Genomic DNA, 113,866 nt, shown 5'->3' with positions numbered 1-113,866 from the left:
TCGCCCACGCCGTGTCGCGAGCGCAGGAAGGAGCCCGCCTCGCTGCCCGTCAGCACCCGCGTGCCGGCCGGGAGGTCGAGCGCCGGGTCGACGTCGTCGTCGCGCAGCGGGGTCGCCAGGCACACCTCGACCCCGCCGACGGCGTCGGCCATGGCGACGACGCCGTCGAACTCGACCGAGCCGGCGTAGTCGACCTGCAGCCCGGTCAGCTGCCCGATCGTGGCGGCCACGCAGGCGAGGCCGTGCTCGCGTCCGCCGCGCTCGAGCGCCGTGTTGAGCATCGCCCGCGAGCTCGCCGGGGTGACGCCGCCCTCGTCGTTCGTGCAGGCCGGGATCGGCAGCAGCAGGTCGCGCGGGAAGCTGACGACGGCCATCGCCGTGTGGTCGGCGTTGATGCGCACGAGCACGGTCGAGTCGTTCTTGCCCACGCCCACGCTCGCCGCCTGGTTCGCGGCGTCCTCGTAGGCGACCCCCTGCCCCTCACGGGTGTCCGACCCGACGAGCAGCAGCGTCACCTCGCCCGACTGCGCGGTGAGGGCGGGCGGCGGCGACGAGGTCGCTCCGGGAGCGGCGAGGCTGACGGGCGGAGGCGCCCCGTCGAGCACCTGCCAGGTGGCGACGGCCGCGAGGGACGTCGCACCCGCCACGGCGACCGCCGCGACCAGGCCCACGCCCGCGGCGAGCCCGCGCCACGGGCCGTGACGACGCAGCCGTCCGTGCCGGGCGACGCCGCGGCCGCGAGCGGCACCGCGCGCGGCCGGGTCGCGGTCGTCGCCGTCGGGGTCGACGGGGTCGACGGCGTGATTGGGGTCGTCGTGCTCGACGGCGTGGTCGGGGTCGACGGGGTCGACGGGGTCGTCGTGCTCGACGGCGTGGTCGGGGTCGTCGTGCTCGACGTGCTCGTCGTGGTCGGTCCCTGCCATGTGCTCCCCCGCGCCGGCTCGTGGTCGGGCGAGCATAGCCGGGCCGCCGGCGCGGCTGCCGAGGGCGGGCTCGGCGCCGGCCGAGCGGCAGGCACCCCGTCCTCGCCGGCGAACCCCGCCGCGGCAGGGTTCGCGAGCGAGGACGGGGTGCCTCCCGGGCCCGGCTCCGACGGAGACGGCGCGGCGCGGCGCGGCCCCGCTCAGAGCCCCCCGGTGCCGAGCAGCAGCCCGAGGAGGTACGTCGCCCCGGCCGCGCCGTAGCCGATCGCGAGCTGACGCAGCGCGCGCCGGAGCGGGCTCGCCCCGGAGAGCAGCCCCACCACGGCGCCCGTGCCGAGCAGCGCGAGCCCGACGAGCACGGCGGCGACGACGACGGCGACCAGCCCCTGCAGCCCGAACAGGTACGGCAGCACGGCGATCACCGCCCCCGACGCGAAGAAGCAGAAGCTCGAGCCGGCCGCGCCGAGGGCGGTGCCGAGGGTCTCGTGCTCGACCGGGTCCGGGGCTGCGGCTGCCTCGGGGGCGAGGGAGGCGCCTCCTGCGCCCCCGGAACCGCCCGCCTCGGCCGCGTCGCCGGGGAGGGCGTCGGCCGTGTCGGCCCCGTCGCCCGTCGGCGGGGCCCCGCGGGTCGTCGCGACGGCCTCGCCCGGCAGCCGGAACGGCGACGTCACGGGCGTGACCGCGCGCAGCACGTCGCGCGCCCGCTCCTCCGCGTCGGCCGGCGACATGCCCCGCGCCCGGTAGACCAGCGCGAGCTCGTTCGCGTCGACGTCGAGGTCGGGCAGCACGCTCCGCGCCGCCGCGTCGGGGGTCGAGGCGTCGAGCAGCTCGCGCTGCGACCGCACCGAGACGTACTCGCCGGCCCCCATCGACAGGGCCCCGGCGAGCAGGCCCGCGAGGCCGGTGGCGAGCACGACCCGGTTCGGCACCCCCGAGGCGCTGATGCCGAGCACGAGCGCGAGGTTGCTCACGAGCCCGTCGTTCGCCCCGAAGACCGCGGCCCGGAACGACCCCGAGAGGCGGTTGCGCCCGCGCTCCGCGAGCCCCCGCACGACCTCGCCGTGGATGCGCTCGTCGGCCGCCATCGCGTCGGTCGCGTCGGCGTCGGTCGCGTACGGCGACCGTGCCTCGGCGCTCTGCACGAGGGCCAGCACGAAGATCGAGCCGAAGCGGCGGGCCAGCAGGCCGAGCACCCGGGTGCGGAGGTCGGTGCGCACCGGCCGCCCGACGTCGTCGCCGAGCAGGTCGAGCCAGTGCTGCGCGTGCCGCGCCTCGGCGTCGGCGAGGGCGACGAGGATGGCGCGCTCCTCGCCGGTGCGGCGACGGGCGAGGTCGCGGTAGGTGGCCTCCTCGGCGCGCTCGTCGGCGAGGTAGCGGCGCCAGCGGCGGAGGTCGCTCGTGTCGGTCATGGCCTCATCGTGCCTCCTCCAGCCCGCCCGCGCGTGCCGACCCGTCACGGAGCGCTGCTCGGGCCGGCGGGAGGCGCGCCCCACGACCTCCGGACCGGCCGCGGGGCCGGGAGGCAGGCCCGAGCGCCGGGGGTGACCGGCCGACGACGCGACTAGCGTGACCGGGGTGACCCGCGCCTCCGCCGACTCCCCCGCCGGGCCCGCCGCGGCCGCCGGGCCCGCCCCGCGCTACCTCGGGGTCGACCTCGCCTGGCGCGACTCGACGCCGGGGCGACCCGCGAACGAGACCGGCCTCGCCGTCGTCGCCGCGGACGGCACCGTGCTCGACGCGGGCTGGGCGCGCGGCGTCGACGCCGTCGAGGAGTGGGTGCTGCGCTGGGCGACCCCCGGCTCGGTGGTCGCGATCGACGCGCCGGTGCTCGTGCCGAACGCGACCGGCATGCGCGCGAGCGAGCGCGAGGTCTCGCGGTCGTACGGCCGGTGGCACGTGGCGGCGAACGCGAGCAGCGCCTCCCTGCCCTGGCTCGGCGGTCGCGACCTCGGCGAGCGCCTCGAGAGCGCCGGCCTCGTGCTCGACGACGGCGTGCAGCCCGTGCCCGAGGGCCGCACCAGCTACTTCGAGTGCTACCCCTACACGACGCTCGTGGGGGCGGCCGAGCTCGGCTACGACGAGCGCCGGCCGCGCTACAAGCGGCCCGACACGACGCTCCCGCCGGAGGCGCGGCGCGAGGCCCGCGCAGCGGTCTGCGACGACCTGCTGCGTCGGCTGGGCACGCTCTCGGCCGCCGCCCCGGCGCTGCAGCTGCGCTCGCACCCGGTGTCGCGCCTCCTGCTCGACGAGCCGTCGCCGCTCGTCGACCGGGCCTACAAGCACCGCGAGGACCTGCTCGACGCCCTGCTGTGCGCGTGGACGGCGTCGCTGCGGGCCCAGGCCCCGGGTCGGCTGCAGGTGCTGGGGCACGCGACCGAGCCGGATGCGCGGGGGCGTCGCGCCACGATCCTCACGCCGTGCCGCGACGAGCAACGTCGGCAGCCGGCGCCGCAGCCGCTGCGGGGGCACCCGGTCGCCGCGGCGGCCGCGCCGGGCCCCGCGTCCGGGCCGCCGCCCGGCGTCACCGTGCGGCCCACGGTCGCGGACGACTGGCGGGAGGTGCGCGACCTCCGGCTCGAGATGCTCGCCGACACCCCGCGGGCGTTCGGCGAGACGCTGGCCGCCGCACAGCCCCTCGACGAGCAGGCCTGGCGGCTGCGGGCGGCACGGGGCACCTCGGCGACCGGGGTCTTCCTGGCCGCGGTCGACGAGGCCGACGGCCGCTGGCTCGGCACCATGGGCGGGTACCTGCCCGAGCCCGGGCACCCCGTGCTCGTCGGCGTCTACGTCACGCCGACGTCGCGGGGCGCCGCCGCCGGGGTGGCCGACGCGCTGCTCGACGGCGTCGTCGAGTGGGCGAGGGGGCACGGCGACGCGCTGTTCCTCCAGGTGCACGAGGCCAACGACCGGGCGATCGCGTTCTACCGTCGCCGCGGCTTCGCCCCGACCGGCGCGACCTCGCCCTACCCCCTCGACCCGACCGCCCTCGAGCGGGAGCTGCGCCTGCCGCTACAGTGAGCCCGACGACGCCCGGCGGGGGCGTCGCGTCAGCCGGACCGGGGGGCCACGATGGCCGAGAGCAGCTACGACTACTTCTTCAGCGGGCCGCACGACGCGGCCAGGCACCTGATCGACTCGACGGTCCAGGCGCAGGGCTTCGCCCTCGAGGCGATGCCGAACGGCACGACCAAGGCCGTCCGCGGCAACCTCGCCACGACGCTGCTGTTCGGCGGGCTGGCCGGCAAGGGGTTCCACGTCACGCTCTGGCTCGCCTACTTCGTCGACGACCAGGGCCGGCTCGTCGCCCGCATCTCGCGCGACCTCGGGACGGCCGCCGTCAAGGGCGGCGCGATCGGCGCCTCCAAGGCGCACTCGGCCTTCGTCGACGTCGCCACCGCGCTCGGCCACGCCGCCGCGGCGAGCGCCGGCCACGTCGAGGGCGGCGCGCCGCAGCGCTGACGGACGGCGCGTCGTCGGCCCCGCGCCGGGCCGGACGCGACACCGCACCGGGCCTGACGACCCGACCTCAGCGCGGGGCCAGCGTCACCCGACGTCGCCGTCGACGTACAGCCAGCGGCGGCCGTCCGGACCGCCCACGTCGCCCGGCACCTGCTCACGCACGAACCGGCTGACCTCGTGCAGCACTCCGGCGCCGTCGGCCGAGCGGTGGTGCGCCGCGAACTCGACCACGCCGTCGTCGTCGAACGGGCCGCCGGCACGGGTGCCGAGCACGTCGAGCCGGTACCAGCGGGTGCCGGGGTCGAGCTCGAGGTCGCCCGGCCGGGTCGAGGGGTGCCAGGTCGCGAGCAGCCACGCCTCGTCGTGCAGGGCGAACGCGGTGAAGCGGCTGCGCATGAGGCGCTCGGCGGTCGGGGCGGGCCGCTCGCCGCGGAGCAGCGGGCCGCAGCAGGCCCCGAAGGTCTCGCCGCTCAGGCAGGGGCAGCGGGTGGCGTCGTCCATGGCGACCATCCTGCCGCGTCGGCGGCCACCCGACCGCGGCTCGACCGCGGCCCGACCCGCGCCTCCCCCGTCCCGGGGCTCCCCGAACTGGGCGTCGCCCGGGAGCCCGCTGTGCTGCCACGCTGGGCGCATGTTCCCCGACGACCGTGCCGCCCGCCCCGTGCACGAGCCCGCGCTCGTGTTCGCGCACGTGCGCGCCCGGCTCGACGGCGCCGCGGCCCTCGACGGCGACCGCACCCGGGCGGGGGCGCTCGCCCGTCGCGCGCACCTGCCCCGGCTCTCCGCGGCGAGGACGGCCCGCACCCTGGCCGCGAACGGCTTCCGCACCGACGCCGGCGACCTCGTGCTCGCCGCCGACCTCAAGCGCGACGGCACGGTGCTGACCGACTTCACCGGCACGATCCTGCTCGAGTCCCTCTCGCTCGGCCGCCGCTTCTACGGCCTCTGGGTCGAGCCGACGGCGCCGACCCCCGACCAGTGGGCGAGCGTCACCGGCATGTTCGACCGCCTCGGCCGCCTGCTCGACGCGCGGCTCTGCCCGGTCGACGAGCTCAGCTCCTAGCCACGCCCGACAGCGCCCCCGGCAGTACGCTCCCCCCATGTACGCCCTGCCCGCGGGAGCGCTCCGCCTCGTCCACCTCAGCGACACCCACCTCTCCGGCGACGGCAGCCTGCACCAGGGGGTCGTCGACACGACCGCGGCGCTCGACCGCGTCCTCGCCGAGGCCGACCGGGTCGAGGGGGTGCGGCTGCTCGTGGGCTCGGGCGACCTGTCGGACGACGGCACCCGCGACTCCTACGCCCTGCTGCGCGGGCGCCTCGAGACGTGGGCGGGCCGTCGTGACGCCGCGGTCGTGCTGGCCCCGGGCAACCACGACGTGCGCGAGGGCTTCGGCGCCGTGCTCGGCGACGGGCACGGCGGGCCGGCGCCCGACTCCGTCGAGGTGCCGATCGACGGGGTGACCGACCTCGACGGGTGGCGCGTGGTGACGCTCGACAGCTCGGTGCCGCGGGCGGGCTGGGGCTCGCTCCGCCCCGCGCAGCTCGCCCGGCTCGGCGAGCTGCTGGCGACGCCGGCCGAGCGCGGCACGGTGCTCGTGCTGCACCACCCGCCCGTGCCCGCACCGACGACGCTGCACGAGTCGCTGGCGCTGCAGGCCCCGGAGGCGCTGGGCGCGGTGATCGAGGGAACGGACGTCCGCGTCGTCCTGGCCGGGCACTACCACCACCACATCGTCGGCTCGCTGGCCGGGGTGCCCGTGCTCGTGGCGCCGGGCGTGACGAACGAGACCGACGTCGCGGCGCCCCACGGCACCGAGCGGGCGGTGCGGGGCTCGGCCTTCCTCGTCGTCGACGTGCTGGCCGAGGGCCCGGTGCGCTCGACCGTGGTGCGGGCGCACGCCCGCGGCGACGGCGAGGAGGTCTTCGTGCTCGACGAGGAGGCGGTGCGCCGCATCGCCGCGGAGGCCGGCCCGGCCGCTCCGCCGCGCTGAGCACCCGCGCGCAGGCCGTGCTCCGGCCCGCGCCGCGCCCAGGCGCCCGGCGTACGCTCGACGCAGCACCCGGGGGCCGTCGTCGCCCCCGCCCCGGACAGGAAGAGAGCCCGCATGCGCGTGGTCGTCGTCGGAGCCACGGGCAACCTGGGCACCGCCCTGCTGACCCGGCTCCAGGCCGAGCCCGAGGTGACCGAGCTCGCGGGCGTCGCCCGCCGGGCGCCCCGCACCGCCTCGCCGCCCTACGGGGGCGCCGCCTGGTTCTCGATCGACGTCGGCGACGACGTCGCGGTGGCGCAGCTCGCGCACGCCTTCGAGGGCGCCGACGCCGTCGTCCACCTGGGCTGGGCCCTGCAGCCCAGCCACGACCGTGACGGCATGTGGCGCACCAACGTGACCGGCACCTCCCACGTCCTCGCCGCGGCGGTGCGCGCCGGCGTGCCGCACGTGCTCGCGGCCTCGTCGGTCGGTGCCTACAGCCGCGGCCCCAAGCGCCGCCGCGTCGACGAGACCCACCGGACGAAGGGCGTGCGCCGCTCGAGCTACTCCCGGCAGAAGGCCGCCAACGAGCGCGCGTTCGACGACTTCGAGCGCGAGCACCCGGAGGTGACCCTCACCCGGATGCGCCCCGGCCTGGTCTTCCAGCCGGCCGCCGCGAGCGAGATCGTCGGCCTCTTCCTCGGCCGCTGGGTGCCCACGCGCTGGATGCAGCGTCACCGCCTCCCCTTCCTCCCGCTCGCCCCGCGCTTCGTGTCGCAGGTCGTCCACGCCGACGACGTCGCCGACGCGTTCTGGCGTGCCGTCGACCGACAGGCCGGAGGCGCGTTCAACCTGGCCGCGGAGCCGGTGGTCACCCCGGAGCACGTCGCCGAGGCCTTCGGCACGCGCCTGCTGCCCGTGCCGTACCGGGCGATGCGTGCCCTCGTCTCGGTCACCTGGCTGCTGCGCCTGCAGCCGACGGAGCCGGGCTGGCTCGACATCGCGGCGAAGATCCCGGTCATGTCGACCGACCGTGCGCGCCGCGTGCTCGGCTGGGCGCCGCGGCACAGCTCCGACGCGACGCTCCGCGAGTTCGCCCGCGCGGTCGCCTTCCGCGACTCGCACGACGGCTCGCACCCGCTCAGCGGCTGACGGCATCGACAGCGGCTGGCGGCTGCTGGTGGCCGCGGCGGCTGGCTGGGCACCACCCGGACGCCCGCGGGCGACCGCGGCGTAGCGTCACGGCATGACCAACGACGATCACTCCAAGGGCCTCGACGAGGCGACCGAGACCACCGACGACCCGACGTTCGACAGCCCGCGCAGCGACGGCACGATCCGCGAGATGCAGTCGACCGAGCCGGGCGACTCGCCGGCGATGGACGACGACGAGATCGACTCCGACGCCGTGAAGACCCTGCCGGGCACCGGCGGACCGGACGACGTGGGCGAGATCGAGGTCGATCCCTCCGAGCTCAACCTGTCGGGGGACTCGATCCCGGGGCACCCGAAGCCCGAGTAGGCCGCTGCACCGCCGCGTGGCCCCGGCTCGTGGTGGTCCCCCACAGGAGACGCCCCTGCGTGTGAAGCTCCGCACCCTGTGGGGAACCACGAGCCGGCCTAGGCGGGCACAGCCCACGGTACGGCGTCGAACTGGGAGCCACCAGGGGTTGCGTACCCCAGAAAAAGCTGATCAGCACCCTTTTTTAGCTAGACGGCCTAACGAGGCTGTCTAGCGACCCACCGGGGCTGCGGGCGGACAGGTGCTCGGCGTGCGGCTCCGGGAGGTCCTGGCCCGACCCGACCCGCGACTCCTATGCTGACGACGTGACCGACTCCCCCGCCTCCGCGCCCGTCCTCGTGCTGATCGACAAGGTCACGGCGGGGGGACCGCCCCTGGCCGAGGGCGAGACGGGCTGGCACGTCGTCGACGCGCACGATCCCGTCATCGACGTCGCCGACCTCGGCGTGACGCGGGGCGACGGCGTCTTCGAGGGGCTGGGGGTCGCCGACGGCGCGATCCAGGCCCTCGAGCCCCACCTGCGGCGCCTCGCCCGGTCCGCCGCGATGCTCGACCTGCCCGAGCTCGACCTCGACGTGGTCCGCGAGGCCTGCCTGGCCTCGGCGCGGCTGCACGCGCCCGCGCCGTTCCTCCTGCAGAAGCTCGTCGTCACCCGCGGCGTCGAGGGCGGCGACGGCACGCCCACCGCGTGGGTGCGCACCGACGCGATGCCCGACCACTCGCACGAACGCCGCGACGGCATCGCCGTGGTCGCGCTCGACCGCGGCTACCGCCACGACGTCGCGCAGACCTCGCCCTGGCTGCTGCAGGGCGCCAAGACGCTCTCGTACGCCGTCAACAAGAGCGTGCTGCGCGAGGCCGCCCGCCGCGGGGCCGACGACGTGATCTTCGTCAGCAGCGACGGCTACGCGCTCGAGGGCCCCTCGGCGTCGCTGATCGCGCGCTTCGGCGACCGGTTCGTCACGCCGAGCACCGACCAGGGCATCCTCGAGGGCACGACGCAGGCCGCGGTCTTCGAGACGCTCGAGGCCCTCGGCCACGAGACGGCGTACGAGCTGCTGCCGATGGAGAGCGTCCGCGCGGCCGACGCCCTCTGGCTCGCGTCGAGCGGTCGGCAGATCTCGCCGATCTCGTCGCTCGACGGCGTCCCCGTCGCGTTCGACCGCGACTTCTCGCAGGACCTCGCCGACGCCATGGAGGCGCGGCGCGACTAGCGGCGCCGTGCGGCGCGGCGGCCGAGGAGGAGGCCGAGGCGGAGGCCGAGCGCGACCATGCCGATCGCGAGGACGAAGTGCAGCCAGTCGTCGGCCGAGTTCAGCGGCACGAAGTTGGCCTGGCTCTCCTTGTCGATGACGAGGCCGTAGATCCAGAGCACGGCGTAGACGACGCCGCCCACGATCAGGTACAGGCGGGCGCTGCGCACGGCGCGGGCCAGGGCGACGCCGAGCACGCCGAAGAGCAGGTGCACGACGTTGTGCAGCACCGAGACCTGGAAGACCCCGAGCAGCAGGGCTCCCGAGCCGTGGCCGGCGCCGTGCAGCTCGCCGACGTTCGTCGTGAGGCCGGGGATGAACCCGGCCAGCCCCACGACGAGGAAGACGACGCCGACGACGAGCGAGGCCTTCTGCACGGGGGTCTCGGCGAAGCGGTGACGGGCGGTGGTGGTCCGAGCTGAGGTGCTCATGGGGACCTCCTTCGTGGTGGGCCCTGGTGGTCGGTCCCGTCCCATGAAGGCCGCCCGGCTCGGCGGTGTCCGGGCCTTGACAGGGGCGCGGAGCACGGGGCGCGCGCGGGCGGGCGAGCGGACGGACGAGCCCGGGGAGGGTCCGGCCTGAGGCCGACGTGCGGCCCCGGCGAGGCCCCGCGAGGGTGCCGGGTGTCCTGGCGGGGTACACCGGTATCCACGAAGCGAACGTTCATGGCGCTAACTAGTTTCTCTAGACATCTGCGTGCCACACTCGTCTCGACGCCGATTCACGGCGGCGTCACCAGCCCCGAGTTCCCCTCTAGGCGTTCGCAGGACCGCCAGGAATGAGATGAACATGACCACCCCGCTGCACCCCTCCGCCCGCCAGCTCGCCGGCCTCACGGCCGAGCAGCTCGTCGGCCACGTCCGGTCGCGCGTCGACGTCACGAGCGACAGCTCCTACCTCCGCGACGAGCGCGTGCCCGCCGCCCGCATCCACCCCTACCCCAAGCGTCGCCGCCTGTCGTCGGAGCCGACGACCGTGCACGTTGACGCTGCCCCCGCCGCGGTCGCCGAGCCGACCTACGCGGACTTCCTGCGGCTCGAGACGTCGCGCCAGCCCGCGACCGCGTAGCGGGCCGCCGCGCCGCACGACGGAGGGCGGGTGCCCGTCGCCGGGTCGATCTCGATCGACCACGGCGACGGGCACCCGCCCTTCGTCGTGCCCCCTCCGACGACGCGGGGGGCGGGAGCGGAGGCGGGGGCACGGCCACCGGGGTCTCCCCCCGGTGGCCGGCCCGCGCCTCCGGCAGGCCCCCTAGGAGGCGCGGCTCCGCAGCAGCGTGAAGCTCGCGTCGCGCACGAGCAGCGTGGTCACCGGGCCCTCGACCATCTGGTCGGGGTCGCTCGAGCTGGCCAGCTCCCACTCGCCGTGGGGCGCCTCGGGCACCTGGAACTCGACGACGCTCGTCGAGCCGTTGGTGAGGAAGGCGAAGGCGTCGGCGTCCTTGTGCGTCAGCACGAACGTGATCGCCTTGTTCTCGCCCTGCTGCCAGTCGCCGCTCGAGAACGAGTGGTCGTCGGCCCGGCGCACCTGCACGTGGTCGTCGCTCTCGACCTCGGGGGCGTAGCGGAACCAGTCGGGGCGCAGCGCGGCGTTCTCGCGACGGAGCGTGATGAGCTCGCGCGTGAACTCGAGCAGCTCGAGGTCGGCCTGCTCCCAGTCGAACCACGAGATCTCGCTGTCCTGGCAGTAGGCGTTGTTGTTGCCGCCCTGGCTGCGCGCGATCTCGTCGCCGCCGAGGATCATCGGCACGCCCGCGCTGACGAGCAGCGTGCCCAGGAAGTTGCGGCGCTGACGGTCGCGGTACGCGTTGACGGCACCGTCGTCGGTCGGGCCCTCGATGCCGCCGTTGAACGACTTGTTGTCGCTCTCGCCGTCCTGGTTGTCCTCGCCGTTGGCCTCGTTGTGCTTCTCCTGGTACATCGTCAGGTCGGCGAGGGTGAACCCGTCGTGGGCCGTGACGAAGTTGACGCTGGAGAGCGGCGAGCGCCGCGAGTCCTCGTAGACGTCGGGGCTGCCGAGCACGCGGTCGGAGAAGGTCGACAGCACGCCGGGCTCGCCGTTCCAGAACTCGCGGACGTCGTCGCGGAACTTGCCGTTCCACTCCGACCAGTCGGCCGGGAAGCCGCCGACCTGGTAGCCCGCGGTGTCCCAGGGCTCGGCGATCATCTTGACGCTCTTCAGCACCGGGTCCTGGTGGATGAGCGTGAGGAAGGCGCTGTGCTCGCTCGCCTCGCCGCCCTGGCGGGTCAGCGTGGTGGCGAGGTCGAAGCGGAAGCCGTCGACGTGCATCTCGGTCACCCAGTAGCGGAGGCTGTCCATGATGAGGGCGAGCGCGGCGGGGTGGCTGACGTTGAGGCTGTTGCCGGTGCCGGTGGTGTCGAAGTAGGCCGACTCCTCGCCCTCGACGAGACGGTAGAAGGCCGCGTTGTCGATGCCCTTGAACGACAGGGTCGGGCCCATGTGGTTGCCCTCGGCGGTGTGGTTGTAGACGACGTCCATCCACACCTCGAGGCCGGCCTCGTGGAAGGCCTTGACCATGGCCTTGAACTCGGCGACCTGGCCGCCGCGGGTGCCGGCGGCCTTCGAGGCGTACTCGTCGTGCGGGGCGAAGAAGCCGATGGAGTTGTAGCCCCAGTAGTTGCGGAGGCCCTTCTCCTCGAGGTGGCTGTCCTGCACGAACTGGTGCGTCGGCAGCAGCTCGACGGCGGTGACGCCGAGGTCGGTGAAGTACTTGATCGCGGCGGGGTGCGCGAGGCCCGCGTACGTGCCGCGGATCTCCTCCGGCACCTCGGGGTGCTGGCGCGTGAAGCCCTTCACGTGCACCTCGTAGACGACCGTCTCCTCGAGGGGCGTGAGCGGGCGCTCGTCGTCGCCCCAGTCGAAGCTGCGGTCGGCGATGACGCTGCGCGGCATGGCGGGGGCGGAGTCGGTGGTGTCCATCGTCTCGGGGTCGTCCATGTCGTGGCCGAAGACGGCCTGGCCCCAGTCGAAGGTGCCGTCGAGGGCGGTGGCCCACGGGTCGAGCAGCAGCTTGTGCTCGTTGTGGCGGAGGCCCGCAGCGGGGTCCCAGGGGCCTGCGACACGGAAGCCGTAGCGGCTGCCGACCCGCGCCTCCGGCACGACCGTGTGGAACACGTGGCCGGTGCGCTCGACGAGCTCGGTGCGGTGCTCGGCGCCGGGGGTGCCGTCGGCCGCGTCGTCGTCGAACAGGCAGAACCAGATGTGGTCGGCGGTCTCGGAGTACACGGCGACGTGGGCGCCGCCGCCGTCGAGGGGCGTGACGCCGAGGGGGTAGGGCTTGGAACGAGATGCGGTCATCACTCAGATGTACAGGAGCGCGGGAGGCGCGGGCCAAGCTGAGCGGTCAGCTCGCCCCCCGTACCCCTCCCCCCGCCCCCTCAAACCCGCCCCGCGCCTCCTCGCCCCCCTCCGGTCCTCGTCAAACCCGCGATCGGACATCGCACCCCGGTGCGCACGGGTGCGATGTCCGATCCCGGCTTCTTCCGTGACCCTCCCCAGCCCGGGAGGCGCCTCCCCCGTCCACAGGGCCACTCCCGTCAGCGGCGCTCCCGGCCGCGACTCGCGCACACTCGGGCATGGCCAGTCCCGATCCCACCCAGCTGCCCCTGCTGCGCGTCGCGACCCACGGCGACTCGTCCCGCGAAGCTCGGGCTCTGCGTCGCGGGGCCGAGCGTGGCCTGCTGCACCGCGTGCGCCGAGGCGTCTACGTCGACCTCGCCGACTGGACAGCGTTGGAGGCGCGGGGCAGGCACGTCGTGACGGTCCGTGCCAGCGTGGCCGGGGCGTCCCCGGGCATCGCGGTGTCGCACGAGTCGGCCGTCGCCCTCCATGGGCTCCCGACGGTGGGGCGCCGACTCGATGACATCGTCCGCACGATCGACGAGCACCGGACGACGGTCAAGCGCACGCCGACGTGCCTGGTCCGGCCGGGCCTCCTCACCGACGACGACGTCGTCGAGGTGGCGGGCGTCCGGGCCACCTCGCTGCTGAGGACGGCAGCCGACATGGCCAGGACCGCGTCGTTCGCCGAGGGGGTGCTCTGCGTGGACGCCGTCCTCCGCCGCGTCGTGCTGGGGGGCGAGCACCGCGATGGCCCCGACGTCGACGAGAGGCTGACGCAGGTCCGAGCAGAGCTCGTGTCCCGGGTCGGACCGCCCGGGCACAGGGGCGGGCGCGCGGCGAGGCGCATCATCGCCTTCGCGTCACCGTGGGCCGAGAACGGGGGCGAGTCGCTGCTGCGGATCGCCCTCCATGAGCTGGGAGTCGCGCAGCCCGTCCTCCAGAAGGTCTTCCGCCTGCACGGGCGCGTCGTCGCTCGCGCCGATGTCCAGCTCCCCGACGGGGCCGTGCTCGAGTTCGACGGCATGGAGAAGCTCGTCGACGGTCGCATGCTCGCCGGCCGCTCGACCGCCCAGGCGCTCCGCGAGCAGAAGGCACGTGACCGCGCCCTCCTCGCCCTGCCCGACGTGAGGACGGTCATCCACTGCGACTACGTCGACGTGGTCCGGCCTGAGCAGCTGGCGGAGCTGCTGAGGGCGGGCGGCGTCTCCCTCGATCCCCGGCGGATCCGGGCCGCTGCTCGTGCTGCCCGTGCCAGGTTCGACGGCGTCGGACCTCGATGAACCTCGTTCCGGACGAAGAACCCGTGCGCGCAGGGGTGTTTTGTCCGATCGCGGGTTCTTCGGGGACGACGCAGGGGACGGGACAGGGGACGGCGGCGGCGGGGGCGGCAACGGCGGCGGCGGCGGCGGGCTAGCTGACGTGCACGTCGGGGCGGCGGGAGCGGTTCGGCTCGGCGCGGCGGAGCACCTCGCGCGTCACCGGGGCGACCTCGCCGGCGCCCGTGACCAGGAACCGGCCCATGTTCGACAGCGGCCCGCCCTCGGTCCACTCGAAGTAGATGTCGGGCGCGACCCCGGTCTCGTCGCGGATCGCCAGCAGCACCGAGGCGAGCGTGTTCGGCACCGCGCCGCTCGTCACCCGCAGCACCCGGTAGCCGTGCACGACGTGTCCGGTGACGACGAGGTCCTCCTCGAAGTTCGACGAGTCGCCCGGGTGCACCTCGACGAAGATCACGGGCGCCCGCTGCGGGATCCCGCTGTAGCGCCGCTCCGCGGTCAGCTTCTTCTTGTAGATCTCGGCGACCTCGCGACCGGGCTCGTGCGCGATGAGCCGGATCGAGCCGTACTCGTCGGCGTCCTCCCGCACGTACCCCAGGGCCGTGTCGTCGAAGGTGATCGACGTCGCCCGCAGCTGGAACGACCGCCGCACCCGCGAGATGAGCGAGACCGCCATGATCCCCACGATGAAGATCGCGGCGATCCGCACGCCGTCGGGCCGCTCGACCACGTTGACGATCGTCGTGTAGACGAAGACGAGCGCGATGGCCCCGAAGCCGATCGTGCGCTTGCGCTGCCGGGCCCGTCGGGCCGAGAGCGTGACCGCGACGGAGGCGCTGGTGATCAACACGAGCACGCCCGTCGCGTAGGCCCCGCCCTGGGCGTCGACGTCCGCGTCGAACACGATGGTGATGACGAACGCGATCACCGTGAAGACCAGGACGAGCGGCCGCACGGCCCGGGCCCACTGCGGAGCCATGCCGTACCGGGGCAGGTAGCGCGGCACCAGGTTCAACAGCCCGGCCATGGCGGAGGCGCCGGCGAACCAGAGGATGCAGATGGTGCTGACGTCGTAGAGCGTGCCGAAGCCGTTGCCGAGGTACTCGTGCGCCAGGTACGCCAGGGCCCGGCCGTTCGCCGACCCTCCCGACTGGAACTCCTCCTGCGGGATGAGCAGCGTCGTGACGAAGCTCGACAGGATGAGGAACGAGCTCATGATCAGGGCGGCCGTGGTCAGCAGTCGCCGGGCGCCGCGGATGCGCCCGGTGGGCCGCTCGTCCGTGTCGTCGGGGTCGCCGGTGATCTGCGGCATGACCGCGACGCCGGTCTCGAAACCGGAGAGCCCGAGCGCGAGCTTCGGGAAGACGATCAGCGCGATGCCGACCATCACGACCGGGTTGCCGTGCTGAACCGTGAGCGCCTGCCACCAGTTGCCGATCACGACCGTGTTCTCGGCCACGTGGAAGATCGACACGGCGATCACGACGAGGTTCAGCACCAGGAAGACGCCGACCAGCACGACGGCGATGCCGATCGCCTCCTTGAACCCGCGGAGGAAGACCGCCGCGAGGAGGGCGACCAGGAAGAGCGTGATCGGCACCTCGGCTCCGTGGAACCACTCGGGCGTGAAGGGGTTCTCGACCGCGTGCGCCGTGGCGTCGGCCGCCGACAGCGTGATGGTGATCATGAAGTCGGTGGCCGCGAAGCCGAGCAGCACGAGCACGAACAGCTTGCCGCCCCACCAGGGCAGCAGGCGTTCGAGCATCGCGATCGAGCCCTCGCCGCGCGGGCTCTCGCGGGCGACGCGACGGTAGACGGGCAGCGCGCCGAGCAGCGTCAGCACCACGAGCACGATCGTGGCGAGCGGCGACAGGAGCCCCGCCGCGACGGCGGCGATGGCCGGCTGGTAGCCGAGGGTCGAGAAGTAGTCGACGCCGGTGAGGCACATGACGCGCCACCACGAGTGGGTCTTCTCCACCTTCTCGGCGTGCGGGCCCTGGTGGGCGCCGGAGTTCTCGGTCAGGCCGTCGAGCAGCCAGTTCCGGAGGCGCGCGCCGGCCACCGGGGTCGGCTGCGGTTCCAGCGCATCGGCGTCCCTGCCGGACTTCTCGGAGACTGTGGACACGGTCGGACCTCTCGCTCGCGCGGCCTCGGGACGGCGCGCGCACACAACGCTAAGCCCCGGTGGTGCGCCGGGAGCCGAGCGGGCGTGAGGATCGCGTTAGGACTCGGGGCGAGCCTCCCCCGCGGGGGTCTCGTCGGGCAGGAAGCGGTAGCCCATGCCGAGCTCGGTCACGAGGTAGCGCGGAGTCGGCGGCACGGGCTCGAGCTTCTTGCGCAGCTGCGCGAAGTAGAGGCGGAGGTACCCGGTGTCCTTCGCGTGGAACGGCCCCCACACCTGCGTCAGCAGGGTCTCGCGGGTGACGAGCTTGCCCGGGCTCTGCAGCAGCAGCTCGAGCACGCGCCACTCGGTCGGGGTGAGCCGCACCGTCTCGCCGCCCCGGGTGACGGTGGTCGACGAGAGGTCGACCCGCACGTCGCCGAAGGCCACGACGGGGGCGTCGTCGTCGCCGGGAGCGAGCCGCCGCGTGAGCGCCCGGAGCCGCGCCAGCAGCTCCTCCATCGCGAACGGCTTCGTCACGTAGTCGTCGGCGCCCGCGTCGAGCGCCTCGACCTTGTCGGCCGCGTCGGTGCGACCCGAGACCACGAGGATCGGCACGGTCGACCAGCCGCGGATGCCCGCGATCACCTCGACCCCGTCGAGCCGGGGCATGCCGAGGTCGAGCATCACCAGGTCGGGGCGGTGCGCGACGACCGCGTCGAGCGCCTCGCGGCCGTCGGCCGCGGTGTGGATCTCGTACCCCCGGGCCCCCAGGGTCACCTTGAGCGCCCGCAGGATCTGCGGGTCGTCGTCGGCGATCAGTATCTTCACGGCTCCTCCTCGCCGACCGTACCCGACGCCCGAGCCGCGGCGAGGGCCACCGGCGTAGGGATCCCGTCAGGATCGCCGGGGCCGTCGCCGTCGGGCAGCGAGACCACCATCGTCAGACCGCCGCCCGGGGTGTCGTCGAGGGTGAGCGTGCCCGACATCGCCTCGGTGAAGCCCTTGCTGAGCGCGAGCCCGAGGCCGAGGCCGGTCGCGTTGTCGGTGTCGCCGAGCCGCTGGAACGCCGTCATGATCTCGCCCCGCCGCTCGGGAGGGATGCCCGGCCCGCGGTCGACGACCCGCACCTCCACCCGGTCGGCGAAGCCGCTCGTCGAGATGCGCACCCGCTGCCCCTCCGGCGAGAACCGCAGGGCGTTGTCGAGCAGGTTGACCAGGACCCGCTGCAGCAGCACGCGGTCGGCCCGCACGGGCGGCACGGACGCCCGCAGCGCGAGCTCGACGTCGGCGGGGCCGAGCCCGAGCTCGTCGAGCGCCCCGAGCACGACCTCGTCGACGTCGACGTCGTCGGTCGAGACGGCGAGGGCGCCGGCCTGCACGCGGCTCACGTCGAGTAGGTTGGTCACGAGGGTGGCGAGCGACTCGAGGCTCTCGTACGCGGTCGAGAGCAGCTCGTCGCGGTCGGCGTCGCTCCAGTCGACGTCGGCCTGGCGCAGCCCGCTGATCGACGCCGTCGCCGCGGCCAGCGGGCGTCGGAGGTCGTGCCCCACGGCGGCGAGCAGGGCGCTCCGCATGCGGTCGACCTCGGCGAGCGGCGCCACCTGGCCGGCCTCGCGGCTCAGGGCGGAGTGCTCGAGCGCCGCCTCGACCTGCGCCGCGACCACCACGAGGAGGCGGCGGTCGGCGGCCTGGAGCCCGCCGCCGGTCAGCTCGAGGGCCGCCCCCGAGCCCGCGGGCAGCGTCGCGATCGAGTCGGAGTCGAGGGGCGGACCAGAGCGCTGGTCGGGGTGCGGAGCCGCCCCGGCGGCCCCGCCCGGGGCCACGGAGGACGCGAGCTCGACGTCGCCCTGCAGCACCCGCACCCGCGTCAGCCCCAGCGCCTCCCGCGTGCGCTCGACGAGCGCCTGCACGGCGTCCTGCCCGCGCAGCACGCTGCCCGAGACGGTGGCGAGCAGCTCGGTCTCGGCCAGGGCCCGCGCCGCCGCCCGGCTGCGCCGGGCTGCCTGGTCGACGACCCAGCTGACCAGCGCGGCGTTGACGACGTAGAGCACCAGCGCGAGGAAGTGCAGGGGCTCGGCGATCGTCAGCTCGTAGACGGGCGCGATGAAGAGGAGGTCGAGCGCCACGCCCGACAGCAGGGCCGCGACGAGCGCGGGCCAGAGGCCCCCGACGACGGCCACCACGATGACGAGCAGCTGGAAGAGCAGCACGTCGCCCGCGATGCCGTCCTCGCTGCGGTGCCCGACCAGCAGCCACGCCAGCAGCGGGCCGCCGAGCAGCGTGAGGGCGAAGCCGGCGAGGACGCGCCCGCGCGACAGGGCACCGCCGATGCGCGGCAGCGCCCAGCCCCGCCCCGCCGAGCCGTGGTTGACGATGTGCACGTCGATCTGGCCGGACTCGCGGATGACGGTGGCGCCGATGCCCTGGCCCGTGAGCGCCGTCGCGAGGCGCCCCCGCCGGCTGACGCCGATGACCAGCTGCGACGCGTTCGTGCCGCGGGCGAACTCGACGAGGGCCCGGGGCACGTCGTCGCCGACGACCTGGTGGTAGGTGCCGCCGAGCTTCTCGACGAGGGCGCGCTGCGCCGCGAGCGCTCCCGGCACGCCCTGCCGCAGGCCGTCCTGGCTGCTGACGTGCACGGCGATGAGCTCTCCCCCGGCCGACCGCGCGGCGATGCGGGCCGCCCGCCGCACGAGGGTCTCGCCCTCGGCACCGCCGGTGAGCGCGACGACGACCCTCTCCCGGGCCTCCCACGGGCTGTCGATGCCGTGCTCGACCCGGTAGGCCTTGAGGGCGCTGTCGACCTCGTCGGCGAGCCAGAGCAGCGCCAGCTCGCGGAGGGCGGTGAGGTTGCCGAGCCGGAAGTAGTTCGAGAGGGCGGCGTCGACGCGCGAGGCGGGGTAGACGTCGCCCGCCGCCAGGCGGTCGCGCAGCGCCTGGGGCGCGAGGTCGACCACCTCGAGCTGGTCGGCCGACCGGAGGACGGCGTCGGGCACGGTCTCGCGCTGCACCGTGCCGGTGATCTGCTCGACGACGTCGTTGAGCGACTCGATGTGCTGCACGTTGACGGTCGAGATCACGGAGATGCCGGCGTCGAGCAGCACCTGCACGTCACGCCAGCGCTTGTCGTGCGTGCCACCCGGGGCGTTCGTGTGGGCGAGCTCGTCGACGAGCGCGAGCTGGGGCCGACGGGCGAGCACGCCCTCGAGGTCCATCTCGTCGAGCTCGACGCCGCGGTGGTCGACGACGCGACGCGGGACGACCTCGAGATCGCCGAGCACCGAGGCCGTCGCGGCGCGGCCGTGCGTCTCGACGACCGCGACGACGACGTCCTTGCCCTCGTCGCGCAGCCGACGCCCCTCCTCGAGCATCGTGTAGGTCTTGCCCACCCCCGGTGCCGCGCCGAGCAGCACCCGCAGTCGTCCTCGTGTCATGCGCTCAGCATCGCACCCGCGCACGACCGGGGCGTCGGGGGCCCGTCGCGCCGGGGACGACCTCGCGAAGCGTCCGCCTGGGGAGGACGCACGTCGAGCGCTAGGGTCGGCCCATGCGCCCCGGCCCCGTCACGATCGTCTACCGTCTCGTCTTCGCGGCGCTCACCCTCACGGCGGTGGCCGCGCAGTTCCGGGTCACGCTCGTGAACGACTCCTCGATCGCGAACTTCTTCTCGTACTTCACGAACCTCAGCAACCTGCTCGCGACCGTGGTGTTCACGGTCGGGGCGATCAGGGTCGCCCGCGGCACCCCCGACTCCCGCGCCTGGTCGGTCGTGCGGGCCGGCACCGTCGTCGCCATGGTCTTCGTCGGGATCGTCTTCAACGTGCTGCTGGCCGGCCTCGACGTCGGGGCCCTCGTGCCGTGGGTCAACGTCGTGGTGCACATGCTGATGCCGGTGGCGGTGCTGGTCGACTGGGTCGTGTGGCCTCCCGAGCGGCGCCTGCCCTGGTGGGCGGCCGCGGTCTGCCTCGTCTATCCGGTCGTCTACAGCGTGTACTCGCTCGTCCGCGGAGCGGTCATCGGGTTCTACCCGTACCCGTTCTACGACCCGTCGGCAGTCGGCGGGGCGGGCGGAGTCGCGCTCTACCTGGTGGTGCTGGTCGTCGCCCTGGCGGTGCTGGCGACGCTGGTCGTGCTCGTCGGCCGCCGCCGCCGGACGAGCACCACGCCGACGCCCTGAGCACGGCCACCCTCGACACGGACACCCTGGACACGACCACCGTGAACGAAGGAAAGCCCCGGTCGGCACCTGGCGAGAGGTGGTCGATCGGGGCTTTCCAGCGGAGCCGGTGGGATTTGAACCCACGGTTCCCACAAAGGGAACTCCACCTTAGCAGGGTGGTGCACTAGGCCGAACTATGCGACGGCTCCTCGAGCGCTGCGTCGTGGACGACAGCGCGCACCGACGATCATAGCGGGCCGAGCGCGATCTGCCGAACCGCGCCTCCCGCACCGCGTGCCCCGCCGCTCGACGGCCGGCCGGGGCCGTGGTCTCTCACCCGCGATTCACCCGCAAGCCCCCCTCCTGGGGGCCACGACCGGCTTGTCCGCCATTATGCGGACACATAGAGTACCCCTGACGCCGACGACGGCGGAGGTGCGGCAGCTCGACAGCACGAGCTCGTCCACCCCTTGCCGGACACTCCCCCGCTGCCCGAGCGCGTCAGCGTGCCACCCCGACTCCGCGAGCGTACCCGACGCCCGCGGTGGGCACACCCCCGCCGACAGCGACGTCGACTCCGTCCCCCTGCGGCGCCGAACCCCTGATCCCGGCGCCGCAGGGCCCCTCATGCGTGCCGGTTCGGGCCGCCGCGTGAGACCCGGGTCGTCCCGGCGAGCTGGTTACTCGCCGGGACGACTTCCCGGGGCAGGCCACGGCCAGCGCTAGTTGCCGAACCCCACCGAGCACGTCTGGTCGGCCGCCGTCTGGCCCGTGAGCCCGCTGATGACCTCGGCGGGCACCGCCGGCGCCGCGGGAGCCGTCGTCTCCGCGGGGGACGTCGTCTCGGCGGGAGCTGAGGGAGTCGCGGTGTCGGCGGGCGCCGGAGCCGCGGCACCCGGGTCCACCGGAGCGGCCGTCCCGGTCGTCTCCGACCCGATCCCCGTGCTGCCCTCGGGGATGGCGAACGGGACGTCGGCCCGGATGGCGTCGAACAGCTGCGTGGCCACCGAGGTGGTCGGCTGCACCTTGCCGGCGTAGACGCCCCTGCCGTCGGTCGTGCCCGGGTACTGCACGAAGTTCACGGCGTCGAGCGGGAGGTCCTTCAGGGCGCTGCCGATCTGGACCATGGTGGTCACGTCGGTGAGCCCCTCCGAGAGGGTCATGTTGCTCGCTGCGGCGCGGGCGAGCGAGTAGAGCTTCGTGGGGTCGCCCAGCGTGTCGGCGCTCTTGACGGTGCGGAGCAACGACGACAGGTACACCTGCTGGCTGCTGATGCGGCCGAGGTCGGAGCCGTCGCCGACGCCGTGCCGGGTACGGAGGAAGGCCAGGGCGTCCGCACCGGACAGCACGGTCTCGCCGGCGGGGATGTTGAGCCCCGTGTAGCGGTCGGTGATCGGGGTCGCGGCGCAGACGGGCACGCCCCCGACGGCGTTCGACATCTCGATGACGCCGTTGAACGAGATCATCCCCGCGAAGGGGATGTCGAGGCCGGTGAGCGACGAGACCGTCGAGACGACGCAGCTCAGGCCGCCGTACGACCAGGCCTCGTTGATCGGCCGGGCCGCCATCGCCGAGTAGTAGCCGCTGCCGTCCTCGCGGGCGCAGGCCGGGATGGGCACGACCATGTCGCGCGGGATGCTCACGGCCGTCGCGTTGGAGTGGTCGGCGGAGACGTGGAGCAGGATGTTCACGTCGTTCAACGTGGCGTCGCGCTCCCCGAACGCCGAGGAGTCCTGTGAGGCGTCGTTGTCGGTGCCGACGACGAGGATGTTGAAGCCGCCCTCGTAGGCCGCGATCGAGGGCACCTCGGGGGCCTTGGTCTCTCCCTTGGCCGCGGGCAGGGCGACGCCCTCGCCGAGGTCGCTCTTCACCTGGTACGCCGCGATGGCGCCGACGGAGGCCCCGCTGACCAGCACGACGGCGAGCGCCCCCGCGAGGATCTTCGCGACGCCGCCGACCGGCCCGCCCGCACGGAGGCGGCCGTGGCGCGCGATGCCGGTCGAGCCCGACCTCGCGGCTCGCCGCGAGAGGTGCGCCGTCTCGGTGGCCTGCCCGGTCGTGGTGCGGCTCCGACCCGCGCCGTGACCCCCGGTCGCGCGGTCGCGTCTCGGGGAGCGGTCACGTCGGTCACGTCGGTCTCGTCGGTCGCGGGGATCGCTCACGCAGGGTCCTCTCGGTCGTCGCGGGCACGCGGCCAGGGCGCTCACGAGGAGGCCGGCGGCGCCCGTGCGATGGGCGGGCAGAAGGCATTGTAGACAGAGCGCCCTAGGTGCCCGCCACAGGAACGGGCCGGCGCAGCCCCTCACTGGGGGTGCCGCACCGCGTCGACGAGAGGCGGGCGACGACCCTGCGACCCGGTCCGCCCGGACGCACGCGGGAGCCGGGGCCCCGCCTAGAGTGGGGAGTCGACCTGCCGGAGGGACGACATGGGCGACGACCGCAGCCGTGACCTGAGCGGAGCCCTCCTGGGCGACCGCTACCGACTCGACGGTGTCCTCGGGCGCGGGGGCATGGCCACCGTGTACCGCGCCGTCGACACGGCTCTCCGGCGCCCGGTGGCGCTGAAGCTGCTCGCGCCGAACAGCGGCGACGCCGACGACCTGCGGCGGGCGCACTCCGAGATCGACCTGCTCGCCTCGCTCGAGCACCACGCCCTCGTGACCCTCTACGACGCCGACATCGCGGTCGTCGACGGCGACGAGCGCCCCTACCTCGTCATGCAGCTCGTCGACGGCCCCACACTCGACCGGCGCCTGCACGACGGCCCCGTCGCGGGCGACGAGGTGCAGCGCATGGCCGCCGACCTCGCCGAGGCCCTCCACGTCGTTCACTCCGCCGGCATCGTGCACCGCGACCTCAAGCCGGGCAACGTGCTGCTGGCGCCGTCGCCCGTCCCGGGCCAGGAGTTCCGCGCGCTGCTCGCCGACTTCGGCATCGCCCAGCTCAGCGGGGCCACCCGCCTCACGGCGCCGGGCTCCGTGCTCGGCACCGCCGCCTACCTCAGCCCGGAGCAGGCCCTCGGCGGCGAGGTCGGCACGGCCTCCGACATCTGGTCGCTCGGCCTCGTGCTGCTCGAGGTCGTCACGGGCCGCCGTGAGTTCCCGGGCACGCTGATGGAGTCGCTGAGCGCGCGCCTCAGCCGCGACCCGGTCGTGCCGGCGTCGGTCGGCGCCGACTGGCAGGCCCTGCTCACCGCGATGACGGCGCGCGACCCGGCGGCCCGCCCGACCGCCCTCGACGTGCTGCGGGAGGCGCGCGGTGCGGCCGCGCCCGTCGTGGCCACGGGAGCGGGTGCCGGAGGCGCGGTGGCGGCCCCCGGGGCGACCGGCGACGGGCGCGGGGCCGGCGGCGCTGCCGTGGGAGGCCTCGCCGTCGGTGCCGGCCTCGCCGCGGGGGCCGGTCTCGCCGCGGGTGCCGGCGCCGCAGCCGCGGCCACCGGAGCAGGAGCGGGCGCAGGAGCCGGCGCCGGCGCCGACCAGCCGACCAGCGCGATGCCCGCCGGCGACGCCCCCACCGCCCGCTTCCCCGTCGGGGACTCCCCGACGGCCCGTCTCGACCCCGCGGCCGGTGCCGGCGACGCCCCGACTCGGGCGCTGCCGCCGGACGACGCCCCCACGCGACGCTTCGCGCCTGCCGGATCGGCCGGGGTCGCCGCGGGGGCCGGGGCCGCCGGGGCCGCGACCTCACCGCTCGGGTCGACCCGCGCCTCCTCGGGGGCCGCGCGCAGCAGCGGCGACGACGAGCGACCGGGCCGCCGTCGCGTGCTGGTCGGCGTGGTCGTCGCCGTCGTGCTGCTCGCCGTGCTGGCCGCCGTGGCCCTCGCCCTCGGGGCAGGCCGCGGGAGCGACCCCGCCGGTGACCCGACCGCCCCGGTCGAGACGACCGAGACCAGCCCGGAGCCGAGCGTCGCCCCGACCGAGGAGGCTCCCGCCGAGGAGTCGCCGAGCACGGAGCCCACCGTCGCCCCGGCCCCCGCGCCGGAGACGACGGCGCCCGCCCCGTCGGAGGAGGAGCCGGACGAGGACGAGAACGAGCCCGACGAGGACGAGGGCGGGCCCGGGCAGGCGACGCCGCCGTCGGGCACCGTGCCCGGCCAGGGCACCGGCACCGGCACCGGCACCGGCAACGGCAACGGCAACGGCAACGGCAACGGCAAGCCCACCGGCGCCGGCGCCGCCGTTCCCGGAGTCGATGCCACGGTCGTCACCGGCCCCGGCAACGGGAAGGACAAGGGGAAGGGCCCCGGCACCGCGACCGACTGAGCCCGCGCGCCCCGCGCCTCCTACTTCCGGTTCGCGACCAGGGCGACCGCGTACGCCGGGTACCACTGCCCCGCCGGCGGGCCGCCGTTGCAGGGCCCGTCGCTGGCTCCCGGCGTCTTGACCCAGAGCAGGGCGTCGAGCCCGGTGGTGCCGCCCGTGACGCGCGGGGTCTGGCCGAGGCCCGCACCGGGGGCGTTGCACCAGGTGCCCTTCCAGCCCCGCCCGTTGCGCGACACGTCGATGACGTAGTGGGTGCCGCCGAGCGCCGCCGAGACCTTGTCGGCGTAGGCCCGCTCCGGGTCGACGCCGTAGTAGTTCGCGACGTTGGTGAAGAAGCCCCGGGCGCGGTCGACGCCCGCCGCCTTCAGCCGGGCGGCCATCTCGGTGGGCGGGACCCAGTTCGAGTTGCCGCCGTCGAGGTAGGCGGGCACGCCCGCGTCGGCCAGGGCCGCGACGGCGGCGGCGAGGGTCGCGGTCCGGGTCGTGGTCGTCTCGGGGCAGGAGCCGAGGTGGCCGAGCGAGTCGGGCTCGACGAGCACGACGGCACGGTGGCCGCGGAGGGTGTCGGCGACGAGCTGGTTCCAGCGCAGGTAGGCGGCGTCGTCGACCGCCCCGCCGCCCGACCAGCCGCCGCAGTCGCGACCGGGGATCTCGTACGTGACGAAGACGGGCGTGCGCCCCTTCGCCTCGGCGGCGGCGAGCGTGCGCTGCACGACCTTGACGAGCATGGCGTCGTCGTACCAGCTGCCGAGCCAGGTGGCGATCGACTGGTCGGCGATCGTCCGGGCCGCGGCGGCCTCGGTGGTGCGGCCTGCCGCCTGCAGCTGCGCGGCCGCCGTCGCGGCGGCACCGGTCGGGTCGACGTAGAGGCCGCCGCGGTAGACGGTGCCGGCCGAGGCCGTGCGGATGGTGGCGGAGGTGACGGTCGCGGACGACGCGGCGGTCGCCGCGGACGCGGGGTCGGCAGGGGAGGCGGTGGGCACGGCGACGAGGCCGGTCGCGAGCGCGACGGCGGCCCCGAGCACCACGCCCCGGCGGGCGAGGGAGGTCACGGGGTGGGTTCCGTTCGGTGGGGAGGGCGGCGGGGCGGAGCACCCGTCGACCAGGCGACGGACGCGGGTGACGCCGACCTGGTGCCGTCAGTGCAGCACGGGCCCCCGTGCGCCTCAAGCCCCCGTGCGGTGCCGGCGCCGCCCGTCTTCGGGGGTGGGGGCACGCCCGTCGTCCCCCCTCCGGCCGACCCGGCCCGCGCCTCCTGGGGGCTCGCCGTCGGAGCCGTGGGAGTCGCGGGCACGGTGGCTGCACGTCTCCCGCACCCGGGCTGGCAGCGGGCCTCCCGCTCCCTGGGTGCGGGCTACGAGCCGGCACGGCGCCCGCCCCGGGCCCTGGTGGACGTCGGTGGTCAGGCGTACCGTCGCTCGCGTGACACGACCCACGACGACGACCGTCGGCGAGCTGCGAGCCTCCGGGCACCGGCTGCGACCGCTCCGCACCGAGATCCGCGACAACCTTCTCTCCGCCCTGCGCGAGGGCCGAGACCCCTGGCCCGGGCTGCACGGGCTCGAGACCACCGTGCTGCCCCAGCTCGAGCGGGCGCTGCTCGCCGGGCACGACGTGGTGCTGCTCGGCGAGCGGGGCCAGGGCAAGACGCGCCTGCTGCGCACCCTGGCGGGCCTGCTCGACGAGTGGTCGCCGGTGATCGAGGGCTCCGAGCTCGGCGAGCACCCGTTCGAGCCGATCACGACCGAGAGCGTCCGCCGGGCGGCCGAGCTCGGTGACGACCTGCCGGTCGCCTGGCGCGGGCGCGACGAGCGCTACGTCGAGAAGCTCGCGACGCCCGACACGAGCGTCGCCGACCTCATCGGCGACGTCGACCCGATGAAGGTGGCCGAGGGCCGAAGCCTGGGCGACCCCGAGACGATCCACTTCGGGCTCATCCCCCGCGGCCACCGCGGCATCGTCGCCGTCAACGAGCTCCCCGACCTGGCCGAGCGCATCCAGGTCGCGATGCTCAACGTGATGGAGGAGCGCGACATCCAGATCCGCGGCTACGTGCTGCGGCTCCCGCTCGACGTGCTCGTGGTCGCGAGCGCGAACCCGGAGGACTACACGAACCGCGGCCGCATCATCACGCCCCTGAAAGACCGGTTCGGGGCCGAGATCCGCACCCACTACCCGATCGAGCTCGACGACGAGATCGCGGTGATCCGGCAGGAGGCCGACCTCGTGGCGGAGGTGCCCGACGTGCTCGTCGAGGTGCTCGCCCGCTTCACGCGCGCCCTCCGCGACTCGCCCTCCGTCGACCAGCGCAGCGGCGTCAGCGCTCGCTTCGCGATCGCCGGGGCCGAGACGATCGCCGCGGCCGCGCTGCACCGTGCGACGCGCCAGGGCGAGCCCGAGGCCGTGGCCCGGCCGATCGACCTCGAGACGGCCGTCGACGTGCTCGGCGGCAAGATCGAGTTCGAGTCGGGCGAGGAGGGGCGAGAAGACGAGATCCTCGACCACCTGCTGCGGACGGCCACGGCGGAGGCCGTGCGCGCGCACCTGCGGGGCGTCGACCTGGACCTGCTGGTCGACGCGCTCGAGGCGGGCCGCATGGTGACGACCGGCGAGCAGGTGACGGCGCGCGACTTCCTCGCCGGGCTGCCCTCGCTCGGCGAGTCCGACCTCTACGACCGGGTCGCGGAGCGTCTCGGCGCCACCAGCGACGGGCAGCGTGCGGGCGCCATCGAGCTCGCGCTCGAGGGCCTCTGGCTGGCCCGCCGGGTCAGCAAAGAGGCGGGCGACGGGCAGGCCGTCTATGGCTAGGGCGAACCGGCGGCTCGGGCGCGGCTCGAGCTACCGGAGGTTCGACGGCGGGCCCGACCCTCTGGCCCCGCCGGTCGACCTGCGCGAGGCCCTCGACGCGGTCGGCGAGGACGTCATGGCGGGGCGGTCGCCCGAGGCGGCGCTGCGCGAGTTCCTGCGCCGCGGCGGCAGCGACGGTCGTGGTCTCGACGACCTCGCCCGCCGCGTCGCCGAGCGACGCCGGGAGCTGACGCGGGGCACCGACCTCGACGGCACGCTGCGCGAGGTCGCGGCGCTGCTCGAGCGGGCGGTGCTCGACGAGCGCCGCCAGCTCGCGCGCGACGTCGAGCTCGACGACGGCGACCGTGCGCTGGCCGAGCTGCAGCTCGACAGCCTGCCCCCGTCGCCCGCCGCCGCCGTCGCCGAGCTGGCGGGCTACCGCTGGCAGAGCCGGCAGGCCCAGGCCGACTACGACGCCATCCGCGACCTGCTCGGCCGTGAGCTGCTCGACCAGCGCTTCGCCGGCATGAAGCAGGCGCTCGAGGGCGCCACCGACGCCGACCGTGCCGCGACGACGCAGATGCTCGCCGACCTCACCGACCTCCTCGAGGCCCACCGGCGGGGCGACGACGTCGCGCAGCAGTTCGACGACTTCATGGCCGCGCACGGCGACGCGTTCCCCGAGGGGCCCGAGACCGTCGACGAGCTGATCGACGCCCTCGCGGCGCGGGCGGCCGCGGCGCAGCGGCTGCGCAACTCGCTGACCCCCGAGCAGCGCGACGAGCTCGACGCGCTCGCCCAGCAGGCCTTCGGCTCCCCCGAGCTGATGGGTCAGCTGTCGCAGCTCGACGACGTGCTCCGCGGGCTGCGCCCCGGAGAGGACTGGGGCGGCTCGGAGCAGTTCGGCGGCGGCGAGGGCATGGGCCTGGGCGACGGCACCGGCGTCTTCCAGGATCTCGCCGACCTCGACGCCCTCGCCGAGCAGCTGGCGCAGTCGGGCCCCGGCTCCCAGCTCGACGACCTCGACCTCGACGCCCTCACCCGGCAGCTGGGGCAGGAGGCGGTGGTCGACGCGCGGGCCCTCCAGCGCCTCGAGCAGGCCCTGCGCGACTCGGGCACGATGTCCCGAGCCGCCGACGGCCGCCTGCGCCTCACGCCCAAGGCGATGCGCCAGCTGGGCAAGGCGCTGCTGCGCGACATCGCCGAGACGGTCTCCGGCCGACGAGGCGCGCGTGACGTCCGCCGGGCGGGCGCGGCCGGCGAGCGGTCGGGCGCGACGCGGGAGTGGGCGTTCGGCGACACCGAGCCCTGGGACGTCACCCGGACGGTCACCAACGCCGTGACGCGCGTGGCGGGCGGCGGCGGGTCCACCCGTGACGGCGTGCGCATCGAGATCGGCGACGTCGAGGTGCAGGAGACCGAGGCCCGGACGCAGGCGTGCGTCGCCCTCCTGGTCGACACCTCGTTCTCGATGGCGATGGACGACCGCTGGGTGCCGATGAAGCGGACGGCGCTGGCGCTGCACACGCTGGTCACCAGCCGGTTCCGCGGCGACGACCTGCAGCTGATCGGCTTCGGCCGCGAGGCGCGGACGATGGAGATCGAGGAGCTCGTGGGCCTCGACGCGAAGTGGGAGAAGGGCACGAACCTCCACCACGCGCTGCTGCTCGCGAACCGCCACTTCCGGAAGCACCCCTCCGCGCAGCCCGTGCTGCTCATCGTCACCGACGGCGAGCCGACCTCCCACCTGGAGGCCGACGGCGCCACCTGGTTCGACTACCCGCCGGCGCCGCTGACGATCGCCGTCACCGTGCGCGAGCTCGACGCCTCGATGCGCCTCGGCGCGCAGACGACGATCTTCCGCCTCGGCGACGACCCCGGCCTCGCCCGGTTCGTCGACGCCATGGCACGCCGGGTCGGCGGCACGGTCGTCGCGCCGGAGGCCGACGACCTCGGCGCCGCCGTGGTCGAGTCGTACCTCGACGGGCGGCAGCCGGGCCCCGGCCGCGCGGCCTGAGCCGCACCGGGTCGCTAGAACAGCGGCCAGGGAACGGCGGAGCCGTGGCCGCGGGGCTCGGGGAAGCGACCGGACGACAGCAGGTGCTCGCACCGGGCGATCGTCGCGCTGATCTCGAGCGGGGTGACGTGCTCGGCCAGCGCCTCCCCCAGGGCTCCGTCGAGGTCGGCCCGGACGCGCGCGAGCCCCTCGAGCTCGTCGGGGGCGAGCTCGTCGCCGAGCCAGCCCCAGAGCACGGTGCGGAGCTTGTGCTCGACGTGGAAGGTGAGGCCGTGGTCGACGCCGTGCCGGTGCCCGCCGGGCAGGGCCAGCACGTGGCCGCCCTTGCGGTCGGCGTTGTTGACGACGACGTCGAACACGGCCATGCGCCGGAGCGCCGCGGAGTCCTCGTGGACGAGCGTGACCGGCAGGTCGCGCTCGTCGGTGCCGTCGATGACGGGCAGCCAGCCCTCCTCGGGCACCTCGTCGCTCGAGACGAGGTCGACCGCGGACTGCTCGGGGTCGACCTCCTGCCAGAGCTGCACCATGCCCGGGCCGAGCGGCCCGTCGCGCAGCCACGTGGTCGGCACGACGCCCCAGCCGAACGCCTCGCTGACGAGGAAGGCGGAGACCTCGCGGCCCGCCAGGGTGCCGTCGGGGAAGTCCCACAGGGGGGCCTCGCCCGCGACCGGCTTGTAGACGACGGCCGTGCCGTCGATCGTGCCGACGAAGGTGTCGTTCGAGGCGATGCGCACGCGGCCGGTCAGCTCGAGGTCGCCCGACGGGACGGGCCCCGACGGGACGGGAGCACCGGCCACGGGCGCGCCAGCTGCGGGAGCACCGGGCACGGGCACCTCCGGCTCGCGGGCCACGGTCACGGCCTACGGCCGACCGTCGGGCCGGTCGCCGTCGAAGAGGTCGTCGAGGTCGTCGGGCCCGATCTCGCCGAGGCCGGGGGCGGCCGGGCAGACGTGGCCCTCGGGGTCGATCGGCGTGCCGCAGAGCGGGCAGAGGGGGCGGCCGGCGCCGACGACCTCGTGGGTCCGGGCGGCGAAGGCGCGGGCGGTGCCGACGGGGATGCGCACGCGCAGCAGCTCGGGGGCCTCCACCTCGATCTCGACCGCGGCCTCGTCGTCGTCCGCCTCGACCGCGGCGAGGGCCGCCGAGAAGGCCTCCGACTCGTCGTCGTCGAGCTCGACCACGGGGAAGGCCTCGATGACGACCTGGGCCGTGGTCGGGTCCCAGCCGAGGCTGAGCGCGCCGGTGCGGAACTCCGGCTCGACGGGCTGCTCGAGCGGCTCGTTGTCGACGAGCTCGACGGGGGTGACGGTGGGGATCGTCAGCGACGTGCCCTCCCGCGAGCTCAGCTCGTCGAGGATCTCGTCGATCTTCTCCGCGAGGGCCGCGGACTGCTGCTTCTCGAGGCCGACGCTGACGAGCCGGGCACCGTCGCGCACCTGGAGGTAGAACTCGCGCTGACCGGGCTGACCGATCGTGCCGACGACGATCCGGTCGGGCCAGTCGAATCCGTGGACGATGGTGGGCATGCCGCCCATCCTACGAGCGGCGGGCCGGCCCGGCCCAGGCTGCGTGCAGGGCGGGAGTCGAGGTGCCGGCGGGCGGGCCGGCCACCTCGTCGACGGTGCCGGTCGTCACTCGTGCCCCGCGCCTCCCCCGACGGCGGCGTCCGCCGCGGGCGCCGCCGCGCGCAGCCACGAGAGGTCGCCCGAGTCGGTGTTGGTCGCGAGGACCTCGGGGCGGCTCGTGCCGTACCGGACGATCGAGACCGAGGCCGGGCCGACCGCGATGCGCTGGAAGAGGTCGAGGTGCATGCCGAGCGCGTCGGCGAGCACCGACTTGACGATGTCGCCGTGGCTGACCGCGACCCACACGGCGCCCGGGCCGTACTCCGCCTCGACGGCGGCGTCGTGGCGACGGATCGCCGCCACCGCCCTGGCCTGCATGCCCGCCATGGACTCTCCGCCGGGGAAGGTCACGGCCGAGGGCTGCCCCTGCACGGTCGCCCAGAGCGGCTCGGCGCTGAGCTCCTTCAGGGTGCGGCCCTGCCAGTCGCCGTAGTCGCACTCGGAGATGCCCTCCTCGACCGGGGTCGTCGGGCTGCCCTCCTGCCGGTCGACGATGTACCCGGCGGTCTCGCGGCACCGTTCGAGCGGGCTCGAGACGACGGAGACGACCGGCACGACGGCGAGCCGCTCGCCGGTGCGGACGGCCTGCTGGTGCCCGACGTCGTCGAGCAGGACGCCCGGGGTGCGCCCCGCGAGGACTCCGCTCGCGTTGGCGGTGGTGCGCCCGTGACGGACGAGGATGACGGTGGCCATGCCCCGAGCCTAGACACCGGCCGCCGAGGGCCTGGACACCGGCCGCGAGGGCCTACTCGCGGGGACCCTCGCGGCGGCGCAGGGCGACGTCCTCGGCGTCGATGAGCTCGAGCACCTGGCGCACCGCGGTCTCCGGGTAGCGGCGCTCCCGTCGCACCGCCAGCACGGCGGCCCGCTCGGCCTCGATCATGCGACGTCGCACCCGGTCGTGCTCGAGCCGCTCGCCCGTGAGGTCGGTGAGGTCGTCGGACTCGTCGCGGCCGGCCGCCCCGACGGCCGGCTCGCCCTGCTCGTCGACCCGCGACTCCTTCGCCTCCCGCCGGGCCTCGAGGCCCGCGGCCCGGGCCTCGTCGAGGAGGCGGTCGCGGTCGGACTCCTCCTGCAGGTCGGCGGTGCGGGGCAGGCGGAGCGCCCGGATGATCGGCGGGAGGAAGAGGCCGAGCAGCAGCGAGCCGACGACGACCGCGAAGGCGAGGAACTGCAGCAGCTCGCGCTCGGGCGTCTCGGCGGGCAGGAGGAAGACGGCGGCGAGCGTGACGACGCCGCGGATGCCGGCGGCCGAGACGGCGGTGACCGTGCGCCAGTTCCACGAGCGCTCGCGCAGCGCCCGCGGCCCGTGGTCGAACAGCACCTTCGCGAGGCCGACGGCGATGAAGCGCGACGCCACCAGGACGACGAGGAGGGCGACGACGACTCCGGCGATCTGCAGCCCGTCGAGGCTCGAGCGGCGGAGGCCGCGCACGATGCCCGACAGGCTGAGCCCGATGAGCAGGAAGACCGCGTTCTCGAGCAGGAACTGGATCGTGCGCCAGTTGACCGACTCCGCGATGCGCGCCTCGGGCGACTGGATGAGCGGGGCCCGCCAGCCGAGCCAGAGCCCGGCCACGACGACGGCGAGCACGCCGCTGCCGCCGATCTCCTGCGTCGGCACGAAGGCGACGAAGGGCACGACGAGCGACAGGCTCGTGTCGAGCACCGGCGAGTGGAGGAAGCGGCGGACGACCGAGAACCCGAGGCCGACCAGCAGGCCGATGCCCACGCCGAGGCCCACCGCGAGGAGGAACTCGCCGCCCACCTCGATCGGGTGCACGACGCCGACGACGGCCGCGATGGCGGTGTTCAGGGCGACGAGCGCGGTCGCGTCGTTGAGGAGGCTCTCGGTCTCGAGGATGGAGAGCACGCGTCGGGGCAGGCGGGCCTTGCCGGCGACGGCCTGGACGGCGACCGCGTCGGTCGGGGCGACCACGGCGCCGAGCGCCAGCGCCGCGGCGAGGCCGACCGCGGGCACGAGGGCCCAGAGCGCGAAGCCGACGGCGGCGAGGGTGACCACGACGACACCGACCGAGAGCACGAGGATGCTGTCGCGCCGGGCACGGATGTCGGCGAGGGGCGTGCGGATCGCGGCCGCGAAGAGCAGCGGCGGCAGCAGCCCGTAGAGCACGGCGTCGGGCTCGATCACCACCTCGGGCACGAACGGCAGGAACGACGCGACGGCACCGACCGTGACGAGCGCGACCGGGGCCGACCAGCCGGCCCGACCCGCGACTCCGCTCGTGGCGACGGTGACGAGCACCGCCGCGACCACCCACGCGATCGTCTCGGGGATCACCGCGTCGCCCTCGCCCCTCGTGTCGTCACCGGTGCACGGTACCGGCTCGGGGCCACTGCCGCGACCGGCGCCGCCGCGGCCCCGCCGCGCTGTTGCGGCTGTGCCGCCGTCCACCGGCGGCGTGCGCCTGGCTTGCAGGGTCTCCTCCCCGTGGCCTAGGGTCGAGACACACCCCCGGATACTTCGGTTACCGGTTAGAAGGCCCCAGGGAACTGGGGCCTTCGGACTTCCAGGACCACTTCTCAGGGCGCCGCACGACGCCGTTCGCATCGCGCATCGTGTCCGGGAACTGCGACGCCCGGAGAGCTTCCTCCGTGATGTTCGTCATGAAGTCCGGGTCGGTCTGCACGAGTTCCTTCGAGGAGCGCGCCCTCGTCATCGGGAAGATGATCCCGGTCGAGAACCCGAGCTCCTCCTTGAGCATGCGGAGCGGGCCGACGAGATCGCTGTCGTTCGTTACGGCGACGTGGATGTCGGAGTGCCCGAGGAGAGCGCCCGCGACCATGCGCGACGCGAGGTTCACGTCGGACCCCTTCTCCTCGATCTTCCGGACGGACGCCGTGACGAATTTCCGGGTCTCGAGGTCCACCTGCTGCGGGTGCACCGGCATGTCGCGACGGTCGTTGCGGAACTTCCCCAGATGGACCGAGATGCGCGGGTCCGTGCGGAGGGCCCGGAGGTAGACCTGTTGACGCACCGGCGCACGGACGTCTGCGGTGAGACCGTGGCGCAGCAGCGCCGTGCAGTAGTGGATGCGGACCACGTCGTGCTCGGGCATGAGCTCTGAGAAGAGCCGGTGCAGGTCGAGCCACTTCACGTTCTGTCGCCCCTGCAGGGCACGGCGGTAGAGGTTGAAGCCGTCCACGTAGACGGACGCTGTCGGTCGCCCTGCAGTCATCCGTCCGACTGTAGGAGAACGGCGTGGGTCAGCGATGCGCCTGTGGACGGATCCGCGCCCACGGGCGCCCCCGACGTGCGAGGGTGGGGCCATGGACCTGGTCGTGTCGCGTGCGCTCACGATCCCCGCGGCGGAGCTGACCTGGCGCTTCTCGCGGTCGTCGGGGCCGGGCGGGCAGCACGTGAACACGTCCGACAGCCGAGTGCAGCTGTCGTGGGACGTCGCCCACGCCGACAGCCTGACGGAGGCGCAGCGCGAGCGCCTGACGTCGCGTCTCGACGGCCGCCTGGTCGCCGGCGCCCTGACCGTCACGTCGTCCGAGCAGCGGTCGCAGCTGCGCAACCGCGAGACGGCGCTCGCGAAGCTCGCCGAGATCGTCGCCGCGGCGCTCGCCCCCGACGCCGCGCCGCGACGGCCGACGCGTCGGACGCGCGGCTCCGACCGCCGTCGGCTCAGCGCCAAGGGCGAGCGCTCGGCCACCAAGCAGCAGCGCCGACGCCCCACCGACGACTAGGAGCGAGCTCGGGCCGTGAGGCACCAGGTCGTCGCACCCGAACCACGCCGCGGCTTGGTTCGGGTGCGAGGACGTGGTTTGGTTCGTCGTCGCCGCGGCGACGCGGTGCGGAGGGCGTGGGATTCGAACCCACGAGACATCTCTGCCCACTTGTTTTCAAGACAAGCTCCATCGGCCGCTCGGACAGCCCTCCCGGTGCGCGACGGGCGAGCCAGCGCGACCGTGGCCGAGTCTAACCGAGGAGGCGCGGGCGACACGGGCGCGATCCCCCGGCCCGCGAGGCGGTCGCCCCCTCGACCGCGACCCGACCCGCCCCCTCGACCGCGCCTACAGCGTGGCGAGCGCTGCGGCGAGCCCGTCGTCGACGTCGGAGCCGGTGCGCTCGTTCGCGACGGCGAAGACGTCGTCGGGCGCCTGGCCCATCGCGCAGCCGCGCCCCTGGGCCGAGGCCCAGCGCAGCATGTCGATGTCGTTGCGGCCGTCGCCGGCGGCGAACACGCGCTCGCGCGGGATGCCCAGCCACTCGCGCACCCGCTCGAGGGCCGTCGCCTTCGTCACGCCGTCGGGCGCGATGTCGAGCCAGGCCGTCCAGCCGACGTTGTAGTTCACCTTCGAGAGGCCCATCCGCTCGACGACCTCGAGGAAGTCGTCGGTGCCGTGGTCGGGCGAGACGACGACCACCCGGGTCGCCGGGCGGTCGAAGAGCTGCTCGAACTCGACCTTCTCGGCGTTGCCGCTCGACTCGACGGTCGGGAACGAACCGCAGTAGCGCAGCACCCCGTCGCGGTCCTCGACGGCGTAGCCGCCCTCCTGGATCTCGCCGCGGATCGTGGTGAGCACGTCGGTCGGGTCGAACTCCTCGACGTGCACCTGCCCGTAGCCGGTGGGCGCCGACTCGTCGCGCCCGAGCGTGATCGCCCCGTTCGCCGTGACGACGTAGTCGGAGACGAGGCCGAGGCGGTCCATCACCGGCAGCGTCGTCGAGACCGAGCGGCCCGTGGCGATCATCACCGCGTGGCCGGCCTCGCGCAGGCGACGGATCTGCTCCGCGACGCCGTCGCTGATCGTGCCGTCCTCCTGCATGATCGTGCCGTCGACGTCGAGGGCGACGAGCCAGCGCTCACCGTCGACCACGCCCGCGGCGGCGGCCGAGGCCGCGACGTCGGTCGGACGGCCCACGCCGCTCACGCGACCGGCTCGATGACCTCGAGGCCGCCGAGCCACGGGCGGAGCGCCTCGGGCACGACCACCGAGCGGTCGGCCCGCTGGTGCGTCTCGAGGATCGCCACCAGCCAGCGCGTCGTCGCCAGCGTGCCGTTCAGCGTCGCCACGGGAGCGGTCTTGCCGCTCTCGGTGCGGTAGCGGGTGTCGAGCCGGCGGGCCTGGAAGGTGGTGCAGTTCGACGTGCTGCTGAGCTCGCGGTACGTGCCCTGCGTCGGCACCCAGGCCTCGATGTCGAACTTGCGGGCGGCGCTCGAGCCGAGGTCGCCGGCCGCGACGTCGATGACGCGGTAGTTGAGGCCGAGCGACTGCATCATCGTCTCCTGGAACGCGACGAGCCGGTCGTGCTCGGCGGTGGCCTGGTCGGGGTGCACGTAGCTGAACATCTCGAGCTTGTTGAACTGGTGCACGCGGAGGATGCCGCGGTTGTCCTTGCCGGCGGCCCCGGCCTCGCGGCGGTAGCAGGTCGACCAGCCGGCGTAGCGGATCGGCCCGGCCTCGACGTCGAGGATCTCGTCGGCGTGGTAGCCGGCGAGCGCGACCTCGCTCGTGCCGGTCAGGTAGAGGTCGTCGGCAGGCAGGTGGTAGACCTCGTCGCTGTGCGAGCCGAGGAAGCCCGTGCCGGCCATGATCTCGGGGCGCACGAGCGTGGGCGTGATCAGCGGGGTGAAGTCGTTCTTCACCGCGAGGTCGAGCGCCATGTTCATCAGCGCGAGCTCGAGCCGCGCGCCGATGCCGCGGAGGAAGTAGAAGCGCGAGCCCGACACCTTGGTGCCGCGCTTGATGTCGATCGCGCCGAGCACCTCGCCCAGGTCAGCGTGGTCGAGCGGCTCGAAGTCGAAGGCGGGGCGGGTGCCGACCTCGCGGAGGGTGACGAAGTTCTCCTCGCCGCCGGCGGGCACGCCCTCGATCACCGGGTTGCCGAGCGAGCGGATCGCCCGGTCGAACGCGGCGTCGGCCTCGGTCGACGCGGCCTGGGCCTCCTTGACGCGGGCGGCGAGCGCCTGCGCCTCGGCGACGAGCGCGGCCTTCTCCTCCTTCGGGGCCTTCGCGACGGTCTTGCCGAAGGCGTTCTGCTCGGCGCGCAGGGCCTCGAAGGCCGAGATCGCGGCACGGCGGGCGGAGTCGGCGGCCACGGCGTCGTCGACCAGCGACTCGGAGTCGCCGCGGGCGCGCTGGCTGGCCTTGAGGAGGTCGGGGGCGTCTCGGAGCAGCTGGGGATCGATCACGCGACCATCCTAAGGAGTGCATGTGGACGTCAGCCCCCGTCCCTCCCCGGAGTCGCGGGTCGGCCCGTTCTCCCGGCGACCTGCCCCGAGACCGGTCGCGGGGGCTCCCCGACCAATACGCTCGGCGCATGACCCCCTCCCCCTCCTCCTCGCCCGCCGAGCCCGGCTCGACGCCCGCGGCCGAGACGACCCAGAAGACGGCCGCGCTGGTCTACAACCCGATCAAGGTCGACATCGAGGCCGTCAAGGAGTCGATCGCCCGCCACGAGCGCGAGGCCGGCTGGGGCGAGACCCGCTTCTACGAGACCAGCAAGGAGGACCCGGGCGGAGAGGTCACCGCACAGGCCCTCGCCGACGGCGCCGACATGGTGATCGCCGCGGGCGGCGACGGCACCGTCCGGGCCGTGGCCGAGGCCCTGCGGGGCACGGGCGCCTCGATCGGCCTGCTGCCGTCGGGCACGGGCAACCTCCTGGCCCGCAACCTCGACCTGTCGCTCGACAACCTCGACGACTCCATCGCCACCGCCTTCCAGGGCCGCGACCGCGACATCGACCTCGGGGTGGTCGACATCGAGCGCGAGGACGGCCAGCGCGAGACGTTCGCCTTCGTCGTCATGGCCGGGGTCGGCCTCGACGCCAAGATGCTCGCGAACACCAACGACGACCTGAAGGCGCGCGTCGGCTGGCTCGCCTACGTCGACGCCATCATCCGTGCCCTGCGCGACAACAACAAGATCGACGTGCGCTACGAGCTCGACGGGGGCGGCCGCAAGTCGATGCGCGCCCACACGGTCATCGTCGGCAACTGCGGCCTCCTGCCGGCGAACATCATGCTGCTGCCCGACGCCGCGATCGACGACGGCCAGTTCGACATCGTCGCGCTGCGCCCCGAGGGCTTCTTCGGCTGGTTCCAGATCTGGTTCAAGATCGTGTGGGAGAACGGCGTGCTGCGTCGCACCCAGGTCGGCCGCCGCATCCTCGCCGCCAACAGCCGTGAGGTGCGCACCCTGCGCTACATGAAGGGCCGGAAGCTCGTGGTGCGGCTCGAGTCGCCGCAGGACTTCGAGATCGACGGCGACTCCGTCGGCAAGGCCGTCGCCCTCCGCGCGGTCGTCGACGAGGGCGCGCTGACCGTGCGCGTGCCCGCCGACAGCTAGGCACCGACAGGCCGGGCCGGGCCAGGCCGGGCCGGGGCCGGCTCGCGAGCTAGAGCGACCCGGCCACCAGCCCCCGGAGCCAGTCGCGGGCGTCGACGAACGCGTCGTCGTCGTTGCGCGGCGACACCTCGACCGGCCGGCCGTCGGCTCGGGGGTACGAGCCGAGGAAGATGACGTTCGGGCTGAAGCGCTTGAGGCCGAGCAGCGCGTCGGCGACGCGCTCGTCGAGCACGTGCCCCTCGAGGTCGACGACGAACCGGTACCGCCCGAGGGCGTCCCCGATCGGTCGTGACTGGATCAGGCTGAGGTTGATGCCCCGCGTCGCGAACTGCTCGAGCATGTCGACCAGCGCGCCCGCGCCGTCCTCGGGCAGCTCGACGATGAGGCTCGTCTTGTCGGCCCCGGTCGCCGGGGGCACCGGCACCGTGCGGCTGACCAGCACGAACCGCGTGACGGCGTTCCGGTTGTCGCCGATCTCGGTCGCCAGCACGTCGAGGTCGTGGTGCTCGGTGATCGTGGGCGGCGCGACGGCGGCGTCGGCGCGCCCCGCCCCCGCCGGCGCGGCGAGCAGGTCGGCGGCCGCCGCGACGTTCGACGTCGCGGGCAGGTGGCCGTGGCCGGGCAGCGTTTCCTCGAGCCACAGGTGCGTCTGGGCGTAGGCGACGGGGTGGGCGTTGACCACGCGCACCTGGTCGAGGGTCGTGCCGGGGCGCGCCACGAGCACGAAGTCGACCTTCACGAGGTACTCGCCGACGATGCGGAGGCCCGGAACTGTCGCGAGGGCGTCCTGCGTGGCCGAGACGCCGCCCTCGACGCTGTTCTCGATCGCGATCATCGCGGCCGTGCTGCGGCCCGAGACGACGTCGGCGAGGGCCTCGCCGACGTTGTTGACGCTGTGCCACACGGCGCCCGCGGCCTCCGGCACCTGCTTGAGCGCCGCCTCCGTGAAGGTGCCGGCCGGGCCGAGGTAGCTGTAGGTCGGCGGGGAGGCGGGGGTCGACATGACCGAGAGCCTACTGAGGGCCGTCGACGAGGCGCGACGCAGGTCGGCGGCTGGTGCCAGGATGACCCCATGACCGACCGCGCCGGAACCCCCGCACAAGACAGCGACCTGATCGACACCGGTGAGGTCGTCGACGCCTACTACTCCCTCGTCCCCGACGTCACGAAGGCCGAGCAGAAGGTCGTCTTCGGCACCTCGGGCCACCGCGGCTCGTCTCTCGACGCCGCCTTCACCGAGACGCACATCGCCGCGATCACGCAGGCGATCGTCGAGTACCGGGCGGGGCAGGGCATCACGGGCCCGCTGTTCATCGGGCGCGACACGCACATGCTGAGCGGGCCGGCCGAGCGCACCGCGGTCGAGGTGCTCACCGGCAACGGCGTGCACGTGCTGGCCGACGCCGAGGGCGGCTACGTGCCGACCCCCGCGCTCAGCCACGCCATCCTCGTCTACAACTCCGACCCGGCGAACCTCGACAAGGCCGACGGCATCGTCGTCACGCCGAGCCACAACCCGCCCCGCGACGGCGGCTTCAAGTACAACCCGCCGCACGGCGGGCCCGCCGACAGCGACGCGACCGGCTGGATCGCTGACAGGGCCAACGAGATCATCGCGGCGGGTAACGTCGACGTGCTCCGCGGCGACGGCAGCCCGGGCCGCCACGACTTCCTCCGCGGCTACGTCGGCGACCTCGCGAACATCATCGACATGGAGGCCATCAAGGCCGCCGGCGTCAAGATCGGCGCCGACCCGCTCGGCGGCGCGAGCGTCGAGTACTGGGGCGCCATCCGCGACGTCTACGGCCTCGACCTCACCGTCGTGAACCCCGGCGTCGACCCGACCTGGCGCTTCATGACGCTCGACTGGGACGGCAAGATCCGCATGGACCCGTCCAGCCCCTCGGCCATGGCGAGCGTCGTTCACCGCAAGGACGAGTTCGACGTGCTCACCGGCAACGACGCCGACGCCGACCGCCACGGCATCGTGACGCCCGACGGCGGCCTGATGAACCCGAACCACTACCTGGCCGTCGCGATCGACTACCTCTACACGCACCGCCCGCAGTGGCGCGAGGACGCCGCGATCGGCAAGACGCTCGTGTCGTCGAGCATCATCGACAAGGTCGCCGAGAAGCACGGCCGTCGCCTCTGGGAGGTGCCGGTCGGCTTCAAGTGGTTCGTGCCCGGGCTCGTCGACGGCTCCGTCGCCTTCGGCGGCGAGGAGAGCGCCGGCGCGTCCTTCCTGCGCAAGGACGGCACGGTCTGGACGACCGACAAGGACGGCATCCTCCTCGCCCTGCTCGCGAGCGAGATCATCGCCGTCACGGGCAAGACCCCGTCGCAGCTCTACCGTGAGCTGACCGAGGAGTTCGGCGACCCCGTCTACGAGCGCGTCGACGCCGCCGCCAGCAAGGAGCAGAAGGCGCGCCTCGGCAAGCTCGACGGCGACGCCATCACGGCCACCGAGCTCGCGGGCGACCCGATCACCGCCACGCTCAGCGAGGCTCCCGGCAACGGCGCCGCGGTCGGCGGCCTCAAGGTCGTCACCGAGAAGGCGTGGTTCGCGGCCCGCCCCAGCGGCACGGAGGACGTCTACAAGATCTACGCCGAGTCGTTCGAGGGCCCCGAGCACCTGGCGCGCGTGCAGCAGGAGGCGAAGACGATCGTCGACGCCGCCCTCGGCAGCTAGCGACGGCGCTCACGCGAGGAGGAGGGGCCGGGCTGCGATCGCAGCCCGGCCCCTCCTCGTCGTCACGACCACAGCCGCAACAGCAGCCACAGCCGCCGCAGCCGCCGCAGCCACCGCCACCGCGGCGGTCAGCCGGCGTACGTCGGCGCGGCCGGCAGGCCGAAGAACTCCTCGAGCGTGGTGACGCCCTGCTGGTGCATCTCGGTCGAGAGCGGCACGCCCACGTACCGGAAGTGCCACGGCTCGTACGTGAAGCCCGTCACCGCGGTCTTGTCGGCCGGGTACCGCAGCAGCCAGCCGAACCGCCACGCGTTCTCCGCGAGCCAACGGCCCTGCGACGTGTCGCCGAAACACGCCTGCAGCACGCAGCTCAGCGGCAGCGGGCTGATGTCGGCGACGAGCCCGGTCTGGTGCTCCGAGAAGCCCGGCCGGGCGCTCTGCACGTCGGCCTGGGCCTGGCCGAGCTGCTGCACCCACCCCGCGTAGACGGTCACCTGCGTCGCGTACGAGCGGTACGCGCTCTGGACGGTCATGGGGCCCGCGCCCTCCGCCTCCCCCGCGGCGAAGAGGGCGAGCAGGGCGTCGCCGGCCTCCGCGCGGAACACGGGCGGGTTCTGCGACGAGACGTCGACGGTGACGAGGTCGGCGGGGGCGTAGTCGACCGGGTCGAGGGGTCGCAGCTTGTCGCTGACGACCCAGAGGCTGGCGGGGTCGTCGACCGAGAGGGCGCCGCGGTCGAACGCGGGCGTCGCCGGCGCGGCCGGCTCCGGGGCTGGGGTCACGGGGTCCTCCGTCGGGGCCGGGGCGGGGGGCGTCGAGCTCGCACGGGGCGTCGCCGAGGGAGTCGCGGTGCCGGTCACCGAGGCCCCTTCGCCCGCGCCGGTGCACCCGGCGAGCACCGCGGCCACGAGCCCGAGCGCCAGGGCCGACGCCGCGCGGCGCCGTGCCCCGCGGCCCGGGGAGGCGGGGCGGAGGCGCGGGCGGCGTGACGACATGCGCTCCAGGGTAGGGGGCGCACCGCGGGTCGAGCGGACGTCACGTGGCGGCGCGACGCCGCGTGGAGTAACTTCTGCGTACCACGCAAGTTTCTCGTCGACGTGACGTCGACGATCGGCGCTCACCGCGCCTCCGGCGCTGCTGCCCCCTCCCCCCGCGGCCCGCCGCGCACCCCGTCAGACTCACCGCACCAGGAAGACCACACATGTCCCGGGTCACCGACTCCTCCCCCGCCGCCGCCGCGCCCGCCGAGAGACAGGGGCTGATGTCGCACCGTCAGATCCTCTTCGTCATCTTCGGGCTGATGGCCGGCATGTTCCTCTCCGCCCTCGACCAGACGATCGTCGGCACGTCGATGCGCACCATCGCCGACGACCTCGACGGGCTCAGCCTGCAGGCCTGGGTCACCACCGCCTACCTGATCGTGTCGACCATCTCGACGCCGATCTACGGCAAGCTCAGCGACATCTTCGGCCGTCGGCCGCTGTTCCTCATCGCGATCTCGATCTTCCTGGTCGGCTCGCTCGCCGCCGGGTTCAGCGAGAGCATGTACCAGCTCGCGATCTTCCGGGCGATCCAGGGCATGGGCGCCGGCGGCCTCATGGCGCTGCCGCTCACGATCATGGGCGACATCCTCGCCCCGCGTGAGCGCGCCAAGTACCAGGGCTACTTCCTCGCCGTGTTCGGCATCTCGAGCGTCATCGGCCCGCTGGTCGGCGGCCTCTTCGCCGGGGCCGACGAGATCCTCTTCGTCACCGGCTGGCGCTGGGTGTTCCTCATCAACATCCCGATCGGCATCGTCGCGCTGGGCGTCGTCGTGCGGTTCCTCCACATCCCCGGCCAGGTGCGCCGCGAGAACGTCCGCATCGACTGGCTCGGCGCCGGCGCCGTGATCGTGGCCGCCGTGCCGCTGCTGCTCGTCGCCGAGCAGGGCCGCGAGTGGGGCTGGAGCTCGCCCCGCGCCTTCGCCTGCTACGTCGTCGGCGTCGTCGGCATCGCCGCGTTCATCGCCGTCGAGCGCCGCATGGGCGACGACGCGCTCATCCCGCTCAAGCTCTTCCGCATCCCGACCTTCGCGATGTCGACGGTGCTGGGCGTCCTGGTCGGCTTCGGCATGTTCGGCGCCCTCCTGACGGTGCCGCTGTACCTGCAGCTCGTCAACGGGGCGACGCCGACCGAGAGCGGCTTCCAGATGCTGCCGATGATCGCCGGCCTGATGATCTCGTCGATCGTCTCCGGCCAGCTGATCGCCCGCACCGGCCGCTACAAGATCTTCCCGATCACCGGCACGGCCTTCATGGCGCTGGGCTTCTTCTGGTTCACGACCCTGTCGTACGACAAGCCCTACTGGTTCATGATGTTCGGCATGCTGCTGGTCGGCCTCGGCCTCGGCCAGCTGATGCAGACGCTGACCATCGCGTCGCAGAACTCCGTCGGCCCGCGCGACATCGGCGTGGCCACCTCGGCCTCGACGTTCTTCCGCCAGATCGGCGGCACGCTGGGCACCGCCGTGCTCTTCTCGGTGCTGTTCTCGCGCATCCCGCAGACCATCGCCGGCGCGTTCGCCGACCGCGACCTGCAGGCCGACGCCCAGGCGGCCCTCGCCGACCCGGCCGTCGCGAGCGACCCGGCCAACGCCTCCATCCTCGGGCTGTACCAGTCGGCCCAGGGCGGCGACACCTCGCAGGTCGGCGGTGCGCTCAACGGCGACACGTCGTTCCTCAACACGGCCGACCGCCGTCTGGCCGCGCCGTTCCTCGACGGGTTCGCCAACGCGACGGTGACCGTGTTCTGGGTCGCGCTGACCGTCGTGCTGGTGGCGTTCGTGCTCAGCTTCTTCCTCAAGGCGACGCCGCTGCGACAGAAGTCGGCCATCGACGAGGCCCACGACGACGCCCAGGCGGCCCTCGCCGCCGACGCGGCCGGGCAGGCGCAGGAGGCGGCGGCCGCGACGGGCGCGCTCGTCTCGCCCGACACGGGCAGCGTCCGGACGGTCGACGGGGGCGACGCTCCCCGCCGGGGGACGGCCGCCGACGGAGCCTCCGAGGAGCCTGCGGATCAGCGACCGTGACTGGACTCCGTCGCCGAGGCGAGTAACGTTGACGACGACGTAGGCGCCACGCGCTGACGTCCTGGTCGTCTCGCCTCCGGCGGTCCCTGCCCGTGAAGCTCAGCGCGGGAGGCGCGACGACCCCGGGCCGTGCACCTCAGGGTGCACGGCCCGTCCTCGTCTCCGGGCCGCGCCGCGGGCCCCTCCCTGGGAGAACGACGGGCCCCTCGCCACCGTCGCCGGCCCTAGCTAGACTCTCTAGCATGCCCGACAGGTCAGCCCCGATCTACGACGCCTCCGGCTACTGGTACTCCAGCAGCAATGAGGAGCGCGGCGTCGAAGTGCTCAACGCCCTGCGCCGCTACCGTGCGGCCGAGTCCGAGATGCGCCGTCGCACGCGCACCTCGATGAAGATGGGCGAGACCGACCTCGCGGCCGTCCGCTTCCTCCTCCGTGCCCAGCGCCGCAGCGAGACCGTCAGCGCCAAAGAACTGGCCGACCACCTCGGCATCACCTCCGCCTCGACCTCGGTGCTCATCAACCGCCTCGTGCGCAGCGGGCACATGGAGCGCCACTCGCACCCGACCGACAAGCGCGGAGTCCTGCTCACGGCCACCGGCGACTCGAACAGCGAGGTGCGCGCCACGATGGCGAGCATGCACACGCGGATGATCAGCGCGGCCGAGTCGCTCACCGCCGACGAGTCGGCGGCCGTCGTGGGCTTCCTCCGCGACATGACCTCCGCGATCGAGATCGACGACCACGGCGTCGACGGGCCCGCCGGCCAGGGGCACGACGCGACGACCGCGGCGCCGGCCGCCGTGGCCGCACACCCGCACGTCGCCTTCCGCGAGACCGAGAACGCCTGACCCGCTGACCCGTGCGGCCGGGCGCCCCGCTCTGCTCGGCCGCGCCGCGCCGCTCAGCTCGCCGTGGCCGCTTCGGGGCCCGGCTCGGTGGCCGGCGGCTCCGCGACGACGAACTCCGCCGACGGGAGCCGTCGACGCATCACGGCCACCGCCTCCTCGTTGCTGTCGACGAGCACGTAGCGGCGCCCCAGGGCGTCGGCCACGGCACCGGTCGTGCCGCTGCCGGCGAAGAAGTCGAGCACCCAGTCGCCCTCGCGCGACGAGGCCTGCACGATGCGGCGCAGCACGCCCTCGGGCTTCTGCGTGGGGTAGCCGGTCTTCTCGCGGCCGGTCGGCGACACGATCGTGTGCCACCAGACGTCGGTCGGCAGCTTGCCCCGCGCGACCTTCTCGGGGGTGACGAGCCCGGGCGCCATGTAGGGCTCCCGGTCGACCGTCTCGGAGTCGAAGTGGTACGCCGAGGCGTCCTTCACGTAGACGAGGATCGTGTCGTGCTTCGTCGGCCAGCGGTTGCGGCTCTTGGCGCCGTAGTCGTAGGCCCAGATGATCTCGTTGAGGAACGACTCGCGGCCGAAGAGCGCGTCGAGGAGCACCTTCGCGTAGTGGGCCTCGCGGTAGTCGAGGTGCAGGTAGAGCGTGCCGTCGCGGGCGAGCAGGCGCCAGGCCTCGGCGAGGCGCGGCTCGAGGAACGACCAGTAGTCGTCGAAGTGGTCGTCGTAGCGCATCAGGTCGCCGCGGATCCGCTCGTAGCCTCGCCCCTTGAAACCGGTCACGGCGGTGACCGACCCCTCCACGCTGCGGATCGAGGTCGTCGAGCGCCGCTGCTGCGGCCGCCCGGTGTTGAACGGCGGATCGAGGTAGACGACCGTGAAGGCGCCGTCGGGCAGCTGACGGGTCGCGTCGAGGTTGTCGCCGTGGACCACGAGGCTCGGGGAGTCACGGGTCCAGTCGACGGGCATGGTCACCATTCTGTCGTGCCGGGCAGCGGCCAGTTCACCGGGCGTAGGGTCGCCGGATGAGCATCACCGTCGAGAACCGCCCCCAGCAGTCCCAGTACGCCCTCGTCGAGGACGGCGAGACCGTCGGCTTCGCCGCCTACGACGTCGTCGGCGACGAGATCCGCTTCACCCACACCGAGATCGAGCCCAGCCGTCGCTCGGCCGGCCTCGGCGCGCAGCTCGTGCAGGGCGCCCTCGACGACGTGCGCGCCGAGACCTCGCTGCGCGTCGTGCCGCTCTGCCCGTTCGTCGCCGACTGGGTCGACGAGCACGTCGACTACCAGGAGCTGCTGGCCCGCTGACCCCGGTCGCCGACCCGCGACTCCCCCCGGCTCTCGGAGCTGCGCCCGCCGGGCACGCTCGCGGGGCTCAGGTCACGGGACCCGGCGGAGCCACTCGGGCGTGGCGAACTTCGTCGTCACGAGCTGCTCGGCGGCCTCGAGCTCGGCCTCGGTGACGTGGCCGGTCGTGGCGCCGTAGAGGCCCGTGAAGGTCTGCTTCATGCGCTCGATGATCTCGGCGCGGGGCAGGCCGGTCTGGCTGCGGAGCGGGTCGACGCGCTTGGCGGCGCTCGTGGTGCCCTTGTCGCTCATCTTCTCGCGGCCGATGCGGAGCACCTTCACCATCTTCTCGCCGTCCATGTCGTACGACATGGTCGCGTGGTGCAGCAGCGCGCCGTTGCCGAGGCGTTTCTGCGCGGCCCCGCCGATCTTGCCATTGGCGCTCGTGATGTCGTTCAGCGGCTGGTAGAACGCGTCGATGCCGAGCGACTTCAGCGCCGTGATGACCCACTCGTCGAGGTAGGCGTAGCTGTCGGCGAAGCTCATGCCCTGCACGAGCTCGCCGGGCGCGTAGAGCGAGTAGGTGACGATCGACTGCGCGTCCATGAACATGGCGCCGCCGCCGCTGATGCGGCGGACGACCTCGAAGCCGTGCTCCTCGGCCGCGTCGAGGTCGACCTCGTTGCGGAGCGACTGGAAGCTGCCGATGACGACGGCCGGCTGCTCCCACTCCCAGAAGCGCAGGGTGGGGCCGCGACGGCCGGCCCCGACCTCCTCGGTGAGCACCTGGTCGAGGGCGAGGTGCATGTTCGGCGACACGGGGGCGTCGTGGATGATCTGCCACTCGTGGTCGCGCCAGTCGCTCGCCTTCGACAGGCTGCGACGGATCGCCACGGCGACGGCCTCGGGCGTGAAGCCGAGCAGGACGGCGTCGTCGGGCAGCCCGGCGCGGACGGCCGCGGCGATCGTCCCGGCGTCGGACTCGACCGGCAGGCCCGTGATCGAGCGGTCGATGGCGTCGAGCGCCGTGTCGGGCTCGAGGAAGAAGTCGCCCGCGAGGCGGAACTCGGCGATGCGCCCGTCGCGCACCTCCAGGTCGACCACCACGAGCTTGCCGCCAGGGACCTTGTACTCACCGTGCATGCGAGCAGCCTATGCCTGCCGGCCGGGGCGGGCGGGGGTGTCGGCGGGCAGCAGCCCCCGGGGAGGCGCGGGTCAGCGGGGCACGCGGGCGTCCAGCCAACGGGTCAGGTCGTCGAGCACCTCGTCGCGGTTCGTCTCGCGGAAGATCTCGTGCCGTGCGCCCTGGTAGACGACGAGCTCGACGTCGGTGAGGCCGCTCCGGTTCACGTAGGCGTCGGCGAGCCTGCGCGCGCTCTCCTCCCCGCCGAGCGGGTCGTCGTCGCCGACCATGATCAGCAGCGGCACGTCGCGCTCGAGGTGCCTCGACGGGCGGCCCAGCAGGCGGAGCGTGTCGCGCCAGCCGAAGAGCTGCATCACCTTCGCGTCGACGACGAGGGGGTCGGCCGCCATCGCCTCGGCGACCGCGGGGTCGCGGCTCAGCCACTCGAAGCCGGTGTTGCCGAGGTGGGCGTGGCGCGCGTTGAGGTCGCCGCCGTTCATGCTGCCGGGCACGCGGTAGGCGGTGCCGGTGAGCACGACGGCGTCGTAGAGCGAGGCCTTCCGGTCGACGATCGCCTGGAGCATCAGCGACCCCCACGAGTGGCCGAGCGCGACGACGGGGAGGCCGGGGGCCTCGGCGCGGATGATCCCCGTCAGCTGGACCACCGCCTCCGCCGCTCCCCGCACGCCCGAGGGGCCGAGGCGCCCGAGCTTCGTGTGGTCGCCGCCGTGCTGGCCGAGACCGGTGGCGCCGTGGCCGAGGTGGTCGTCGGCGTAGACCGTCCAGCCGGCGCGGACGAGGTGCTGCGCGACCTCCTCGTAGCGGAGCGCGTGCTCGCCCACGCCGTGCATGATCTGCACCGCCCCTCGGGGGTCGGCCGCCCGCCACACGTAGTAGTGGACGGTGACGCCGTGCGCGTCGACGAACTCGAAGTCGCCCCGGGCGGCGGAGAAGGTGGGCATGCGGTCATCTTGGCACCGACCGGGGGCGGCCACGGTGCGGCGGGGCGGACGCGAGGAGGCGCGGGCCGGCTCCCGAGGGCCGGCCCGCGCCTCCTGCGCGGCGTCAGGGTCAGCTGCGCGGCGCGTCGACATCGGTGCGGACGACGCCGAACGCGGCGTCGAGGTCGACGTCGACCTCGGTGCCGTCGTCGAGCCGGACGTCGACCTCGTACGCCACGCCGCCGTCGTCGCTGCGGTCGACGTCGGTGACGGTGCCGCCGCCGGCCGCGCTGAGCGCTGCGGCGGAGGCCTGGTCGTAGTCGGCACCGGTGACGGTGTCGTCGTCGGTGCCGGTGCCGGTGCCGGTCGTGGCGTCGCCCGAGCCGCCGGCGGAGTCGTCGGTCGCGCTGCCGGAGGCGCCGTCGCGGTCGTCGTCGTCGCGGCCTCCCCGGTCGCCCCGGTCGCCCCCGCGGTCGTCGCCCGTGCGGGTCGACGTCACGGCGTAGTCGTCGTCGAGGTACACGTGCGTCTCGCCGCCGCCGGGCAGCGCGACCTCGACCTCGTAGCCGGGCAGGCCGTCGCCGATCGTGTCGACCTCGGTGACGGTGCCGCCACCGGTCTCGGCGAGCGCCGCCTCCCGGGCACGGTCGGTGGTCTGGGCCGACAGCCTGTCGTCGTCGAGGCCGGTCGCCAGGGCGACGCCGCCGCCGCCGAGCACGAGCACGGCCGCCACTCCGCCGGCGATCAGCAGGGTCTTCTTGGTGTTCTTCATGACGGTGTCTCCGTTCGTCGAGCCGCGGTGCGGCCGGTGGTCGTGGGGGTGGTCGTGGGGTGGTCGGTGCCGGTGCGGGGCGGGCCCCTCGGCGATGACCCCACTGTGCCGACCGGGCGCTGAAGCACCCCTGAAGCGACCTGAAGGGACCTTCAGCCGGCGCGGCCGCGCGCCGAGTGGTCACGATCTGCTGCTCTGGCGCGCCGCGACGCGCAGTTCGTGACCACTCGACGGGAGGCTCGGCGTCAGCCGGGGTCGGGAGCGGCGTCAGCCGGCGGGGAGGTCGACCACGAAGCGCGCGCCGCCGAGCGGAGAGTCGTCGACGCGCACCGCTCCCCCGTGCACACGGACGATCTCGGCCACGATGGCGAGCCCGAGGCCGCTGCCCCCGGCGTCGCGGTCGCGGGCCTCGTCGAGGCGGACGAAGCGCTCGAACACCCGCCCGCGGTCGGCGACGGGCACCCCGGCGCCGTCGTCGTCGACGGTCAGCACCGCCCGGCCGTCGCGCTCGACGAGGGCGAGCGCGACGGTCGAGGTGGCGTGCCGTGCGGCGTTGGCGACGAGGTTGCACACGACCTGCCCGAGCAGCGGCTCGTCGCCGACGACACGGGCGGGCCCGACGCCGGTGGCGTCGACGCGGATCGGCGAGGAGGCGCGGAGCCGCGACGCCTCCGCCACCACGAGGTCGTCGAGGTCGACGGGCCGTCGGGCCACGCCGAGCTGCCCCTCGTCGGCGCGGGCCAGCACCAGCAGGCCCTGCACCAGGGCCGTGAGGCGCGCCTCCTCGCCGAGCACGGTGCCGGCGAGGGCCTGCCCGTCGATGCTGCCGGGGTGGAGCAGCGCGACCTCCGCGTGCTGCCGGATGGTCGCCAGGGGCGTCTTGAGCTCGTGGGACGCGTCGCCGACGAAGCGCCGCTGCGCGCGGGCGGAGGCGTCGAGCCGGTCGAGCATGCCGTTCAGGGTGCGGGCCAGGCGGGCGATCTCGTCGCGCCCGCCGGGGTCGCGGAGCCGTCGGTCGAGGCGTGCGGCGGTGACCTCGTCGACCTCGCGGCGCATGGCCTCGACCGGGCGCAGGGCCCGGCCGACGACGAACCAGGTCGTCACGCCGAGCACGACCAGCGCCACGGGCACGGCGACGCCGAGCGTCACCAGGCTCGCCGCGGAGGCGGCCTGCGCCTCGTCGAGGGAGCGCGCGGCCACGACGGTGAGCTCAGCCGTGTCGGCCGCGTCGTCGTCGGCCGCGCCGGCCGCGTCGTCGTCGGCGCCCCGGCCCCCGCGGCCGGACGAGTCGTCGTCATCGTCGTCGTCGTCGTCGCGCGACGCCGACGCGGACGGCTCGCCACCCGACGACGCCCCGTCGGTCGCGCCGCCGGCGACGTCGGCGGTGTCGCGCTCGACGACGAAGGCCTCGCCGTCGAGCCGTGCCCGGCCGCCCGACGGCACGGTCGAGAGGCGGGTCGCCTCGGCGACGAGGTCGTCCTCGCCGCCGGCCGCGAGCACGGCGCCGGCGGAGTCGAGCACGACGACCAGCGTGCCGTCCGCGTCGCCGGCCACCGCGACGGCGGGCGTCTGCCCGGCCTCGAGCGCCGAGGCCACGCGCGAGACGTCCGCCTCGGCCGCCGAGCGCGGGGCGTCGTCGAGCACGGCGCGCTGCACGACCGCGAAGACGAGGGTGAAGAGGCCGAGGGTGACGGCGACGGCGAGCACGGCGGCCGCGGTGGTGCGGAGTCGCAGCGAGCCACGGCGACCACGGCGCCCGACGGGAGGGGCGTGCTCAGCCACCCCGCGACTCCAACCGGTACCCGGCCCCGCGGAGCGTGACGATCGCCTCCCGCCCGAAGGGGCGGTCGACCTTGTTGCGCAGGTGCCGCACGTACACCTCGACGATGTTGGGGTCGCCCTCGAAGTCGTCGTTCCAGACGCCGTCGAGCACCTCGCGCTTCGTGACGACGCTGCCGGCCCGTCGCATCAGGAACTCGAGCACCGCGAACTCGCGGCTCGTCAGGTCGACGAGCGCGTCGCCGCGGTGCACGGTGCGGGCCGCGGGGTCGAGCCGCAGGTCGCCGGCCTCGAGCACGACGGGCCGCTCGCGGGCGCCGCGCCGCACGAGGGCGCGCAGCCGGGCGAGCAGCACGGCGAACGAGAACGGCTTGGTGAGGTAGTCGTCGGCGCCGGTGTCGAGGGCCTCGACCTGGTCCCACTCGCCGTCCTTCGCCGTGAGCATGATGACGGGGGTCCAGTCGCCGCCCTCGCGCATGGCGCGGCAGACGGCGTAGCCGCTCATGCCGGGCAGCATGATGTCGAGCACGACGACGTCGTAGCTGCCCTCGCGGGTGCGCCAGAGGGCGTCGGTGCCGGTGCCGGCCACGTCGACGGCCATGCCCTCGGCCTCGAGCCCGACCCGCAGGCCCTCGGCCAGGGTCGCCTGGTCCTCGACGACGAGCACGCGCACGGCCGGCTCCCTCCCCGCGGGCGCCCTGCCCACGCGCCCAGTCTGGCGGGCGAGCGCTGAACCGGCGCTGAAGCGGCGGCGGGGCCGGCGTCGCACGGTCTGCCACGGCCGGCGGGTCGGTGTCATCGCGGGTGGCCGCACCTCGAGGTTCGGCGGGTCGCCGTCCTCCTGGGCGGGCCGGCGCCCACCCGCCGACGAGGACACGGACCCGCCGCACCGCGCAGCGAGCCCGAGGCCCCCGGGGAGGCGCGGGTCAGTGCGCCGAGTAGCCGCCGTCGACGAGGTGGTAGCTGCCGGAGATGAACGACGCCTCCGGGCTGAGGAGGAACAGCACCAGCGCGGCGACCTCGGCGTCGGTGCCGAGGCGGCCGGCGGCGTGCTGCTGCTCGAGCGCGGTGAGCGCCTCGCCGGAGAGCGACGCGCGCACGAGGGGCGTGTCGATGAAGCCGGGGCCGACCGCGTTCGTGCGGACGCCGCGGGCGGTGTACTCGAGCGCCGCGACCTTGGTCAGGCCGACCAGGGCGTGCTTGCTCGTGACGTAGGCCGCGTTCTGGGCCAGGCCGACCGTGCCGAGCACCGAGCTCATGTTGACGACGGCCCCGCCGCCGGCCTCGACGATGGCGGGCAGCTGGTAGCGGAGGCCGTAGAAGACACCGTCGAGGTCGACGCTGCGCACGCGGTCCCACGTGGCGACGTCGTACTCGCCGATGTCGGCCGGGGCGCCCGCGATGCCGGCGTTGTTCACGGCGAGGTGCAGGGCGCCGTAGGTCGCCTTCGCGAACTCGACGGCGGCGTCGGACTGCTCGGCGACGGCGGTGTTCTGCTCGAAGGCGGTCGCGGCGCCGCCCGCGGCGACGATCTCGTCGACGACCGACTGCGCGGCGTCCAGCTTGATGTCGGTGACGACGACGGAGGCGCCCTCGGCGGCGAGCGCCCGCGAGATCTCGGCGCCGATGCCGCTTCCTCCGCCGGTGACGATCGCGGTCTTGTCGGTGAACCTGGCCATGGTGGTCCTTCTTCCTTCTGCGGCGTCGTCGCGCCGGCGTCCTGGCGCCCCTCGGGGCCCTGTCGTGGGGGCTCGTCGTCGAGCCGTCCACGACGATACGCCTGCATCGACCGATCCTCAACAGGTGTCGTCGATCTGCCTGAGATGTTTACTTAGCCGAGCTAACTGCTCATACTGGAGGGCGATGACCGACGTGACTCCCGCCTCCCCCGCTCCCCCCTCCGCCGCTGCCCCGCTCCGTGCGCTGCCGCACGCCCAGCTGGCCACGACGGTGCGCGGGTCGGTGCTGAGGCTGGCGCGGCGCCTCCGCCAGCAGAAGGCCGAAGCCGACGTGAGCGACGCGCAGATGGCGGCGCTCGGCTGGGTCTACCAGTCGCAGCCGCTGACCATCGGCGCCCTCACCGAGCACGAGGGCGTGACGCCGCCGTCGATGAACCGCACCGTCGGCAAGCTCGTCGAGGCCGGCCTGTTGGCGCGCCGGGTCGACGAGGCCGACCGTCGACGCGTCGTGCTCGAGACGACGCCGGCGGGGTCCGCGTTCGTGGTCGAGACGCGCCGCCGTCGCGACGCCTGGCTCGCGCCCCGGCTCGCCGCCCTCACCCCCGACGAGCGCCGCACGCTGGCCGACGCGACCGAGATCCTGCGGAAGCTGACCCTCTCGTGAGCGCCATGTTCCGCTCGTTGCGGCTCTACAACTACCGGCTCTGGTCGGCCGGGGCGCTCGTCTCGAACACCGGCACCTGGATGCAGTCGACCGCCCAGGACTGGCTCGTGCTCACGCACCTCACCGACCACGACGCGACGGCCGTGGGCATCACGATGGCGCTGCAGTTCGCGCCGCCGATCCTCCTCGTGCCGGTCACCGGGCTGATCGCCGACCGCTTCGACCGGCGGCGCATGCTGATGCTGACGCAGGCGACGATGGGGCTGCTCGGGCTCGCGCTCGGCCTCCTCGTGCTGACCGACGTCGCCCAGCTCTGGATGGTCTGGGTCTTCGCGCTGCTGCTCGGCACGGCGAACGCGATCGACGCGCCCATCCGCCAGAGCTTCGTCTCGGAGCTCGTCCCGCCGGGGCACCTGGCCAACGCCGTCTCGCTGAACTCGGCCTCGTTCAACGCCGCGCGCCTCCTCGGCCCCGCGGTCGCCGGCGTGCTGATCGCGGGGGTCGGCACGGGCTGGGTGTTCCTGATCAACGCGGCGTCGTTCGCGGCGGTGCTGGTCTCGCTGCGGTTCATCCGGGTGTCGCAGCTCGAGGCGAAGCCCCGGGTGTCGCGGGCGAAGGGCCAGATCAGGGAGGGGTTCCGCTACGTGCGCGGCCGCCCCGACCTCCTGGTGATCTTCGCCGTGATCTTCGTGATCGGCACCTTCGGCCTGAACTTCCCGATCTTCACCTCGACGATGGCGAGCGTCGAGTTCGGCGTCGACGCCAGCGGCTTCGGCCTGCTGTCGTCGTGCATCGCGGTCGGCTCGCTGGCGGGCGCCCTGCTCTCGGCCCGGCGGGAGCGGCCGCGGATGCGCGTGCTGGTGCTCGCGGCCTTCGCCTTCGGCGTGACCTGCACGGTCGCGGCGCTGATGCCGACGTACTGGAGCTTCGCCGCCGTGCTCGTCACCGTGGGCCTCTCGTCGATCACGCTGATGACGACAGCGAACGGCTCGGTGCAGCTGTCGGCGGCCCCGGAGATGCGCGGTCGCGTGATGGCCCTCTACATGGCGATCTTCACGGGAGGCACCCCGCTCGGCGCCCCGATCGTCGGCTGGGTCGCCGACACCCTCGGCCCGCGCTGGGCCATCGGCGTCGGCGCGAGCGCCGGCTACGTGGCGGGCGGCCTCGCGCTGGCGTGGCTTATCCGCCGCCAGCACCTGCGGCTGCGCCGCGGCGGGTCGGTGCTGCACCCGCGCTTCCGGGTCGAGCACGACGGCGACGGACTCCGCGAACAGCGCGAGGAGACCGCCGAGGCGATGGCGGCCGACGAGGCCGCTGTCCGCCAGACGACGTAGCGACCGGCCGGGCCGCCGCGCGGTCGCTGTGGGGCGTACGCTCCCCGGCACGAGCAACCGGGTCGTCGACCGACGAGCCGAGCGACTCGGCGGCGGAGGGCCGGCCATGGGCAGAGCGACGGTCAGCGGCGTCGTGGCGATCGCCACCACGACCGTGGGAGGCGCGCTGGGCCTCGTCGTGCTCGCTCGCCTCGACCGCACGGCCGGCTCCGGAGCCGAGGCCGGCGGCGTCGCCACGGCGCTGACTCCCCTCACGACGACGGGCGCCGGGGCCGCCGCGACCCCGGTCGCCGCGGTGCCGTCGGCCGCGGCGACGGCCGGTGCCGGCGCGGCCGCGACGCCCGGTGCGGTCGACGGCACGGGCGCCGCGGGCACCTCCGTCGTCACCCCGCTGGCCGGCGGCGACTACGTCGGGGTGGCCCTGGCGCTGCTCGCGGCGGCCGTCGTGGTCGGCGGGCTCGTCGTGCTGCTCGTCGCCCTCGCGGACCGCGTGCTCGCCGACAGCCCGGACGGGTCGACGTTCGGCCGACGCCCGAGGTCCACGCCTCCGCGGGTGGCTTCGGCGGTCGGGGCGACGACCGGGGGCGCCGCACCGGCAGCCGCCCCGGCGGGCGACCCGCCAGCAACGCTGATCCACTCCCGAGTGGATCAGCCGCCTGCGCCGGCGACCCCGCAGCACGACTGACCCGTCGCGCGTCGGCTCACCCGTCCCGCCGCCGCCCGCCCGCCTCCCCGAGGCCGACCCGGGCGTCTAGGCTCCCGGGGTGCCCACCTCGCCGCGCCCCCGCCGTCACCGCGCGGTCCGCGCCGCGCTGCTGCTGCTCGTCTCCGCCGTCGTCGCCACCGCCGTCGCCGGGTGCGCGGCGAGCGCGCCGCAGGCGCCTCCTCCCGGAGCGACCTTCGACTACCAGCTCGGTGCCGCCTACGACCCCCCGGCCGGCACCGACGTCGTCGTGCGCGACAGCACGGCCGAGCCCGCCTCCGGCGCCTACGGGGTCTGCTACGTGAACGGGTTCCAGACCCAGCCGGGCGTGGACTGGCCCGACGAGCTCCTCGTGCACCGCGCCTCCGGCGAGCTGCTCGTCGACCCCGGGTGGCCCGACGAGCACCTGTTCGACCTCGCCCGCCCCGAGACGAGGGCCACGGTCGCGGCGCGCATGACGGCCACGATCGAGGGCTGCGCCGACGACGGCTACGACGCCGTCGAGTTCGACAACCTCGACTCGTACAGCCGCTCGGAGGGCGCCTTCGGCCTCGACGACGCCGTCGCCTACGCGACGCTGCTCGTCGACCGGGCGCACGCCGTCGGGCTGGCCGCCGCGCAGAAGAACACGGCCGAGCTGGAGTCGCGGGGCCGGGACGAGGTCGGCTTCGACTTCGCGGTCGTCGAGGAGTGCGACGCCTACGACGAGTGCCCCGCCTTCACCGAGGTGTACGGCGACCGGGTGCTCGCGGTCGAGTACTCGGACGAGCTGCGTGACACGTTCGCCGACACCTGCGGCCGGGCGACGACCCCTGCGAGCACCGTCCTCCGCGATCGCGACCTCGTGGGGCCCGACGACCCCGGCTACGTGTTCGAGCGGTGCTGACGGGCGCCCGTCCGCTCACGCCTCGCGCGTGATCTCCACCGTGACGAAGAGCGACGACGCCCCCGACCCCGCGTAGACGCCGCGCAGCGGCGGCACGTCGCGGTAGTCGCGGCCCTGGCCGACGACCACGTGCCGCTCGCCGATGTCGATGAGGTTCGTCGGGTCGTAGCCGTGCCAGGTGCCGCAGAAGTACTCGACCCACGCATGCGACTCGCCCACGATCGTCTCGCGCAGCTCGGCCGAGGGCTTCGGGTGCAGGTAGCCGCTGACGTAGCGGGCCGGGATGCCCGCCGAGCGGAGGGCCCCGATCGTCACGTGGGCGATGTCCTGGCAGACGCCGGCCCGGGCGGCCCAGCTCTCGGCGGCGGTGGTCTTCACGTTCGTGACCCCGGGCAGGTACGACACCGCGCCTCCCACGGCCCGGCAGATCGCGAGGGCCGCCTCGCAGGGCGCCGCCGAGCCCCGCGCCTCGGCCGCGAGCGCGACGAGGTCGTCGGGCGGCGTCGTCAGCGGCGTCTGCTCGAGGTGCTCGACGAACGGGGCGGTGGCGCCCGCGACGCGCGCGAGGTCGTCCCAGCCCATGCTCGTGTCGGGGTGCGCGACGGGCCGGACCTCGACGAGCGACGTCGCGGTCAGCGACAGCTGCCGGTGCGGCAGCAGCACCTCGAACGACGAGACGCGCGTGCCCCAGTAGTCGACGTACTCGTGCGAGGCCGCGACGGGCTCGATGCGCAGGTGCGACGAGAGCACGTACTGGCCCTCGGTGTGCGCCGGCAGCATGCGGGCCTCGTTGTAGCTGGCCACCGCCTCCCCGGCGTACGAGAACCCGGTCAGGTGCCGGATGCGCAGGCGGCTCACGCGCGGCCGCCCACCCAGGTCGGTGCCGCGCTGGTCGGGAAGTACCGCTGGCGGATCGCCTCGGAGGCCGCGCTCGTCGCCGCCTGCACGCTGTCCATGTGGCCGGGCAGGTCGTCGAGGATCTCGCCGATGGGCCGGTACTCGAGCTCGCTGCGCATCTGGCCGAGGATGCGCACCCCGCTGTCGGAGGCCGCCACCCGGTGGTTCGTCGGCTCGACCTCGCGGAGGCACATCTCGGCGCGGCTCACCGCGAACAGGACGCTGCGCGGGAAGAGGCGGTCGAGCAGGAGGAACTCGGCCGCGTTGCGGGCGCTCGGCACGCCCCGGTAGGTGCGCAGGTAGGCCTCGTAGGCGCCGCAGGAGCGGAGGATGGTCGTCCACGACGGGCCGGACGCCTCGGTGAGCGTGCGCGTCGCGAGCAGGCGGGCGGTCATGTCGGCCCGCTCGATCGACCGGCCGAGGGTGAAGAAGTGCCAGACCTCGTCGCGGCTCGTGGCGCTCTCGATGATGCCGACGGCGAGGGCGCTGCGCTCGCGCACCCAACCGAAGAACTCGTGCACCTTGTCGCCGGCCACCTTGCGGGGCATGCGCGCCCTCGTGGTGTTCAGCGACTCCCACAGCTCGGTCGAGACGATCTCGCGGGCCCGTCGCGCGTTCTCGCGGGCGGCGCCGAGCGAGTACGCGATCGAGGCGGGGTTGTGCCGATCGACGGCGAGCATCGCGAGCACGTCGGCGCGGGTCAGCGACACGTCGGCGGGGGCCTCGCTGCCCATCACCGCGAGGAGGCTGCGGCACGCGGCGTCCTCCTCGATCCACGGGTCCTCGAGCAGCAGCTGCAGGTGCACGTCGAGGATGCGCGCGGTGCCGTCGGAGCGTTCGATGTACCGACCGATCCAGAAGAGGCTCTCGGCGATGCGGCTCAGCATGATTCCCTCTCGGTGGTGGCGCGGTCGTCGTTCGGTCGTTGCTGTCGCTGTCGCTGTTGCTGTTGCTGCTGCTGCTGCTGGACGTGCTCCTGCTGCTGCTGGGCCTGCTGGTCGTTGCGGGGGTCGTCCTGCGGAGCGTGGTCGGGGCTGTGGTCGGCGACCGCCGGGGCGCCCGCCTCCGTGGCGCTCACGATCGGGATCGCGGCCGTGGGCGTCGTCTGCTCGGCGATGAGGGCGCTGACGTCGTGGCCGGCCCAGGCGTTGACGTCGCCGCCGACGATCCAGGTGTCCTTCGAGCCGCCGCCCTGGCTGCTGTTGACGACGAGCTGCCCCTCGGGCAGCGCGACCCGGGTGAGACCGCCGGGCAGCACCCAGACGTCGTCGCCGTCGTGCACCGCGAAGGGCCGCAGGTCGGCGTGCCGGGGCCGCAGCCCCTCGTCGACGAGGGTCGGGATGGTGCTCAGCTGCACGACCGGCTGCGCGATCCAGCCGCGGGGGTCGCGCTGCAGGCGGGTGCGCAGCTCGTCGAGCTCGCGGCGGCTCGCGGCCGGGCCGACGACGAGGCCCTTGCCGCCCGAGCCGTCGACCGGCTTCACGACGAGCTCGTCGAGGCGGTCGAGCACCTCCTCGAGGGCGCCCGGGTCCTCCAGCCGCCACGTGTCGACGTTCGGCAGCAGCGCCTCCTCGCCCAGGTAGTAGCGGATCAGCTCGGGCAGGTACGTGTAGACGAGCTTGTCGTCGGCGACGCCGTTGCCCACCGCGTTCGCGATGGTCACGGTGCCGAGGCGCGCCGCCATCAGCAGGCCCGGCGAGCCGAGCACCGAGTCGGCGCGGAACTGCAGCGGGTCGAGGAACTCGTCGTCGACCCGGCGGTAGATGACGTCGACCCGCTCGGGGCCGCCGGTGGTGCGCATGAACACGCGGCCGCCGGAGCAGTAGAGGTCACGGCCCTCGACGAGCTCGACGCCCATCAGCCGGGCCAGCAGCGTGTGCTCGTAGTAGGCGCTGTTGAAGACGCCGGGGGTCAGCACGACCACCGTCGGCTCGTCGACGCCCGACGGTGCGCTCTTCTTCAGGGCCGCGAGGAGGCGGTTGGGGTAGTCGCCCACCGGCCGCACCCGCATCGACACGAAGAGCTCGGGCAGGGTCTGTGCCATCACCCGCCGGTTCGAGATCACGTAGCTGACGCCGGACGGCACCCGCACGTTGTCCTCGAGGACGCGCCACGCGCCGGCCTCGTCGCGCACCAGGTCGATGCCGCTGACCTGGATGCGCGCGCCGCCCGAGGGCTCGATGCCCGCGGCCTGCCGGTGGAAGTGCGACGACGAGGTGATCAGCCGCGCCGGGATGACCCCGTCGGCCACGGCCCGCTGCGCGCCGTACACGTCGGAGAGGAAGGCCTCGAGCGCCCGCACCCGCTGCGCGACGCCCTTCTCGACCGAGGCCCACTCGGGCTGCTCGATCACGCGCGGCACGGCGTCGAGGGGGAAGGGGCGCTCCTCGCCGGCGAAGTCGAAGGTGACGCCCTGGGCGAGGTACGAGTCGGCCAGCGCGGCGGTACGGTGCCGCAGGTCGTCCTGCGTCATGCCCTCGAGCGTCGCGTGGATCTCGTGGTACGCCCGGCGCGGGGTGCCGTCTCGCTCGAACATCTCGTCCCAGGCGCGCGCGGGCGGCGTGCGGTCGGCGGCCTGCCGGGCCGCGGCCTGGCGGGCGCCCGAGCCGACGCCGAGGGCCCCGGCGGCGGCTCGCAGGCCCCCGCCGCGACGGCTGCCCGGGTCGGCCGTGGCCGCGTATCCGTCGAAGAGGTCTCCCATGGCTCGACGGTATCCACGGGGTGTTGCGGGGGTGTTTCCGCGGCGTTGCACGCGGGGACGAGCTCGCTGTGGGGGTGCCGAGCGAGCGGGCGGCGGCCCGGACGCTGGCGCGGCGGCCTCTGCCGCACCGACACCGCGGCGCCGTCCCCCGCGCGGGGCTCCCCCGGTCTGGGCGCACCCGCTCTGGGGCTGCAGCGCCCGGGGCCGCGCGACGTAGCGTCGCAGCGTGGACCAGATGACGATCACCGAGGCGCTCGCCTCCGCCTCCCAGCCCGACGAGCAGCGGCTCCTCCCGATCGGCGGCACGGCGTGGCCGCGGCACGACGCGATCGACCACTTCCTGCACCCGACGGGCTGACCGGAGCCTCCCCGCCGACGTGGGGGCGACTCCTCTCGGCCTCGACGCCGTCGCCGCTGGCCGCTGGCCGCACCCGGCGATCTCATGCTCGCGGGCGAGCCGATGCGCAGCCTCAGGGACTAGCGTCGGGACGAATCGCACATCGTTCCACTCGGGAGGACCCCATGAGTTTCCGTTTCCTGTTCATCGCCGTCATCGCCTTCGTCGCGTACACCTTCGGAGCCAAGGCCGGCCACGGCCGCTACAAGGAGATCGCGAGCTACTTCGGCTCGTTCTGGAACGACCCGCAGGTGAAGAAGGCCCGCAAGAGCGCCGGCAAGAACGTCGCCAAGGCCCGCAAGGTCGCCGCCAAGAAGGCGAAGAAGCGCTGGAGCTGAGCTCCGCAGACGTCCGCTGAGGTCGCGCCTCCGGGCGGCTCAGCGTGAGGACGCCCCGTCACGACCTGGTCGTGGCGGGGCGTCCTGCCGTTCGGTGCAGGCTCAGTCGAGCAGGCCGGCGCTGTCGGATGAGACCGAGGACGGTCGAATCCGCCTCGTCTCGAAGGAGTGTCCCTGATCACGACACCCGTTGCCGCCGGGGGGCGGCCGATTCCTGCGGCGAGTTGAACGGGTCACCGCAGGCGGGCGGGTTCTCGTTGCGAGCAACCTGGTGCGGTGCGCTCGGCGTAGTTGCCTCACCCCCTCCGCATGCAGTCGTGCAGAGCTACACGATCCGCTCGAGACCCACCCCGATACCCTCTTCTCGAAGAACCAGTCGCCGCCGCCAGCCTCAAGCTGTCGGCCGAGGTTGTGATCTACCGAGCTCACCCGGACGTACGCCACGGCCTGGTTCTTGTGCCGCACCGCTCTCCTAGACCCTGACGCAAACCTGAGGCACAAGGATGCAACAGGGCGCTAACGCCACGCCAGTCGCGCCTTGGGCGCCTGTAGCACAGGGGCTTAGTCATGCGACACCCGTCGGAATAAGAGCAGGACGCAGCCGCGCTCTCTGATCGACAATTCCTCAGCTATGTCCGGGGTGTTCCAGCCACACCTGCGACAGTCCGAGTTGAGGTAACACCCGGCGACTTCGCCGACAAAGGAGTTAGCCATGACCCACAAAGTCATCAGAAGCGAGAAAGACCGAGACGGTGACATTACGGGCCTCTGTGGAGCGTCCTAGAGCCACACGAAGTCTTAGACAGTCACCAACATCAAGGCTGAGCGACAGGCCTACTCTGCCTCGTTCGGCGCCCGAGCCACGTAAGTCCGAGTGGGAACTCGCAACGGTGATGGCTACCTCACCACCAACTCCTTCGATTACGGGCCAAACAACCTGATCAACAACACGGACGACTCCTAGTTCACGCAACGCCTTCGAGTGTCGATGGGCCCCGCCGTCCTGGCAGGGCTCATCTTCGTACCAGTGAACGGCCGTCTTACGCGCGGACAAGTCAGACACTTGTCCCAGGAGGCCTTTGCCGTTTGACATCCCAAATCGCGGGATTGCTGCGGCTGCCTCTCGCCTGCGGCATCTCGACTGCGATGTCTGCTCCGAAGGTTGCCAACGAGCGACCAATCGCAGCAAAAAGGATGAGTCGCGGGCCAGAAAAAATATCCCCACGAGACGCATGCCCGAGTGACTATCAGCACTTATAGTCCCTACGCTTCACAAATACGATCCCTAGGGGTGCAAACGAGCGTCTAGCAGCCAAGGCTCGCTTCGATAATTCGAATTGACCGACTAACCATCGCCGCGACTCGGTCGAGGTCGTGTTTCGACCATCGCTTGCGCGGGCTATCCGACTCGCCTGTCAGGTATGGAATCGTCGCTTCCACGAGTCGTTGGTAGGCGGCTAATGCCTGACCAGAACGTCGCTGCGAAACACCCAAGGAGTGCTCAATATCGTCTGCGAAATTTACAGCTGTCAACCAAGCGCGATAGGCCTCTAAGCGCGAAGCCAGGCGAACATTTTGTCTGGCGGCTGGCACATCCACAAGCGCAACAGGTTCATCCGAGGCTTCGTGCCACCCTCGGTTCCTTGCAAAGTCCACAGCTTGCCTAGCGCTCGTAAAAGTAAGGACCTGCGCATTTTGCACGCCTACGGCATCCAGCGCCTCATTGTCCGCATCTTCACCCCACCATACGAAGCGAGGTCCTACGTCCAGGCGTACGCAGACGGGCCGGCCTTGTCGAATGTTCACGTACCCCCCTGCCTATCTAGCTCGCTGTCCAAGGTACTTTTTAATTTGGTTGTAATCCGAAGTAGGCCCTGTGCCTTTGACTCCGATTTGCTGGCCGAGCATAACTCGATCAATGGCCTGCTTTAATCCTTCACCGCGGCTTTTCTCCCAGTACTTGCCTACTGCGTAACTGGGCACATCATTCTTGGGCTTGTTGCCATTACCCCGTGATGCTTTGGCGATCCACACGCCGGCCGCAATGGCCTGAACATACACGGCCATTTGCACCTTCGTTGCCCCCCGTTTAAAGGCTTGGTACCCCTGATTCCATCCCCTAGAGATGTTTCCCCATTCACGCTTTGATGCGGTGTTGTAGTCGCTCCATGCCCTACCGAAATATGGACTTCCCCATGAAATGCCCCACCCACGTGTGGCAGATCGCTCACCAGAAAGATCATTGTCATTGACGGCATCGGTTGGGTAGACGTAGTCGTTGTCCACGCCGCCTTCGACCGGGTCGGCCTCAATGAAGCGCCCTAGACCGGCGACGTATTGGCGAGCTCCCATCTCGATGATCGAGACGGTACCGAGGTGTTCGCCAAGTTTTTGGTGTTGGCCAAGCCAGCCGTAGTCGGCATCGCCGGGCTCGTCGTCGGGACCCGCCTGGTTGGCCGGCACCGTGCCTAGCGCACCAGTCACCGGGTCCATGGTCTGGCCGAAGGGGTCATACACGCTCAGTCCCGCGGAACGTGTCCCGGTCTGGTCGGCGGTCACGATGATGTCGCCGTGAATGTTCGGGTACGACCAGGATTGCGACGCCGCACCTAGCGATACCAGCACCAATCCCGGGAGTGAGATCACCGCCGAGGTGACGATGCCTTGGTCGTCGAGTTCGATGTCGGGGCTATCCCCTCCCCCGGCGAAGGAGTACGTCGTCGAAGTGGTCACCCCGGCCTTGGTGGTCTGGGTGCGCTTGACGATGCGGTCGGTGACGTCTCGCTGGTAGAGAACCTTGCTGCCATCGTCCAGGACGGTGGTCATGTGCCGGTCGAGACCGTCGTAGGTCATGACTTGGTCGGCGAGGCGGATGGTGTTCCCGTGCGCGTCGTAGGTGATCTTCGCCGCGGAGACTGTCTGCGCCATCGGGGTCGCAGCCGCCGGGGGCGCGGTCACCGTGGTGGAGAGAAGCCGGTCAGACGTGTCGTAGCAGGACGTTGTGACCGACACCGGACCTCCATCCTGGACGTCGGTCGACGACGTCCGGTTGCCGTTCCTGCCGGCGGCGGTGGCGCCGCAGGTGGCGTTGGCGAAGGAGTACGTCAGCTGGTGGCGCGGGATGGCTGCTGTGACCAGCCGACCGGCGGCGTCGTACCCGTAGGAGGACACGTTCGAGACCGCGCCCGAGGTCGCGGTGTTGGTCAGGATGCGTCCCGATTGCGATCGGACAACCTGATCGGTGACCGGTTGCTGTTCATTCGGGAATGCCCACGTCAGCCCGGTGAGTGCGCCGGTGGCGTTCTTTTGGATGGACTGCAGTACCGACCCGTTGCCGAGGCTCCCGGCACCGGCCGGGTAGGACACCGACACCAGCTCACCACGGTCGTAGACCGGGAGAGCCAGGACGGCATTGTCGTAGGTGACCCTCGTGATCTGGCTGTCTGCGTTGTACCAGAACGCTTGCGTGTGCGAGAGCCCCTTTGCAGCCGTGGTCGTAGTGGAGATGACCTTCCCGGTGCGGTCATACGCGGTGGTGGTGGTGGTGTTCCATACGTCGGTGTACGACACCGCCTGGGCAAGGAGGTCGATCTTCGTGGTGATGGTGCTGCCGTTTGGGGAACCCGCGATGGACCCGTCCCCGGTGCTTGAGGTGAGCGGGTCGCCAGCGACGGCGTAGTTCGATGTCGTCGACCGGGCGGGGCTGGCGCCGTAGGCCGGCGTCGTCGCGGTAGCCGTCCGGCCGCGGCTGTCGTAGGTGACGCAAGACCAGTCGGCATCTCCGGTACGCTTCGTGCCGGCAAGACGGCCGAGGGTGTCGGTGACCATAGTGGTGACGGTTCCGGCGCCGGTCGTGGTTGTCTTCGTCCCCCCGTATTGCGGTGTCCCGGCCGGGACTCCGCAGACTGCTGCCGTGGTTGTCTCGGTGTCGCCGTAGTAGGTCGACGTTGTCGCTCCCGCAGCAGCCTGAGCAGGAAGGGTGCGCGTCAGACGCCTGAGGTAGCCCGATCCGACCGGTTCGTAGGTGGTCGTCGTTTTCAGGGCAAGGCCTGCGGGGTCGACGATCTCGGCGGTGGGCTGTCCTAGCCACGGGTTGGCGTACTCGGTCGCGGTCGTCTGCGACGGCACCTGGCTGCTCGAGACCCCTGCGACACCGGCCGGGGCTGCGTCGTCGGTGGTGCTCGAGGTCGCGAGGCCGTAGTCCGGGGTCAGGGCAGACCCAGGAACGACCGACTTGGCGATGCCGGGGCCCGTCCAGTAGAGCCCGAGTGTGGCGTTGGCGGTGTAGTCGAGGTAGTGGACTCGGATCCGTGCCTGCTGGTTCGGAGCCGTCGTCGTGATCGAGACGCCGGGGGCGTCGTGGACGGCGCCGGGGGTGGGGTCTGCGGGTGAGGGGATGTCGTCGATCCAGACCTGGCTGGCGTCATCGGCACGGGTGTTGACCGTGTAGGTGCCCGCAGTGGGGAACGTGATCAGGCCGGTGAGGCGCAGCGACCAGTTGTCCCCGGGGATCCCGGACATCGGGGCGTCCATCACCCAGTCCTTGTTCACCGTTCCGTCGGTAGTACCGATGCCGAGGCTGTAGGCCTTGGGGGCGCCGGCGAACCGGTTGTTGTCGTACCAGACCGCGTTGAGCCCGACGAGGCCCTTGTCGTATGTCGTCGACGAGTGCGCCGGCGTGACCGCACACGACGCCAACGGCTTCCGGTCGGTCCCGAAGCACGCCGCCGGGGCGGGCCCGTAGGTGTCGGTGGGGCGGTCTTGGGCGTTGTAGATCGTGGTCGACATGCGGCCCTGTGGGTCGGTGGAGGACAACTGCATGTCCTTGCCGTTCCAGACCTGGCTGCTGGTCAGCCCTGAGGGGCTGGTCGAGGTCAGCTGACGCCACGCAGCGTCGTAGGTGACCGTCAACGCGTGCGCGCCCGCCGGAACAGTGAGCCCTGCGACGTCGACGGACGCGGTGCCGGCACCTGCGGCCGGGTCGGCGGGGTAGGTGTAGGTCTTCTGCGGGCGGAGGTTCTGGGTGACACCGTCCGGGGCGGGCAGGGTCACGCTGGTCGCGCGGCCCTTGTCGTCGTAGGCGATCTGGGTCTTCACCGTGGTGGCGTCGACGTGGCCGGAGTTCGGCATCGCGAGCCAGTCGTTCGCGAGGGAGTCCCGCAGCATCGTGAGCTTGCCGTTGTCGTAGCCGAAGTCGGTGATCTCGGTGCCGGGGTCAACGATCCGGGCAAGGTTGCCCTGGGCGTCGTAGAAGAGGTCCGTGGCGGTGCCGTCGGGGTAGCTGATCTTGCACAGCATCCCCGCAGGAGCAGAGGCGAGACCCGACGGCGGCGCCGTGCAGCTCGACCCTGACGCCGCACCGTAGGAGAACACGACCTGACGCTTGTACGTCTTGGAGGCACTGTCGTAGGACAGCGGGTCGGAGAGGGACTCGATCATCCCGGTGCCGCCCTTGTAGGTCGCGATCGGGGTGGCGCGCTTGATCGCATCGCCCGCGCCGGTGACCGTCTCGACGCGGCCGGTGGCACCGAACACCGTGATGGTGCCGTCGTCTTCGGTGAAGGTGACCTTCCCGGTGGCGTCGAGCGCGACGATCCCGTATTCACCCTCGGGCGCCTTGTATCCGCTGGAGGCACCGGCGCCACTGGTCTTCGTGTAAGTGTGGGCGGTTCCGGTGGTGTCGGTGAGGATGACGGCACTGTCGGTGACCTGGACGCTTGACCAGTCGCCGGCGTCCCCGCTCAGCGCCGTGGATGCAGACCAGCCTGCGGGGAGGGTCTCGACCTGGCGGGAGAACCACGACGGCGGGACCTCGAACTCCTTGCCCTGCTCGTCGCGGACGTAGAGGGTCACGCCGGCGGTGACGGCGCCTTCGTAGTAGTCCATGAGGAACGACGTCGGCTGGTCGGTCATCGAGACGGGGGCGCCGCCCCAGAGGATCTTGCTGCGGGACTCGTTGCCCCATCCTTCGTAGGCCATGGTCCCGCCGACACGGACGATCGCGCCGTCGTCACGGCTCACACCGAAGAGATACTTCCCCGCGGTCGGGGCCTTGATGAATCCGCTCCAGCGGGCGAGGAAGTAGTCGTTGGGAACTGCCGGCGCAGGCGATCCGGTACCCCAGTCGAAGGACACCGTGGGGTCGGTCCGGACCAGCACCGGCGTCTTGCCGTCGAAGTTGAACGTCGGGGTCGCACCCACGGCGGGGGTGTTGTCGTAGTAGGACCCGGTGAGCCCGCCGGCCTTGGGCTTCAGGGAGTTGTAGCTGAAGGCCATGCCCATGCTGCCCCCCACAGTCGAGACCGTCGGAGAAGAGAACCGCATGCCGACGTTGCCGTTGGCGAGGTTCACCGTCACGGGACCGGCCGTGTCGACCGGCGCCGGGCCCGACTCGCCGATCCGCTGGTTCACCACCAGGTTGTTCCGCCACGACGGCTGCGGCTGGTCGAGGCCGTCGTTGGTCTTCACGGACCAGGTGTAGCGGCCACCGTCCTGAAGCGTGTTCTCCGGGGCCGTCCAGGTCGTCGCTGTCTGCCACCCGGACGACACCACAGCACCGGTGACGCCGTCGGTGCCGGTCGCGATCGTGAAGTTGTACTGCACCGCAGGGCTCGACGCGTCCTTGTCAGGATCGGTGCTCGGGCCGGTCTGCAGCGTCGGGGTGAGCCCTGTGATCACGGTTCCGTCAACGGGCAGAGCGCTCCCCCGGTCCGGAGTCGGGGCGGGGGTGTTCGTCTTGAACGAGAACGTTGCCGAGTTGCGTTGGGTGGACGTCCCGAACTGCCCGTCGTAGCCGTCCCGCACGAATGCCTTCCAGTAGTACGTCGTCGCCGGCTTCAGAAGCCCTGCCGGCACCTTCACTTCCTGGACCCCCCAGGTGGAGTCCCACACGGTCGCCACGTCAGGGTTCGGGTTCTCGCTGATGTGGTACGCGTAGTCGAGCCGTGAATTCTCGGGGTTCGTCGCACTGACCTTGAGGGTCGGAGTCAGGGATGCCTTCGCTGCACTGTTCGCCGGTGCGGGTGCCTGGGGTCCGCCGGCGGAGGGGAAGTCCTTGTAGGTGACGTAGAGGGCCGAGTTGACGGCCTTGTAGGAGTACACGCCTCCGGCCTCGTAGCCACGGAGCATGAGGTAGTTGCCGCGCGAGCCGGAATTGACCCATGAGGCGATCTGCTGGGTGAGGCGGTCATCGTCGACCACTCCCCCGGAGCCGGCACCGCCGAGGTTCCAGCTGCCGAGGTGAGCGCCGACACCGTTGTAGCTGAACGCGGTCGCGTAGTGAAGCGTGTTCAGGTACGTGGGCGACGAGCCATCGCCGGCGTGGGCGGTGTCGAGGTAGCTGTCGAGGACCTGCTTGCCGAAGAACTGCTCGTAGTTGTAGTGCTGCACGGTGCGCCAGAACTTGTCGCCACCGTCCCGGGAGTTACCCACACGCGAGACGCCGTCGACACGATTCACACCGTCGCTGCGGTACGCGTGCATGTCCTCCATGTACCCGCCTGCCGTCGTGGGGTCGACATGGATCGGGTAGACCCGGTCCGGGTCCGTCAGCCACGACCTGGCCGGCGTGAGCGTCAGGGTCCACTCGTCGCCGTCGGGCGCGACGGTCAGAGGCACCATCGCCTCCGCGTCCGTCCGCTTCCCCTCGACGCCGGACGAGTCGTACATCACCGGTGCAGGAATCCCGAAGACAACGGTCCCGGCATCGTCGGTGAAGACCACGGAGTCGTCGTCATCCACCGACGCGGTGAGCCCCGGGGCGGTCACGTTCCACGTCCAGGAGTCGTGCTTGGTCGAGGGCAGCTTCGCCAGGACGAGCTCTTCCTTGACCGCGCCGTCGGTGACCTCGTAGGTGAGGTCCGTGTCGGGGAACACGTCCGGGTACCGCACCGTGTCCAGGGCGCCTCGTGACCTCGTGGGGACCTGGTGCACGGCTTCGGAGTCCGCAGCACCGACGAGTTCCATGCCCAGCGTGTACCCGTCACGGGTCGCGGTGAACACATCACCGTCGCCGGCGGAGGCTGCGAAGACAGGGGCGAGGGGGTGCGCCTCAGGCTCGAGGGTGCCACCGCGCTGTTCGACGAGGTCAGTGTCGACAGCGTCGAAGGACCCGTCCGAGGCCTCGACGTTCAGGGGCTCGACACCGATGACAGCGGTCTTGGTCCCGTCGTCGTTCAGGTACACGTCCTGGAACTCGCTCTGATCGACCAGCACCGAATCGGCAGGATCGAAAGAGCCCTCGACCTCCGGGGAAAGGTTCGTCAGCTTGTCCGTGTCCTTGCCCTCAGGGGCCAAGTCGAGGTCCCCACCGAGACTGGGCTCGAGGTCACCCGTGGGCACCGTCGGCACCGCGGGGTCCACAGCGTCCGACGAGATCGCAGGCACTGACCCGTAGTCCGGGACGGGCTCCGCTGCGACAGCCGGAACCGCCACCAACAGCTCCCCCAGCAGCGCGAACGCCGCCACCGAACCCACAACAGCGCCGCGGCGCCCCCAAGCAGCAAACATGCCAGCCCCAATTCAGTCGGGCCACACGACCCGAGACAAAGCTGAGAATAGGGACAGAAGAGGCCTGGAATTCCATCAAATTTGCACTTGATCTCGCCGACGAAGAAGGCGGGGTACAGATGAACTCTGGACACTGAGCGAAGTCCTGAGGACAAGGACCGAAGGCGCCCCGACAAAGGGGTATGTCTACCCACCACTTGTTACCCGACCGTTACTTCGACACGACACGTGTCGGGACGACTCCGAGCGCATCTCTGCGGCTGAGCAACGGAGACGAAGAGCAGGCTGAGGCCAGGAAGCTCGGAGCTCCCCTGGCGTCAGTCGAGCAGGCCGGCGCTGTACTGCCAGAGCATGTCGGCGGCCTCGGGGTCGAGCGCGTACGCCTTGACGCCGACGCGCGGGCGGTCCTCGGAGAAGGGCAGCGCCTCCTCGACGTCCTCGAAGTAGCGGCCCCCGACGCCCTCGACGAGAGGCGACGCGGCGACCAGCACCGAGGTCGCGGCACCCTGCTCCGGCGTCTTGAACGCGGGGTTCGGGGTGCCGTCGGCGTCACGCCAGCCCCGGTCGAGGATCTCCTGCTCGGGCATGTGCCGCTGCAGGGCCGTCATGATGCCGCCCGGGTGCACGGCGTTCGCGAGCACGCCCTCGTCGGCCCAGCGCTGGGTGACGCCGACCGCGAAGAGCGAGTTGGCGGTCTTCGACTGGCCGTAGGCCGACCACGGGTCGTAGGGGCGGCGCTCGAACATCACGTCGTCGAAGACGACGGGCGAGTAGTGGTGGCCGGTCGAGCTCAACGAGACGATGCGCGACGGGGCCCCGGCGTCGTCCGCGCCGGCGACGAGGGCCGACTTGAGGGCGAGCGACAGGGCCATGTGGCCGAGGTGGTTGTTCGAGAACTGGAGCTCCCAGCCCTCGGGCGTGCGGGTCTCGGGCGTGGCCATGACGCCGGCGTTGTTCACGAGGGCGTGCAGCGGGCCCTGCCAGGCGTCGGCGAAGGCGGTGAGGGAGTCGCGGCGCTGCAGGTCGAGGGCGGCGTGCCGCACCGTCTCGCTGCCGGTGCTGCGGCGGATGTCGGCCGCCGCCTCCTCGCCCTGCTCCGGGCGTCGGACGGCGAGGGTCACCTCGGCGCCGGCCCCGGCGAGGGCGCGCGCCGTCTCGAGGCCGAGGCCCGAGGCGCCGCCCGTGACGACGATGTGGCGGCCGGTGAGGTCGACGCCGTCGACCACCTCGGCGGCGGTCGTGGCGGCGGAGAACGGGGTGGTGAGACGTGTCATGCGGTGAACGGTAGCCCCGGGGTCTGTGGCTGGGGTCCGTGCGTGCCCGCGGCCTCGGTGCGAGGGTGCCAGTAGCGCCCGGGGGTCAGGCGGAGCGGCCGGCCCAGGCGTCGACCCGCTCGAGGACGCCGCGCTGGAGGTCGAGGGAGGCGCGCCAGTCGCCCGGGCGCCGGAGGCCGTGGTCGGCGCCGGGCACGGTGACGAGCTCGAGGCCGGAGGTGCCCAGGCCCTCCGGCCGCCACCAGGCGTCGACGTCGCCCCCGACGGCCAGGTGCTCGGGGCCGGCGGCGTCGAGCGCGGCCCGCACGGCCGGCTCGGTCGTCAGCGGGGTGAGCCACGCGCCCGGCAGCCCTTCCCGGAGCGCCCACGGCAGGCACCAGGTGCCGAGCGACTTGGCGACGACGTGGGCGGGCCCGGTGGCGCCGGAGGCGCGGGCTGCGTCGAGTGCGGAGCGCGCCTCGGCCGTGACGAACGTCTCCGGGTCGCCCTCGGCGGCGTCATCGATCGTCCACGAGACGACCTGCACGTGCCAGCCCCGCTCGGCGAGCAGCGCGACGGACCAGGCGAGCACCGGCGCCTGCGCGGTGTAGCCGGCACCGGGGAGCACGAGGGCGACCGGCGACGCGGCGTCGAGGCCGGTGGAGGCGGTGGTCGAGGTCACGGGCCGAGCCTAGGAGGCGGCGGGTGCTGCGCACGACCGGCACGGTCAGCGAGGATGGGCTGATGGTGCGGACGGGGGGACGGAGCGGTCGCGCCCGACGGCGCCTCCCGATCGTCACGCTCGTGTGCCTCGGCGCCACCCTCGGCGCGCTCGTCGCCCTGGGGTTCCTCGGCGGGTCGGTCCCGGCCGGACTGCTCCTCGGAGCACCGCCGGCGCTGGGCCTGATGGGCAGCGTCGCCGCGCTCCTCGACCGTCGCCTGGACCGGGAAGACCGAAGCGACTGGGCCATCGGGTCCGCCCTCTCGGGCTTCGTCGGCGTCGTGGCGCTGTACGTCGTCGTTACCCTCGTCGAGGCCGTCGACTGGACCGTGAACGGGCCTCCCGCCTGGCTGTGACCGGATCCACGGCCGCGAGGCACGGGCAGGTCGACCATCTCGTCGCCGCCGGGCCCCCCTCAGGCGGTGCCGGGCTCGAGCGTGACCCACTCCTCGTCGCGGAGGTAGCCCACGGCGTCGTTCGCCCGGAGGACGGCCTCGTTGTCGGCGGACCCTCCTGTGCGGAACCGTTCGACGCCGTCCGACGTGAGCTCGAGGACTGAGCCCGCCTTCACGGCGACACCGAGGCCCCGTCCTCGCTGGTCACGACGGACGACCGTGAAGTCCGTCTCGGCGCGGACGCCCTCGACGTCGACGAAGGTCATGGCTACCAGCTCTCCGGTGGGCAGGAAGGCTCCGAACGCGCGGCGCGAGGCGGAGGGCGTCGCCCGGGCTGCGTCGAGCGGTTCGTGACGCGTCGCCACGCCCCCGGGGTAGTCGCCGGCGGTCGCCGCGTCGAGCGTCAGCACGTCGTGGAGGTCGCCCTCGCTCAGCTCGCGCAGGGAGCCGACGACTCCGGCCACGAACCGCCGCAGCCGCTCCCGGTCGACGCGCGCGGAGTCCAGCTGTGCCCCGAACGACCGGGCCGTGACGTGCCACCCGCCCGCCTCGAGCTCCGCGCGCCGCGGATCGTGCAGGGGCATGACCATGCTCTCTCCCATGCCAGTCATCCTGGCAGGCGCGAGCGCCGGGCTCGGTCCGTCGGCTCGCTCAGGCCCCGGCGGGCGCCACGCGCTTCTCGAACCAGTGGTCGGCGTAGCGCTCGTCGTTGAACGGCGGCACCTCGACCCAGCCCTCGGCGCGGTAGAGGCGGATCGCCTCGACCAGCGTCGCGTTCGTGTCGAGCCGCAGCAGCGTGGTGCCGCGCTCGACGGCCCGGCGCTCGAGGTCGCGCAGGAGGCGGCGGCCGAGCCCCGCTCCCCGCACCGTCGCCGAGACCCACACCCGCTTCACCTCGGCGGAGCCGTCGTCGTGCAGCTTGAGGGCACCGCAGCCGACGGGCTCGCCGCTCCGCGTCGCCAGCACGAAGAGGCCCTTCGGCGGCCGCATCGACGCCGCCGTGGTCGGCACGGCCGCGGCGGGGTCGTAGCCGACGTCGAAGCGGGCGTCGATCTCGGCGAGGTACTGCCCGAGGCACCAGACGGCCCTCGGGTCGTCGGGGTCGACCTCGGCGAGCTCGATCGCGGCGGGGTCGAGCACTGCGGGGTCGAGCACTGCGGGGTCGAGCGCTGCGGCGTCCGTGCCGTTGTCGGGAATCGTCATCCGGCGACCTCAGCCGGCCCGGCGGTCCTCGCGGTGGCGAGCGACGAGGGCTCGCCCGTAGATCACCGCCGCGACGTAGTGCCCGATCAGCCCGAGCAACAGCACGAAGGCGCTCACCAGGATCATCACCTGGCCCGCGACGTCCAGGCCCTCCGAGCCCGCGACTCCTCGCCACTGGTCGACGGCCGCGTGGCCGACGAGCAGCATCAGCAGCCCGACGAAGATCAGGGAGGTGCGCACCTTGCCGACGCGCGTGACCGGGAAGGGCGCGCCGCCGAAGCGCACCAGCGCGTACAGGCTGAGCAGCACGTCGGGCAGCAGGATCAGCACGACGACGGGCCAGTTGAGCAGGTCGCCCAGCGCGAGCGAGACCATCACGACGATGACCGTCAGCCGGTCGGCCACGGGGTCGAGCCAGCGACCGAGCTCGGACGTCGCGCCGGTGCGCCGCGCGACGAACCCGTCGAGGAAGTCGGTGAAGAACACCACGGCGATCACCAGCAGCGACGACCAGTAGTGCGCGCCGACGACGAGCACGACGAAGACGGGCAGCAGCAGGAGGCGCACGGCCGTGATCGCGTTGGGTACGGTCCGCCACTCGTCGGTGCGGAACAGACGGTCGACGAGCTGCACGACGTCCTCTCGGGTCACGCTCCCGACGGGCTGCGGGGGCGCTCCGATCCTACGGGGCGCGCCGCGGCGAGTGGGCGGGCGAGCGCGGGAGGCGCGAGCCCGGTCCACGAGGAGCGGGCGGGCCCCGTCCTCCTGGGTGGGAGGCGCGAGCCCCGGTTCGAGGAGTGCGGCGGGTCGTCGTCCTCCTGGGCGGGCCGGCGCCGACCCGCCAGCGGGGACACGGACCCGCCGTACGCGCGGGCGCATGGCCGCACGACCCGCTCGGCGGCCGGCAGGGCCTGCTCCAGGATCGCTCCTCCACTCCGGAGTGGAACAGCCTCCCCCAGCGCCCCGCCCACCGCTCAGCGAAGGCGGCCGGTCGCCGTCCTCCCCGGCGGGCCGGCACCGACCCGCCAGCGAGGACACGGACCCGCCGCACCGCCCCACCAGCGGCGGCTCAGTACCCGTAGTCCTGGAGGCTGCCGGGCGACGTGTCGCCGTAGAGGTACGCGTAGCAGAGCACGCTCCGGTCGCCCTGGCCCCAGCTCTGCTCGGTCGGCGTCAGGTAGAGGTACTCGACCTCCGACTCCTCCCACGGCAGCCCGATGAAGCCCTCGAAGGCGCCGTAGCAGAGGTCGTCCGCCTCGGCCGCGGTCGCCTCGTCGCCGGGGTACGCGTCGGCGTCGGTGAGCTCGTCCTGCAGGTAGACCTCGTTCTGGTGCTCCTCGTCGCACGAGCGGAGGTCGACCATCGAGACCTCCTCCGCCGTCGCGTCGGCGCCGCCGAACGAGAAGCAGTCGCCGACCGTGAGCTCCTCGATGCCGGTGTCGGGCACGGCGTCGGGGTCGATGCCCGGGTCCGACCCGGCCGCGACCTCGCTCGACAGGGTGCCGATGCCGCTGAGGACGGCGGCGGAGACTCCGCCGAGCACGAGCACCGACGCGGCGATGATGCCGCCGATGAGCAGGCCGCGGTTCCGCGGCTTCGCGGGGGCGGCGGGCGCCCAGGCGCCGTAGGCGGGCGCAGCGCCGTAGCCGCCGGGTGCGCCGTAGGGCGCCGCCCCGGGGGCGGCCTGCGGCACGTACGCGTTCGGCGCGGCCTGGGCCACGCCCTGCCCGGCCCACGCCCCGGGCGGGGGCGTCAGCGGCTGCGCCGGCTGGGGGACGTACGGAGCGGGCGCCGGCGCCCCGAAGACGGCGGGGCTGGGGATCGCGGGAGGCGCGGCGGGGCGCTCCCGGGCGAACGGAGCGTCGGCCTCGGCCGGGCCCACCGCGTCGACCCAGCGCCAGACCGACGCGACGGCTGCGTCGGCGACGACCCGCGCCTCCGCGTCCAGGGGCACGGCCAGCGATTCACGCGACCGCTGGTCGGGCGGGGTGACGCCCGAGGCGTCGGCGTAGAGGCCGGCGACGAACCACTCCCGGCCGTCGTCCGCGAGGTCGAGCCAGAGACGGTGGCCGAGCCGCAGGCGGAGGGCGGCACCCGGCGCGCGGGTGCCCGGGTACTCGCTCGCGACGTCGGTGAGCTCGAGACCGGAGAACTCGTGGCGGAGGAGCGCCGCGACGCGCTGGTGCGTCGGCGGCAGGTCGGCATCGGCCACGGTGGTCCCCTTCGGCGGCGTCGTCGGGGTCGACCGCCTGAGGGATCGTAACGCGCCGCGGGCTCGCGGCGCGCCGCCCCCTTCGCGGGACGCCCGACCCCGCGGCGACCAGGGGTCGCGGCGAGGCCGGGCGTCAGGCCGAGCGAGGAGGCGCGGGTCAGTTCGAGACCGTCTCCAGCGTCGGGTAGTCGGTGTAGCCGGTGGCGCCCTCGGCGTAGAACGTGGCCGGGTTCGGCTCGTTCAGCTCGGTGTCGCCCTGCCAGCGCGCGACGAGGTCGGGGTTCGCGATGACCATGCGGCCGACCGCGACGGCGTCGGCGTGGCCGCCGCTGACGAGCTCCTCGGCCTCGGCCTTGTCGGTGACGACGCCGAAGCCGCTGTTGAGCACGACGGGGCCGCCGAAGCGGGCCCGGAGGTGCTGCACGAGCTCGCCGCGGGGCTCCGCGTGCAGCACGCTCAGGTAGGCGAGGCCGAGCGGCGCGACGCCGTCGAGCAGGGCCTCGTAGGTCGCGGTCACGTCGGCGAGGTCGGTCTCGGCGACGTCCTGGATGTTGTGCATGGGCGAGATGCGCATGCCGACACGGCCGGCGCCGATCGCCGCGGCGACGGCCGTGGCCGTCTCGACGCCGATGCGGGCGCGGGCGGCGGGGCTTCCGCCGTACTCGTCGGTGCGCACGTTCGACACGGGCGAGAGGAACTCGTGCAGCAGGTAGCCGTTGGCGCTGTGCAGCTCGACGCCGTCGAGGCCGGCCTCGAGCACGGCGCGCTTCGACGCGGTGACGATGTCCTGCACGACCTGACGGACCTCCTCGGTGGTCAGCTCGTGCGGCACCGGGTAGGCCGACTTGCCGCTCGGCGTGTGGATCTCGCCGTCGATCGCGATGGCGCTCGGGCCGACGATGCGCTCGGTGCCGGTGACCTCGGTGTGCGAGACGCGGCCCGCGTGCATCACCTGCATGACGATCGTGCCGCCGGCGGCGTGCACCTCGTCGGCGACGCGCTTCCAGCCGGCGACCTGCTCGTCGGTGACGATGCCGGGCTGGCCGGTGTAGCCCTTGCCCTCCACGGTCGGGTAGGTGCCCTCGGTCACGATCAGGCCCACGGTCGCGCGCTGGCGGTAGTGCTCGACGATCAGGTCGCCGGGCACGTCGCCGGCGTCGGCGCGCATGCGGGTCAGGGGCGCCATGGTGACGCGGTTCGCGAGGGTGAGGTCGCCGAACGAGGCGGAGGAGAAGAGGTCCACGGAGGGTCCTTTCGTCGGGGATGAGGACGGGGCGCGACCGCGGGTGCGGCGCACGGAGGCAGCGGCGCCCGCGAGGGCAACCGGAGGTGCGGGGAGGGCATTCCGCCGCGACGGCGCGGCGGCGGGACTCTCAGGAGGAGCGCAGGTTCGACCGCCTGCAGTCAGCGGCAGGCGCGGAGGCGCGTCAGGCGGAGGGGCGTCAGGCGGAGGCGCGTCGGAGGGGCGTCACGCGTCGAAGCCGGTGCGCACCGCGGCGATGTCGTCGCCGCCGTGGCCGCGGTCGGACGCGCGCCCGTAGAGGCCGGCCAGCGCCTCCAGCAGTCCGGTGTCGACGGGCGTGCCGTCGGCCGCCTCGCGCATGAGGTCGATGTCCTTCCGGATGCCGTCGAGGGCGAACTGCGCGGGGTACTCGCCGGCGATCATCGTCGCGCCCTTGACGTGCGCGTACTGGCTGTCGGACTGCCCGCCGGCGATGGCGTCGAGGAAGAGCCGGGGGTCGAGCCCGAGGGCCTGCGTCAGGGCGAGCGACTGCGCGGTCGCCGCCGTGATCGACGCGATCCAGGCGTTGGCGGCGAGCTTGAGCGCCGTGCCCTGGCCCACCTCGGTGCCGGCCACGACCGTCTTCGCGCCCATGGCGTCGAGCACGGGGGTCGCCCGGGCGACGAGGTCGGGGTCGCCGGCGGCGAGCATGACGAGCGCACCCGTCTCGGCGGGCTTCTTGGTGCCGAGCATCATCGCCTCGACGAGCGGCACGTCGAGCTCGCGGGCGAGGTCGACGACCTGGGCGGTGGCGGCGGTGCCGATCGTGCTCGCCTGGACCCAGAGGGGCGCGTCGGCGGAGTGCCGGGCCCGGCCGCCCTCGCGGAGCACGTCGAGCACCGCGGGGCCGTCGAACAGCACCGTCACGACGACGTCCGCGTCGGCGACGGCCTCGGCGACCGTGTCGGCCACGCGGGCCCCGTCGTCGGCGAGCGGCTCGGCCTTGGCCCGGGTGCGGTTCCAGACCGTCACGTCGAAGCCCTCGCGGAGCAGCGTCCTGGCGACGCCGCCGCCCATGATCCCGGTGCCGATGACTGCGACGTGCATGCCCTGGTGCTCCTTGCCGGCGGCCGTCGTGCGGCCGCGTCGATGTGCGGGGGCGGGCTGGTGCACCGCCGAGGTGCACCGTACGCCGGGCGGCTCGGGGCACGCCCGGGGCCGGGGGGAGGCGCGGGTCGGCCGCCGCGGGGAGCCGCCCCGGCAGGGCGGCTCAGTCGACGGCGTCCTCGCCCACCGGGTCACGGCGGATCGCCCGCCGCACGCGCTCGACGACGGAGGGGTTCGGCGGCTCGTTGTACGTTCCGGCGAGCTCCTGGCCGCTGAGGCGCGCGATGGCCGCCATCACCTCGTCGGTCGCCTGGCGCCGGGCGCGGCCCGACTTCGCCTCGCCGTGGTGCGACAGGTCGATCGGCTCGCCGAACTCGACGGTGAAGCGGGTGAGGCGCGGCAGGGTGGAGCCGACCGGCTGCAGCTCCTGCGTGCCGGTCAGGGCGACGGGCACGACGGGGGCGCCGCTCGTGAGGGCGAGCCAGGCGACGCCCGTGCGGCCCTTGTAGAGACGTCCGTCGAGCGATCGGGTGCCCTCGGGGTAGATCGCGAAGGCGGCCTCCTGCGTCAGGCGCTCGAGCCCGAGGTCGAGGGCGTGCTGCGCGGCGGAGCCGGCGCCGCGCTCGACGCCGATGGCCCCGATGCCGGTGAAGAAGGAGCGGCGAAGCCGGCCCCGGAGGCCCGCGCCCGTGAAGTAGGCGTTCTTCGCGAGGAACGACACCTCCCGCGGGGCCATCAGCGTGATGACGACGCTGTCCATGAACGACAAGTGGTTGCTGGCGAGGATGACCGCGCCCTGCTTGGGCACGTTGCGGCGTCCGACGACGCGGGGCCGCCAGAGGAGGCGCACGAGGGGCGCGAGGACAGCCCGGCTGACGAAGGTGAGCACGCTCCAGGGTGCCCGACGCCGCATGCCCGGGCGGGCATGCTCGCCGGGCGTCGACGGGCCGTGCGCCGGCGGCGGGTGACGGCCGGAGGCGCGGCGGGCGAGGGGCGGGCGGGAGGCGCGGAGCCGGCGGACCACCCGCGGCGGGTACGGCGGGTGTCCTCCTTCTGACTGATTGCGCGCCTCCGACGGACCTGTCTAGGCTCGTCGCGGGGATGCAGGTGCGCCGTGGGGGCGCACCGGGGGGACGACGATGACGCACGACATGCAGGAGCCGACGACTCGCGACAGTCAGGGGGCCGACGCGATCATCGCACTGCCGGCCGGGCGTCTCCGGCGGGCGGCCTACGCCGTCGCGCCGGCGGTCTACCTCTACTTCGCGGCGGTGGCGTCCGCCGGGGCCGCGGGGGCGGCCCGGGCGGACTTCGTCGCGGCCGACGTCGCCGTCGTCCTCTACGGTCTCGCCGCGGCGGTCGCCGTCGCGCTGCTCGTCACGATGACGGTGATCCGCGTGCGGGTGCGACTCGGTCTGCCGCTGCTGCTGCAGCCGGTGCAGGCCCTGTACCTGAGCGCTCCCCTGGGCTGCGCCTTCCTGCTCTCGGCCGCGTACGTCTCCCGCCTCCACGGCGGCATGTTCGCCGGCGGCTTCGAGGCGATGGTCGGGACGACCCTCGCGCTCGTGCTGCTCGCCCGACGCGTCTCCGAGCTCCAGCTCGGCTCCGCCGGCCCGGTCTCGGGGCCGATCCGGGTGCCCCTGCGGCCTGCACCGCAGGTCGTGAAGGTCGCCGAGGTCGACGATCTGCCGGTCATCGACGCGCGCCAGGCCCAGGGCTGACGACGACGCCCACGGATCGCCCCGACCCACGAGGTCGGAGGCGATCAGACCGCCGGGGCTCGCCCTGGCCCGCCCCGGCGCGGCCGGTCGACAGCGTCGGTCGACAGCGCCGGTCGTCAGCGCCAGTCGTCGGGCGGGACGTCGTCGACGTAGGGGTCGAAGGGCGGCTCGTCGTCGTACGGGTAGGGCTCGAGGTCGGGAGCGCCCCCGCTGGCCGGAGCCGCCGCCGGTGTGGGGCGCGTCGCCGGGCGTGAGCGAGCGGGCGCGGCCCGCCGGGCCGCCCCGGGCGCCGTGGCGGGCCGGGCCTCGTCGGCCCCGCCCCCTCCCCCGCCGAAGCTCGGACCGGAGCTCGCCGGGCCGCGCTCGGCCGCCGCGGCGGCGGCCTCCTCGGGCGAGACGCCGGCCACGACGTCGAGCACCTGCTGGCCGTAGGTGTCGAGCTTCTTCTGCCCGACGCCGCTGATGCCGGCGAGCTCGGTCATCGACGAGGGCCGGGCCGCGGCGACGCCGCGCAGGGTGACGTCGCCGAAGACGACGTAGGCGGGCACGCCCTGGGCCTTCGCGACCCCGGCCCGCCACTGGCGCAGCGTCTCGAACAGCGGCACGTCGGCGGCGTCGAGGTCGGCGGCGCCGGCACCGGTGCGCGAGCCGCGCGACGAGCCGTCCGCCCCGCGGGCCGAGCGCGATCGGGGGGCCCGCTCGGGCTCCTTGCGGAGACGGACGGGCCGCGAGCCCGAGAGCACCTCGGCCGCGGCGTCGGTGATGAGCAGGGTGCCGTAGCCGTCGGGCGAGACGGCCAGCACGCCCTGGGCGAGCAGCTGGCGCACGACGCCCCGCCATTCGATCTCGCTCAGCTCGGTGCCGATGCCGAACGTGCTGAGCTGCTCGTGGCGGTTCTGCGTGATGCGCGGCGTCGTCTTGCCGAGCAGGATGTCGATGATCTGGCCCGCGCCGAACTGCTGGTCGCGCTCGCGCTTGAGGCGCACGATCGTCGACAGGAGCTTCTGCGCCGGCACGGTGCCGTCGAGCGACTGCGGCGGGTTCAGGCAGGTGTCGCAGTTGTGGCACGGCGTGCTCGCCTGGCCGAAGTAGCCGAGCAGCTGCACGCGGCGGCACTCGACCGTCTCGCAGAGCGCGAGCATCGCGTCGAGGTGCGCGCTGAGCTTGCGGCGGTGGTCGGCGTCGCCCTCCGACTGGTCGATCATGCGGCGCTGCTGCATGACGTCCTGCAGGCCGTAGGCCAGCCACGCGGTGGCGGGCAGGCCGTCTCGCCCGGCCCGCCCGGTCTCCTGGTAGTAGCCCTCGACCGACTTGGGCAGGTCGAGGTGGGCGACGAAGCGGACGTCGGGCTTGTCGATGCCCATGCCGAAGGCGATCGTGGCGACCATGACGATGCCGTCTTCACGGAGGAAGCGCGACTGGTTGCGGGCGCGCGTGCCCGCGTCGAGGCCCGCGTGGTAGGGCAGCGCGGCGATGCCCTGCTTCACCAGGAACTCGGCCGTGCTCTCGACCGACTTGCGCGAGAGGCAGTAGACGATGCCGGCGTCGCCGTCGTGCTCGGCGCGGACGAAGCGGAGCAGCTGCTGCTGCGGACCGTCTTTCGCCTCGATGCGGTACTGGATGTTGGGGCGGTCGAAGTCGGCCACGAAGTGCGCGGCGTCGTCGAGCTCGAGCCGCCGCGAGATCTCGCGGTGGGTGGTCTCGGTGGCGGTCGCGGTGAGGGCGATGCGCGGCACGTCGGGCCAGCGCTCGTGGAGCACCGACAGCTCGAGGTAGTCGGGGCGGAAGTCGTGGCCCCACTGCGCGACGCAGTGCGCCTCGTCGATCGCGAAGAGCGAGACCCGGCCGCGGTCGAGGAGCGACTTGGTGCTGTCGAGCTTCAGCCGCTCGGGCGCGAGGTAGAGCATGTCGAGCTCGCCCGTGACGAAGGCCTGCTCGACGGCACGGCGCTGGTCGGGGTCTTGCGTGCTGTTGAGGAACGACGCCCGCACGCCCACGGCCTCGAGGGCGTCGACCTGGTCTTGCATCAGCGCGATCAGCGGCGAGACGACGACCCCGGTGCCGGGGCGCACGAGCGCGGGCACCTGGTAGCAGAGCGACTTGCCGCCGCCGGTCGGCATCAGCACGAGGGCGTCGCCGCCGCCGACGACCTGGTCGATGATCGCCGCCTGGTCGCCGCGGAAGGCGTCGTAGCCGAAGACCCGCTGCAGCACCTCGACGGGCGAGCCGGCCCGCGCGGAGGCGTCGGTCGCGCTGCCGGAGGCGTCGGTCGGGCTGCCGGTGGCGGGGGCTGCGGAGGAGGGGGGAGCGTCGGTCACCAGGCGAGTCTAGGAGGCGCCACCGACGCGGTCAGCCGACCCGCGACTCCACCGGGTGACGCCCCGTGAGCTCGCTCGCGGGGGAGGACGCGAGCTCGCCCGACCTGTGGAACGAGCGCAGCACGAGCCAGGCCCAGAACGGCGTGCAGACGACCGTCACGGCGAGCGCGAGGGGGCTGCCGTCGCTCGACGGGGTGCCCGCGTAGGGCGCCAGGAGGAGGAAGAGGACCGTGTTGTTGAGCACGTGCGCGACGATGGCGGCCTCGAGCCCGCCGGTGCGCCAGGTCAGCCAGGCGGCGGTCACGCCGAAGACGGCGACGTCGAGCACACCCCAGACGTTGTAGGCGTGCGAGAGGCCGAAGGCGACGGTGGGCACGACGATCGCGACGAGCGGCCGGGCGATCCACGACCCCAGCGACTGCATCGCGAAGCCGCGGAAGACGTACTCCTCCGCGCTGGCCTGCAGGGGCACGAGCAGCAGGATCACGACGACCGACCAGACGAGGGCCGCGGGCGGGGTCGTGACGGGCCCGGAGCCCAGATCGTCGCCCGTGACCAGCGGCACGACGAGGTAGCTGAGCAGGACGGTGAGGGCCATGAAGGCCGCGGCCGGGCCCACGCAGCGCAGCAGCCAGCGCCAGCGCAGGCGACCGGCGACGCTCGACAGCTGGCCCCAGCCGCCGAGCCCGGCGAGCTTCGTCGCGAACAGCACGGAGGGCAGCATGGTCGCGATCGAGCCCAGCGTCGCGAGCATGACCAGGGGCTGGGAGGCGTCGAGCGGGTCGTCCTGGAGGCCCTCGGCCAGGCGGGAGGCGGCGTCCGCTCCCCCGGCCGCGGCGACGACGGCGTAGAGGGCGAGCACGACCGCGTTCGACGCGACGACGTAGAAGACCGTGCCGAGCAGGAGCGCCAGCAGAGGCCGGTACCAGCGGTACGTCGGCAGGGTGCGGAACAGGCGGTGGTAGGCGACGGTCACGGGGTCGAGGCTAGCCGGGACAGCTGCGACGCCGGACGGCCCGGCCGCACCGTGGGGTGCGACCGGGCCGTCCGGGTCGAGCTGTGCGGCGGGGCGTCAGTCGGTGGTGCCGACCGAGGCGGTGCGACGGCGACGGAGGCGCGTGGCCGTGACCACGCCGGCGCCGGCCAGCATCAGGGTCAGCGCGAGCGCCAGCCCGGTCATCGCGGCGTCGGAGCCCGTGTAGGCGAGGTCACCCGAGGCCGTGACGCGCGTGGGGCGGGTCGACGTGCCGGTGCCCGCACCCGTCCCGGTGCCCGCACCGGTGCCCGCTCCGGCCCCGGGGGCGGGGACGGCGGGGTCGGTCGGAGCCGGGGTCGGGTCGACGACGACCGGCTCGGCGGCGGCGGCGAGGACGACGGGCACGTCGACGACCGTCCCCGTCCCGGCCACCGTGACGCGCAGCTGACGCACGACCGGGCCGGCCGTGGGGGCCGTGACGCCGGCGGGCACCGCGAACGACAGCGTCGCGCGCCCGGTCTCGTCGCCCTTGTCGACCACGGTGCGGTCGATCGGCTGCGAGGCGAGCTCGACGCCGTCGAGGCTGACCGAGACGGTGCCCGTCTCCGGCCCGACCTGCGAGCTGAAGAGCAGCGACGAGAGCGACAGCGTCACCGTGTCGCCGGCCGCGAAGCCGGCCTCGGGCGACGGGGTCGCCGTGACGCCGACCGAGCGCTGGGTGAAGTCCGGCGTGGCGACGCGGGCGGGCGAGCCGGCGGGCACGGTGAAGTAGTCCACCTGGGCCTGTAGGTCGACCTTGCCGCTGTCGGCGGCCGAGCCGGTGTTGAAGGCGGTGAAGTTGTCGCCGCCCGACGACAGGAACGAGTTGACCGTGACCTTGTACGAGGCCGCGCGGTCGAGCTCCGCGCCGTTCAGCGTGATCGTGCGGATGCGCTCACCGGAGGCGGCGGCCGGGTCGTACGTGTAGCTGAGGCCCTTCGAGACGCCCAGCTTGAGGAACGGCCGCGACGACCCGGCGGGCTGCCACTGCTGCTCGAGAGCCTGCTCGATCTGCGCCCCCGTCATGTCGACGACGACGAGCGTGTTGGCGAAGGGCTGCACGGCGGCGGCCTCGGCGAAGGTCAGGTTGCCGGCGGGGTCGCTGGCGCCCGCGGAGGCGTAGCGCAGGTCGGCACGGAGGCCGCCCGGGTTCATGAAGGCCATCTGCGACCCGTTGCCGACCGTGGCCTCGAGCTGCACGTCGGCGACGAAGTTGCCGAGGGTCGACTCGCCTCCGCGGTTCTCGGTGCCGTCGGACTGCACGGCGCGGGGGAAGTCGGCGGTGATCTCGCCGACCTTCTTCGCGCCCTCGACCGCGGCGACCGCGACGGCGTCGCTGACGATCTTCGCGACCTCGGGGTCGGGCGTCGCCTTCTGGTAGAGCGGCAGCAGCTCGCTCGTGACCGTCGTGGCCTTCGTGTCGGCGTCGAACGTGATCGCGAGGTGGCTCAGGTTCGCGCCGTAGCTGCCGGTCTGCACGACTGGGCGAGGCGTGGTGCCGCCGGTCGGCACGACCGAGAAGTTGTACGACTGGTGCGTGTGGCCCGACAGGATCGCGTCGACCTTCGGCGAGACGTCGGTCGCGATGCGGGCGAAGTCGCCGCCCGCGTCGAGCGCCGTGCCCGACGAGTTGCCCTCGTGCACGAGCAGCACGAGCACGTCGGCCTCGCCGTTCTCGGCGGCGCCGTCGCTGAGGTCGTCGGCCACGTCGTTGACGCTGTCGACGATGTCGCCGAAGGTGAGGCCGGCGATGCCGGACGGGCTGACCAGCTCGGGCATCAGCTCGGTGATCGCGCCGATGTAGCCGACCCTGACGCCGCCGACGTCCTTGACGAAGTAGGGGTCGTAGGCGTGCGAGCCGTCGGCCCGGAAGATGTTGGCCCCGAGGTAGGGGAAGTCGCTGGCGTCGTCGACGCGGCCGTTGAGGTCGTCCTGGCCGCGGTCGAACTCGTGGTTGCCGAGCGCGCTGACGTCGAGGTCCATCGCGTTGAGCGCGTCGAGGGCCGGCTTGTCCTCCTGGATGAAGGAGGTGAACGTCGAGGCACCGATGTTGTCGCCCGACGACACGAACGACGTGTTCGGGTGGGTCGTGCGGAACTGGTCGACGAACCCGGCCATGACGGCGGCGCCGGCGACCGGCGAGGCCTCCTGCGCGATGCGCCCGTGGAAGTCGTTGATGCCGAGGATGTCGATGGTCGTCGGGGCCGCCTGGGCCGGGACGGCGGCCACGAGACCGGCGCCGAGGGTGGCGACGGCGACGAGCGAGAGGGCGGCGCGACGGCGACGACGCGGCGCTCCCGTCTCGGCCGGAGGTGCGATGGGGTGACGGGGGCGCATGTGCGGTGTGTCTCCTGGTGTCCGTGCGTGATCTCAGGCCCGCGGGAGGTGCCCGGGGCGGCCCGTCCCTCGGACGAGGGACAGACCCGACGAACATAAGATCTGGCTGGGAGCCGCACAAGGCTCCGCACACGTTCGTCACGTGCTGTTAACGCGACGGTCGTCGTCCACCCCCACCGCGCCTCCGGAGGTCCCGTTGCTGTCCGTGCTCCTCGGCCTCGCCGCCGCCGTCGCCTACGGCTCGGGCGACTTCCTCGGCGGTCTCGCGGCGCGTCGCCTGCCGCCCCTCCGCGTCACGGCGATCTCGGCGGCGAGCGGCCTCGTGCTGCTGCTCGTGCTGCTCGTCGTGGTGCCCGGCACCCCCTCCGGCGCCGCGGTCGGCTGGGGCGTCGCGAGCGGCGTGGCCGGCGCCGCCGCCATCGCCCTGCTCTACGCCTGCCTCGCGATCGGGCCGATGAGCATCCTGTCGCCGCTGACCGCCGTGGTCTCCGCGATCGTGCCGGTGGGCGTGGGCCTGCTGCAGGGCTCGCGGCTCGGGCCGGCCGGCTGGGCGGGCATCGCGCTCGCCCTCGTCGCCGTGGTGCTCGTCGGGTTCGTGCCCGACGCCTCCGCCCCGAAGCCGACCGCCGCCGGCCTGCTGATGGCCCTCGCGGCGGGCGTCGGCATCGGCGTCGTCCTCGTCTTCCTCGACCAGACGCCCGCCGACTCCGGCCTCGTGCCGCTGGTCGCGAACCGGGTCACGAACGTGGTGCTGACCGGAGGCGCGGTGGCGGTGCTCGCCCTGGTCGCGATCTCGAGGCGGCGGTCGCCGGGCGTGGGAGGCGCGGGTCGAGCAGGAGGCGCGGGTCACGCGCTGCCGACGGCTCACGCCTCCGGCACGGCCGGGCCGGCAGGCGTGCCGTCGGTGGCCCGGGGCCTCGCCCCCGCTCTCCGCCTCGCCCTGCTCTGCGGCGTGGCCGACGCCGGGGCGAACGTGCTCATCCTCCTCGGGCTCCGGCTCGGCGACCTCACCGTGATGAGCGTGCTGACCGCGCTCTACTCCGCCGTGACGGTGGTGCTGGCCGCCGTCGTGCTGCGGGAGCGGCTCACCCGGTCGCAGGTCGTCGGCCTCGTGCTCGCCCTCGCGGCGGCCGTCCTGCTCGCGCTCGACTGAGCACGGCCCCCGTCGTCGTCGACGGCCCGCCCGCTCAGTCCTCGATGAGCCGCTTGCCGAGCACGACGACGTCCTGCCGCTCGTAGCCGAGCGCGCTCCACGCGGCGAGCGCGTCGTCGTTGCCCGACCGCACCATCAGCTGCAGCTTGGGGCAGCCCGCCTCGGTGAGCAGCCGCTCGACCTCGGCCACGAGCGCGCGGGCCCGGCCGCCGCCGCGGAGGGCCGGGGCGACGGCGACGTAGTAGAGCCAGCCGCGGTGGCCCTCGTGACCGGCCATGGCGGTGGCGACCACCGCCTCCTGCACTCCCCCGTCGGCCGTCTCGACCCGATCGGTGCCGACGAGGAAGAGCTCGGGCTGCACCTGGAGCTTGCGCTCGATGTCGCGGCGCGGGTCGTTCCACGGGCGGGTCAGGCCGCACTCCTCCCACAGGGCGACGACGGTCTCGGTGTCGGCGGGGGCGAAGGCGCGGATCTCCATCGGTCGAGCCTGCCAGACCGCGAGCGGCCCGGCGGCCCGGGCCGGTGGCGGAGCAGGCAGGAGTCGCGGGTCGAGGCCCGCCCGGAGGCCCGGTCGTAGGATGGGCCGTCTGCCCCGCCGACCCCGAGGAGCCCGTGTGACCCGAGCCGACCCCCGCCGCCGCCTGGCCGTGCTCGGCTCGCCGATCGCCCACTCGCTGTCACCGAGCCTGCACGCCGCGGCCTACGAGGTGCTCGGGCTCGACTACGACTACGGCCGCGCCGAGGTCGCCTCGGGCGAGCTGCAGGGCTTCGTCGACGGCCTCGACGCGAGCTGGCGGGGGCTCAGCCTCACCATGCCGCTCAAGCGCGAGGTGCTGCCGCTGCTCGACACCGTCTCGCCGCTCGCGGCCCTGCTCGGCGTCGCCAACACCGTCGTCATCGACGACGACGACCACCGGCACGGGCACAACACCGACGTCGACGGCATCGTCCGCGCCGTGCAGCGCCGACACGACGTGCGGCCCGAGTCGGCCGTGATCCTCGGCGGGGGCGCGACGGCGGCCTCCGCGATGCACGCGGCCTGGCAGCTGGGAGCCCGGTCGTTCTCCGTCCACCTCCGCAGCCCCGGCCGCGCCGGCGAGCTGACCGCCCTCGCCGCGGAGCTCGGCGGCGACGTCGTCGTGGCCCCGCTCAGCGAGCTGCCCTCCATCGGCCCCCTCGACTTCGTCGTCAGCACCCTGCCCGCCGGCGCGGCCGACGACCTGCCGCTGCGGCCGCGGAGCTCGACGTCGGTGCTGTTCGACGTCGCCTACGACCCGTGGCCGACGCGCGCCGCGAGCGCCTGGGCGGCGCAGGGCGGCGTCGTGCTCAGCGGGCTCGACATGCTCGTCGAGCAGGCGATCGGGCAGGTGCGGTTGTTCACGGGGGGCGCGGCCGACGAGCCCCTCCCCGACGAGGGCGCCGTGCGGGCGGCCGTCCGTGCGGCGGCCGGGCTCGAGGCGGAGCCGTCGGGCGCCGCCGACCACCACGATCTCAGCGGCCACCACGACCGCGGCGGCCGCGGCGACCGGGCGGTGGTCTGACGTGCGTCCCACCCCGCAGCCCGTCGCCCTGCGCTCGGTGACCCTGGGCGACGGTCGCCCCGCCGTCTGCGTGCCGCTGGTCGGGCGCACGGCCGCCGCGCTGGAGGCCACCGCCGTCGGGCTCGCGGCCCTGCCCCGGGGCGTGGTCGACGTCGTCGAGCTCCGCCTCGACTACCTCACCGCCGTCGCCGACCACGACCGCGTGCGGGAGGCCGTGGCCGCGGTGCGGCGGTCGCTGCGCGACGACGTCCCGCTGCTCGCGACCTTCCGCACGAAGCAGGAGGGCGGCGAGCGCGACATCACGCCCGACGCCTACGGTGCGCTGATCGACGCGGTCGTCGCCCTCGACCCGGCCGAGCGCCCCGACGCGGTCGACGTCGAGATGTACACGCAGCCCGACGTGCGCGAGCACCTCGTCGACGCCGCGCACGGCGCGGGGCTCCGGGTCGTCATGTCGTCGCACGACTTCACGGCGACGCCGCTGCGTGCCGAGATCGTCTCGCGCCTCGTCGAGCAGCAGGAGAACGGCGCCGACGTGGTCAAGCTCGCCGCGATGCCGACGTCGCCCGCCGACGTGCTGACCCTCTTGGCGGCCACCGACGACTTCCGGTCGGGGCCCGGCCTGGTGCCCGCGGTGACGATGTCGATGGGGCCGCTCGGCGCCGTCTCGCGTCTCGCCGGCGAGACGGTCGGCTCGTGCCTGACGTTCGGCGCGGTCGGGGCGACGAGTGCGCCGGGGCAGCTCGACGCACGGGCCCTCGGCGCCGCGCTCGACCTGCTGCACGGGGCCTGACCGGGGCGGGGCGACCGGGGGCGCTGTCAGCCGAGGTGATCGGACCGGCCTGGCCCGCGCCTCCCCCAGATCGAGGGTCGACCGCGTCGTCTGCCGACGCGTCGGGTGCTGCGAGGCCTCCGGCGGACCCGACCTCGGCTCCACCACCGGGAAACGAGCGACGGGCGTCGCTCAACAGGAGTCTCGAGGCCGAGGATCCGCCGGAGTGACCCGAGGTTACCTCGCCGCCCGACCTGTCTCGGCCCGTCGTCCCCCGTCCACCCGGGTGACGCTCAGCCAGGGCTCGGCCCGCCCGAGGGCTGCCCACAGGCCCCGGAGGGGTGAGGAGCGCTCGACGAGATCGTGACGGAGGAGGCGCGGGGTCAGTACCCTTCAGGCACCCGGAGCAGAGGCTCCGGCTCACGAAGGAGAACCCATGAGCATCGGCGGCGGAATCGCCTTGATCGTGATCGGCGCGATCCTCGCGTTCGCTCTCGACTTCCAGGTCGCGGGCATCGACATCCAGCTGATCGGCTACATCCTCATCGCGGCGGGCATCATCGTCACGATCCTCGGGCTCGTCTTCGCGACGCGTCGTCGCCAGGTGACCTCGACCTCGCGCAGCGCGGTCGACCCGGTCAGCGGCGAGCAGGTCACGCGTCGCTCGACGCGCGACGACGGCGGCCCGATCGTCTGATCGACCCCGCACGACCCCTCGACGGGCCGCGCCCCCTCCCGACCCCTCGTGGTCGCGGCGGGGACGCGGCCCGTCGCTCGTGTCGGGAGGCGCGGGCGGGCGCCGAGTGGTCACGATCTGCTCGTCCCGGCGGCCGGGAGCAGCAGTTCGTGACCACTCGCCGGGCGAGGTCGTGCGCCGGGCGGAGACAGGCGGGCGGAGACAGGTGGGAGGCGCAGAGCGGGTGGCGCGGTCAGCCGACCGTGGAGCGCAGCGTCGACGAGCCGTCGGGCAGGCGTCGCACCTCGATGCGGTCGGCGATGCGCTGCTTGAGCTCGTCGACGTGGCTCACGATGCCGATCACCCGGCCGGAGTCGGAGAGGCGGCCGAGCTCGGTCATCACGGCGTCGAGCGTCTCGGGGTCGAGCGAGCCGAACCCCTCGTCGACGAAGAGCGTGCCGAGCTCGAGGCCGCCCGCCTCCGCCTGGACCACGTCGGCGAGCCCGAGCGCGAGGCTCAGCGAGGCGTAGAAGGTCTCGCCGCCCGAGAAGCTCGCGGGGTCGCGGGTCGTGTCGGTCGACGCGTCGCGGATGGCGAGCGCGAGGCCCGTGCGCCGGGAGCGGGAGCCCTGCTCGCGCTCCTCCGAGGCCTCGAGCACGTAGCGACCGCTCGACATCACCCGCAGCCGGGCGTTCGCGGCCGCGACGACGTCGTCGAACCGACGGAGGAGCACGTACGTGCCGAGCGTCACCCCGCGCACGTTGACGGTGCCGGTGGCGCTCGTGAGGTCGGCCATCCGCACGACGGCCCGCGCCTCCTCGGCGACGGACTCGCCCGCGGCCTCGGCACGTCGGAGCGCGGCGAGCGCCTCGGTCGCGCGTCGGGCCCGGTCGGCGGACCGCCCGGCCGCGTCGGTGGCCGCCGCGAGGTCCACCTCGGCGACGCCGAGAGCCCCCTCCGCGGCCGGGACGTCGACCTCCTCCTCACCGGTGAGGGCGGCGATGGACGGGTCGGCCAGGCCCGCGCCGACGACGGCCAGCTCGGCGTCGTGCCCCGCGACGCGACGACCGAGGGAGTCGCGCTCCGGGCCGGGCAGGACCGCCGCGGCGGCGTCGTCGGCCGTCGCGAAGCCCGAGGCGGCCAGCGCCTCGGCGAGCTCGACGCGACGCTGGTCGTGCGCGATCCGGGCGACCTCGGCCGCGCGGAGGGCGGAGACGAGACGATCCGCGAGGTCGGCGCGACGGGTGAGGAGGCCGACGCGGTCGGCGACGGTCCCGGTCGGCCGCTCGGCGTGGCCGTCGGCGTTCCCGTCGGCACGCCCCTCGGCTCCTGCTCCGGCGACGGCCTCGGCGACGAGCGCCTCGTCGTCGGCGAGCCGGCGTCGATCGCCCTCGAGCCGCTCGGCGCGGGTGGCTCGGAGCGTGCGGGTCGTCTCGGCCCGGGTGCGCAGCGCCTCCGCCTCACGGTCGTGGTCGTCGAGCGCCCGCTCCGCGGCCCGGGCGGAGGCCACGGCGGCACGGGCGCGGTCGAGCGCCTGCTCCGCCTCGCCGACGGCCTCCCGGGCCCCGGCCTCGTCGAGGTCGCCGAGCCCCGCCACGGCGACGTCGAGACGGGCACGGGCCGCGGCCGCGGCGGCGGCCGCGTCGCGCTGCCGCTGCCCCGCGGCGCGGGCGGAGTGGGCGGCGGCCTCCACGTCGTCGTCGGTCGGGTGGTCGTCGGTCGGGGCGGCCGGGGCCGGGTGCTCGATCGACCCGCAGACCGGGCACGGCTCTCCGGCCTCGAGCGAGAGCGCGAGCTGGCCGGCCGTGCCGGTGATCTGCCGACGACGGAGCCCGGCCTCGAGGTCGAGCTCGACCAGCGCCTCCGTCGACCGGTCGGCGAGGAGCTCGTCGAGCCGCGTCGCCTCCTCCCGCAGCGCGTCCGTCGCGAGCACGGCGGCGAGCTGCGCACGGGCGTCGGCGACCCGGCGGGCGACGGCGGGCTCGTCGTCGGCCGACCGCCGGGCGGCCTCACGAGCGGTGACCAGGGCGGCCCTCGCGACGGGGCCCTCGGCGAGCTCGGCGTCGAGCGCCGCGAGGTCGACGTCGACCTGCTCGAGCGCTCGGCCCGCGTCGAGCAGCTCGGCACGACGGCCGGGCAGCCCCCGCTCGACGGCGGCGACCCGGCCGAGCACGGCGAGGTCGGAGCGCAGGTCGTCGCGGTGGGCCGCGACGGCGGCGGCCACCTCGGGCAGCGTGGGGCCCTCTCCCCCGTGGCTGTCGAAGTTGTCGAAGCCAGCGGTGCCGTCGGTGCTGTCCGCGCGCTCGGCCGACGACCACGCCCCGGTGACGAGCACCAGCCCGGGCACGGACTCCAGCTCGGGGTCGGCGTCCGTCGCCGCCTCCCGTGCGTCGACCAGCGTCGCGCCCGCCTCGGCGAGCGCGGCCTGCGCCGCCCGGAGGCCCCGCGCCGCTCCGGTCACCGTCTCGGCCCGGCCCGCGGCCTCGAGGCGCGACCGGGCCTCGTCGACCGCGACCGCCGCCTCCGTCAGGCGGGCGCTCCGGGCCTGCAGGTCGGCGCGGAGATCGAGGGCCGCGCGCAGACGGCGCTGCTCGTCGAGGCGGCGCCGCGCGTCGTCGTGCACCCGTCGAGCAGCGCCCCGCCGCTCGGCGGCCGCGTCGGAGTCGCGGACGAGCGCTGCGAGGACGCCGTCGACGGTGGCCGGGAGACCCTCGGCGCCCTCGGCGGGCTGAGCCCCCGAGTCGCCCGAGTCGCCCCCGGCACCCGCACCGACCGGGGCGGCCTGCCCGGCGAGGGCCGCCTCCAGCGCCGCTCCGACGACCGGGTCGTCGTCGACCCCGACCGCCTCGCGCAGCCGGGCGACCGCGAGCTCGACGCCCCGGTCGGCCTCGGCGACGGCCGCGTGGGCCGCGCGCCGCCCCTCGGCCAGGCGGGCCGTCGTCAGCTCGTAGATCTCGGTGCCGAAGAGGGACTGCAGCATGCGCCGGCGGTCTTCCCCCGACGAGCGGAGGAACGCCGCGAACTCGCCCTGGGGCAGCACGACCGTCTGCACGAACTGCTGACGGGTCAGGCCGAGCACCCGGCCGATCTCGTGCCCGACCTCCTGCGTGCTGGTGGACACCACCTCGCCGTCGACCGCGTCGGGCGAGGTCAGGCGGACGAGCGTGGCCGTCGCGTTCGCCGGCGTCGTGCCGGTGCCCCGGCTCTTCGGCCGCTGCCACGCCGGGCTCCGGCGGATGCGGTGCACGCCGGCCGCCGTCTCGAACACGAGCTCGGCGAACGGCTCGACGTGCGCCGCGGCGTGGTGGCTGCGGAGGCGGTCGCGGCTGGCGCCCTCGCCGGCGAGCTGCCCGTAGAGGGCGAAGACGATCGCGTCGATGACGGTCGACTTGCCGGCCCCGGTCGGCCCCTCGAGCAGGAAGGTGCCCGAGGCGCCCAGCGCCGCGAAGTCGATGGAGTGCTCGCCGGCGTAGGGGCCGAGGGCGCGCAGGGTCAGCCGGTGCAGGATCACTCGCTGCCCTCGCTCGCCCTCGCGGCCTCGTACGCCGCGCGCACGACGGCGAGCTCGGCGTCGGTCGCCGGGGCCCCCGAGGCGAAGGCGACGAAGTCGGCCGCGACCTCGACGGGGTCGGTCTCGGCCGTCACCACGCGCAGCCGGGGAGAGTCGACGGCGCCGACGGGCGTGTGCAGCACGGCGAGTGCGTGCGGGAACCTCTCCCGGACGCGCGCCCACAGGTGGTCGGGGTGCACGGGGTCGGTGACGCTGACCCGCAGCCAGGCGTCCACGAGGTCGTCGTGCCGGCCGTCGAGCAGGTGCTCGAGGGTGTCGGTCACCTCGGCCAGACGGCGCGGCACCGGTGCGGCGACGAGCTCGACCTCCACCGTGCCGTCGGCGGCGAGGTCGACGACGGCCGTCGACTTCACGTGCCCGACCTCGCCGAACGAGAAGGCCAGGGGCGAGCCCGAGTAGCGCAGCACCGGGTGCGACCCGGCGGCGGCGCCCACGCGCTGGGCGCCGTGCAGGTGGCCGAGGGCGACGTAGTCGACGCCGTCGAAGACCGCCGAGGGCACCACGTCGACCCCGCCGACGCGGATGTCGCGTTCGCTCTCGCTCCGCTCGACGACGGCGCCGCCCGCGACGAAGGCGTGCGCGACGACGACCGAGCGGGTGCCGGGCCGCGTCGCGAGGTCGGCCCTGACCCGGTCGAGCGCCGCGCCGACGACGGCCTCGTGCGACCGGGCGAGGGGCCCGTCGGCGCCGTCGGGCGCGAGCGCGTGCCGCACGGTGTCGGGGTCGAGGTAGGGCAGCCCGTAGAAGGCCACGGGCCCGTGCGCGTCGTCGACGACGACCGGCTCGTCGAGCCGGTCGACCGCGGCCAGCACGTGCAGGCCCGGCCGCATCAGCTCGGCGGCGAAGCCCAGCCGCGCGGCGGAGTCGTGGTTGCCCGGCGTCACGACGACGACGGCGAGCTCGCTCAGCCGTCGCAGGGCCGAGCCGAGGAGGCGCACGCTGGGCACCGAGGGCACGGCCCGGTCGTACACGTCGCCCGCCACCACGACCACGTCGACCGCGCGCTCGGCCACGAGGTCGACCAGGTGGTCGACGAAGGCGGCCTGGTGCTCGAGGAGGTCGACGCCGTGCAGGGTCCGCCCCAGGTGCCAGTCGCTCGTGTGCAGGATGCGCACGGGGCCCCTCTCGCTCGCGGTGGTCGTGGCGCCGGCGGTGCTGCCGGACGGTCGTCACTGTATCGACGCCGACCGACACCCGAGGTGCGGCGTGGCCCTGCCTGCGGGGCCGGCACCGCGCCTCCTCGTCGCCCGTCGGCCTCGGGAGGGAGGAACATGGTCGGAGCCCGCGCCGCCCGCACCGACCGAGACGCCCCCGGAGACCCCCGTGACCCTCACCGAGACCGACACGACCGCCCTGCGCGAGGCGGTCGCCGCCCGCCGCGAGGCGATGATCGCCGACCTCGTGGCCTACGCGTCGCTCGAGACCCCCTCCGACGACGTCGACCTGCTCGCCGCCGGGCTCGCCTGGATCGAGGCGTGGCTCGAGCGGACGGCCGGCCCCGCCGCCGCCCGCCGGGTGAGCGTCGTCGAGGGCTACGGCGACGCCGTCACGCTCGAGCACCCGTCGCCGACCGGCTCGACCGAGTGGGTCACGGCGCTCTGCCACTACGACACGGTCTGGGCCGAGGGCACGCTCGCCGAGTGGCCCGTGCAGATCGACGGCGACCGCATGACCGGCCCCGGTGTCTTCGACATGAAGTCCGGGCTCGTGCAGCTCGGGCACTCCCTGGCCGTCTCCGATTCACTCGGCCTGCCGCGGCCCGGCGTGCGCATCGTGCTGACCGGCGACGAGGAGGTCGGCAGCATCGCGTCGCGCCCCGTGATCGAGGCCGAGGTGAGCCGGGGAGGCGCGGTGCTCGTCTTCGAGTCCGCCGCCGAGGGCGCGGTCAAGACCGCCCGCAAGGGCGTCGGCATCTACGAGGTCGAGACGTTCGGCGTCGAGGTGCACGCCGGGCTCCACCCGCGCGGCGGGGCGAGCGCCATCGACGAGATGGCCCGTCTCGTGCTGCAGCTGCACGGCGAGGCCGACGTCGAGGCCGGCACGTCGCTGAACGTCGGCATCGTGCAGGGCGGCACGCGGACGAACGTCCGGGCCGGGCACGCCCGCGCCATGGTCGACGTGCGGGTCACCCGGGCCGACGAGGCCGCCCGCGTCGAGCGGCTGTTCGCGTCGCTCGCCCCGCACGACCCGCTCGCCCGGGTCGAGGTCACCGGCGGCTGGAACCGCCCCGTGATGGAGCGGTCGGCGGCGACGGGCGCGCTCTACGAACGGGCCGCCGCGGTCGCCGGCCAGCTGGGCTTCGAGCTGCGCGAGGTGTCGGTCGGCGGGGCGAGCGACGGCAACTTCGCGGCCGCGCTCGGCGCCGCCGTGCTCGACGGGGTCGGCGGCGTGGGCGGCGGCGCCCACGCGCGCCACGAGTGGATCAGCCTCGACGGCATGGTGGAGCGCAGCGAGTTCGTCGTGGCGCTGCTCGCCGAGCTGGCGTAGCGCGGCCGGGCGCCCGCACCGGGCGTCAGAGGGCGCGCGTCAGGCGCCGGGCTGTTCGCCCGCGTGCGCCACGGCGTCGTCGACGATGTGCGAGACGTGCAGGTCGGCGACCGAGTAGATCGCCTCGCGCCCGACGCGGTCGACCTGGACGAGGCCCGCAGCTCGCAGGGTGCGCAGGTGCTGCGAGACGAGGGGCTGTGACAGCCCGGACGCCTCGACCAGGGCGGAGACCCCCGCCTCGCCCTCGCCGAGGAGGCGGAGCAGGCGCAGGCGGGACGACGACGACAGCGCCTTGAACAGCTCGGCGGCGGCCTCGAGGCCCTCGGTGGACATGGAGACACATTAGCCGCGGCGCATGCGACGCGCGCGGCCGCGGTGCCGGGCGCACCGAGGGCCCCGCTGACGAGCGGGGCCCTCGGTCGCGACGATCAGTGCTCGTCGTAGTGGTCGCCGTGCTGAGCGTGCTTGTGCTCGCCGTGCACGTAGTCGACGTGGTCGTCGTGCGTCACGGTCTCGTGGCCGCAGTCGGTGCCGTGCTGGTGCTCGGTGACGGTGTGCTCGGCGTGGGTCTCGGTGTCGGTCATGGCGGTCCTTCCGGAGGGGCGGGTCGTGCGGGCAGGAGCAGTCCATCATGACGCATGCACGGATTGCAATGCGTTCATCCAATCGATGATGAGAACCAGCACCGACAGGAGCGCGAGACACCGCGACCATGACCGACGACGACCGGCGGCGGCCTCAGCCCTGGCGCGTGTTCCAGCGCGGGTTCGCCTTGTTGATGACGTAGACGCGACCGCGCCGGCGCACCACCTGCGAGCCGGGGACGAGCTTCAGTGCCTTGAGCGAGTTGCGGACCTTCATGGGTGACCTCCGTGTTGTTGAGAACGGTTTTCATCTAGGGTAGCCGCATGAGACACGACCTGCCGAGCCAGCGCCTCCCACGACACCGGGGGGTCACCCTCGTGGCCGGGCAGGAGGAGGCGGCCCTGCAGCACGTCGCCGACACGCTCGCCCGCCCCGACAGCCACCGACTGGCCCCGGGGCCCGACGTGCACGACGCCGTCGACGAGGTCCACCGTGCCGTGCTCGACCTCGCCCGGAGCGGCGAGCCCGTGGACGTCGCCGTCCAGCTGCGCCCCGGCACCCCGACCCGCTCGACGGCGCTGCTGCTCGGCTCGCTGCTCGACCACGACCTCGGCCGCCCCGACGGGGCGTCGCTGCTGCAGCACGTGGCGTGCGTGGTCAGCGCCGACGACCTCGCCGACCTCGTGCTGCGCGGCACGGACGACCGCTTCGCGGCGGCCGAGCACGTCGTGGAGCTCGTGGAGCACGCGACCCTCGTCGTGCTCACCGACGTGGGCGCGGTGACGGAGCGCGAGCACCGCCTCCTCGCGGCCCTGCTCGGGGTGCTGGCCCCGACCGCGACGGTGCTGCCGATCACGTCGCTGACGGCGGGCTGCCTGCCCACGCCGGGCCGCGCCTCGGCCCTCTCCGGCTCCGCGGGCTGGATGCGGGCCCTCTCCGACGACGCCCCCGACGTCGTCGAGGGCGACCCCGTGTCGACGGTGGTCTACCGCGACGAGCGGCCCTTCCACCCCGAGCGCCTGGCCGTCGCCCTGGAGCAGACGTTCACCCCCGGGCCGGCCGGCACCGTGCTCCGGTCACGGGGCTTCACCCAGTTCGCGACCCGGGCCGACCGGGTCGGCTCCTGGTCGAGCGTCGGCCAGATGCTCAGCCTCGACCCGACGTCACGGCCGTCGTGGCACCCGGAGTCGCCGCACGGCCAGCAGATCGCGTTCTTCGGGCTCGACCTCGACGCCGGACTCGTCCGTCGCGCGCTCGACGAGTGCCTCCTCACGGACGCCGAGCTGCTCGCCGACCCGGCCTCGTGGCGCGACCTGGTCGACCCCTTCCCGACCTGGGACGACGCGACGGGGCGGCCGGGGCACGGTCACGCCCACTGAGCTGGCTCGCCCCGAGGGGCCGAGCCGCCACGGGCTCAGGGCCAGAAGCGGTGCACGACGGCCTGGAGCAGCGACCCCGACACGTCGCCGAACTCCGTCAGCGTGATCACGACGCCGTCGCGCTCGAAGATCGTCAGCAGCCCGGCGTCCGCCGACGACCCCGCCGTGCCGGGGTGCGAGTACGCGCAGCGCTGCCCGCCGAGCGACTCGGTGCAGGCGAAGCCCTCCAGGCTGAGGTCGTACAGGTACTGGTCGGAGACCTCGGGGGCCACGACGCTGTACTCGACGCTCGTGCCGAGGTCGGAGCCGGGTGACGACCAGAGGCACGCGAGGGCCTCGGCGGCCAGCACGGGCCGCTCGCTCTTCATGACGGCGTCCGCCTCCGCGCGGGGCTCGAGCTCGACGACCGGACGGTCGCCCACCGCGGCCACGGCCTCGGCGGGGGGCAGGACGTCGTCGCACGACGTCGGGAGGGAGGCCGGAGCGGCGATCGCCGCCCCTGCGCCCTCCGAGCTGGGCGTCGGGCTCACCGTGGCCGCCTGGGTCGCCTCGGCCTCGCCGGAGCCGTGGCCCGCCACCGACACCTGACGGTGGGAGGCGGAGGCGGCGCCGTCGTCAGAGGCGCAGCCGGCCGCCGAGAGGGCGATGCCGACGACGAGCACGAGGCCGCCGAGGGCACGGGACGACGGTCGCCGACGGGTCGCACCGACGGGTGCGGAGCGGAGCGAGAGCATGGTCCTCCTCAGGGCCGGCGTCGGGCCGCTGCAGGCCGACGGGGAGACCGTAGCGGGCCGCCGTCCGACACCGGGTCGACGTGACCAGATCGTGACCGGCACGGGCGGGGATCATCCCCGAGGTTGACGGGCGACTCCTCCCCCGCTCACTAGCGTGAGCACGGGGCCCGACCGAGGGCCCGCCGCGAGCGCCAGGGGTGCGCGCGGCACCTGCCCGTCGAGGAGAACCGCCATGTCGCACGTCCGCCCGCTCACCACCGTCACGGCCGCCGCCCTCGTCGTGCTCGCCCTGGTCGGCTGCTCGGGGACGCCCGGGGGCGACGCCACGGCGTCGCCGACCCCGACGGCCACGGCCACCGGCGACGCCGCTCCGACGCCGGCCCCGACGCCGACCGCCGAGCCCGACACGACCCCGGCCCCCACGGCGACCGCGGCCCCCGACGCGTCGCCGGTCGTCACCATCCCGACCGACTGCACGCAGATCGTCGACACGGCGACGTACCAGGCGACCATGGGCTCCACGCCGCTGAACCCGGAGGCGTACCCGCGGCGCGACGGCAGCGCCCGCGGCGCCCGCACGCCCGGCGTCCCCGCGGCCGGCGACGCCCCCTTCGTCATCGCCGACACGGCGGCGGAGCTCGACTGCCTCTGGCGCGACCCGGCCGCGGACGTCACCGGGCTGTCGGTGCAGCTGGGGCGACTCGACGAGGCCACCAGCGCCGCCCTGCTGCAGCAGGCGGAGGCGCGCGGGGCCAGCTGCTCCGAGGCCCACGACGGTCGGCTCTGCCAGCAGACCGCCGTCGACGCGATGTACGGCACCGACAGCACCGACACCTACTTCGTGCGAGGCGACCTCTTCATCGCCGTCGGGCAGTCGAACTACCCGACCGACGACCTGCTCGTGTCGATCCTGACGCACCTCTCGAGCTGAGGGCGGCCGGGCCCGGCCTCTCTCACAGGACCGACTTCGGCACGCGGTGGAGCGTCACCGCGCCGACGGCCGCGAACGGGTGCAGCGGGTCGGGCGCGACCGAGCCGGTCGGCCCGCCGAGCCGGGAGTGCCCGACGGCGCTGAGCACCGCGTAGGCGTCGCCGCGAGACCAGCCGTGGTCGTCGACCAGGAAGGAGAAGGCGTCCTCGTAGCCGCGCCGGACGCTCTCCTGCACGGGGTCGCCGAGGCCGACGAAGATCCAGTCGTCGGCGGTCTCGATGCGCGGCGCCCGCAGCCGGGCGCCCTTCACGAGGTCGATCGACACGACGGCCGTGCCCTGCGCCTCGATGGCGACGAAGGACGACTCGCCCTCGGCCATGATCGCGTGCACGTCGCCGATCGAGAGGTACGCGCCCTCGACCATGACGGGCAGGTAGACGGTCGAGCCGACGGTGTTCTCGGTCACGTCCATGTTGCCGCCCTGGGGGTAGGCGGGCATGATCGTCGAGTTCTCGCCCTCGGCGGGAGCGGTGCCCATGCAGCCGATCATCGGCCGCGGCGCGAAGACGTGGCGGTCGGTGACGTGCACGCCCTCCGCGTCGATCGGCACGCGACGGGTGAACATCTCGTCGCCCATCATGTGCTGCAGGGCGCCCGAGCCGGGCAGGCTGACCGACCAGCCGTGGTCGACGAGCCGGATGTCGTGCACCGTCACGGCGAGCGCGTCGCCGGGCATCGCGCCCTCGACGAAGACCGGGCCGGTGACGGGGTTGATCGGCACCGACAGCTGCGCCAGGTCGTGGTGGTCGTGCAGCTCGGCGTAGACGGCGTCGCTGGTCTCGAAGCCGATCGTCTCGCCCGTGCCCGGGGTGATGCGCAGCACGGGCTCGACGGCGGCGCTGAAGCCGGGCCGGCCGAGCTCGTTGCCGAGGAAGTGGTGGACGCCCGAGGCGCCGGACGAGGCCGACGCCGGCCCGGACCCCGAGGAGTCGCGGTGCGCGTCGCTCACCGCCCGGCCTCCTTCTCGAGGGTGTCCGCCGCCGGGGTCGCCGTGGCGGCCGCTCCCGACCCGTCGCCCTCGTCGACCTGCCCCAGGGTCGGCGCCGCGCCTCCCCGGATCTTGTAGAAGAGGAAGACGCCCGCCCCGACCACGAGCCAGACGAGGCCGCCGATCTTCGCCGCGGGGGCCGCGTTGACGAGCACGTAGCCGATGATCAGGAAGCCGACCACGGGCACGACGAGGTGCAGCAGGTAGTTGCGCGACTTCCCCTTCACGACGTAGTGCCAGATCACCGAGAGGTGCAGCAGCATGAAGCCGAAGAGGGCGCCGAAGTTGACCAGCGACGAGATGACGTCGATCTGGCCGACGAAGAACAGCACGAGGATCGCCGAGAGCACCGAGACGACGAGGATGGCGGCCTGCGGCACCTGGCGCGAGTTGAGGCGCGAGAGCACCGCGGGCAGCTGCCGGTCACGGCTCATCGAGAACAGCAGGCGCGAGGTCGCGGCCTGCGCTGCCATCGCGTTCGCGATGCCGACGGCGAGCACGTTCACGACGAAGAAGGCGGTCATCCAGCCGCTCGACGACGCCTGGGCGACGAGGTCGAAGAAGGCGTTGCCGGCCTCCCCCTCGGGGAAGGAGTCGCGGCCCGCGGCGAGCGCGCTCGCCAGCCAGGTCTGCAGCACGAACAGGAAGGCGACGATGACGAGGGCGATGATCATGGCTCGACCCGCGCCTCCGCGCTTGCCGGTCGACTCCTCGGCGAGGGTCGAGATGCCGTCGAAGCCGAGGAACGACAGCACGGCGATCGAGAGCGCCGACGCGATCAGCGGGCCGGTGACCTTCGACGGGTCCCACACCTGGCTGACGCTGAACTCGGCGCCGGGGATGGTGCCGCCGTTGAGGGCGGTCACGGCGATGATCACGAAGATGACGATGAAGACGACCTCGATGGCGAGGAAGACGCGGTTCATCAGCTTGAGCGAGGTGATGCCGAGCAGGTTCACGGCCGTGTTGATCGCGACGAAGATCAGCGCCCACATCCAGCGCGCGGTGCCGGGGAAGATGCCGACCATCGACTCGGCGGCGAACACGTAGAGCAGCGTCGGCACGAGCAGGTAGTCGAGCAGGATCGCCCAGCCGGCGAAGAAGCCGACCGTGGGGTGGATGCCGCGGCCCACGTACGAGAACACCGACCCCGCGAGGGGGATCGACTTGGCCATCTGCGCGTAGGCGAGGGCGGTGAAGATCATCGCGACGAGGCCCACGAGGTAGACCAGGGGCACGAGGCCCGACGACGCGTTGTAGACGGTGCCGAAGATCGCCCAGGGCGCGATCGGCACCATGAAGATCAGGCCGTAGACGAGCAGGTCGCCGGTCGAGACCGACCGCTTCAGCTCCTGCTTGTAGCCGTACTGCTCGAGCTGCGCCTGCGCGCTCAGCTCGGGGGACTCGGTGCGCTCGGACATGGTGTCTCTCTTCGGGGTGAGGGAGGAACGGTGCGGGGAGGGGGTGGTGGTGGTCAGGCGTCGTGGTCGGCGAAGAAGCCGGCGACGACGCGGCGGAACTCCTCCGGCTGCTCGAGGTGCGTGCAGTGGCTGGCGCCGGGGAAGACGTGGGAGACGGCGCCGTCGATGCCGTCGACGAAGGGCTGCCAGGTGGCCGGCGTCGCCTCGTCGTGCTCGCCCGCGACCACGAGGGTGGGCGCGGTGACGCTCGGCAGGCGGTCGACGATCGTCCAGTCGCGCATCGTGCCGATGACGTGGAACTCGTTCGGGCCGTTCATGGTGTGGTAGACCGTCGGCTCGCCCTCCATCTGCTCCTCGCTGTCGACGAAGTCCTGGGGCATCGGCACCACGCGGCAGACGTGGCGCTCGTAGAAGACCTGGGTCGCGGCGAGGTACTCGGGGTCGCCGGTCGTGCCCGCGCCCTCGTGCCGGAGCAGCGCCTCCTGCACGTCGGCGGGCAGCTGGGCCCGGAGCTCGGCGGCGCCGTCGACCCAGAGCTGCATCGAGGCGGGCGAGTTGCAGATGGCCAGGCTGGCGAGGCCGGCGGGCTCGCGCACGGCGATCTCGGCGCCGAGCATGCCGCCCCACGACTGGCCGAGCACGTGGAAGCGCTCGAGCCCGAGGTGCGCGACGACGGCCTCGAACTCGTCGACGAAGAGCTGGGGCACCCAGGTCTCGACCGGGGCGTCGGGGCGGTGGCTGCTGCGGCCGCAGCCGAACTGGTCGTAGTGCACGACGGTGCGGCCGGTCTCGTCGGCGAGCGCCGCCAGGTTGCGCAGGTAGTCGTGGGCCATGCCGGGGCCGCCGTGCAGCACGACGAGGGGCAGGGCGCCGGGGCGGGGCTCGTCGGGCGTGGTGACCTGGTACCAGGTGTGGCCGTCGCGGAACGGGAGGGTGGCAGCGGTGCTCGTCGACATGCGCGTCAGCATGCACCCGCGAAAGGTCTCACGCCAAGACCTTTCTGCGTGACTTAACCTGGGCGTAACACGACGAGGAGCTGGGGAGGGGTGACGCGGCATGACGGAGGACGGGTCTGTGGACGCCGCGGAGGCGCGCGCCGGGTCCCCGGTGACCGCCACGACCGACGCCGCCCCCGCCTCCACCGCCTCCCCCGGCTCCGACTCCCCCGGCGTCCTCGAGGCCCCGCTCGAGTCGTCGACCCGGGTCGACGACATCTCCGACCGCCTCGTCACGGCCATCGCGACCGGCGAGTACCTGCCCGGCCAGCGCCTCCCCCCGGAGCGTGAGCTCGCCGCCTCGCTGCGCGTGGGCCGGATGACCGTGCGGGCCGCCCTCGCCCGGCTCGTCGACCAGGGGCTCATCGAGACCCAGCGCGGCCGCGGCGGCGGCTCGTTCGTGCAGGAGCGCTCGACCGACCGGGCCGCGGCCGTCGCGCAGCGGACGCTCGCCGCCCGCTGGTCGGACCTCCGCGACACCAGCGACGCGATCGGCCGCCTGCACGGCACGGTCGCCGAGGCCGCCGCCGAGAACCGCACCGACGACGACGTCGCCGTGCTGCGCGACCGCCTCGAGGGCTACCGCGCCGCCGCCTCGGGCCTGGCCTCGCAGAAGGCCGACGAGCGCCTGCACGTCGCGATCGCGGACGCGGCGCACAGCGCCACGCTCCGGGCCGTGCTGCTCGAGCTGGAGTCGCGGGTCAGCATCGCCGCGCCGGCCCACCTCTGGGGCGGCCCGGACGGCATGCGCGAGATGGAGCTGCGCGCCCTCGCCGAGCACGAGCAGATCGTCGAGGCCATCTGCGCCGGGGAGGCCGCGCGCGCCGCCGCGCTGGCACGACGTCACGTCGGCATCGACCTCGAGCTGCTCGAACGCGTGGTGCGCGGCGGCGACCACGCCTGACCGACGACCTGGCGGGGCTCGGCGTCGGGCCCCCGGAGGGCTCGCCGTCAGACGCCGGCGGGGCTCCAGCCGAGCTCCGGCCCGAGGCGCTCGCCGATGTCGGTGAGCATCTGCGCGTAGTCGCCGGGCTCGAAGGCGAACGGCAGCGCGAAGGCGACCTCGTCGACCGCCTGGTAGGCGGGGTCGGCGTGCAGGGCGTCCGCGATCTCGGCCGAGGTGCCGACGAGGTCGGCGGCGAAGAGCAGCTGCCCCGGGCCCTGCGGCACGCCCACGCGGCCGGCGCGCGCCTCGGCGTACGCCGCGTAGCGGGCCCGCTGCTCGGGCGTGGCCGAGTCGGTCGGCACGACGACGAGCCCCTGCGACACCCGGGCGGAGGCGCCCGCCGGGTGGGCGTCGCGGTACGCGTCGATCTGGGCGCGCTGGTTCTCGGCGAAGTCGGTGCCCCGCTCGGCCTTCGTGACGCTCGACGCGAGCAGGTGGAACCCGTTCTCGCCGGCCCAGACGGCGGACCTCGTGCTGCCGACGCCGCACCACAGCCGGTCGACGAGCCCCGGGCTGTGCGGCTGGACGACGTCGCTGAACTCCTCGATGCCGCGACGGCCCGGCGAGGCCGAGACGACGTCGCCGCGCACGAGGTCGCGGAGGCGCAGCAGGCGCTCGGGCCCGAGCTCCTCGTGGTCGGCGGTGTCGGGGTAGATCGCGTCGCGGTAGAGGTCGAAGTTCATCGGGGTGCCCGACGAGAAGCCCGGGTTGAGGCGGCCCCCCAGCAGCACGTCGACCGTGGCGAGGTCCTCCGCGAGCCGGAAGGGGTTCTCGGCCCCGATCGGCGTCACCGCCGTGCCCAGCTCGATCCGGCTCGTGCGCTGCGACGCCGCCGCCATGATCGCGACCGGCGACGAGATGCCCGGCTGCAGGTGCCGGTGGCGCAGCCACGCGCTGTCGAGGCCGAGCTCCTCGGCGCGCTCGATGACGCGCAGGACGTCCTCGTGGCCCGCGGCCGGCGAGGCGGGGTCGAACGAGCCGATGGTGAGGACGCCGAGGCGCCGCAGGGGTGTTCCGTCGACGGGCATGGCCCGATCCTCGCAGGTGCCGGCCCCGGCTCGCCCGACCACGGGGGCACGGACACGCCTACTCTCGGCGGCATGATGTCCCTCACCCGCGTGCGGGAGTCGTTCTGGTTCCTCCCCGCCGTCTTCGCCCTCGCCGCCCTCGTGCTCGCCGAGGTGCTGGTCACCGTCGACCGGTCGATCCCCTCGTCGACGACCGCGGGCCTGCCCCTGCTCGGGGCCCTCAGCGCCTCGGGCGGCAGGTCGCTCCTCTCCGGCATCGGCTCGTCGATGCTCACGGTGGCGGGCACGTCGTTCTCCATCACCATCTCCGTGCTGGCGACGACGTCGTCGACCTACGGGCCGCGCCTCGTGCGCAACTTCATGGCCGACCGGTCGAACCAGCTCGTGCTCGCCGCCTTCACGTCGACCTTCCTCTACTGCATCGTCGTGATGCGCACCGTCCACACCGAGGTGGACGACGCCTCCGCCTTCGTGCCCGTCATCGCCGTCCACGTCGCGGTGCTCCTCGGCGTCGTCGACGTCGGGGTGCTGGTCTTCTTCATCCACCACATCGCCGCGTCGGTGCAGATCACGTCGCTCCAGGCCCGGGTGCTCAGCGACCTCCGCGCGGTCGCGGCGACGGTGTGGCCCGACGAGCCGGGCGACGACGTGCGGACGGAGTCGCGGGGCCGGGAGGCCGGGTCGGCGTCGGCCTCGGCGTCGGCAGCACCGCCCCGATCCGACGACGAGGGCGTGGGCGGCGCCGTCGTGCGTGCCTCGGCCGACGGCTACGTGCAGGAGCTCGCGTGGCCGCAGCTGTGCCGCGTCGCCGCCCGCGAGGACGTCGTCGTCGAGGTCGTGGCCATGCCGGGGCGCTACGTGATCGCAGGCGACGCGCTCGTCGTGGCCCGCGCCTCCCTCGGCTCCGGGGCGGTGCAGGAGCTGCGCCGCGCGGTCACGGTCGGCGCCGCGCGGACGCCGCACCAGGACGTCGAGTTCGCCCTCCAGCAGCTCGTCGAGATCGCCGTCCGCGGCCTGGCCTCGGGCAGCAACGACCCCTACACGGCGGTGAGCGCGCTCGACATGTCGGCCGGCGTGCTCGTGCCGCTCTGGCGACGGAGCGACGCCGTGGTCGCCCACCGGGACGACCGGGGCCGCGACCGCGTGCTCGTCCGCTGGCCGACGGTCGAGGAGCTCACCCTGTCCGTCCTCGACACCGTGCGCACCTACGCCGACGGGCAGCCGGCGGTGCAGGAGGCGGCGCTGCGGCTGATCGCCCGTCTCGACGAGGTGGCGCCGCCGTCGCGCGCCGGGCTGCTCGACGAGCACGCGTCGGCGCTCCGCGACTCCCTCATCGGCCGCTAGGCGCCGAGCCAGCTCCGACCTTCGCGGCTGCCGGCGTCAGAACGCCTGGTCGTAGAGCGCCGCGAGCTCCGGCGAGTCGGGGCCGGTCAGGCCGCACGAGCTCACGACGCCGGCCGAGGCGGCGACGAGCCACGCGCCTCCCTCGGTGAAGACGGGCGCCGCCCCGTCGACCTGGTCGTCGGGGTCGCCCTGCGGCACCTCGACGGCGTCGCCCGGGTCGCCGGCGAAGACGTCGTCGACCCGCAGCGTGGCGGTGCCCCCGTCGACGGCCACGACGGTGCCGCGGAAGGCCGTGGTCGAGGTCGCCAGCACCTCCGCGGTCGGCACGGCGCACATCGCGCCCGGTCCGCCCGCCGGAGGCGCGGTGAGGGTCGTGACCCTCCCGCCCGCCCCCGGGCCGGTCGCGACGAGCACCCCGACCACCGCCGCGGCGACGAGCACCCCGCCGGCGGCCCCGGCCAGGAGGCGGCGGGAGCGTCGACGGGCCGGAGCGGCGGCGGAGCGGCCGGGGGCCGTGCGGGCGGGGGTGCGGGGTGCGGTGCTCATGGTCGTCTCCGTCAGGTGCGCGAGCTGCCGGGCCGGCAGCGGGGCGAGGGAGGAGGCCGGGTCGGCGGACCGCATCAGCAGGTCGTCGGCGCCGTGCTCGGCGTGCTCGTCGTGCTCGTGCTCGTCGTGCGTGGTCATCGTCCGTCTCCTCCCGTCACCGGTGCATGTCCGTCACGCGCCTCCGCCTTCCGGATCTCGTCGGCGAGGCGTCGACGGGCCCGGTGCAGGCGGATCGACACGGCGTTCGGCGTCGTGCCCAGCACCGCGGCCGTCTGGGCGACGGTGAGCTCGTCCCACACGTGCAGGCGCAGCACCTCGGCGTCGACCTCCCGCAGGCGCGCGAGGGCGGGGGCGACGAGCGCGACCCGGGGGTCGACCTCGTCGGCCTCGGGCACCGACTCGGTCGGCGGGTCGACCGTGACGATGCGCGCGACGAGCCGGTCGCGGCGACGCATCGACCGCAGGGCGTTGCTGAGCTGCAGCCGGGCGACGCCGACGGCCCAGGGCACCTCGTCGCCCGCGGGCACGTCGTCGAGGCGCCGCCAGAGCACGAGCAGCACGTCGCCGAGCACCTCGTCGGCCGTCGCCGCGTCGACGCGGCGCACGAGGTACCGGCGCACGGGCTCGACGACCTCGGGCACGAGGGCCTCGAAGCGGGCTCGGGCGGGCAGCAGGGTCACGTCCACACCCTCACATGTCCGCCGCCCGGCGTGCCTTTCGCCCGGGCCGACGTCAGCGCGGGCCGGGGCCGTGCGTCCCCTCGCCGCGGTCGTCGTCGGTGGGGCGCTGGTCGAGGCTCGGGTCGACCGCGGGGTCGACCGAGACGTCGCTTACGCGGAGGGGCGGCTCGGCAGCCACGGAGGACGGCGAGGCCGACGAGGCGGGCGAGCCGTCGCCCGTCGCACGACGGGAGCCGCGCAGGCGACCCTTGACCGCCTCCCACGGGCGGGCCAGCCCGCGGGCCCCGGCCTCCGTCGGCGCCTCGACCTCGAGGCCGTAGTAGGCCCCGACGTGCTCGAGCAGCACGTCGCGCTCAGCCGCGTCATAGGCCCGCCGCTCACGCGTGAAGGCGATGATCGTCGACCAGCAGGTGAGCAGCAGCACCACGCTGAACGGCAGCGCCGTCGTGATCGCCGCGGTCTTGAGGGCGTCGAGGCCGCCCGTGAGCAGCAGGGCGACGGCGAGCAGGGCGGCGACGAGCGCGAAGAAGACGCGAAGCCAGTTCTTCGGCTCGATGTCGCCGCCGGAGGCGATCATCGCCATCACGAGGGAGCCCGAGTCGGACGACGTGACGAAGAAGACACCGATCAGGAGGATGGCACCGAAGGTCAGCACGGCGCCCGCGGGGAGGTCGCCGAGGAGAGCGAACAGCGAGCCCTCGACGTCGACCGAGCCGTCGGCACCGATGAGCCCCCCGGCGCCGTCGGTCTGGCGGTGGATGGCCGCGCCGCCGAGCACGGCGAACCAGAGGAAGGTCAGGGCGGTCGGCACGAGCAGCACGCCGAAAACGAACTGGCGGACGGTCCGGCCCCTCGAGATGCGCGCGATGAAGATGCCCACGAAAGGAGCCCACGACATCCACCAGCCCCAGTAGAAGGTCGTCCAGGCACCCTGCCACTCCTCGCCGGCCGCGCCCTGCTGGGCGGTGACGTTGAACGAGAGGCCGACGACGTTCTGCAGGTAGGCGCCGATCGACTGCACGAAGTCGCGCAGCAGGAACTGCGTCGGGCCGACGATCAGCACGAAGAGGAGGAGCGCGGCGGCCAGGATCAGGTTGAAGTTCGAGAGGATCTTCATGCCCTTCGTCACGCCCGTCACGAGCGAGACGATCGTCACCGCGGTGATCACCGCGATGATCGCGATCTGGCTGACGATGCTGCTGTCGGCGATGCCGGCGGCCTCGAGGCCCGCGCCGATCTGGATCACGCCGAGGCCGAGCGAGGTGGCGACGCCGAACAGCGTGCCGACCAGGGCGATGACGTCGATCAGGTTGCCCCAGCCGCCGCGCACGCGGTCGCCGAGCAGGGGCTCGAGCGCCCAGCGGATGGAGACCGGACGGCCCCGACGGTGGATGGCGTAGGCGAGCGCGAGGCCGAGCACGACGTAGATCGCCCACGCGTGCAGGCCCCAGTGCAGGAAGGTCTGCGTGAGGGCCTGCTGCGCGAGCTGGTCCTCCGTGCCGGTGACGCCGGGGCGCGGCGAGGCGAAGTGGCTGAGGGGCTCGGAGACGCCGTAGAAGACGAGGCCGATGCCCATCCCGGCGGCGAAGAGCAGGGCGAACCACGACCCGGTGGAGAACTCCGGCTCGTCCTTGTCCTTGCCGAGCTTGATGGTGCCGAAGCGGCTGAACCCGACGAAGATCGAGAAGCCGACGAAGAAGGCCACGATCAGCACGTAGTACCAGCTGAAGTTGCGGACGATGCCGCTCTGCAGCCCGAGGAAGAGCGCCTCGGCCGAGGCGGGCGCGATCAGCGTGAAGGCCACGAAGCCGAGGACGACGATCGCGGCGGGCCAGAACACCCAGCGGCGGAGCTGGGGGGTCGTCGTGACGGCCTCCCCCAGGGTCGAGGGTCGGGCTTCGGGGGCCCCGGAGGAGGGCGGTTCGGTCGTTGCCATGCCTCCATCGTGACGGCTCCCGGCGCGTTCCGGGCAATGATGCGCACCGTGCACCGAGATGCTCGGCGAGTCGTCGAGACGCCCCGTCCGGGGCTCCGTCCTCGCCGGAGAGCCCAGGAAGGGGCACCTCGATCACGGAGGAGCTACCGCGCCGTCACCGTCGCGAGCTCGTCCCAGTGGGTCGTCGCGCGCGGCGAGACCATGTCGCGCTTCATCGCCCAGCCGCGGCGGTGCCGCAGACCGGCGACCCCGAGGCCGAGGCTCTCGTCGCCGAACTTGCCGGCGATCCGGTCGAGCACGTCGCCGTACGCGGGCGGTGCCGCGGCGACCTCGCCGAAGACGTCGAGGCTCGCGTGCTCGGCGCGCGGCGTGAGCTCCATCAGCGTGACGCCGGCGCGCACGTAGCGCTTGCCGGGCTCGAGCTGGGGGCCGAGCGCCGCGATCGCGGCCCGGTAGAGCGTGGTCGCGTCGTCGGTCGGCTCGGGGAAGGCGACCGACACGACGTGGTTGGTGTGGCCGGCCTCCGTCGCGAACGGCGACGTGGCGGCGAAGCAGCGCATCATCCGGGTCAGCGAGCCCTGCCCCCGGAGTCGTGCGGCGGCACGTTGCGTGTAGACCGACAGCACCTCCTCGAGCTCGGCGACCGTCGTCACGGGCACCGCGAACGACCGGGAGTGGTAGATCTGGTCGCGCTCGGGCTGGACCTCCTCGATCGGCAGGCAGTCGACCCCGCGGAGCTCCTGCACGACGCGCGCCTGCACCACGCCGAAGCGCTTCCGGATGCGGGCGGCGTCGGCGTCGCGCAGGTCGGCGGCCGTGTGCACGCCGAGCGGCACCAGCTTCTTCGCCGTGCGTCGACCGATGCCCCACACGTCGCCCGCGTCGACGCTGGCGAGGATGGCGGTCTGCTGCGCCGACGAGTAGCTGCCCAGGTGGCAGACGCCCGCCAGTGCGGCGGCCTGCTTCGAGCCCCGGTTCGCGAGCTTCGCGAGGGTCTTCGTCGGCGCGATGCCGATGCTCACGGGCAGGCCGATCAGCTTGCGCACCACGCGGCGGATCTCGCGGGCCTGCGCGGTGGTCTCGTCGACGGTGCCGCTCAGCTCGATGAACGACTCGTCGATCGAGTAGACCTCCTGGTGGCTCGTGAACCGGCTGAGGATCTCGGCCGAGCGCGCCGACATGTCGCCGTAGAGCTCGTAGTTGCTCGACACCGCGACGACGCCCTGCATCGCGGCGATCGGCGCGATCGTGTGCCAGGGCGCGGCCATGTCGACGTTCAGCGCCTTGGCCTCCTGCGAGCGGGCGATGACGCAGCCGTCGTTGTTCGAGAGGACGACCACCGGCCTGCCCTCGAGCGCGGGGTTGAAGACACGTTCGCACGACACGTAGAAGTTGTTGGCGTCGACGATGGCGACGTGGCGCTCAGACACGGTGCAGGCACCTCGTGACGACGCCCCAGACGGTCGCCTCGTCGAGCTCGGAGAGCACGACCTCGGGGTAGGCGGGGTTCTCCGGGCTGAGCACCATGAGCCCCTGCCGCCACGAGAGGCGCTTGACCGTCAGCTCGGCGTTGACGACGGCCACGACGACGGCTCCGTCGTGGGCGTCGAGCCCCCGGTCGACGACGAGCTCGTCGCCGTCGAAGATGCCTGCGCCCGTCATGCTGTCGCCGCTCACCCGCACCAGGAAGGTCGCCGTCGGGTCGCGCATCAGGTGCCGGTTGAGGTCGACCGGCCCCGACCAGTAGCCCTGGGCGGGCGACGGGAAGCCGGCGTGCACGGCCTCGAGCGCGGCTCGCGGCAGGTCGGCGTCGGCGCGCTCCTCGCCCCCGACGGGCCCGAGCACGACGGGCGGCAGCTCAGGAGTCGCGGGTCGGGTCGGCCGCGGAGGGCGCGCCCCACGCGCTGCCTCGCCTGTCGTCTCGCTCACGGTGCCTCCCGGAGAGAACCTAGGCCAGACCACCGACGTCGCCTCCCCGGCGTCGCCTCCCCGAGGTGGCCGGTCGTGCGGCGCCCCTCGGCTAGGCCGTCGGGCGCGCCTTGCGGATCGACCACACGTTGGAGTCGCCCACCCGCTCGTAGCCGAGGTCGTCGACGAGCAGCTGGACCAGGGCGAGGCCGCGGCCGCCCTCGGCCATCTCGTCGGGCATGACGCGGCCGACGAGCGAGACGCTGCCGGGCTCGGCGGTGTCGCTGAGGGTGGCCGTCAGCTCGCCGTCGGTGATGGCGACGGAGAGCCGGCAGGCCACGCCCTCGCCCGCCGCGGCGTGCTCGATGACGTTGCTGGTCAGCTCGACGAGGGCGAGCTCGAAGGCCATGCGCTCCTCGTCGGTGAGGGTCGTGTCGTCGCCCCAGACCGACTCGAGGAAGTCGTGCACCGTGTTGACGTCGTCCGGCGGCGTGGCGAAGACGAGCTGGTGCTCACTCATCGAACGCCGTCGCCGCGTCGTCGTGCGGGCGGAGGATGCGGTCGATGTTCGACAGCTTCAGCACCATCAGCACCTGGGCCGACGGCGAGGCGATGCGGAGGTCGCCGCCCGCCGAGCGGGCGGACTTGAGGCAGCCCACGAGGGCGCCGAGGCCGGAGGAGTCCATGAAGTCGACGCCGGCGAGGTCGACGACGACGCGGGGCCTACCGTCGGCGATCGCGCCGGTCACGGCCTCCCGCAGGGCCGGGGCCGAGACCATGTTGAGCCTCCCGGTGCAGCGCACGACGGCGACGTCGGCGCCCGCTCCCTCGACAGCGAGATCCATCCAGCCAGCCTCCTCGGCTCGTCGTCCCGACGCACGGGTCGGCGCGGTCCTCCGCGACACCATAGCTGCGGCCGACCCCGGGCACAGCCCGCCGCGGCGCTCCAGTGCGGGGGGTACCGGAGAGGGGCGGCCGACACCTATCGTCGGGGGGTGACCTCTGACCGCTCTCCGTCGCGGGCACGCCGGAGCTCCACGCTCGACACGTTCCTCCTGCGGTACGGCGTGACCCCCCTGGTGAAGCAGGCACCGTCGGCGCTGCTCGTCGTCCTGGCCGTCGTCCTCTCGCTCACCGTCCCGCAGCTGGTGGTCACCAGCGGCGCGGGCCTCCTCGTCGCCCTGGGCGTCACCGCGGTCGCCACGCTCTGGGCGGCCGCCGCCACCGCCCGCCCGGCCGTGATCGGCGGGTGGGCCCTCCTGGTGCCCGCCCTCGACTTCGTCGCGCTGGGGGTCCTGCGCTGGTCGACCGGCTCCTCCTCGTCGGTCTTCACGGCCCTGCTGGTGATGCCGCTCGTGTGGTTCGCCGCCCGCGAGCCACGCCGGTCGGTGCTCTGGGCGGTGCTCGGCTCGATGGTCGTCATCCTCACGCCCTTCATCGCCGGCATCAGCGCCGGCGACCGCGTCACCGAGCTCGCCCGCCTGCTCGTCGGCGTCCTCGTCTACACCGCGCTGGCCCTCGTCGTGAACGAGCTGAGCCGTCAGTACGCGGCCCAGCTGCGCCTGTCGGAGGAGCGGGAGGCGGTGGTCCGGACCGAGATCACCCGCGCCGCCGAGGTGCAGCGCTCGCTCCTCCCCGGAGCCCTGGCCGACACGCCCGGCTACGCCCTCGCGGGCACCTGCCTGCCCTCGACGACCGTCGGCGGCGACTTCTTCGACTGGTACCGCACCGACGACGGGGTCGCGATGACCCTCGGTGACGTCATGGGCAAGGGCGTCGGCGCCGGTCTCATCGCGGCGGCCGTGCGGGCGACGGTGCGCAGCTCGCGCCGCGACCCGGACCCCGGGGCCGCCATCGTCCGCGCCTCGGAGGGGCTCGCCACCGACCTCGCCGACGGGCCCGACTCCGTCGTGTTCACCACCCTCTTCCACGCGCGCCTCCGCGGCGACGTGCTGCACTGGGCCGACGCCGGCCACGGCCTGACCGTCGTCGTGCGGGAGGACGGCGGGGCCGAGCGCCTGTCGACGCCCGACCTCCCGATCGGCCTCGGCCTCGGCCTGCACGACGCGTGGGAGACGCGGACCACCGCCCTCTGCCCCGGCGACCTCGTGGTCTGCTTCAGCGACGGGGTGCTCGACCTCTTCGGCGGCGGGCTCGACAGCGTCGAGCACGTCGCGGCCCTCGCGCGCCGCGACCCGCGGCCGTCGTCGGTCGTCGACGCCCTGGCCGACCTCGCCCGCGAGCTGGGCCACGACGACGACGTGACCGTGGTCGCCCTGCGGCGCGAGCCCGTCGCGGCGCCGGTCGCGGGCGACGTGCTCGCTCCCGTGGCCGTCGCCGCCCCGACGGCGCCCTGACGCCCGGGCCGCACCGACCCCCGCCGGCACCGACCCCCGGCCGGCACCGGCGCCCGGCCTGCCGGCCGGCCGACCGGCCGCTCAGCTCCTCGTGACGACCAGCACCGTGACGTCGTCGTCGACCTGGGCCACGCCGACCTTGACCGAGAACGCGTCGAGGAAGGCCTCGACGTCGCGCTCGGCCCGCAGGTCGGCGACGACGCGGTCGAGGCTCGCGAGCGTCGAGTCGTAGACGTCGAGCACGCCGTCCGAGACGGAGACGAGCGCGTCGCCGGGCTCGAGGCGCAGCGTGCCGGTCGTCCAGCCCTCGGCGGCGTCCTGCAGCCCCAGCGGCAGGTCGTGCGACGAGAGCCGCTCGACCGTCCCCGAGGCGCGGAGGTGGAGCGTGAGGCCGTGGCCGGCGTCGACGTACTCGACGTCGCCCGAGCGCGTGTCGACGCGGGCGTGGAAGAGGGTCACGAACGACCCGGCCTCGGCGAGCTGCGGGCCGAGGGCCCGCGCCGCCGTGGCGAGCGCCGTCGCGGGGGGCGCGTCGGTGCCGTCGGGCCCCTCGTAGAGGCTCCGGCGGAGGGCCTCGGCGAGGGCGCCGGCCGCCGCGCCCTTGCCCATCACGTCGGCGAGCGTCGCCGTGACGACGTCGCCGCCCTCGGCCCAGGCGTGGAGGTCGCCGCTCACCGCGCCGTGGGGCCGGTCGAGGGCGGTGGCCGTGAGGTCGCCGTGGTGCAGGGCGGGGCGCTGCCCCGCGGCCGTCGGGTCCACGGTGACGGTGACGTCCGACGCCGGGCCCTGCCCCTGCCCCTGGCGGATCTCCGCCTCGGCCCACCGCCCCAGGTCGACCAGCCGGCCGCGCTCCTCGCCGGTGAGCCGGCGCGGCTCGGGGTGCAGGATGCACAGCGTCCCGATGGCCTGCCCGCCGTCGGCGCGCAGCGGCACGCCCGCGTACGAGCGCACCCCGAAGGCCGTGACGGCCGGGCTCTCGGCGAAGCGGGGGTCGAGGGAGGCGTCGGTCACCTCGAAGAGGCCCGTCCCGTGGACGGTGTACTCGCAGAACGCGGCGCCGTACGGGAAGCGGGGCGCCGCCTCCCCCGGCTCCTGGGGCGACTTGACCACGAGCGAGGCGTCGTCGACGAGGTTGAGGTACGACATCGGCACGTCGAAGAGCTCACGGGCGAAGCGCGTGATGCGGTCGAAGCGCTCCTCCGGCGGGGTGCCGAGCAGGGCCGAGGCCTCGACGGCGGCCAGGCGCTCGCGCTCGGCGGCGTCGAGGGGCGCGGCGCCGTCGACGGCGTGCCAGCCGTCGTCGTGCGAGCCGGCGGCGGCGCCGCCCGGGTCGGCGGCGGCGGTGTCGGTGTCGGTGTCCGTGTCGGTTCCCGCTCGGTCGTCCATGTCTCTCCCTGATCCGGCGGCCCCGACCTGGTGGTGCCGAGGAGGCGGTCGGAGCGGTGGTGCCTGACGACCAGTAGAGCAGGCGGGCCCGCCGCGTGCCAGCACGGGGCGTGCCCCGTTCGGGGGGCCCGGCGCGGGCGAAGCTGAGCAGGACCTGGGAACACCCACCCCTTCCCGAGGTGGCGGCGAACCCCTGTCACCTCCCCACCGGGAAGAACAGACAAGGAGTCCCATCGTGACCATCACGCGCAAGACCATCACCAAGACCGCCCTCGGCCTCGTCGC

Annotated in this window: 98 protein-coding genes and 2 tRNA genes (1 of these 100 cut by a window edge); 37 read left to right on the top strand and 63 right to left on the bottom strand. The window is 73.8% G+C overall.

Annotated features, from left to right (window positions below):
- Together IFT72_RS12395 and IFT72_RS12390 are read right to left on the bottom strand one after the other, a co-directional pair.
- Window positions 1-923 carry the 5' portion of an LCP family protein gene (locus IFT72_RS12395; protein WP_192046628.1) on the bottom strand. 559 nt of this gene lie to the left of the window's left edge, so the window shows 923 of its 1,482 coding nt (coding positions 1-923); the start codon lies at window positions 921-923; the stop codon falls past the left edge of the window.
- Window positions 924-1,123: 200 nt separating this feature from the next.
- Window positions 1,124-2,332, bottom strand: a complete 1,209-nt coding sequence (locus IFT72_RS12390) for a VIT1/CCC1 family protein (protein ID WP_192046627.1) — start codon at window positions 2,330-2,332, stop codon at window positions 1,124-1,126.
- A 166-nt stretch (window positions 2,333-2,498) separates the two neighbouring features.
- Between IFT72_RS12390 and IFT72_RS16710 the strand changes: the two genes are divergently transcribed.
- Window positions 2,499-3,941 (top strand): GNAT family N-acetyltransferase, encoded by a 1,443-nt coding sequence (locus IFT72_RS16710; protein ID WP_192046626.1) that lies wholly within the window; start codon window positions 2,499-2,501, stop codon window positions 3,939-3,941.
- Window positions 3,942-3,992: 51 nt separating this feature from the next.
- Window positions 3,993-4,382, top strand: coding sequence for a hypothetical protein (locus tag IFT72_RS12380; RefSeq protein WP_192046625.1), 390 nt, complete (start codon window positions 3,993-3,995; stop codon window positions 4,380-4,382).
- 84 nt (window positions 4,383-4,466) lie between these two features.
- Here the strand turns inward: IFT72_RS12380 and IFT72_RS12375 are convergent, their stop codons facing one another.
- Window positions 4,467-4,883: a YchJ family protein gene (locus tag IFT72_RS12375; protein WP_056052123.1), complete on the bottom strand. Its 417-nt coding sequence runs from the start codon at window positions 4,881-4,883 to the stop codon at window positions 4,467-4,469.
- A gap of 130 nt (window positions 4,884-5,013) precedes the next feature.
- Between IFT72_RS12375 and IFT72_RS12370 the strand changes: the two genes are divergently transcribed.
- From IFT72_RS12370 to IFT72_RS12350, 5 genes are all read left to right on the top strand, one after another.
- A complete protein-coding gene (locus IFT72_RS12370) occupies window positions 5,014-5,445 on the top strand; it encodes a hypothetical protein (protein WP_056052120.1) in 432 nt (143 codons plus the stop codon).
- Window positions 5,446-5,482: 37 nt separating this feature from the next.
- Window positions 5,483-6,376: a metallophosphoesterase gene (locus tag IFT72_RS12365; protein WP_192046624.1), complete on the top strand. Its 894-nt coding sequence runs from the start codon at window positions 5,483-5,485 to the stop codon at window positions 6,374-6,376.
- Between the two features lie 114 nt (window positions 6,377-6,490).
- Window positions 6,491-7,507 (top strand): NAD-dependent epimerase/dehydratase family protein, encoded by a 1,017-nt coding sequence (locus IFT72_RS12360; RefSeq protein ID WP_192046623.1) that lies wholly within the window; start codon window positions 6,491-6,493, stop codon window positions 7,505-7,507.
- Between the two features lie 94 nt (window positions 7,508-7,601).
- Window positions 7,602-7,877: a hypothetical protein gene (locus tag IFT72_RS12355; RefSeq protein ID WP_167257815.1), complete on the top strand. Its 276-nt coding sequence runs from the start codon at window positions 7,602-7,604 to the stop codon at window positions 7,875-7,877.
- A gap of 305 nt (window positions 7,878-8,182) precedes the next feature.
- Window positions 8,183-9,091, top strand: coding sequence for an aminodeoxychorismate lyase (locus IFT72_RS12350; protein ID WP_371741289.1), 909 nt, complete (start codon window positions 8,183-8,185; stop codon window positions 9,089-9,091).
- Here IFT72_RS12350 and IFT72_RS12345 read toward each other — a convergent pair.
- Entirely contained in the window at window positions 9,088-9,561 is a 474-nt protein-coding gene (locus tag IFT72_RS12345) for a DUF4383 domain-containing protein (protein ID WP_192046622.1), read from the bottom strand. The genes IFT72_RS12350 and IFT72_RS12345 overlap by 4 nt on opposite strands.
- Before the next feature lie 358 nt (window positions 9,562-9,919).
- Here IFT72_RS12345 and IFT72_RS12340 point away from each other — a divergent pair, with 358 nt between their 5' ends.
- Window positions 9,920-10,198, top strand: coding sequence for a hypothetical protein (locus IFT72_RS12340; RefSeq protein WP_192046621.1), 279 nt, complete (start codon window positions 9,920-9,922; stop codon window positions 10,196-10,198).
- 183 nt (window positions 10,199-10,381) lie between these two features.
- Here IFT72_RS12340 and glgX read toward each other — a convergent pair whose 3' ends face one another.
- Entirely contained in the window at window positions 10,382-12,448 is a 2,067-nt protein-coding gene (glgX, locus tag IFT72_RS12335; RefSeq protein ID WP_192046620.1) for a glycogen debranching protein GlgX, read from the bottom strand.
- Window positions 12,449-12,726: 278 nt separating this feature from the next.
- Between glgX and IFT72_RS12330 the strand changes: the two genes are divergently transcribed.
- Window positions 12,727-13,773, top strand: coding sequence for a hypothetical protein (locus IFT72_RS12330; RefSeq protein WP_056052101.1), 1,047 nt, complete (start codon window positions 12,727-12,729; stop codon window positions 13,771-13,773).
- 130 nt (window positions 13,774-13,903) lie between these two features.
- Here the strand turns inward: IFT72_RS12330 and IFT72_RS12325 are convergent, their stop codons facing one another.
- The 3 genes from IFT72_RS12325 to IFT72_RS12315 all read right to left on the bottom strand — a co-directional run bounded on the left by IFT72_RS12325 (window position 13,904) and on the right by IFT72_RS12315 (window position 19,308).
- Entirely contained in the window at window positions 13,904-15,853 is a 1,950-nt protein-coding gene (locus tag IFT72_RS12325; protein WP_056055491.1) for an APC family permease, read from the bottom strand.
- Window positions 15,854-15,991: 138 nt separating this feature from the next.
- Entirely contained in the window at window positions 15,992-16,702 is a 711-nt protein-coding gene (locus tag IFT72_RS12320; RefSeq protein ID WP_192046619.1) for a response regulator, read from the bottom strand.
- Window positions 16,699-19,308: an ATP-binding protein gene (locus tag IFT72_RS12315; protein ID WP_192046618.1), complete on the bottom strand. Its 2,610-nt coding sequence runs from the start codon at window positions 19,306-19,308 to the stop codon at window positions 16,699-16,701. The genes IFT72_RS12320 and IFT72_RS12315 overlap by 4 nt, the downstream gene beginning before the upstream one ends.
- Window positions 19,309-19,421: 113 nt before the next feature.
- Here IFT72_RS12315 and IFT72_RS12310 point away from each other — a divergent pair, with 113 nt between their 5' ends.
- On the top strand, window positions 19,422-20,051 hold the full coding sequence (locus IFT72_RS12310; RefSeq protein WP_185231250.1) for a Pr6Pr family membrane protein: 630 nt from the start codon (window positions 19,422-19,424) through the stop codon (window positions 20,049-20,051).
- Between the two features lie 101 nt (window positions 20,052-20,152).
- On the opposite strand, the gene IFT72_RS12305 is transcribed toward IFT72_RS12310, so the two are convergent.
- Together IFT72_RS12305 and IFT72_RS12300 are read right to left on the bottom strand one after the other, a co-directional pair.
- A tRNA-Ser gene (locus IFT72_RS12305) sits at window positions 20,153-20,242 on the bottom strand.
- A gap of 513 nt (window positions 20,243-20,755) precedes the next feature.
- Window positions 20,756-22,195: an LCP family protein gene (locus IFT72_RS12300; RefSeq protein WP_371741288.1), complete on the bottom strand. Its 1,440-nt coding sequence runs from the start codon at window positions 22,193-22,195 to the stop codon at window positions 20,756-20,758.
- A gap of 264 nt (window positions 22,196-22,459) precedes the next feature.
- On the opposite strand from IFT72_RS12300, the gene IFT72_RS12295 reads away from it, so the two are divergent.
- Entirely contained in the window at window positions 22,460-24,295 is a 1,836-nt protein-coding gene (locus IFT72_RS12295) for a serine/threonine-protein kinase (RefSeq protein WP_192046617.1), read from the top strand.
- Between the two features lie 20 nt (window positions 24,296-24,315).
- Here IFT72_RS12295 and IFT72_RS12290 read toward each other — a convergent pair whose 3' ends face one another.
- Entirely contained in the window at window positions 24,316-25,347 is a 1,032-nt protein-coding gene (locus IFT72_RS12290) for a glycoside hydrolase family 6 protein (RefSeq protein WP_192046616.1), read from the bottom strand.
- Window positions 25,348-25,717: 370 nt separating this feature from the next.
- On the opposite strand from IFT72_RS12290, the gene IFT72_RS12285 reads away from it, so the two are divergent.
- Together IFT72_RS12285 and IFT72_RS12280 are read left to right on the top strand one after the other, a co-directional pair.
- Complete coding sequence (locus IFT72_RS12285; RefSeq protein ID WP_056052084.1) at window positions 25,718-27,103, top strand: AAA family ATPase; 1,386 nt, start codon at window positions 25,718-25,720, stop codon at window positions 27,101-27,103.
- Entirely contained in the window at window positions 27,096-29,099 is a 2,004-nt protein-coding gene (locus IFT72_RS12280; RefSeq protein ID WP_056052082.1) for a VWA domain-containing protein, read from the top strand. The genes IFT72_RS12285 and IFT72_RS12280 overlap by 8 nt, the downstream gene beginning before the upstream one ends.
- Window positions 29,100-29,113: 14 nt before the next feature.
- Here the strand turns inward: IFT72_RS12280 and IFT72_RS12275 are convergent, their stop codons facing one another.
- The 5 genes from IFT72_RS12275 to IFT72_RS12255 form a co-directional block, all read right to left on the bottom strand.
- Window positions 29,114-29,896, bottom strand: coding sequence for an SCO1664 family protein (locus IFT72_RS12275; RefSeq protein ID WP_192046693.1), 783 nt, complete (start codon window positions 29,894-29,896; stop codon window positions 29,114-29,116).
- Between the two features lie 63 nt (window positions 29,897-29,959).
- Window positions 29,960-30,625 (bottom strand): DUF3090 domain-containing protein, encoded by a 666-nt coding sequence (locus tag IFT72_RS12270; RefSeq protein ID WP_082514402.1) that lies wholly within the window; start codon window positions 30,623-30,625, stop codon window positions 29,960-29,962.
- A 105-nt stretch (window positions 30,626-30,730) separates the two neighbouring features.
- On the bottom strand, window positions 30,731-31,417 hold the full coding sequence (locus IFT72_RS12265) for an MSMEG_4193 family putative phosphomutase (RefSeq protein WP_192046615.1): 687 nt from the start codon (window positions 31,415-31,417) through the stop codon (window positions 30,731-30,733).
- 52 nt (window positions 31,418-31,469) lie between these two features.
- Window positions 31,470-33,026 carry a sodium:proton antiporter gene (locus IFT72_RS12260; protein WP_056052072.1) on the bottom strand — a complete coding sequence of 519 codons (1,557 nt, stop codon included), beginning with the start codon at window positions 33,024-33,026 and terminating at the stop codon, window positions 31,470-31,472.
- 187 nt (window positions 33,027-33,213) lie between these two features.
- Window positions 33,214-33,924, bottom strand: coding sequence for an NYN domain-containing protein (locus IFT72_RS12255; protein ID WP_192046613.1), 711 nt, complete (start codon window positions 33,922-33,924; stop codon window positions 33,214-33,216).
- Window positions 33,925-34,015: 91 nt separating this feature from the next.
- On the opposite strand from IFT72_RS12255, the gene arfB reads away from it, so the two are divergent.
- On the top strand, window positions 34,016-34,438 hold the full coding sequence (gene arfB / locus IFT72_RS12250; RefSeq protein WP_056052070.1) for an alternative ribosome rescue aminoacyl-tRNA hydrolase ArfB: 423 nt from the start codon (window positions 34,016-34,018) through the stop codon (window positions 34,436-34,438).
- Between the two features lie 108 nt (window positions 34,439-34,546).
- Here arfB and IFT72_RS12245 read toward each other — a convergent pair.
- The 3 genes from IFT72_RS12245 to serS all read right to left on the bottom strand — a co-directional run bounded on the left by IFT72_RS12245 (window position 34,547) and on the right by serS (window position 36,888).
- Window positions 34,547-34,631 (bottom strand) — tRNA-Ser (locus tag IFT72_RS12245).
- Window positions 34,632-34,765: 134 nt separating this feature from the next.
- Window positions 34,766-35,617, bottom strand: coding sequence for an HAD family hydrolase (locus IFT72_RS12240; protein ID WP_371741287.1), 852 nt, complete (start codon window positions 35,615-35,617; stop codon window positions 34,766-34,768).
- A gap of 5 nt (window positions 35,618-35,622) precedes the next feature.
- Entirely contained in the window at window positions 35,623-36,888 is a 1,266-nt protein-coding gene (gene serS / locus IFT72_RS12235) for a serine--tRNA ligase (RefSeq protein ID WP_192046612.1), read from the bottom strand.
- Window positions 36,889-37,016: 128 nt separating this feature from the next.
- Between serS and IFT72_RS12230 the strand changes: the two genes are divergently transcribed.
- Window positions 37,017-38,045: a diacylglycerol kinase family protein gene (locus IFT72_RS12230; RefSeq protein WP_082514135.1), complete on the top strand. Its 1,029-nt coding sequence runs from the start codon at window positions 37,017-37,019 to the stop codon at window positions 38,043-38,045.
- A gap of 49 nt (window positions 38,046-38,094) precedes the next feature.
- On the opposite strand, the gene pheA is transcribed toward IFT72_RS12230, so the two are convergent.
- Entirely contained in the window at window positions 38,095-39,048 is a 954-nt protein-coding gene (pheA, locus tag IFT72_RS12225) for a prephenate dehydratase (RefSeq protein ID WP_192046611.1), read from the bottom strand.
- A 69-nt stretch (window positions 39,049-39,117) separates the two neighbouring features.
- Here pheA and pgm point away from each other — a divergent pair, with 69 nt between their 5' ends.
- On the top strand, window positions 39,118-40,737 hold the full coding sequence (gene pgm, locus IFT72_RS12220) for a phosphoglucomutase (alpha-D-glucose-1,6-bisphosphate-dependent) (protein ID WP_192046610.1): 1,620 nt from the start codon (window positions 39,118-39,120) through the stop codon (window positions 40,735-40,737).
- Window positions 40,738-40,865: 128 nt separating this feature from the next.
- Here pgm and IFT72_RS12215 read toward each other — a convergent pair whose 3' ends face one another.
- Window positions 40,866-41,732, bottom strand: a complete 867-nt coding sequence (locus IFT72_RS12215; RefSeq protein ID WP_192046609.1) for a M15 family metallopeptidase — start codon at window positions 41,730-41,732, stop codon at window positions 40,866-40,868.
- Between the two features lie 206 nt (window positions 41,733-41,938).
- On the opposite strand from IFT72_RS12215, the gene IFT72_RS12210 reads away from it, so the two are divergent.
- Window positions 41,939-43,804 carry an MDR family MFS transporter gene (locus tag IFT72_RS12210; RefSeq protein ID WP_244634508.1) on the top strand — a complete coding sequence of 622 codons (1,866 nt, stop codon included), beginning with the start codon at window positions 41,939-41,941 and terminating at the stop codon, window positions 43,802-43,804.
- Window positions 43,805-44,046: 242 nt separating this feature from the next.
- Window positions 44,047-44,652 (top strand): MarR family winged helix-turn-helix transcriptional regulator, encoded by a 606-nt coding sequence (locus tag IFT72_RS12205; protein ID WP_197981490.1) that lies wholly within the window; start codon window positions 44,047-44,049, stop codon window positions 44,650-44,652.
- Between the two features lie 53 nt (window positions 44,653-44,705).
- On the opposite strand, the gene IFT72_RS12200 is transcribed toward IFT72_RS12205, so the two are convergent.
- Complete coding sequence (locus IFT72_RS12200; RefSeq protein WP_371741286.1) at window positions 44,706-45,620, bottom strand: site-specific DNA-methyltransferase; 915 nt, start codon at window positions 45,618-45,620, stop codon at window positions 44,706-44,708.
- Window positions 45,621-45,667: 47 nt separating this feature from the next.
- Here IFT72_RS12200 and IFT72_RS12195 point away from each other — a divergent pair, with 47 nt between their 5' ends.
- The gene (locus IFT72_RS12195) at window positions 45,668-45,952 is read left to right on the top strand and encodes a GNAT family N-acetyltransferase (RefSeq protein ID WP_056052050.1); all 285 of its coding nucleotides are present in this window, start codon (window positions 45,668-45,670) and stop codon (window positions 45,950-45,952) included.
- Window positions 45,953-46,024: 72 nt separating this feature from the next.
- Here the strand turns inward: IFT72_RS12195 and IFT72_RS12190 are convergent, their stop codons facing one another.
- The 6 genes from IFT72_RS12190 to IFT72_RS12165 form a co-directional block, all read right to left on the bottom strand.
- Complete coding sequence (locus IFT72_RS12190) at window positions 46,025-47,074, bottom strand: biotin/lipoate A/B protein ligase family protein (protein WP_192046607.1); 1,050 nt, start codon at window positions 47,072-47,074, stop codon at window positions 46,025-46,027.
- Window positions 47,075-47,146: 72 nt separating this feature from the next.
- Window positions 47,147-48,016: an alpha/beta fold hydrolase gene (locus tag IFT72_RS12185; RefSeq protein ID WP_192046606.1), complete on the bottom strand. Its 870-nt coding sequence runs from the start codon at window positions 48,014-48,016 to the stop codon at window positions 47,147-47,149.
- Between the two features lie 109 nt (window positions 48,017-48,125).
- Complete coding sequence (locus IFT72_RS12180) at window positions 48,126-48,767, bottom strand: PepSY domain-containing protein (protein WP_192046605.1); 642 nt, start codon at window positions 48,765-48,767, stop codon at window positions 48,126-48,128.
- Between the two features lie 267 nt (window positions 48,768-49,034).
- Complete coding sequence (locus tag IFT72_RS12175) at window positions 49,035-50,549, bottom strand: ATP-binding protein (RefSeq protein WP_371741285.1); 1,515 nt, start codon at window positions 50,547-50,549, stop codon at window positions 49,035-49,037.
- On the bottom strand, window positions 50,542-51,219 hold the full coding sequence (locus tag IFT72_RS12170; RefSeq protein WP_167257897.1) for a response regulator transcription factor: 678 nt from the start codon (window positions 51,217-51,219) through the stop codon (window positions 50,542-50,544). Before IFT72_RS12170 ends, IFT72_RS12175 begins: the two co-directional genes overlap by 8 nt.
- Before the next feature lie 253 nt (window positions 51,220-51,472).
- Window positions 51,473-52,225, bottom strand: a complete 753-nt coding sequence (locus IFT72_RS12165) for an SDR family NAD(P)-dependent oxidoreductase (RefSeq protein ID WP_192046604.1) — start codon at window positions 52,223-52,225, stop codon at window positions 51,473-51,475.
- Between the two features lie 184 nt (window positions 52,226-52,409).
- Between IFT72_RS12165 and IFT72_RS12160 the strand changes: the two genes are divergently transcribed.
- The 4 genes from IFT72_RS12160 to IFT72_RS12145 all read left to right on the top strand — a co-directional run bounded on the left by IFT72_RS12160 (window position 52,410) and on the right by IFT72_RS12145 (window position 55,812).
- On the top strand, window positions 52,410-52,889 hold the full coding sequence (locus IFT72_RS12160; protein ID WP_082514130.1) for a MarR family winged helix-turn-helix transcriptional regulator: 480 nt from the start codon (window positions 52,410-52,412) through the stop codon (window positions 52,887-52,889).
- A complete protein-coding gene (locus IFT72_RS12155) occupies window positions 52,886-54,223 on the top strand; it encodes an MFS transporter (RefSeq protein ID WP_185231214.1) in 1,338 nt (445 codons plus the stop codon). Before IFT72_RS12160 ends, IFT72_RS12155 begins: the two co-directional genes overlap by 4 nt.
- Window positions 54,224-54,329: 106 nt before the next feature.
- Entirely contained in the window at window positions 54,330-54,908 is a 579-nt protein-coding gene (locus IFT72_RS12150; RefSeq protein WP_192046603.1) for a hypothetical protein, read from the top strand.
- A 79-nt stretch (window positions 54,909-54,987) separates the two neighbouring features.
- Window positions 54,988-55,812 carry an endo alpha-1,4 polygalactosaminidase gene (locus IFT72_RS12145; RefSeq protein WP_192046602.1) on the top strand — a complete coding sequence of 275 codons (825 nt, stop codon included), beginning with the start codon at window positions 54,988-54,990 and terminating at the stop codon, window positions 55,810-55,812.
- Window positions 55,813-55,827: 15 nt separating this feature from the next.
- On the opposite strand, the gene IFT72_RS12140 is transcribed toward IFT72_RS12145, so the two are convergent.
- The 3 genes from IFT72_RS12140 to IFT72_RS12130 are packed head-to-tail and all read right to left on the bottom strand — an operon-like array spanning window position 55,828 to window position 59,410.
- Window positions 55,828-56,670, bottom strand: coding sequence for a transglutaminase family protein (locus tag IFT72_RS12140; RefSeq protein WP_056052028.1), 843 nt, complete (start codon window positions 56,668-56,670; stop codon window positions 55,828-55,830).
- Entirely contained in the window at window positions 56,667-57,596 is a 930-nt protein-coding gene (locus tag IFT72_RS12135) for an alpha-E domain-containing protein (protein ID WP_167257887.1), read from the bottom strand. Before IFT72_RS12135 ends, IFT72_RS12140 begins: the two co-directional genes overlap by 4 nt.
- Window positions 57,590-59,410 (bottom strand): circularly permuted type 2 ATP-grasp protein, encoded by a 1,821-nt coding sequence (locus IFT72_RS12130; RefSeq protein ID WP_244634507.1) that lies wholly within the window; start codon window positions 59,408-59,410, stop codon window positions 57,590-57,592. The genes IFT72_RS12135 and IFT72_RS12130 overlap by 7 nt, the downstream gene beginning before the upstream one ends.
- Before the next feature lie 226 nt (window positions 59,411-59,636).
- On the opposite strand from IFT72_RS12130, the gene IFT72_RS16450 reads away from it, so the two are divergent.
- Together IFT72_RS16450 and IFT72_RS12125 are read left to right on the top strand one after the other, a co-directional pair.
- A complete protein-coding gene (locus IFT72_RS16450; RefSeq protein WP_256414321.1) occupies window positions 59,637-59,768 on the top strand; it encodes a hypothetical protein in 132 nt (43 codons plus the stop codon).
- A gap of 164 nt (window positions 59,769-59,932) precedes the next feature.
- Window positions 59,933-60,145, top strand: a complete 213-nt coding sequence (locus IFT72_RS12125; RefSeq protein ID WP_056052024.1) for a hypothetical protein — start codon at window positions 59,933-59,935, stop codon at window positions 60,143-60,145.
- A 1,818-nt stretch (window positions 60,146-61,963) separates the two neighbouring features.
- Here IFT72_RS12125 and IFT72_RS12120 read toward each other — a convergent pair.
- The 3 genes from IFT72_RS12120 to IFT72_RS12110 all read right to left on the bottom strand — a co-directional run bounded on the left by IFT72_RS12120 (window position 61,964) and on the right by IFT72_RS12110 (window position 70,588).
- Window positions 61,964-68,653, bottom strand: coding sequence for a PA14 domain-containing protein (locus IFT72_RS12120; RefSeq protein ID WP_192046601.1), 6,690 nt, complete (start codon window positions 68,651-68,653; stop codon window positions 61,964-61,966).
- A 317-nt stretch (window positions 68,654-68,970) separates the two neighbouring features.
- The gene (locus IFT72_RS12115) at window positions 68,971-69,927 is read right to left on the bottom strand and encodes an SDR family NAD(P)-dependent oxidoreductase (protein WP_192046600.1); all 957 of its coding nucleotides are present in this window, start codon (window positions 69,925-69,927) and stop codon (window positions 68,971-68,973) included.
- 85 nt (window positions 69,928-70,012) lie between these two features.
- Window positions 70,013-70,588, bottom strand: coding sequence for a hypothetical protein (locus tag IFT72_RS12110; RefSeq protein ID WP_192046599.1), 576 nt, complete (start codon window positions 70,586-70,588; stop codon window positions 70,013-70,015).
- Window positions 70,589-70,611: 23 nt separating this feature from the next.
- Between IFT72_RS12110 and IFT72_RS12105 the strand changes: the two genes are divergently transcribed.
- Window positions 70,612-70,983 (top strand): hypothetical protein, encoded by a 372-nt coding sequence (locus IFT72_RS12105; protein WP_192046598.1) that lies wholly within the window; start codon window positions 70,612-70,614, stop codon window positions 70,981-70,983.
- A 59-nt stretch (window positions 70,984-71,042) separates the two neighbouring features.
- Here the strand turns inward: IFT72_RS12105 and IFT72_RS12100 are convergent, their stop codons facing one another.
- From IFT72_RS12100 to IFT72_RS12070, 7 genes are all read right to left on the bottom strand, one after another.
- Window positions 71,043-71,624, bottom strand: coding sequence for an acetyltransferase (locus IFT72_RS12100; protein WP_192046597.1), 582 nt, complete (start codon window positions 71,622-71,624; stop codon window positions 71,043-71,045).
- Window positions 71,625-71,673: 49 nt separating this feature from the next.
- A complete protein-coding gene (locus tag IFT72_RS12095) occupies window positions 71,674-72,225 on the bottom strand; it encodes a GNAT family N-acetyltransferase (RefSeq protein ID WP_192046596.1) in 552 nt (183 codons plus the stop codon).
- 9 nt (window positions 72,226-72,234) lie between these two features.
- The gene (locus IFT72_RS12090) at window positions 72,235-72,876 is read right to left on the bottom strand and encodes a CDP-alcohol phosphatidyltransferase family protein (RefSeq protein ID WP_192046595.1); all 642 of its coding nucleotides are present in this window, start codon (window positions 72,874-72,876) and stop codon (window positions 72,235-72,237) included.
- Window positions 72,877-73,294: 418 nt separating this feature from the next.
- On the bottom strand, window positions 73,295-74,437 hold the full coding sequence (locus IFT72_RS16705) for a septum formation family protein (protein ID WP_192046594.1): 1,143 nt from the start codon (window positions 74,435-74,437) through the stop codon (window positions 73,295-73,297).
- Window positions 74,438-74,594: 157 nt separating this feature from the next.
- Entirely contained in the window at window positions 74,595-75,680 is a 1,086-nt protein-coding gene (locus IFT72_RS12080) for an alkene reductase (RefSeq protein WP_056052008.1), read from the bottom strand.
- 225 nt (window positions 75,681-75,905) lie between these two features.
- Window positions 75,906-76,832, bottom strand: a complete 927-nt coding sequence (locus tag IFT72_RS16700; protein WP_371741284.1) for an NAD(P)-dependent oxidoreductase — start codon at window positions 76,830-76,832, stop codon at window positions 75,906-75,908.
- Window positions 76,833-76,929: 97 nt separating this feature from the next.
- Window positions 76,930-77,679: a lysophospholipid acyltransferase family protein gene (locus IFT72_RS12070; protein WP_192046592.1), complete on the bottom strand. Its 750-nt coding sequence runs from the start codon at window positions 77,677-77,679 to the stop codon at window positions 76,930-76,932.
- A 226-nt stretch (window positions 77,680-77,905) separates the two neighbouring features.
- On the opposite strand from IFT72_RS12070, the gene IFT72_RS12065 reads away from it, so the two are divergent.
- Window positions 77,906-78,487, top strand: coding sequence for a hypothetical protein (locus tag IFT72_RS12065; RefSeq protein ID WP_192046591.1), 582 nt, complete (start codon window positions 77,906-77,908; stop codon window positions 78,485-78,487).
- 116 nt (window positions 78,488-78,603) lie between these two features.
- Here IFT72_RS12065 and recQ read toward each other — a convergent pair whose 3' ends face one another.
- From recQ to IFT72_RS12050, 3 genes are all read right to left on the bottom strand, one after another.
- A complete protein-coding gene (gene recQ, locus IFT72_RS12060; RefSeq protein WP_192046590.1) occupies window positions 78,604-80,805 on the bottom strand; it encodes a DNA helicase RecQ in 2,202 nt (733 codons plus the stop codon).
- A 31-nt stretch (window positions 80,806-80,836) separates the two neighbouring features.
- Window positions 80,837-81,781: a type II CAAX endopeptidase family protein gene (locus tag IFT72_RS16695; RefSeq protein ID WP_192046589.1), complete on the bottom strand. Its 945-nt coding sequence runs from the start codon at window positions 81,779-81,781 to the stop codon at window positions 80,837-80,839.
- A 96-nt stretch (window positions 81,782-81,877) separates the two neighbouring features.
- Complete coding sequence (locus IFT72_RS12050; protein ID WP_192046588.1) at window positions 81,878-84,157, bottom strand: bifunctional UDP-sugar hydrolase/5'-nucleotidase; 2,280 nt, start codon at window positions 84,155-84,157, stop codon at window positions 81,878-81,880.
- 205 nt (window positions 84,158-84,362) lie between these two features.
- Here IFT72_RS12050 and IFT72_RS12045 point away from each other — a divergent pair, with 205 nt between their 5' ends.
- A complete protein-coding gene (locus tag IFT72_RS12045) occupies window positions 84,363-85,310 on the top strand; it encodes an EamA family transporter (protein WP_371741294.1) in 948 nt (315 codons plus the stop codon).
- A gap of 34 nt (window positions 85,311-85,344) precedes the next feature.
- Here the strand turns inward: IFT72_RS12045 and IFT72_RS12040 are convergent, their stop codons facing one another.
- On the bottom strand, window positions 85,345-85,788 hold the full coding sequence (locus IFT72_RS12040) for a GNAT family acetyltransferase (RefSeq protein ID WP_192046586.1): 444 nt from the start codon (window positions 85,786-85,788) through the stop codon (window positions 85,345-85,347).
- A gap of 136 nt (window positions 85,789-85,924) precedes the next feature.
- On the opposite strand from IFT72_RS12040, the gene IFT72_RS12035 reads away from it, so the two are divergent.
- The 3 genes from IFT72_RS12035 (at window position 85,925) to IFT72_RS12025 (ending at window position 88,320) form a co-directional block, all read left to right on the top strand.
- Window positions 85,925-86,851 carry a shikimate dehydrogenase gene (locus IFT72_RS12035; protein ID WP_371741283.1) on the top strand — a complete coding sequence of 309 codons (927 nt, stop codon included), beginning with the start codon at window positions 85,925-85,927 and terminating at the stop codon, window positions 86,849-86,851.
- Between the two features lies 1 nt (window position 86,852).
- Window positions 86,853-87,644 (top strand): type I 3-dehydroquinate dehydratase, encoded by a 792-nt coding sequence (aroD, locus tag IFT72_RS12030; RefSeq protein WP_192046584.1) that lies wholly within the window; start codon window positions 86,853-86,855, stop codon window positions 87,642-87,644.
- 415 nt (window positions 87,645-88,059) lie between these two features.
- A complete protein-coding gene (locus tag IFT72_RS12025) occupies window positions 88,060-88,320 on the top strand; it encodes a DUF6458 family protein (RefSeq protein WP_056051981.1) in 261 nt (86 codons plus the stop codon).
- A gap of 232 nt (window positions 88,321-88,552) precedes the next feature.
- Here IFT72_RS12025 and IFT72_RS12020 read toward each other — a convergent pair whose 3' ends face one another.
- Both IFT72_RS12020 and IFT72_RS12015 read right to left on the bottom strand, forming a co-directional pair.
- Window positions 88,553-91,810 (bottom strand): AAA family ATPase, encoded by a 3,258-nt coding sequence (locus tag IFT72_RS12020; RefSeq protein ID WP_192046583.1) that lies wholly within the window; start codon window positions 91,808-91,810, stop codon window positions 88,553-88,555.
- Window positions 91,807-92,985 (bottom strand): exonuclease SbcCD subunit D C-terminal domain-containing protein, encoded by a 1,179-nt coding sequence (locus IFT72_RS12015; RefSeq protein ID WP_192046582.1) that lies wholly within the window; start codon window positions 92,983-92,985, stop codon window positions 91,807-91,809. Before IFT72_RS12015 ends, IFT72_RS12020 begins: the two co-directional genes overlap by 4 nt.
- A gap of 208 nt (window positions 92,986-93,193) precedes the next feature.
- Here IFT72_RS12015 and IFT72_RS12010 point away from each other — a divergent pair, with 208 nt between their 5' ends.
- Window positions 93,194-94,357: a M20/M25/M40 family metallo-hydrolase gene (locus IFT72_RS12010; protein ID WP_197981488.1), complete on the top strand. Its 1,164-nt coding sequence runs from the start codon at window positions 93,194-93,196 to the stop codon at window positions 94,355-94,357.
- 39 nt (window positions 94,358-94,396) lie between these two features.
- On the opposite strand, the gene IFT72_RS12005 is transcribed toward IFT72_RS12010, so the two are convergent.
- From IFT72_RS12005 to ykgO, 3 genes are all read right to left on the bottom strand, one after another.
- Window positions 94,397-94,690 (bottom strand): helix-turn-helix transcriptional regulator, encoded by a 294-nt coding sequence (locus IFT72_RS12005; protein WP_056051972.1) that lies wholly within the window; start codon window positions 94,688-94,690, stop codon window positions 94,397-94,399.
- 95 nt (window positions 94,691-94,785) lie between these two features.
- Complete coding sequence (locus tag IFT72_RS12000) at window positions 94,786-94,941, bottom strand: hypothetical protein (protein ID WP_056051970.1); 156 nt, start codon at window positions 94,939-94,941, stop codon at window positions 94,786-94,788.
- Between the two features lie 154 nt (window positions 94,942-95,095).
- The gene (gene ykgO / locus IFT72_RS11995) at window positions 95,096-95,218 is read right to left on the bottom strand and encodes a type B 50S ribosomal protein L36 (protein ID WP_056051966.1); all 123 of its coding nucleotides are present in this window, start codon (window positions 95,216-95,218) and stop codon (window positions 95,096-95,098) included.
- 47 nt (window positions 95,219-95,265) lie between these two features.
- Here ykgO and IFT72_RS11990 point away from each other — a divergent pair, with 47 nt between their 5' ends.
- Window positions 95,266-96,321, top strand: a complete 1,056-nt coding sequence (locus IFT72_RS11990) for a GTP-binding protein (protein ID WP_192046581.1) — start codon at window positions 95,266-95,268, stop codon at window positions 96,319-96,321.
- A gap of 35 nt (window positions 96,322-96,356) precedes the next feature.
- Here the strand turns inward: IFT72_RS11990 and IFT72_RS11985 are convergent, their stop codons facing one another.
- Complete coding sequence (locus tag IFT72_RS11985; protein ID WP_056051957.1) at window positions 96,357-97,055, bottom strand: hypothetical protein; 699 nt, start codon at window positions 97,053-97,055, stop codon at window positions 96,357-96,359.
- A gap of 232 nt (window positions 97,056-97,287) precedes the next feature.
- On the opposite strand from IFT72_RS11985, the gene IFT72_RS11980 reads away from it, so the two are divergent.
- Window positions 97,288-97,986 carry a hypothetical protein gene (locus tag IFT72_RS11980; protein WP_192046580.1) on the top strand — a complete coding sequence of 233 codons (699 nt, stop codon included), beginning with the start codon at window positions 97,288-97,290 and terminating at the stop codon, window positions 97,984-97,986.
- A 22-nt stretch (window positions 97,987-98,008) separates the two neighbouring features.
- On the opposite strand, the gene IFT72_RS11975 is transcribed toward IFT72_RS11980, so the two are convergent.
- Genes IFT72_RS11975 through IFT72_RS11965 form a run of 3 tightly spaced genes read right to left on the bottom strand, consistent with a single transcriptional unit; the run spans window position 98,009 to window position 101,411 of the window.
- On the bottom strand, window positions 98,009-98,995 hold the full coding sequence (locus tag IFT72_RS11975; protein WP_192046579.1) for an acetamidase/formamidase family protein: 987 nt from the start codon (window positions 98,993-98,995) through the stop codon (window positions 98,009-98,011).
- Window positions 98,992-100,455: an APC family permease gene (locus IFT72_RS11970; RefSeq protein WP_056051947.1), complete on the bottom strand. Its 1,464-nt coding sequence runs from the start codon at window positions 100,453-100,455 to the stop codon at window positions 98,992-98,994. Before IFT72_RS11970 ends, IFT72_RS11975 begins: the two co-directional genes overlap by 4 nt.
- A 53-nt stretch (window positions 100,456-100,508) precedes the next feature.
- Window positions 100,509-101,411 carry a proline iminopeptidase-family hydrolase gene (locus IFT72_RS11965; RefSeq protein ID WP_244634505.1) on the bottom strand — a complete coding sequence of 301 codons (903 nt, stop codon included), beginning with the start codon at window positions 101,409-101,411 and terminating at the stop codon, window positions 100,509-100,511.
- Between the two features lie 151 nt (window positions 101,412-101,562).
- Here IFT72_RS11965 and IFT72_RS11960 point away from each other — a divergent pair, with 151 nt between their 5' ends.
- The gene (locus IFT72_RS11960) at window positions 101,563-102,354 is read left to right on the top strand and encodes a FadR/GntR family transcriptional regulator (RefSeq protein WP_371741282.1); all 792 of its coding nucleotides are present in this window, start codon (window positions 101,563-101,565) and stop codon (window positions 102,352-102,354) included.
- A gap of 47 nt (window positions 102,355-102,401) precedes the next feature.
- Here the strand turns inward: IFT72_RS11960 and IFT72_RS11955 are convergent, their stop codons facing one another.
- Window positions 102,402-103,424, bottom strand: coding sequence for an LLM class flavin-dependent oxidoreductase (locus tag IFT72_RS11955; protein WP_192046576.1), 1,023 nt, complete (start codon window positions 103,422-103,424; stop codon window positions 102,402-102,404).
- Between the two features lie 72 nt (window positions 103,425-103,496).
- Between IFT72_RS11955 and IFT72_RS11950 the strand changes: the two genes are divergently transcribed.
- Window positions 103,497-104,768 carry a DUF2254 domain-containing protein gene (locus IFT72_RS11950; protein ID WP_192046575.1) on the top strand — a complete coding sequence of 424 codons (1,272 nt, stop codon included), beginning with the start codon at window positions 103,497-103,499 and terminating at the stop codon, window positions 104,766-104,768.
- A 36-nt stretch (window positions 104,769-104,804) separates the two neighbouring features.
- On the opposite strand, the gene IFT72_RS11945 is transcribed toward IFT72_RS11950, so the two are convergent.
- From IFT72_RS11945 to IFT72_RS11915, 7 genes are all read right to left on the bottom strand, one after another.
- Window positions 104,805-105,452 (bottom strand): hypothetical protein, encoded by a 648-nt coding sequence (locus IFT72_RS11945; RefSeq protein WP_192046574.1) that lies wholly within the window; start codon window positions 105,450-105,452, stop codon window positions 104,805-104,807.
- Window positions 105,449-105,994, bottom strand: coding sequence for a sigma-70 family RNA polymerase sigma factor (locus IFT72_RS11940; protein WP_197981487.1), 546 nt, complete (start codon window positions 105,992-105,994; stop codon window positions 105,449-105,451). Before IFT72_RS11940 ends, IFT72_RS11945 begins: the two co-directional genes overlap by 4 nt.
- Before the next feature lie 52 nt (window positions 105,995-106,046).
- Entirely contained in the window at window positions 106,047-107,930 is a 1,884-nt protein-coding gene (locus tag IFT72_RS11935; protein WP_197981486.1) for a BCCT family transporter, read from the bottom strand.
- A gap of 143 nt (window positions 107,931-108,073) precedes the next feature.
- Window positions 108,074-109,360: a Y-family DNA polymerase gene (locus tag IFT72_RS11930; RefSeq protein WP_192046573.1), complete on the bottom strand. Its 1,287-nt coding sequence runs from the start codon at window positions 109,358-109,360 to the stop codon at window positions 108,074-108,076.
- Window positions 109,353-109,733, bottom strand: coding sequence for a LexA family transcriptional regulator (locus IFT72_RS11925; RefSeq protein ID WP_197981493.1), 381 nt, complete (start codon window positions 109,731-109,733; stop codon window positions 109,353-109,355). Before IFT72_RS11925 ends, IFT72_RS11930 begins: the two co-directional genes overlap by 8 nt.
- Window positions 109,734-109,950: 217 nt before the next feature.
- Complete coding sequence (locus IFT72_RS11920; RefSeq protein WP_056051933.1) at window positions 109,951-110,358, bottom strand: ATP-binding protein; 408 nt, start codon at window positions 110,356-110,358, stop codon at window positions 109,951-109,953.
- On the bottom strand, window positions 110,351-110,683 hold the full coding sequence (locus IFT72_RS11915; RefSeq protein ID WP_056051930.1) for an STAS domain-containing protein: 333 nt from the start codon (window positions 110,681-110,683) through the stop codon (window positions 110,351-110,353). The genes IFT72_RS11920 and IFT72_RS11915 overlap by 8 nt, the downstream gene beginning before the upstream one ends.
- Before the next feature lie 150 nt (window positions 110,684-110,833).
- On the opposite strand from IFT72_RS11915, the gene IFT72_RS16435 reads away from it, so the two are divergent.
- Window positions 110,834-112,195 (top strand): PP2C family protein-serine/threonine phosphatase, encoded by a 1,362-nt coding sequence (locus IFT72_RS16435; RefSeq protein ID WP_056051927.1) that lies wholly within the window; start codon window positions 110,834-110,836, stop codon window positions 112,193-112,195.
- 81 nt (window positions 112,196-112,276) lie between these two features.
- Here the strand turns inward: IFT72_RS16435 and IFT72_RS11905 are convergent, their stop codons facing one another.
- Window positions 112,277-113,581 (bottom strand): SpoIIE family protein phosphatase, encoded by a 1,305-nt coding sequence (locus tag IFT72_RS11905; protein ID WP_192046572.1) that lies wholly within the window; start codon window positions 113,579-113,581, stop codon window positions 112,277-112,279.
- Window positions 113,582-113,866 lie beyond the last annotated feature (285 nt).

Origin of the sequence: Frigoribacterium sp. CFBP 8754 (assembly GCF_014841815.1) — a bacterium.
Lineage (GTDB): Bacteria > Actinomycetota > Actinomycetes > Actinomycetales > Microbacteriaceae > Frigoribacterium > Frigoribacterium endophyticum.
This window is presented reverse-complemented; position numbering and strand designations above follow the sequence as displayed.

Coding starts and splice junctions, on each gene's coding strand:
- IFT72_RS12390 (WP_192046627.1), bottom strand. CDS start 2,332: ATGACCGACACGAGCGACCTCCGCCGCTGGCGCCGCTACCTCGCCGAC.
- IFT72_RS12380 (WP_192046625.1), top strand. CDS start 3,993: ATGGCCGAGAGCAGCTACGACTACTTCTTCAGCGGGCCGCACGACGCG.
- IFT72_RS12375 (WP_056052123.1), bottom strand. CDS start 4,883: ATGGACGACGCCACCCGCTGCCCCTGCCTGAGCGGCGAGACCTTCGGG.
- IFT72_RS12370 (WP_056052120.1), top strand. CDS start 5,014: ATGTTCCCCGACGACCGTGCCGCCCGCCCCGTGCACGAGCCCGCGCTC.
- IFT72_RS12365 (WP_192046624.1), top strand. CDS start 5,483: ATGTACGCCCTGCCCGCGGGAGCGCTCCGCCTCGTCCACCTCAGCGAC.
- IFT72_RS12360 (WP_192046623.1), top strand. CDS start 6,491: ATGCGCGTGGTCGTCGTCGGAGCCACGGGCAACCTGGGCACCGCCCTG.
- IFT72_RS12355 (WP_167257815.1), top strand. CDS start 7,602: ATGACCAACGACGATCACTCCAAGGGCCTCGACGAGGCGACCGAGACC.
- IFT72_RS12345 (WP_192046622.1), bottom strand. CDS start 9,561: ATGAGCACCTCAGCTCGGACCACCACCGCCCGTCACCGCTTCGCCGAG.
- IFT72_RS12340 (WP_192046621.1), top strand. CDS start 9,920: ATGACCACCCCGCTGCACCCCTCCGCCCGCCAGCTCGCCGGCCTCACG.
- glgX (WP_192046620.1), bottom strand. CDS start 12,448: ATGACCGCATCTCGTTCCAAGCCCTACCCCCTCGGCGTCACGCCCCTC.
- IFT72_RS12330 (WP_056052101.1), top strand. CDS start 12,727: ATGGCCAGTCCCGATCCCACCCAGCTGCCCCTGCTGCGCGTCGCGACC.
- IFT72_RS12315 (WP_192046618.1), bottom strand. CDS start 19,308: ATGACACGAGGACGACTGCGGGTGCTGCTCGGCGCGGCACCGGGGGTG.
- IFT72_RS12310 (WP_185231250.1), top strand. CDS start 19,422: ATGCGCCCCGGCCCCGTCACGATCGTCTACCGTCTCGTCTTCGCGGCG.
- IFT72_RS12295 (WP_192046617.1), top strand. CDS start 22,460: ATGGGCGACGACCGCAGCCGTGACCTGAGCGGAGCCCTCCTGGGCGAC.
- IFT72_RS12280 (WP_056052082.1), top strand. CDS start 27,096: ATGGCTAGGGCGAACCGGCGGCTCGGGCGCGGCTCGAGCTACCGGAGG.
- IFT72_RS12270 (WP_082514402.1), bottom strand. CDS start 30,625: ATGCCCACCATCGTCCACGGATTCGACTGGCCCGACCGGATCGTCGTC.
- IFT72_RS12265 (WP_192046615.1), bottom strand. CDS start 31,417: ATGGCCACCGTCATCCTCGTCCGTCACGGGCGCACCACCGCCAACGCG.
- IFT72_RS12255 (WP_192046613.1), bottom strand. CDS start 33,924: ATGACTGCAGGGCGACCGACAGCGTCCGTCTACGTGGACGGCTTCAAC.
- arfB (WP_056052070.1), top strand. CDS start 34,016: ATGGACCTGGTCGTGTCGCGTGCGCTCACGATCCCCGCGGCGGAGCTG.
- IFT72_RS12230 (WP_082514135.1), top strand. CDS start 37,017: ATGACCCCCTCCCCCTCCTCCTCGCCCGCCGAGCCCGGCTCGACGCCC.
- pheA (WP_192046611.1), bottom strand. CDS start 39,048: ATGTCGACCCCCGCCTCCCCGCCGACCTACAGCTACCTCGGCCCGGCC.
- pgm (WP_192046610.1), top strand. CDS start 39,118: ATGACCGACCGCGCCGGAACCCCCGCACAAGACAGCGACCTGATCGAC.
- IFT72_RS12215 (WP_192046609.1), bottom strand. CDS start 41,732: ATGTCGTCACGCCGCCCGCGCCTCCGCCCCGCCTCCCCGGGCCGCGGG.
- IFT72_RS12210 (WP_244634508.1), top strand. CDS start 41,939: ATGTCCCGGGTCACCGACTCCTCCCCCGCCGCCGCCGCGCCCGCCGAG.
- IFT72_RS12205 (WP_197981490.1), top strand. CDS start 44,047: ATGCCCGACAGGTCAGCCCCGATCTACGACGCCTCCGGCTACTGGTAC.
- IFT72_RS12200 (WP_371741286.1), bottom strand. CDS start 45,620: ATGGTGACCATGCCCGTCGACTGGACCCGTGACTCCCCGAGCCTCGTG.
- IFT72_RS12195 (WP_056052050.1), top strand. CDS start 45,668: ATGAGCATCACCGTCGAGAACCGCCCCCAGCAGTCCCAGTACGCCCTC.
- IFT72_RS12190 (WP_192046607.1), bottom strand. CDS start 47,074: ATGCACGGTGAGTACAAGGTCCCTGGCGGCAAGCTCGTGGTGGTCGAC.
- IFT72_RS12185 (WP_192046606.1), bottom strand. CDS start 48,016: ATGCCCACCTTCTCCGCCGCCCGGGGCGACTTCGAGTTCGTCGACGCG.
- IFT72_RS12180 (WP_192046605.1), bottom strand. CDS start 48,767: ATGAAGAACACCAAGAAGACCCTGCTGATCGCCGGCGGAGTGGCGGCC.
- IFT72_RS12165 (WP_192046604.1), bottom strand. CDS start 52,225: ATGGCCAGGTTCACCGACAAGACCGCGATCGTCACCGGCGGAGGAAGC.
- IFT72_RS12160 (WP_082514130.1), top strand. CDS start 52,410: ATGACCGACGTGACTCCCGCCTCCCCCGCTCCCCCCTCCGCCGCTGCC.
- IFT72_RS12150 (WP_192046603.1), top strand. CDS start 54,330: ATGGGCAGAGCGACGGTCAGCGGCGTCGTGGCGATCGCCACCACGACC.
- IFT72_RS12135 (WP_167257887.1), bottom strand. CDS start 57,596: ATGCTGAGCCGCATCGCCGAGAGCCTCTTCTGGATCGGTCGGTACATC.
- IFT72_RS12130 (WP_244634507.1), bottom strand. CDS start 59,410: ATGGGAGACCTCTTCGACGGATACGCGGCCACGGCCGACCCGGGCAGC.
- IFT72_RS12125 (WP_056052024.1), top strand. CDS start 59,933: ATGAGTTTCCGTTTCCTGTTCATCGCCGTCATCGCCTTCGTCGCGTAC.
- IFT72_RS12120 (WP_192046601.1), bottom strand. CDS start 68,653: ATGTTTGCTGCTTGGGGGCGCCGCGGCGCTGTTGTGGGTTCGGTGGCG.
- IFT72_RS12115 (WP_192046600.1), bottom strand. CDS start 69,927: ATGACACGTCTCACCACCCCGTTCTCCGCCGCCACGACCGCCGCCGAG.
- IFT72_RS12100 (WP_192046597.1), bottom strand. CDS start 71,624: ATGGGAGAGAGCATGGTCATGCCCCTGCACGATCCGCGGCGCGCGGAG.
- IFT72_RS12095 (WP_192046596.1), bottom strand. CDS start 72,225: ATGACGATTCCCGACAACGGCACGGACGCCGCAGCGCTCGACCCCGCA.
- IFT72_RS12070 (WP_192046592.1), bottom strand. CDS start 77,679: ATGCGGCGTCGGGCACCCTGGAGCGTGCTCACCTTCGTCAGCCGGGCT.
- IFT72_RS12065 (WP_192046591.1), top strand. CDS start 77,906: ATGACGCACGACATGCAGGAGCCGACGACTCGCGACAGTCAGGGGGCC.
- IFT72_RS12050 (WP_192046588.1), bottom strand. CDS start 84,157: ATGCGCCCCCGTCACCCCATCGCACCTCCGGCCGAGACGGGAGCGCCG.
- IFT72_RS12040 (WP_192046586.1), bottom strand. CDS start 85,788: ATGGAGATCCGCGCCTTCGCCCCCGCCGACACCGAGACCGTCGTCGCC.
- IFT72_RS12025 (WP_056051981.1), top strand. CDS start 88,060: ATGAGCATCGGCGGCGGAATCGCCTTGATCGTGATCGGCGCGATCCTC.
- IFT72_RS12005 (WP_056051972.1), bottom strand. CDS start 94,690: ATGTCCACCGAGGGCCTCGAGGCCGCCGCCGAGCTGTTCAAGGCGCTG.
- IFT72_RS12000 (WP_056051970.1), bottom strand. CDS start 94,941: ATGACCGACACCGAGACCCACGCCGAGCACACCGTCACCGAGCACCAG.
- ykgO (WP_056051966.1), bottom strand. CDS start 95,218: ATGAAGGTCCGCAACTCGCTCAAGGCACTGAAGCTCGTCCCCGGCTCG.
- IFT72_RS11990 (WP_192046581.1), top strand. CDS start 95,266: ATGAGACACGACCTGCCGAGCCAGCGCCTCCCACGACACCGGGGGGTC.
- IFT72_RS11985 (WP_056051957.1), bottom strand. CDS start 97,055: ATGCTCTCGCTCCGCTCCGCACCCGTCGGTGCGACCCGTCGGCGACCG.
- IFT72_RS11980 (WP_192046580.1), top strand. CDS start 97,288: ATGTCGCACGTCCGCCCGCTCACCACCGTCACGGCCGCCGCCCTCGTC.
- IFT72_RS11970 (WP_056051947.1), bottom strand. CDS start 100,455: ATGTCCGAGCGCACCGAGTCCCCCGAGCTGAGCGCGCAGGCGCAGCTC.
- IFT72_RS11965 (WP_244634505.1), bottom strand. CDS start 101,411: ATGTCGACGAGCACCGCTGCCACCCTCCCGTTCCGCGACGGCCACACC.
- IFT72_RS11955 (WP_192046576.1), bottom strand. CDS start 103,424: ATGCCCGTCGACGGAACACCCCTGCGGCGCCTCGGCGTCCTCACCATC.
- IFT72_RS11950 (WP_192046575.1), top strand. CDS start 103,497: ATGATGTCCCTCACCCGCGTGCGGGAGTCGTTCTGGTTCCTCCCCGCC.
- IFT72_RS11945 (WP_192046574.1), bottom strand. CDS start 105,452: ATGACCACGCACGACGAGCACGAGCACGACGAGCACGCCGAGCACGGC.
- IFT72_RS11935 (WP_197981486.1), bottom strand. CDS start 107,930: ATGGCAACGACCGAACCGCCCTCCTCCGGGGCCCCCGAAGCCCGACCC.
- IFT72_RS11920 (WP_056051933.1), bottom strand. CDS start 110,358: ATGAGTGAGCACCAGCTCGTCTTCGCCACGCCGCCGGACGACGTCAAC.
- IFT72_RS11915 (WP_056051930.1), bottom strand. CDS start 110,683: ATGGATCTCGCTGTCGAGGGAGCGGGCGCCGACGTCGCCGTCGTGCGC.
- IFT72_RS11905 (WP_192046572.1), bottom strand. CDS start 113,581: ATGGACGACCGAGCGGGAACCGACACGGACACCGACACCGACACCGCC.